We start from the raw sequence: 114,172 nt of genomic DNA, 5'->3' as shown, positions 1-114,172 counted from the left end.
CCACGCCGCCGATCGTCACGGCCGTGGTCGGCACCCACAGGTTCATCCAGCCGCTGGCGGCCTGCCACGCGGTGACGACGACCGCGCGCGAGACGCCCGCGAAGTCGGCGAGCGGCGCGAGGATCGGCATGGCGAGGGTGGCGTGGCCAGAGGTCGAGGGGATCAGGAAGGCGAGCGGCAGGTTCACGACGAAGACGATGATCGCGAAGACGCCGGACGAGGTGCCTTTCACGACGCCCTCGATGGAGTGCAGGACCGTGTCGGTGATCTTCGAGTTGTTCATGATCACGGTGACACCGCGGGCCAGCAGAATGACGAGCGCGGGTGAGATGAAGTCGGCCGCGCCCTGGATGATCGTCGCGCTGAGCTTCTGCTCCCCCATCCGTGCCACGATCCCGACCAGCACGGCCGCGACGAGGAACAGGGCGGCCAACTGCGGGAAGGACCAACCGAGTTCGAAGCCGTACGGGGTCGCGTCGGCCTTCCCGGTGAGTGCGCTCGACCACGGTACGACCGAGAAGATCATGAAGGCGAACACGAGGGCGGTGACGGTCAGGACCGCCTTGTGCAGGCCGGTCAGCTCCGGCACCTCGACCGCGTGGGCCTCGGCCTGCGCCTGGTCCCGGTCCCCCGGCAGGAACCCTGACAGGGAGCGCTCGGGGTCCTTCTCCACGCGCTTCGCGTAGCGGATGACGTAGGCGACGGTGACGGCGGTCAGGACGATCCACATGATGAAGCGCAGGATGATGCCGTCGCCGAGCGAGATGTCGGCGGCGGAGGAGGCCACGCCGGTGGCGAACGGGTTGACCGTCGAGCACATCACCCCGACCCCCGCGCCGAGGATGATCGCGCCGACGGCGGTCATCCGGTCGTAGCCGAGCGCGAGCATCAGCGGCACGATCAGGCCGTAGAACCCAAGGGTCTCCTCGGCGAAGCCCTCGACGGTGCCGAGGACGGAGAAGACGACCATGATGCCCGCGATGAGCAGCGCGCCCCGGTCGCGCAGCCGGTGGGCGAGCCTGCCGATGCCGCGGTCGAGGGCCCCGGTCGCGAAGACGACGGTGATGAAGGCGCCGATGGCGAGCACGAAGAGGAAGACGCCCGCGCTGCCGTACAGGTCACCGGTGTTGTCCGGGGCGACCACGGCCGTCTTGGGGTCCAGGATGCCGTAGAGGCCGTTGACCGGGGACAGGAACAGGTCGTTGAGGCGGTCGACGATGGACTGCCCGGAGTCGACGCGGTGGTACGTGCCCTGGATGGGGGCGCCCGAGTCGTTGCGGTCGTACTGGCCCGAGGGGATGAGGAAGGCGAGCGCCCAGACGGCGATCGTGACGATCGCGAGGACGGTCAGGGCGCTCGGGAAGGTGAACTTGCGTTTCGGCTGCGGCTGTTGGGGTGCCTCCGTGTCGGTGGGCGCACTCATGAGGCTGCTCCGGCGCGGAAGCCGGCGGCGTACTCGCGGACGAACGCGCACATCGCGACGACGGTGCTGCGCAGCTCGGAGAACAGGACGCGCTCGTTGGGGGCGTGCAGGTTGCACATGCTGTCCTGCGCGCCGAAAAGGAGTACCTCGGCTCCGGGGGCGGCCTTCGCGAGGCCGTTGACGAGCGGGATGGAGCCGCCGGTCGCGACGTAGGAGGCGTCCGTGCCCCAGGCCTCCTTGAGCGCGGTGAGCGCGGCGCGGTAGGCGGGACCGCCGGTCGCGGCCTCGTAGCCGGGGCCGGTGTCGCCGGGGGTGATGCTGAGCGGGATACCGAAGGGCTTGAGGGAACTCAGGTGATCGACGAGCCGGGCCTGCGCCTCCTTCGGGTCCTGGAGCGGGTGGAAGCGGAGGTTGAGCTTGGCGCGGGCGTACGGCACGACGGCGGACGCGGCGTGTTCGACGGCGGGGGCGTCGAGGCCGATGACGGTGATCGCGGGACCGCTCCACAGACGCTCACCGAGGGTGCCGCTGCCGATGAGCGGAAGGCCGTCCTCGACACCGGCGAGGGAGCGGAACTCGTCCTCCGTGTAGCTCGCGCCGGTCCACTCGTCGCGGCGCAGTCCCTCGACGGCGACGTCCCCGTGCAGGTCGTGCAGGGTGGCGAGGGCCTTGAGCAGGACGAGCAGGGCGTCGGGGGCGGCGCCGCCGAACTCGCCGCTGTGGCGCGGCTCTTCGAGGGTGCGGACCTCGACGACGACCTCGGACGCGCCGCGCAGACCCGTGGTGAGGGTGGGGGTGCCGGGGCGGAGGTTGCCGAGGTCGGCGATGACCATGGCGTCGCAGGCGAACCGGTCGGGGTCGGTGGGCGGGTAGTCGTCGAAGGGGCTGCCGTACTCCTCCTGCCCCTCGAAGACGATCTTGACGCCGACGGGCGGGCGGCCCTTGAAGGCCCGCAGCATTCCCAGGTGGGCGATGACGTTCGACTTGTCGTCGGCGATGCCGCGCGCCCGCAGTCCGCCCTCGACGGGGGTCGGCTCGAAGGGCGGGGACTTCCAGAGCTTCTCGTCGCCGGGCGGCTGGACGTCGTAGTGCGAGTAGAGCAGGACGGTGGGCGCGTCGGGGGTCGGCGGCGGGATCTCGCCGAAGATGACGGGGGCGGTGCCGGGCAGGTCGATCTGCTCGATGCGCTCGACGCCGGCGTCCCTGAGCAGCCCGACCAGCAGGTCGTGCGCCTCCTGGACGGGCTCGGCCGGGAAGCCGGGGAACGCGATCGACGGGATGGCGGCGAGCCGCTCCAGGTCGGCACGGAGCCCCTCCATCAGGCCGTCGACTTCGGCTTGCAGGTCCCTGGCGTCCATGGCGTCCATACCCCTCGCTGTCCGGTGGCTGCCTTGAGATGCGCGGCATTTTGTCCGGATTATCCGTCGGGGTGATGTGTGCCTTCCGGGTGACTCGCCGGATCGGGGCAATCCGGGATTAAGGTCGGTACATGGCTTCGGATTCTGTTTCGGATTCTGCTTCGGGCACTGGTGTGGGTGCGGGTGGTGGTTCGCATACTGCTTCGAGTACCGCTTCGAGCACCGCGGACGCGGCGCGGGCGGCCGGTCCCGGCGCCGGTGAGAGCGTGCGGATCGACAGCTGGATCTGGTCCGTGCGGCTGGCCAAGACGCGCTCGGCGGGCGCGACGGCGTGCCGGGGCGGGCACGTGAAGGTCAACGGTGAGCGTGTGAAGGCCGCCTACAACGTGCGCGTGGGCGATGAGGTGCGGGTGCGGCAGGCCGGCGGGCACGAGCGGGTCGTGATCGTGAAGCGCCTGATCCGCAAGCGCGTGGGCGCCCCGGTGGCCGTCGAGTGCTACGTCGACAACAGCCCGCCGCCCCCGCCGCGCGCGGCCGTCGCCCCCGTGGCCATCCGCGACCGCGGCGCGGGCCGTCCGACGAAGCGGGACCGCAGGGACATGGACCGGCTGCGCGCGACGCTCGGCGCAGGCCCGGTACCACCGACCGAGCAGCACAGGGACGGACGCGACAAAAGCTGACCCCGTCCCTGTACAGGTCGACGGGGTCAGCCTCTGGCGGCGCGGGTCACACGCGGCGCTTGACCAGGCGGACCAGATCCGCGTTGCTCCGGCGCCGGGTCCACGCGAGCAGCGCCAGCGGGACGATCAGGATGAGCGGCGTCGCCGCGTTCTCCCCGTCGAAGTACGACATCTGGACGACGAACGCGCCGGCCATCAGCGCGCTCAGCGCGATCGGGGCGACCCCGGAGAGCACCGGCACCAACAGAGCGATTCCACCTGCCAGTTCGAGGGCGCCGATGACGTACATCGCCGCACTCCCCCACCCGATCGTGTCGAACGACTCGACCGCCGACGGGTGGGCGATCAGCTTGGGCAGGGCGCTCGCGACGCCGTAGAACAGCGCGAGCAGCACCGTGAGCGTGCGCAGCGCGATGCGGGCGGCGCGGGCCCTGCCGGCGGCCGGGGCGGAGGTGGCGGAGGCGGCGGCGGTCGTGACGGGGGCGGTGGTCTCGGACATGGGGTGCTCCTCGGTGAGTCGGCGCCGGGTGGTGCGCCGGTGCCGTTCGGCTGTCACCGGTATAGACGGCCTCGCCCCGCACAACTCATCGGTCGCCCGGCACCGTTATGCAGGCACCGCCCGTACCCACACCTGGTCGTCCGTGAGGTACTGGTCGACCTTCAGCCCGGCCTCGGCGAGCGCCTCCTCGAACTGCTCCTGCGTCAGGGGCCGTGCCAGGAACGTGTGCGTCCAGGCCGCGTCGGGGAACTCGTACTCCGCACGAACCGAGTTCACCCCGTCCCCCACGGGCTCCGCGGACACGATGCGGACGGTGAATCCGCTCGGGTCCACGCGCTCGCGCGGCAGGTTCGTGTGGTAGTCCGGGCCCTCGCGCTGGATCAACACGCAGCCTCTGTCCGCGACATGACGCCGGCACGTGTCGAGCATCCCCTGCCGTACCGCCACGTCCCCGGCGTGCACGAGGAACGACGCGAGCAGCACCACGTCGAACGTGCCGCCCGCGTCCAGCGTCTCGACCGGCGAGCAGATCGTCCGCGCCCCGCGCACGCGCTCCAGCATCTCGGCGGACTCGTCCACGGCCGTGACCGTGAAGCCGCGCTCGACGAGGGGGTGCGTCATCCGGCCGACGCCACTGCCCAGTTCGAGAATGCTCGCTCCCGCGGGCACGGCGGCAGCGATTATGTCGGGCTCTTCCCTTGCGGGCAGGCGCGCGTACAGATCGACCGCGCAGCCGTCCGGCGTGATGGCGCCGGGTCCCGTCCCTCCGTATCCGTCACGCATCTCAAGGCTCATGCCCCTTCAACGAGCCGTTCCGAGGCGGTAGTTCCCGACCATGACAGCGGGAACCAGCCATGCCCTCCGTACCAGTGCCCGCCGCGCCGCAGATGGTCGCCGACGGCCCGCTCGACGCTCGTGCGGCGCGGCAGGTCCTCGACGGGGAGACGGGGGTCGCCGAAGACGAAGCCGACCGGGCCCTCGTCGTCCGGTTCCGTGTTCTCCCACGCGACCCGGAATCGCTCCTGGAAGCGCACCAGGTTGGTGTCCTTCGGCAGATGGTCCTTCAGCTGGGGATCGAGGAGCCAGGAGTGGCACACGGCGACTTCGTAGCGCTCATCTGGGTAGTGGCGCGCGAAGAACTCCCGGGCCAGGGCCAGGGACCGGTCGCACGCGCGCGGCGACAGCGGGCCCCGGAAGTCGGGGATGTGGAGGCTGAGGCACGGGTCGCCCGACGTGAGCGGCCGGCCCGCGGCGGCGACCCCGTTCCCCGAGCGCCCGCCGAGCCGGGCCCGCTGGTACTGGAGCCGGCCCAGTTGGTACAGCTCCCCGTGGAAATGCAGGCCGAGCCAGGCGACCGCGTGGATGCCGCAACTGCCGTACCGCCTGCGGTGGACGGCCATGTGGCGCCCGAGGTCGGCGAGGGTGCGCCGTGAGACGTCGTCCGGCACGCCGAGACTGCGGTGGTACGCGCGCGTGGCGGGCAGCGCCGCGACGTAGACGTACACGGAGAAGCAGCGTTCGAGGAGGTCACCGCCGTCGGGCGGCGACGGGAAGCGGGGACTTCCGCCGACCGTGCCCATGTCCCGGGTGACGGCGCCCACGGCACGCTCCAGGAGGTCACGCACCCCGGGGTCGTCGGTCACGCGGGGGCGCAGCGCGACGAGTTCGTTGATGTCCTCGTGGGCGACCCCGAGGTCGAGAAGGACCTCGGGCAGGTCCTCCGCGTCGGGGATCACCGCCTCCGCCCGCTCCTGCCCGTCGAGGGCCTCCGCCCATCCCGCGAGCCGCTCACCGCTCTTCTGCCTGTCCAGCACGCGCCCTCCCCCTCCACCGGCCGGAAACCACTTAACCCTTTCAGGGAACGGTGCGCCGCGCGAGGGTGCGGGCGTACCCGACGCCTCCGCCCGTGAAGAGGCACCCTGGAGGGGGTACCTCTTCACGGGCGGAGGCGGTGACGATGCGTACGGGCAGTGAACCGGTGACCGCGCGCAGTGCCCTGCGCGCGCGGCTGTGGCTCAGCATCTGGGGTCTGGCCTGGACGATCTTCGGCACGGTCGCGTTCATCCTCACGGACCGCCCGTGGTGGGCCTTCGCGTGCGGGGTGCTGTGGCTGATCGTGACCGTCGACCTGTTCATGATCACCCGCCACATCCGACAGGGCCCGCACTACCAGCCGGGCCCCGACGTGCCGCCCTACGATCCCCCCGACGACAAGCCCTGAATCCCCTCAGCAACCTCGGGGAGTTCCCCTCGGCGACCTCAGGCAGTCCCTCCAGCGGCCTTACGGAGTGGCAGCGGCCTTACGGAGTGTCGTCGAAGGCGGCAGCTGCCACGTAGTCCGGCTGCGGGTCGAGCGCCGCGGCGAGCCGGAAGTGGCGCCTCGCCTGGTCGGGCCGCGCGGCACGCTGGTAGGTGCGGGCGAGCGCGAAGTGCGCGAACGCATTGTCCGGCTCACGCTCCAGGACGATGGTGAACTCGAGCTCGGCGGCGCGCAGTTGGGCCGCGGCGAAGAACGCGCGAGCACGCAGCAGCCGCGCCGCCGTGTTCTCGGGGTGGGCCGCGATGACCGGGTCGAGCAGTTTCACCGCGCCTCGCGGGTCGCGCGCCGCGAGCAGGTGCTCAGCGGCACGGAAGTCGATGACGTGCGTCTCCGGGTTGGAGTGGGGCACAGCTGTCTCCCTCCTTCGTCATCCACGTCAACAGCGTGGACTGTCGGCCCTATTCCTCCCCCATAACACCCCGACGTACGTACGTCCGACCTCTCAGGCTCAGCTCCAGGTCACCGCGAGTACCGCGCCGAGCACGACCAGCGTCGCGCCCGCGCCCACGAACCCCCAGTCGAGGCCGGGCCGCTCGCCGCCGATGAGCACGGTCTCGCGCGGGTCGTCGACGTCGTACGCGATACCGACCACGGCGCCCGCCGGCAGCGGATGCCGTCGGGTGGGCGGCGCCGGGGACGCCACTTCGACCACCCGGCCGTCGTGCGTCTCGAACTGCAGCAGCGGCCGCTCGGAACCCGCTTGCGGGGGTTTCACGAGTGCCTGGGTGACGCGTCCGGCCTCGCTGATCCGCCGGGTCCGCCGCAGCCCGTACGCCCCGGCGAGGATCGCCACCAGGCCGCCGAGGAACATGAACGCCGCCAGTACGACCACGCCCGTCCCCCTCCTAGGCCCCGGCCGCCCGCTGCGCGAGGTCGGCCCAGACGGCGTCGACCCGCCGGTGCAGCTCGTCGAGCGGTACGTCGTTGTCGATCACGATGTCGGCGATCTCCAGGCGCTTTTCGCGGGTGGCCTGGGCGGCCATGCGGGCGCGCGCGTCCTCCTCGCTCATGCCGCGCAGGCGCACGAGGCGGTCGAGCTGGGTCTCGGGGCTCGCGTCGACGACGACCACGAGGTCGTACAGCGGCGCGAGGCCGTTCTCCGCGAGCAGCGGCACGTCGTGCACGACGACGGAGTCACCGGTGGCGGTGGCTTCGAGTTCGGATGAGCGGGCGCCGACGAGCGGGTGCACGATCGAGTTGAGGACGGCGAGCCGGTCCGCGTCGGCGAACACGATCGCGCCGAGCGCGGGCCGGTCGAGGGTGCCGTCCGGGGCGAGCACGTCGCTCCCGAAGGCCTCGACGACCGCGGCGAGGCCGGGAGTTCCGGGCTCCACGACCTCCCGTGCGATCCGGTCCGCGTCGATCAGTACGGCCCCGTGCTTCACGAGCAGCCGGGACACCTCGCTCTTGCCGGCACCGATTCCGCCGGTCAGACCCACCTTCAGCATGCGGGCAGCTTAAGCGAGGGCCCCACTGCTGACCACAGCCCTGGCCTCAGCCCTCAGCACAGCCCCTACGCGTCGCCCTCGCGTTCCGCGAGGAACTTCTCGAACTCGAGGCCGATCTCGTCGGCGGACGGGATGTCTGTCGGTTCGGCCAGCATGTTCCCGCGACTGTCGGCGCCCGCGGCCGCGTCGTACTGGTGCTCAAGTCCCTGGACGAGCGCGACGAGTTCCTCGTCGCCCTCCTGGATCTGCCGGTCGATCTCCGTCTGCGTGCGGTACGCCTCCGTGCGCAGCCCGTGCGCCACCGAGGGCAGCACCAGACCGGTCGCCGCCGTGATGGCTTCGAGGACCGTGAGCGCGGCGTCGGGGTACGGCGAGCGGGCGATGTAGTGCGGGACGTGCGCGGCGACACCGAGCACGTCGTGCCCGGCCTCCATGAGGCGGTACTCCACGAGGGACTCCGCGCTGCCCGGGACCTGCGCCTCGTCGAAGGGGCTGCGGTGGCCGGGGACGAGGTCGGTCCTGTTGCCGTGCGGCGTGAGGCCGACGGGCCGCGTGTGCGGGACACCCATCGGAATCCCGTGGAAGTTGACCGCGAGGCGCACCCCGAGCCGCTCGACGATCTCCTTCACGGCGGCGGCGAAACGCTCCCACTCGACGTCCGGTTCGGGGCCGGAGAGCAGCAGGAAGGGCGCACCGGTGGCGTCCTGGACGAGCCGCACCTCGAGGGCGGGCACGTCGTAGTCGGTCCAGCGGTCGCGCCGGAAGGTGAGCAGCGGGCGACGGGCCCGGTAGTCGACGAGCCGGTCGTGGTCGAACCGCGCCACGACCTGATGGGGCAGCGAGTCGAGGACCCGGTCCACGATCTGGTCGCCGGTCTCACCCGCGTCGATGTATCCGTCGAAGTGGTAGAGCATGACCAGTCCGGCCGACTCCTGGGCGAGCGCCATGTCCACCACGGCCAGGCCCTTCGGCTCCCATGCGTACAAACCCTGCGGATCAAGCACTGTGACCGCTCCTCCTCGTGTTCTCTGTCAAGAACGTGCGGCGGAGCGCGGGCATTCCCTCCCGCGCCCCTTCACAGCGGGCTCTTACCTGCCGTTCGCCTCAGGCGGACAGCACGCGCGCGTGGAGCTTGGTGACGGCCCGGCGCGCGGAGGTGAACGCTCCGTGCTGCCAGGCGTCGGTGTAGCTGAGCCAGTCCCCCGCGAAGTAGACACGGCCCGTGGGCTCGTTGAGGGGCTTGTAGCGGGGGTCGTCCGGGCCGCCGGGGGTGTCGTGCCAGGCGGCTTCGAGGTGCGGGGTCTGGCGCCAGTGGTGCGAGAAGGAGGAGGCGAGTTCGGTGCGGTACTTCTCGCCGTAGATCTTCACGCCGGCGGCCACGGCCCGCTTCTCCCGATCGCCCGGTGTGAGCTTCGCGTACGCGTCGGCGTCACCGTCGTAGTTGTAGTAGCCGACGAGTACGCCGCGCTCGCCGTGGAAGCCGTAGGACGGGTGCCAGATGTGCGTGACGTCGAGGTCGGTCTCGGTGATGCCGCCGTAGATCCTGTGGTCGAGCTCCCACCAGCGGGACCGGTACTCCAGGCCGATCTTGCCGGCGGACTGCGGAGTGATGGCCTCCAGGGCGGACTGCACCCCGGAGCCGAGGTTGTGCGGGATCTTGGCGAGGATGTTGGGCGGCAGTGCGCCGACGCAGTAGTCGGCCTCGACGGCCCGGGTCCTGCCGCCCTGCGCGTACGTGACGGTGACCCCACCGGCCGTCTGCGTGATCCTGCTGACGACAGCGCCCGTACGCACCTTGTGCGCGCCGATCGCCCGCGTCAGGGCCTTGGGTATCTGGTCCATGCCGCCCACGGGCTGGAACATCAGCATGGCCTGGTCGAAGCCGAACTCGAAGGAGAAGTACCGCCCGACACCGCTGGCGAACACGTCCGACGCGGAGGGCACGTCGCCGAGCAGCGCGCCGGGCGTCCCGGTGGCGGCCGGGACCGTGGTGTAGCCGCGGCGCTCCCCGCCCTCGTAGGTGAGCTTGTCGCCGAGGTCCCCGAAGTCCTTGAGGAACTCCATGAGGCGGTCCTGGTCGGACGCGGTGAGTTCCTTGTCGAGGGCGCCCTTGTTCGTGGCCTTGGCCAACAATTCCGATACGTAGCCGTACACATCGGCCTTGGCGGTGCGGTAGCGCACGGGCGCGGTCATGCCGGCGGACTCGTTGTAGAGGTACGCGTCGGCATTCGTATTCGTGAACACCTCTATAGGGACGCCGAGTTCGCGGCAGTAGTCGAGGGTGACCATCCACTGCGGCAGCCGCGCGGGCCCCGCGTTGAGGTACTGGCCCTGGGAGAAGCGCGCGGTCTGCCGGGTGCCGTACAGGTCGACGGTGCTGTCGCCGCCGCGCACGGTGAAGTTGCGGCCGCCGGTGCGGTCTCTGGCCTCCAGGACCGTACAGTCGTAGCCCGCCTTGCCGAGTTCGTACGCCGTCGCGAGTCCGGCGATGCCGCCGCCCACGACGACGACCTTGGCGGTGCCGCGCCCGGTGAGCGTGAAGTCGCCCGACTTCGGTGCGCTGTAGGCCTGTTCGCGGGAGGCGGCCTGTGCGGTGGGGGCGAGCCCGAGGGCGCCCATGGTGGCGAACATCGCGCCCGCGCCGCCGGTCACCCCGACGTTGCGCAGGAAGGCCCGGCGGCTCGTGCCCGTCTCCGGTCGCTGCTGTACTGCCATGCTGACGGCTCCCCTCACGATCTCCAATGATCCGGGGATCCTGGCAACGGCCTGTTACGGCACGGGAGTTACTCGTGTATCCGCCACGTTTCCCTCCCCGCACACGCCTCCTGGTCCAGACCTTGACGCAGTCATGCCACACCCTTACGTTCATGTGTGCACCCAAAGTTCACGTACGAGAACACTCATTGCACGAACCGACGGGAAGGCACCCCCACATGCGCATCCGTTCCGCGTTCCTGCCCGCTCTGACCGCCTCCGTGCTCGTCGCCGCCGCCACGGCTCTCGCGACGCCCGCCGCCGGAGCCGCCCAGGTCATCGAGGTCTCCACCGCGTCCCAGCTCAAGTCGGCACTCACAGCGGCCGCCCCAGGCGACACGATCCATCTCGCCGACGGCACGTACACGGGCAACTTCAAGACGTCGATCGCCGCGAGTTCCGGCTCGCGCATCACCCTGACCGGCTCCGCGAAGGCGGTTCTTACGGCAGGCGGCGGCTACGGCCTGCACCTGAACGGCGCCTCGTACTGGACGGTGCGGGGCATCACCGTCACCGGCGGCCAGAAAGGCATCATGATCGACTCGGCGAAGGGCGTCGTCGTCGACACGGTCACCGTCCACGGGCTCGACATGGAGGGCGTCCACTTCCGTAACTCCAGCACGGACGGGACGATCGAGAACTCGCGGATCTACGACACGGGCAACGACGGCCGCGGCATGGGCGAGGGCGTCTACGTCGGCACGGCCGGCGGCACTTCCGACAAGAGCGACCGCATCCAGATCACCGGCAACACGATCGGCCCGGACGTCGGCGGCGAGAACGTCGACATCAAGGAGGGCACGACGGGCGCGCGGATCGTGGGCAACACCTTCGACGGCAGCGGCCTGACCGGGGCCAACTTCGACGACTCATGGGTCGACGTGAAGGGCAACGACGTCCTGGTCGAGAACAACAAGGGCAGCGCCACGACGAACAACGGCTACGAGACTCACACCCAGCAGCCCGGCTGGGGCTGCGGCACCGTCTTCCGCTCCAACACGTCGGACCTGCGCGGCTCCACGGGCGACAAGCAGCTGGCGATCAACGTGACGAACGCCGGCGGAAGCTGCGGGACAACGGTCTACGGCAGCAACACGGTCACGGGCGGCAAGGGCCTGACGAACGTACCGGTCACTCCGTAGGAAACGTCGGCGGACACAGAGAAGCGGGCCCGCACCCAAGGGGTGCGGGCCCGCTCAACTACTTACCGGAACCCGGAGGGTTCAGGTCAGCTCTGACCACCGGCCAGCTTCTCACGGAGCGCAGCGAGCGCCTCGTCCGAAGCGAGCGCGCCGGAGTTGTCGTCCGACTCCGAGGAGTACGAACCGCCGCCGCCACCGGACGCAGCCGGGGCGCCGGCCGGGGCGGCAGCACCCTCGGCCTCGGCCTGCGCGTCGGCCTCGCGGGACTTGATGACCTGGGCCTGGTGCTGCTCGAAGCGCTGCTGCGCCTCGGCGTACTGGCCCTCCCAAGCCTCGCGCTGGGTCTCGAAGCCCTCGAGCCAGTCGTTGGTCTCGGGGTCGAAGCCCTCGGGGTAGATGTAGTTGCCCTGGTCGTCGTAAGACGCGGCCATGCCGTACAGGGTCGGGTCGAACTCGACCGTCGACGGGTCGGCACCGAAGGCCTCGTTGGCCTGCTTCAGCGAGAGGCTGATGCGGCGACGCTCGAGGTCGATGTCGATGACCTTGACGAAGATCTCGTCATTGACCTGGACGACCTGCTCCGGGATCTCCACGTGGCGCTCGGCCAGCTCGGAGATGTGGACCAGACCCTCGATGCCCTCGTCCACGCGGACGAACGCACCGAACGGAACCAGCTTCGTGACCTTGCCGGGGACGACCTGGCCGATCTGGTGCGTACGGGCGAACTGCTGCCACGGGTCTTCCTGCGTCGCCTTCAGCGACAGGGAGACACGCTCGCGGTCCATGTCCACGTCGAGGACCTCGACGGTGACTTCCTGGCCGACCTCGACAACCTCGGACGGGTGGTCGATGTGCTTCCAGGACAGCTCGGAGACGTGCACGAGACCGTCGACGCCACCCAGGTCCACGAAGGCACCGAAGTTGACGATCGAGGAAACGACGCCGGAGCGGACCTGACCCTTCTGGAGGGTCGTGAGGAACGTCTGGCGAACCTCGGACTGGGTCTGCTCGAGCCAGGCACGGCGGGACAGGACCACGTTGTTGCGGTTCTTGTCCAGCTCGATGATCTTGGCCTCGAGCTCCTTGCCCACGTAGGGCTGGAGGTCGCGGACGCGGCGCATCTCGACGAGGGAAGCCGGCAGGAAGCCACGGAGGCCGATGTCGAGGATGAGACCACCCTTGACGACCTCGATGACGGTACCGGTGACGATGCCGTCTTCTTCCTTGATCTTCTCGATCGTGCCCCAGGCGCGCTCGTACTGAGCGCGCTTCTTGGACAGGATCAGACGGCCTTCCTTGTCCTCCTTCTGGAGAACCAGGGCCTCGATCTCGTCGCCGACCTTGACGACCTCGTTCGGGTCGACATCGTGCTTGATCGAGAGCTCGCGGCTCGGGATCACGCCTTCGGTCTTGTAACCGATGTCGAGGAGAACCTCGTCCCGGTCTACCTTGACGATGACGCCATCGACGATGTCACCGTCGTTGAAGTACTTGATCGTCTCGTCGATCGCGGCGAGGAATGCTTCCTCGTCACCGATGTCGTTGACCGCAACCTGCGGAGTGGTGGCGGTGGTCTCGGTGCTGCTCGTCATGTGGGTAAGGGCTCCGGTACGGACATTGAAGTCGTAGGTACTGCTACGCCGGGAGCCCGTGATCGCACTGCAGAAGGCCGGACAGTTCAGGAAGCGCCACTCCCGAAGGGAGCGCCTCGATAACCGAGGGGACATACATACAGATGCGAGCGCAGCCTGCTATGTCTGAGGAGCGCAGGCTCGCAGCGCAACTTGTAGCATACGGGGGCAGCCGGACAGGGTCAATGCGCGAACACGCACACCCGGGGCGAACTTCGCATACCCGGCACAAAACCTGTCGCACGAGGCCACATGGGCCGCTAGGCACTCTGCCGCGACGGGTTGAACGGAAGAGTACGACTAGGGAGCCCATCATCCAAGAGCCCGAACCGTTCGAGCCCGAAGCCACCCGGCGCGCGGCCGACGTCACGGAGAGTTCCCGTGCCAATCGTGGCTGGTGGGACAAGAACGCCGACGACTACCAGGTCGAACACGGCACGTTCCTCGGGGACGACCGTTTCGTATGGGGGCCCGAGGGCCTCGACGAGGTGGAGGCCGAGTTGCTCGGCCCGCCGGAGGACCTGAAGGACAAGGTGATTCTGGAGATCGGCTCGGGCGCGGCGCAGTGCTCGCGCTGGCTCGCCGCGCAGGGCGCGCACCCCGTCGCGCTCGACCTCTCCCACCGGCAGCTCCAGCACGCGCTGCGCATCGACGGCGGCGCGGTGCCGCTGGTGGAGGCGGACGCGGGCGCGCTGCCGTTCGCGGACGGCTCGTTCGACCTGGCCTGCTCGGCGTACGGCGCGCTCCCCTTTGTCGCCGATCCGGTGCGGGTGCTCCGCGATGTTCACCGGGTGCTGCGGCCCGGCGGCCGGTTCGTGTTCTCGGTGACGCATCCGATCCGCTGGGCGTTCCCGGACGAGCCGGGTCCGGAGGGCCTGTCCGTGGCGGCCTCCTACTTCGACCGCACCCCTTATGTGGAGCAGGACGACGAGGGGCGCGCCGTCTATGTGGAGCACCACAGGACGGTCGGTGACCGGGTGCGCGACATCGTGGCCGGCGGATTCCGCCTGGTGGACCTCGTGGAGCCGCAGTGGCCGGCATGGAACACGCAGGAGTGGGGCGGCTGGTCCCCGCTGCGCGGAAACCTGATCCCGGGGACGGCGATCTTCGTCTGCGAGCGAAGCTAGCCGGTCTCTCCCCCGGCCTGGGCCCCCGAGCCTTCGGCCGGGGGAGAGACTGAGCATGTGATCCGTAACGACGCTCTGGACCTGCCTGTACGCAGTGCGCTGCCCGGCCTGCGCGATGCCCTCGACGGGCCCGCGGCGCCGGGCAGTGCCGTTCTCGTGGCGCCGCCGGGGACCGGCAAGACGACGCTGGTGCCGCTGGTGCTCGCCGGGCTCGTCGGTGACGGGCCCGCGCGGCGCGTCGTCGTCGCCGAGCCGCGGCGCATCGCCGCGCGGGCAGCGGCGCGGCGCATGGCGTGGCTGCTCGGCGAGAAGGCCGGCGAGAGCGTCGGCTACACGGTGCGCGGTGAGCGGGTGATGGGGCGCCACGCGCGCGTGGAGGTCGTCACGACGGGTGTCCTCCTGCAGCGGCTCCAGCGCGACCAGGAGCTGGCGGGCGTGGATGTCGTGATGCTCGACGAGGTCCACGAGCGGCATCTGGACGCGGACACGGTCGCGGCGTTCCTGTGCGACGTGCGCGAGGCGCTGCGGCCCGAGCTGCGGCTGGTGGCGGCGTCGGCGACGACGGACGCGCAGGGGTGGGCGCGGCTCCTCGGCGGGGCGCCCGTCGTCGAGGCCGAGGGAATCTCGTATCCCGTGGAGACGGTGTGGGCGCCGCCCGCGCGTCCGGTGCGGCCGCCGCACGGGATGCGGGTGGATCCGGCGTTGCTCACGCACGTCGCGGCGGTGGTGCGGCGCGCGCTGCGGGAGCAGAACGGCGATGTGCTGTGTTTCCTGCCGGGGGTCGGTGAGATCGCACGCGTGGCCGGGCAGTTGGGCGGGCCGGATGATGTGGATGTGCTTCAGGTGCACGGGCGGGCACCGGCCTCGGTGCAGGACGCGGTGCTCTCGGCCGGTGTGCGGCGCCGGGTGGTGCTCGCGACGTCCGTGGCCGAGTCGTCGCTGACCGTGCCGGGGGTGCGGGTCGTCGTGGACTCGGGGCTCGCGCGGGAGCCGCGGGTGGACCACGCGCGCGGGCTGAGCGCCCTGACGACCGTACGGGCCTCGCAGGCGGCGGGGCGGCAGCGGGCGGGCCGTGCCGGACGTGAGGCTCCCGGGGTGGTGTACCGGTGCTGGACGGAGGCGGAGGACGTGCGGCTGCCGCGGTTCCCCGCGCCGGAGATCAAGGTGGCGGACCTGACGGCGTTCGCGTTGCAGGCGGCGTGCTGGGGCGATCCGGACGCCTCGGGCCTCGCGCTCCTGGATGCTCCGCCTGCCGGGGCGATGGCGGCGGCCCGGTCCGTCCTGACGGCGATCGGAGCGGTCGAGGCGGACTCGGGCCGGGCCACGGAGCGTGGCGCCCGCCTGGCGGGCCTCGGCCTGCATCCGCGCCTGGCCCGCGCCCTGCTGGACGCGACCCCGCTGGTGGGAGCGCGCCGCGCGGCCGAGGTGGTCGCCCTCCTGAGCGAGGAGCCGCCCCGCGACTACGGCGACGATCTGGCCGCCGCATGGCGCGCCGCGCGCCGGGGCGCCGACGCGTACGCCTCGCGCTGGAAGACGGAGGTACGGCGGCTGACGGGGGCGGCCGGGGCGGGTTCCGACGGGGCCGGCGGGCGGACGCCGGCGCGCGAGGCCGGGCCCGGGGACCTGTCCGAGGACCGGGTCGCCGGCATCGTCGCCGCGCTCGCCTTTCCCGAGCGGGTGGGGCGTGGGCGCGACGGCGAGTATCTGATGGTGTCCGGGACCCGGGCAGCGCTCGCGGACGGGTCCCGGCTGCGGGGTGCGCCGTGGGTCGCCGTCGCGGTCGCCGACCGGCCCGTGGGCGCCGGGCACGCGCGCGTGCGGCTCGCCGCGGTCGTCGACGAGGAGGTCGCGCTGCGGGCCGCGGCACCGCTGCGCCGCGAGGGGGACGAAGTGGCGTGGGCCGACGGGGAGTTGGTGGCGCGGCATGTCGAGCGTCTCGGCGCCGTGGAGCTCGCCGTACGGCCGCTGAAGGAGGCCGCCCCCGCCCTTGTACGGGAGGCGTTGAAGGAAGGACTGCGGCGGGAGGGGTTCTCTCTGCTGCGGTGGTCCCGCGATGCCGGGGAGCTGCGGGAGCGGCTGGCGTTCCTGCACCGGACGCTCGGCGCGCCCTGGCCCGACGTCTCCGACGACGCGCTGCACGCGCGCGTGGACGAGTGGCTGGAGCCGGAGCTCGGCAAGGCGCGGCGCAGGTCCGATCTGGGCCGGATCGACGCGGGCCAGGCGCTGCGGCGGCTGCTCCCCTGGGCGAGCGGTGACGCGGCCCGCCTGGACGAGCTCGCGCCGGAGCGGCTGGAAGTGCCGAGCGGGTCCAGGATCCGGATCGACTACGCGAACCCCGAACAGCCCGTCCTGGCCGTGAAGGTGCAGGAGATGTTCGGGCTGCACGAGTCGCCACGCGTGGCCGGTGTGCCGGTCCTGGTGCATCTGCTGTCCCCCGCGGGGCGCCCGGCGGCCGTGACCGCGGATCTCGCCTCCTTCTGGCGCGAGGGGTACCGGGCGGTGCGGGCCGAGCTGCGCGGCCGGTACCCGAAGCATCCGTGGCCCGAGGATCCGGCAGGCGCGGTCGCGACGCGGCACACGAGCGCGCGGCTCAGACGCTGACGGGTTCCGGCTCGTGCTCCGGGGCCGCCTCCGGCTCGCCGGGGCGGCGGCTGCGTGCCTCGAGCCACAGGGAGAGCGCGAGCAGGAGCAGGCCGAGGACGAGGAAGCCCCAGGGCAGGTACGAGGTGAGCAGGACGACCAGGACGCGGTTGGACTTGACGAGGTCGACCGTCGACTTGATGTAGTCCTCGCGCATCTTCACGTGCCCGGCGAAGACCGTCACCTTGTCGCGGCCGCCCAGGAGCGTGCCGCCGCGCAGTTCGTTGTTCTGGATCTCCTCGCCGTAGACGGGGGCGCCGGTGACGGGCTCGACCCAGAACTTGCGGACCGTGCTGTACCAGCGGGTGGTGCCGGTCTTGGCGACGGACTCCGGTGTGATGCCCTTGACGGGCATCGTCTTGGGGAGGGGAACCTTCGTCCACGGGATGGTCTGTTCGAAGTAGTAGACCTTCACGCCGCGGAACGTCTGGGTCCCCTTGTAGTGGATGGGCCGGGTGATGCGGGCCTGGGCGTCGTAATACTCGTAGTCCCGCTTCTCGGTGAGGAAGGGCCACTTGAACTCGATGCCGTCGCGCCTGACCTTGTCGCCGTCGACGGTCTCGGCGTACTTGCCCGTGGGGTGGACGGGTGCCTGGCTGTGGGCGTCGAAGACGTAGCGCTCGGGGACCTGGGAGACCATCTTGCCGTCGGGTCCGACGACGTAGGAGAGGGAGTCCCAGACGACGACGTCGCGGCCCGCGCTCTTCTCGACCTCTTCGGAGGCCTCCACGTTGCCCTTGAGCGTCTGGACGATCGTGACCTTGGGGACCTTCTTCGCCTGCATCGAGCCGTAGTCGAGGAGGGTCGGGTTCTTCGCCTCCAGGACGGCGTTCTGGTACTGGCCGGCCGGGATCTTCGCGAGGCGCGGGAACGCGTACCAGCGCATCAGCGGGGACATCGCCGTGCAGAACACGGCGAGGGCGAGCAGGATCAGGCTGGCCTTGCGGCGCATCGCGGCGGCCTCCTCGGCGGGTCAGGGGTGCTTGGGGACGGTGGTCAGCAGCGGTTTGGGCGAGGTCTCGCCGGGCGGAGAGCCGATCGCCGAGATCGTGATGACGAGGGCGAGCGCCACGGCAAGACCGGTCGCGGCGGCGATCAGGGCACGCATGCAGCCTCCCGGCGGAGCACCGGATCTGAAATCTGATAGGTCGTCAGGGCTGGGGCACCGTAGCAACGCGGGGCCGAGATGAGAACACGTTGCACAACAGCTCCGCCCCCTCGGCCGGTGAACGGCGAGGGGGCGGAGCGGGTACTGCAGGTACGGCCTGTCCCGTACGGGGGTTACGGCGCCGAGGGCGAGGCGGACGGGGTCGCCGTGGCGCCGGCCGCGGTGACCTTCAGCTCGATGGTGAGGGTCGCGCCGCCGGTGGTGTCGATGCGGAGCAGGAACGTGCCGGTGGCGTCGTCCGCGTAGATCCTCGGCAGCTGGAGGCGGCCGTCCCCGTCGGTCTTGAGGCCCTTGAGGGTGCGGATCGTCTTGCCGTCCGCGTCCTTGAAGTAGGGGCCCTTGTCGTTCTCGCTCGCGTCGTCCTTCGACTTGATCAGCGTGGCCGTGGTGGCGACCCCGTCGGCGGCGTCGCCCTTGTACGTGGCCTGGATCTGGACCGGGTCGGCGAACTGGCCGCCGGCCTCGCAGGTCAGTTCCTTGTCGCCGGTCCGGGTGACGGTGTCGGCCTGGCGTGCGGAGACGGTGGCCGTGTAGTCGAGGCCGGGCAGCTTCCGGTCGACGACGGTGGCACGGACCGTGAACTCGCCGGTGTCCTCGCCCGCCCGCAGCGGCGGCGCGGTGGCCCTGCCGGTGCTGTCGGTGACGACGGTCACGCTCTTGAAGCCGCCGCTGAAGGCCAGGTCCGTGTCGCCGACGACGGTGAGCTTCACCTTGACCGTGCCGACGCCCTTGCCCGCGGCGTTCTCCGTGCGGACGGCGATGCGTTCGGCGAAGGCGTCACCCGCGGTCGCGGCGAGCTTGGCCGTACCGGCGTCCTCGATGTGCGCGACCGACTCGGCGGGTGTGGGCGGTGTGGGGCTCGTGGAGCCTCCGTCGCCGGGCTCCGACGGGCCGGTGCCCGGGGAACCGCCGGGCTTGGACGGCTTGGGCGGCTTGGAGGTACCCGGGGACGGGCTGGTCGAGCCGGGGCTGCTCGGCGAGGGCGAGGGGCTGGGGCCGCCGTCGCTGCGGTCGCCGGGCTGGACGCCGGTGCCGTCCGGGACCTCGTGGGTGCCCTTGCGGTAGAACTCCAGCCACGACAGGACCGTGTCGAGGTACTCCTGCGAGTGGTTGTAGCTCAGAATCGCCGCGTTCAGGCCGGCGCTCTGGGAGAGGTCGCGGTCGCCGCGGCACAGGTAGTGGCCGGCGGCGAGGGCGGCGTCGTAGATGTTGTTGGGGTCCTTCTTGCCGTCGCCGTTTCCGTCGCGGCCGGACCACGCCCAGGTCGACGGGATGAACTGCATGGGGCCCACAGCCCGGTCGTGCGTCGTGTCGCCGTCGTAGACGCCGTTGTCCGTGTCGGTGATCCTCGCGAAGCCGTTGCCGTCGAGGGGCGGGCCGAGGATCGGCTTGAGCGTGGTGCCGTTCGCGTCGACGTTGCCGCCTCTGGCCTGGCCCGACTCGACCTTGCCGATCGCGGCGAGGAGCTGCCAGGGGAGGTTGCAGCCCGGCTTGGTCGCTGCGAGCTCCGCCTCGGCCTTCTTGTACGCGTCGAGGACGGTGGCGGGGATGCCGGCCTCGCTCGTACCCGTGCCGCCGGGGGCGTCTGGGCCCTTACTGGGCGGCGCGGTGGGGCTGTTGAGGGGCGGCAGGGCGGTGTAGTACGGGGAGTTGCCGGTCGCCGAGCCACCGGGCGGAGGCGTCACGTCCGCGGTGGACTGCCCGCCGTTCTGGGTGTTGGTGAAGCCGGGCGCCTGTGACGCGGAGAGCGCCGCCACGGCGGCGGCCGCCACAGCGGTTGTCATCGCCGACCTGCGCAACCGCTTTCCGAATAGCGCCGCCATACCGTGAGCCCCTCCGATTGCCGACCGTTTCCGGGTCCGTCCACGCTCCCCAGCGTGGAGTGACCCAGGCGACACTACGACAACTTCCAGCGCGCAGACACCTGTTCGTGCCCGATTTTTGCCGGTTGGCCATGTACGCGTTACCGCGGTCGCCACCGGCCATACTGAGCGGCACCGCGTACGCACCGCATCAGGAACCGTCCGAGGGGGACCTCTTGCCGTTCACGATCAGTCATGCCGCGGCCGTGCTGCCGGCCGTCCGCCGCGACGGCACGGGGCGAGCCGCGCTCGTGCCGTCGCTGCTGGTGGCGGGCTCGTTCGCGCCCGACGTGACGTACTTCGCGGCGAGTGCGGTGCCGGGGGCGATGGAGTTCGGGGACTTCACCCACTCGTTCCCGGGCGTCTTCACGATCGACGTGGCCATCGCGACGGTGCTGGTCGGCCTGTGGCGCCTGCTGCGGGAACCGGTGATCGCGCTGCTGCCGTTGCGGGTGCGGGGGCGGGTCCTTGTGGTGGCGCGGGGTACGGGCGGGGCGCGGGGCGATGTCGCCTCGGGCGGCTTCGCGTCCGGCGCTTTCGCGTGGGAGCGGCGGCCGGTGGCCGCGGTGTGGTGGTGGTACGTCTCCGCTGCCCTGGGCGCGACGACGCACGTGGTGTGGGACGCGTTCACGCATCTCGACCGGTGGGGCATGCGCGTGTTCCCGGTCCTCGGCGAGAAGATCGCCGGCTCCCCTCTCTACTGGTATGCGCAGTACGGGGGTTCGGCGGTCGCGCTCCTCGTGATCGCGTTCTTCGTGGTGTCGGCAGTGCGCCGTGTCCCCGCGTCGGCCGCCACGGACGCCGGCGCCGCGCTGCCGGAGCTCTCGGTGAGCGAGCGGTGGATGGCGGCGCTCGTGATCGGCGGGTGCGTGGCGGTGGCCGCGGGGGTACGGACGGTGCGCTGGTGGACGTACTGGGGCGCTGTCGCCAAGCCGTGGGAGATCATCCCGACGCTGTGCTTCGGCGCGGGCGCGGGCCTCGTACTGGGGCTGGTCGTGTACGCGCTTCTCGTGCGGGGGCGTCGGGGTCCGGTCCGACGCGGGGAAGTGCCGGCTCGGGTGAAGCAACAACGGTGAAGCAACAACGGTGAGACAGCAACGGTCAACTGAGTAAGGGGCGGAGCCCATTGGCCCCGCCCCTTACCTGCAACCCGCACTACGACCTACCTGAACCGTGGCCCGAACTTCGGGCCGCCGCAGGCTAGTGCGCCGCGGACTCCCAGTCCGGGCCCACGCCCACCGACACGTCCAGCGGCGCCCGCAGCTGCACGGCGCCGGCCATCTCGCGCCGGACCAGCTCCTCCGCAGCCGCGGCCTCGCCCGGGGCGATCTCCAGGACGATTTCGTCATGGACCTGGAGCAGCAGCCGGGACTTGAGCTTCGCGTCCTTGAGCGCCTTGTCCACGTTCAGCATGGCGATCTTGACGATGTCGGCGGCAGTGCCCTGAATGGGCGCGTTGAGCGCCATGCGCTCGGCCATCTCACGGCGCTGGCGGTTGTCGCTGTTGAGGTCCGGCAGATACCGGCGGCGACCGAGCATCGTCTCGGTGTAGCCCGTGGCGCGCGCCTCGTCGACGACGCGGCGCAGATAGTCGCGCACGCCGCCGAACCGCTCGAAGTACGTGTCCATGAGGACCCGCGCCTCGCCCGGCTCGATGTTCAGCTGCCCGGACAGACCGAACGCGGACAGGCCGTAGGCGAGCCCGTACGACATCGCCTTGATCTTGCGGCGCATCTCCGCGTCGACGGCGGACCGCTCGACGCCGAAGACCTGCGCGCCGACCGTGGTGTGCAGGTCCTCGCCGGAGGTGAACGCCTCGAGGAGGCCCTCGTCCTCGGAGAGGTGCGCCATGACGCGCAGCTCGATCTGGCTGTAGTCCGCCGTCATGAGCGACTCGAAGCCCTCACCGACGACGAAGCCGCGGCGGATGGCGCGGCCCTCGTCGGTACGGACCGGGATGTTCTGCAGGTTCGGGTCGGTCGACGAGAGGCGGCCCGTGGCGGCGACCGTCTGGTTGAACGTCGTGTGGATGCGGCCGTCCCCGGCGATCGTCTTGATCAGGCCCTCGACGGTGACGCGCAGCTTGGCCTGCTCGCGGTGACGCAGCATGATCACGGGGAGTTCGTGGTCGGTCTGCGTGGCCAGCCAGGCGAGCGCGTCCGCGTCCGTCGTGTACCCGGTCTTCGTCTTCTTCGTCTTGGGCAGGTCGAGCTCGCCGAAGAAGACTTCCTGGAGCTGCTTGGGCGAGCCCAGGTTGAACTCGTGGCCCACCGAGGCGTGCGCCTCCTTCACGGCCTGCTGGACGGCGCCCGCGAACATCTGCTCCATGGCCTCCAGGTGGGCGCGGTCGGCGGCGATGCCGTGCCGCTCCATGCGCGCGAGGAGCGTGGACGTGGGCAGCTCGACGTCCTTGAGGAGGTCGGCCGCGCCGACCTCCTGGAGCTTCCCGCCGAAGGCCTCGCCCAGGTCGAGGATCGCGCGGGCGTGCACCATGAGCGCGTCGGCCTCGGCCTGGTCGTCGTCCTCCGTACCGAAGGCGAGCTGTCCGTCGGCCGCGGCCGGGGCGAGCTCGCGGCCCAGGTACTCCAGGGTCAGCGCGTCGAGGGCGAAGGAGCGGCGGCCGGGCTTGACCAGGTACGCGGCGAGCGCCGTGTCCATGGTGATGCCGTCCACGGTCCAGCCGTGCTCGGCGAAGACCCGCATGACGCCCTTCGCGTTGTGCATGACCTTGGGCTTCGCGGCGTCGGCGAGCCAGGCCGCGAACGCGTTCTCGTCGGCCTCGTCGAGCTGGGTGGGGTCGAACCAGGCGGCCGCTCCCCCCGCGCCGGCGAGCGCCACCTCGGTGACGGATCCCGCACCGAGCGTCCAGGTGTCGACCGTGGCCAGGCCCAGGGCCGTGCCGCCGTGCTCGGCGAGCCACGGGGCGACCTCGCCGGCGCCGAGCACCGAACCGTCGACCTCGACGCCCGGCTCGGCGGGCATCTCCTCGGCCTCCTCGGCACCAGGGTCGACGGCGAGGAGCCGCTCGCGCAGCGACGGGTTCCGGATCTCCAGGGTGTCGAGGACCATGGCGACGGCCGTGCGGTCGTACGCGGCGCGCTCCAGGTCGGCGACCGTCTTGGGGAGCTCGACGTCACGCACCATCTCGGTCAGGCGCCGGTTGAGCTTGACGGCTTCGATGTGGTCGCGGAAATTCTGCCCGGCCTTGCCCTTGACCTCGTCGGCGCGCTCCACGAGCTCGGCGAACGAACCGAACTGGTTGATCCACTTCGCGGCGGTCTTCTCGCCGACGCCGGGGATGCCCGGCAGGTTGTCGGACGGGTCGCCTCGCAGGGCCGCGAAGTCCGGGTACTGCGCCGGCGTCAGCCCGTACTTCTCCTCGACCTTCTCCGGCGTGAACCGGGTCAGCTCGGAGACGCCCTTCGTCGGGTAGAGCACCGTGACGCGGTCGCTGACGAGCTGGAAGGAGTCCCGGTCGCCGGTGACGACCAGGACGTCGAAGCCGGCGGCCTCGGCCTGCGTGGCGAGCGTGGCGATGACGTCGTCCGCCTCGAACCCGTCGACCGCGAAGCGCGGCGCGTGCATCGCGTCGAGGAGCTCGCCGATCAGCTCGACCTGGCCCTTGAACTCGTCCGGGGTCTTCGAGCGGTTCGCCTTGTACTCGGTGAACTCCTCGGAGCGCCACGTCTTGCGCGAGACGTCGAACGCCACCGCGAAATGCGTGGGCGCCTCGTCGCGCAGCGTGTTCGCCAGCATCGACGCGAAGCCGTAGATCGCGTTCGTCGGCTGTCCCGTCGCGGTCGTGAAATTCTCCGCGGGCAGCGCGAAGAACGCGCGGTACGCCAGCGAATGCCCGTCCATGAGCATCAGCCGCGGCCGGCTGCCTGAGGTCGTCTTCTCGGTCTTCTTCGCTGGATTCTCTGCCACGCCCCCGATCCTGCCACGCCCCACTGACAGTCCGGTCCGCAACGGGACTCCCGTGAGGGCTGTCAGCGGTGCGTGCGAGGATCGCAGACGTACCTCATACGTGTGCTCGAAGGGGAACAGACGATGGCGACGAAGCCGCCCACGGGAGATCCGGTCCAGGACGCGCCGCAGGTCCAGGCGCCGCAGCGCGCCGCCGCCGGGCTGCCCGCCGTCGCGCATTCCCTCAAGATCGCCCAGCAGCAGATGGGAGTGCGCCGCACCGCGCTCACCCTTCTCCGCGTCAATCAGAAAGACGGCTTCGACTGCCCCGGCTGCGCCTGGCCCGAGCCGGAGCACCGGCACAAGGCGGAGTTCTGCGAGAACGGCGCGAAGGCGGTCGCCGAGGAGGCCACCCTGCGCCGGGTCACGCCCGACTTCTTCGCCGCGCACCCGGTCGCCGACCTCGCGACCCGCTCCGGGTACTGGCTGGGCCAGCAGGGCCGGCTCACGCACCCCATGTACCTGGCGGACGGCGCCGAGCGCTACGAGCCGGTGTCCTGGGAGCGCGCCTTCGACATCATCGCCGAGGAGCTGGCCGCCCTGGCCTCGCCCGACGAGGCCGTGTTCTACACCTCGGGCCGCACGAGCAACGAGGCGGCTTTCCTCTACCAGTTGTTCGCCCGCGAGTTCGGCACGAACAACCTGCCCGACTGCTCCAACATGTGCCACGAGTCGTCCGGTTCCGCACTCACGCAGACCATCGGCATCGGCAAGGGCAGCGTCTCCCTGGAGGACCTCTACAAGTCCGACCTGATCATCGTGGCCGGGCAGAACCCGGGCACGAACCACCCGCGCATGCTCTCCGCCCTGGAGAAGGCGAAGGCGAACGGCGCGAAGATCATCACGATCAACCCGCTGCCCGAGGCCGGGCTGGAGCGCTTCAAGAACCCGCAGACCCCACAGGGCATGTTCAAGGGCGCCGCCCTGAACGACCTGTTCCTCCAGATCCGCCTCGGCGGCGACCAGGCCCTCTTCCGCCTCCTGAACAAGCTGATCCTGGCTGAATCCGACAGCGCCTCCGGCGCGGGCTCCGGCGCCGTCGACCACGCCTTCATCGAGGAACACACCCACGGCTACGAGGAGTTCGCCGAGGCCGCCCGCGCCGCGGACTGGGACGCGACGCTGACGGCGACGGGCCTGGAGCGCGCCGAGATCGAGGAGGCCCTCGCCCTGGTGCTCGCCTCCGAGCGCACCGTCGTGTGCTGGGCGATGGGCCTCACCCAGCACAAGCACTCCGTGCCCACGATCCGCGAGGTGGTCAACTTCCTGCTCCTGCGCGGGAACATCGGCCGTCCCGGCGCGGGCGTGTGCCCGGTGCGCGGCCACTCGAACGTGCAGGGCGACCGCACCATGGGCGTCTTCGAACGACCCACGCCCGCCTTCCTGGACGCCCTGGAGAAGGAGTTCGGCTTCGCACCGCCCCGCGAGCACGGCTTCGACGTCGTACGGGCCATCGAGGCGCTCCGCGACGGCCGGGCGAAGGTGTTCTTCGCGATGGGCGGCAACTTCGTGGCGGCATCGCCCGACACCGACGTCACGGAGGCCGCGATGCGCCGCGCCGCCCTGACCGTCCACGTGTCGACGAAGCTCAACCGCTCGCACGCGGTCACCGGCGCGCGCGCCCTGATCCTGCCGACGCTGGGCCGCACCGAGCGCGACGTCCAGGTCGGCCCGAACGGGAAGAGCACCGAGCAGTTCGTGACCGTCGAGGACTCCATGAGCATGGTCCACGCCTCCCGTGGCCGCCTCACGCCCGCGAGCGAGCACCTCCTGTCGGAGCCGGCGATCGTGGCCCGCCTCGCGCGCCGCGTCCTGGGCGAGGCGTCACGCACGCCCTGGGAGGAGTTCGAGAAGGACTACGCCACGATCCGCGACCGCATCGCGAACGTCATCCCGGGCTTCGACGACTTCAACGCGCGCGTGACCGGTTCCGCCGGTCACCCCGGCGGCTTCACGCTGCCGCACGCCCCGCGCGACGAGCGCCGCTTCCCCACCACCACCGGCAAGGCGAACTTCACCGCGGCGCCCGTCGAGTACCCCCACCTCCCCGAGGGCCGACTGCTGCTGCAGACCCTGCGCTCGCACGACCAGTACAACACCACGATCTACGGCCTCGACGACCGCTACCGCGGCATCAGGAACGGCCGCCGGGTCGTCCTCGTCAGCCCCCACGACGCCCAGGCCCTGGCCCTCGCCGACGGCTCCTACGTCGACCTGGTCAGCGAGTGGACGGACGGCGTGGAGCGCCGCGCCCCCGGCTTCCGCGTCGTCCACTACCCGACGGCCCGAGGCTGCGCGGCCGCGTACTACCCGGAGACCAACGTCCTGATCCCGCTGGAGTCCACCGCCGACACCAGCAACACCCCCACCAGCAAGTCCGTCGTCGTCCGCCTGGAACAATCGGCGACCGACTGAGCGTTCGCTCAGGCAGCCGAGCAGGCAGAACAGCACCTCACAGCACGAACACCGACCGACGACGAACGGAGCCGGGCACCATGGGCGAGCACAGCAGCGTGAAGTTCCCACAGGAGATCATCGACGAGTACGCGGCGCTCGGCGTCGACCTGCCCGCCTTGTTCTCCGCGGGGGACCTCGGCGCCCGCATGGGCGTCCAGATCAAGGAGGCGTCCGCCGAGCGCGTCGTCGGCACCATGCCCGTCGAGGGCAACACCCAGCCCTACGGCCTCCTGCACGGCGGCGCCTCCGCGGTCCTCGCCGAGACCCTCGGCTCCGTCGGCTCGATGCTCCACGGCGGCAGCTCCAAGATCGCCGTCGGCGTCGACCTGAACTGCACGCACCACCGCGGCGCCCGCTCCGGCCTCGTCACCGGCGTCGCCACGCCCGTACACCGCGGCCGCTCCACGGCCACGTACGAGATCGTGATCACCGACGAGCAGGACCGGCGGGTCTGCTCGGCCCGGCTGACCTGCCTCCTCAAGGACATGCCCAAGAGCTGAGCCCTCCCGTTCGTCACAGGGCTCGCCCGTCACAGAGGCCCGTCCGTCACAGAGGCCCGTCCGTCACAGAGGCCCGTCCGTCACAGGGCGCCACAACGATCACGACGCTTCACTCCGCCGCTCCCGGCGCGGACGGCCACCACCGCCGCGCCGGGCAGTGCGGAACGTCGATCAGGGGACGGGAGCCGGGCAGCGCGGCACACGGCCGCCGCCGACGCGAGTTCGGCCCGCGCGAAGCCCTCCCCACCCGCCACCACGGCGCAGGCATCCACCAACACCAGCCCATGACCCAACTGGGCGCATACGCACTCCAGTTGATGCCGCCCACATTGGCGGACCCACCCCCTCCGCACTAGCGTGGAGCATGGCCGGCATCGGACCCGTCGAGCCGGAACCCCCCTCCGGCACCGACGCCCCGCACACCCCCGCCCACACCGACACCCTGTGGGCAGGCTCCCCCAACTCGCTCCGCCCGTACGAGCGTTGGCACGCCCTTCCGCAGCGCCTGCGCCGCACCCTGCAGACCCTGCTCGCCGCCGCGGCCGCCGCGGGCGCCTACGCCCACTCCGCCCTCACCACCACCCCGGCCGCCCCCGCCCCCACGCCCTGGCCCTCCCAGGTCACCCTCCTGCACTACGAAGGAACGGGCTCGCCGGACCCCCGCCACCCGCACGCCGCCAGCTTCCGCTTCACCATCTCCGTACGCGACACCCACCCCGTCACCATCCGTCAAGTGCGCGCCGGGCTCCCGGGATTGACCACCCACGTCACCCCCACGCTGCCACTGACAGTGAAGAGCGGCGCCCCCGAACCCCTCACCGTGCGCATCTCCGTATACAAGTGCGCCGCCCTGCCGCCCGGCTTCACCCTGCCGCACCTCGACCTCGGCCTACGAAACCGTCAGGCGCAGCAGCAGCACAGCTACCTCTTCGGCGGCGCCTACCCGCGCGACCTCGCCACCTACCTGCACGACACCTGCGGACCCCACACAGGGCACTCGGGACCGCCCCGCGGACCGCGAACCGATCTCACGCGGAAGTAACACTCGGTTACCTCTGCCGCAACAGAGCAATACGGAGCGCGCACCACCGCCACCCCAAGCACCCGGCACCCGCCCCACCGGCGGCACACTCCCGCACGTATGGACCAAGATCACCCCAAGTTCCTTAGCGGAACAGCACGTTCTCACTATGCGAAAGCCGGAGCCCTCTATCCAAAAGTCCCAATCGCCCCCGCTGCACCCGCCGACGAGCACCGCGTCATAACAAGAGCGTCACATCCTTCCCTCCTCAGCTCCCCACCCCACCCACCTGCGCTTATAGTCACGGCCAGTCACCGCGCCGCCGGGCGCGTCTGCTGCACGGCCCTGTACCACCCCAGTACGGCCCGGCGAGACACACGGCCCCCAACCACGGGAGCCGCGCCAGGGAGAGGATTGATCGTGCGACACCGTTCCTTGCTCATCATGACCAGCGTGCTCACCACCGGAGCACTCACGCTCACCGCCTGCGGATCGCGCGACGACGACAAGGGCAGCGACAGCAGCAAGAAGACCACCGTCATCATCGGCGTCGACGCCCCGCTCACCGGCCAGAACTCCGCCACCGGTCTCGGCATCCAGGGCGGCGTGCAGATCGCCGTGAACGACGCCAACAAGAACAACACCGTTCCCGGCGTGACCTTCAAGGTCCAGGCGCTCGACGACAAGGCGATCCCGGCCCAGGGCCAGTCCAACGCCACCCAGCTCGTCCAGAACGACAAGGTCCTCGGCGTCGTCGGCCCGCTGAACTCCGGTGTCGCCACCCAGATGCAGCAGGTCTTCGACACCGCCAACCTGGTCGAGGTCTCTCCGTCCAACACGGCCCCCGAGCTCACCCAGGGCAAGAACTGGCAGACCTCCAAGTCCCGCCCGTTCAAGACCTACTTCCGCACCGCCACCACCGACGCCCTGCAGGGCGGCTTCGCGGCCGACTACGCCTACAACACGCTGAAGAAGCGCAAGGTGTTCGTGGTCGACGACAAGCAGACCTACGGTGCCGGCCTCGCCAAGCTCTTCAAGGCCGGCTTCACCAAGGCCGGCGGCAAGGTCACGGGCCAGGACCACGTCAACACCGGCGACACGGACTTCTCCGCCCTCGTCACCAAGATCAAGAACTCCAAGGCCGACCTCGTCTACTACGGCGGCCAGTACGACGAGTCCGAGAAGCTCACCAAGCAGCTCAAGGACGGCGGAGCCAAGGTCCCGCTGTTCGGCGGTGACGGCATGTTCAGCGACACCTACATCCAGACCGCCGGCAAGACCTCCGAAGGCGACCTCGCCACCTCGGTCGGCCAGCCCGTCGACTCCCTGCCCTCCGCCGCCGACTTCATCAAGAAGTACAAGGCCTCCGGCCTCAAGGGCGACTACGGCACGTACGGCGGCTACTCCTACGACGCCGCCACCGCCATCATCAAGGCGATCGGCAACGTCGTGAAGGACGGCAAGGTCCCCTCCGACGCCCGCGCCAAGATCGTCGGCGAGGTCCAGAAGACCAAGTTCGACGGCATCGCCGGACCCGTCTCCTTCGACAAGTACGGCGACACCACCAACAAGCAGCTCACCGTCTACCAGGTCGTCGACGGTAAGTGGAAGGCCGTCAAGAGCGGCACGTTCAACGGCTGATCCGAACCACCCCGGGCCACCAGGCGGTTCGGTCACACAGGGCCGCGGCCCGACCGAACCGCCGACCCGGTCGAAACCACCGGGACAGGCCCTCAGCACCACCCCTGGGCCGCGCGGCCATGACCACCCCTCACCGCGCGGCCCGCCTCATACGCCCTGCTCAACCTCTCCCCACCACATGGAGGCCATGCGGTGAACACCCTGCCGCAGCAGCTGGCCAACGGGCTGTTCCTCGGCTCGATGTACGGGCTGATCGCCATCGGCTACACGATGGTGTACGGCATCGTCCAGCTCATCAACTTCGCCCATGGCGAGATCTTCATGACCGGCGGCTTCGGCGCACTCACGGTCTACCTCTACGTTCTGCCCAACGGCACATCCATGTGGATAGCCCTCCCCGCGATGCTGATAGGCGGCGGAATCGTCTCCGTCCTCATCGCCGTCGGGGCCGAACGCTTCGCCTACCGACCACTACGCGGAGCACCACGCCTCGCCCCGCTCATCACCGCCATCGGTCTGTCGCTCGCCCTCCAGCAGATCGTCTTCAACTGGTACCCGAACGCCAAGAACGACCTCAAGTTCCCCCAACTGCCCTTCGGACCCGTCCACATCGGCTCCGTCAGCATCCAGAGCGGCAGCGTCTTCGTCATCATCGCCGCCCCCCTCTGCATGGCGGCCCTCGCCCTGTTCGTCAGCCTCTCCCGCACCGGCCGCGCCATGCAGGCCACCGCGCAGGACCCTGACACCGCGCAGCTCATGGGCATCGACACCAACCGCATCATCGTCATCGCCTTCGCCATCGGCGGCTTCTTCGCCGCCGTCGCGGCCGTCTCGTACGGCCTGCGCTACGGCACGGTCAAGTACGACATGGGCTTCCAGATGGGCCTCAAGGCCTTCACCGCGGCCGTCCTCGGCGGCATCGGCAACATCTACGGCGCCATGATCGGCGGCCTCGTCCTCGGCCTCGCCGAGACCATGGCCACCAGCTACATCGACGGCATCCCCGGCATGCAGCAGCTCGGCGGCGGCGGCTGGTCCGCAGTCTGGGCCTTCGTACTCCTCATCCTCGTACTGCTGTTCAGGCCACAAGGCCTCATCGGCGAACGCGTCGCGGACAGGGCGTGAGCACCATGGCAACCACCGACACCACCACCCCCGCGCGCGGCCTCGTCGCGCTCCCCGCGACCACCGCACGCGCCCTCGTCGCCATCGGCGCCGTCGCCACCATCGCCAGCACCTTCATGTCCTGGACCTACACGTCCGACTTCCCCGGGGACCTCACCTACTACGGCTCCCCGGCCGGACTCCAGATCCTCGACCTCGTCGCCGGCGTCCTGACACTGCTGTTCGCGCTCACCCTCTTCGGTGTCCGCGGCCTCAGCTGGCTCAACCCGGCGACGGCCATCCAGCCCGTCCTCCTCGCCACCGCGTCCGCGTTCGCCGTCAGCTGGTTCAGCGCCATCGCCATCGCCGTCGACCTCAAGGGCCTCGTCGCCCTCGACCCCGGCGCCTACATCGCCGCCGTCGGCTCCGCCATCGCCCTGGTCGGCGCCCTCGCGCTCCCCAAGCCCGGTGACACCTTCAAGGACTACGTCACCAAGCCCGACAACATCCCCCCGGCAGCGAAACTCCCCGCCTGGGGCGAACGCCTCGTCATCACCGCCGCCACCGCCATCGCACTGATCATCTTCGCCTACGGCGTCGGCGTCGACCCCGACGCGAGCGAAACGTTCCTGGGCTACATCCTCCTGGTCGTCTTCGGCACCTGGTCCCTGTTCACCGCAGGACTCTTCGACCGCTTCGCCCAGCTCAACGCCCGCCACAAGGGATTCGCCACCTCCATGGCCTTCCTCGCGGCAGCGCTCTTCCCCTTCGTCGAGAACAACGAGCACAACTCCAACCTCGGCGTGAACATCCTCGTCGTCGCCACCGTCGCCCTCGGCCTCAACATCGTCGTCGGCCTCACCGGACTCCTCGACCTCGGATACGTCGCCTTCCTCGGCGTCGGCGCCTACGCGGCCGCCCTCGTCTCCGGCTCCGAGTTCTCCCGCTTCTCCGGCGTCCAGTTCCCCTTCTGGGCCGCCATGCTCACCGGCATGCTCGCGTCGCTGGTCTTCGGCGTCCTCATCGGCGCCCCCACCCTGCGCCTGCGCGGCGACTACCTCGCCATCGTGACCCTGGGCTTCGGAGAGATCTTCCGCATCACCGTCAACAACCTCGACGGCACCTCCGGCCCCAACCTCACCAACGGCCCCAACGGCATCTCCATGATCCCGGACCTCAAGATCTTCGGGTTCAACTTCGGAAGCAACCACGACATCGGCGGATTCTCCCTCGGCCGCTTCGCGAACTACTTCCTCCTGATGCTGCTCATCACCGCGATCGTCGTCCTCGTCTTCAACCGCGCCGCGGACTCCCGCATCGGCCGCTCCTGGATCGCCATCCGCGAGGACGAGACCGCCGCCACCGCCATGGGCATCAACGGCTTCCGCGTCAAGCTCATCGCCTTCGCCCTCGGCGCCTCCCTCGCCGGCCTCGCCGGCACCGTCAGCGCCCACGTCGGCTACAGCGTCAACCCAGCCCCGTACCAGTTCGCCGGCTCCGTGCCCCCGAACTCCGCGTTCCTCCTCGCCGCCGTCGTCCTCGGCGGCATGGGCACCGTCAACGGACCCATCCTCGGCGCCACCCTGCTCTACATGCTCCCCGAGAAGCTCAGCTTCCTGAAGGAGTACCAGCTCCTCGCCTTCGGCGTCGCACTCGTCCTCCTCATGCGATTCCGCCCCGAAGGCATCATCGCCAACCGCCGCCGCCAACTCGAATTCCACGAGAGCGACGACACCGTCCACATCCCCGAACAAGGCCTGCCCGACTCCACCGTCGGCGTCACCAAGGCAGGGGCGTAACCACCATGACCACCACCACAGCCCCCAGCCCCGTCCTCGAAGCCACCGGCGTCACCATGCGCTTCGGCGGCCTCACCGCCGTACGCAACGTCGACCTCACCGTCAACGCCGGAGAGATCGTCGGCCTCATCGGCCCCAACGGCGCGGGCAAGACCACCTTCTTCAACTGCCTCACCGGCCTCTACGTCCCCACCGAGGGCAAAGTCGCCTACAAAGGCACCGTGCTGCCTCCCAAGCCGCACCTGGTCACCAACGCCGGCATCGCCCGCACCTTCCAGAACATCCGGCTCTTCGCCAACATGACCGTCCTGGAAAACGTCCTCGTCGGCCGCCACACCCGCACCAAGGAAGGCCTCTGGTCCGCCATCCTCCGCGGCCCCGGCTTCCGCAAGGCAGAAGCAGCCTCCCGCGAACGCGCCATGGAACTGCTGGAGTTCATCGGCCTCGCCCACAAGGCCGACCACCTCTCCCGCAACCTCCCCTACGGCGAACAGCGCAAGCTCGAAATCGCCCGCGCCATGGCCAGCGAGCCCGGCCTGCTCCTCCTCGACGAGCCCACCGCCGGCATGAACCCGCAAGAGACCCGCGCCACCGAAGACCTCGTCTTCGCCATCCGCGACCGCGGCATCGCCGTCCTCGTCATCGAGCACGACATGCGCTTCATCTTCAACCTCAGCGACCGCGTCGCCTGCCTCGTCCAGGGCGAAAAACTCGTCGAAGGCACCAGCGAAGTCGTCCAGGGCGACGAACGCGTCATCGCCGCCTACCTCGGCGAACCCTTCGAAGGCGCCCCCGAAGACACCGCCGCAGCAGCCGTCGAAGCCGCGGAAGCACACGCCACGGAAGGAGACGACCAGTGAGCGCACTCCTCGAAGTAGAAAACCTCAAGGTCGCCTACGGCAAAATCGAAGCCGTCAAGGGAATCTCCTTCAGCGTCCAACAAGGCGAAGTCGTCACCCTCATCGGCACCAACGGCGCCGGCAAGACGACCACCCTGCGAACCCTGTCCGGCCTCCTCAAGCCCCTCAGCGGCACCATCACCTTCGACGGGAAACCCCTCACCGGCATCCCCGCACACAAGATCGTCGCCATGGGCCTCGCCCACTCCCCCGAAGGCCGACGCATCTTCCCCCGCCTCTCCATCGCCGAAAACCTCCAACTCGGAGCATTCCTCCGCTCCGACAAGGCAGGCATCGAACAAGACATCCAACGCGCCTACGACCTCTTCCCCATCCTCGGCGAACGAAGGAAGCAGGCAGCAGGAACACTGTCCGGCGGCGAACAACAAATGCTCGCCATGGGCCGCGCCCTCATGTCCCGACCCAAACTGCTCATGCTCGACGAACCCTCCATGGGCCTCTCCCCGATCATGATGCAGAAGATCATGGCAACCATCGCCGAACTCAAATCCCAGGGCACGACCATCCTCCTCGTCGAGCAGAACGCCCAGGCCGCGCTCTCACTCGCCGACCACGGCCACGTCATGGAAGTCGGCACCGTCGTCCTCTCCGGAACCGGACAAGACCTCCTCCACGACGAATCCGTCCGCAAGGCGTACCTCGGAGAAGACTGAGCCCACACGCACACATGGCTGAGGCCCGTCCCCCGAGTGGGGTACGGGCCTCAGCCATAAGCGGTGTGCGGTGTGCGGTGTGCGGGCGAACTCAGCCCTTCGCCGCCTTCTTCTCCTCAGCGTCCGCAATAACCGCCTCAGCAACCTGCTGCATCGAAAGCCGACGATCCATCGACGTCTTCTGAATCCAACGGAACGCCGCCGGCTCCGTCAGGCCGTACTCCGTCTGCAACACCGACTTCGCCCGGTCCACCAGCTTCCGCGTCTCCAGCCGCTGCGTCAGATCCGCGACCTCGTTCTCCAGCGTCCGCAGCTCCTGGAACCGCGACACCGCCATCTCAATGGCCGGAACGACATCACTCTTACTGAACGGCTTCACCAGATACGCCATCGCACCCGCATCTCGCGCCCGCTCCACCAGATCACGCTGCGAGAACGCCGTCAGCATCAGCACCGGAGCGATCGACTCCTCCGCGATCTTCTCCGCCGCCGAGATGCCGTCCATCTTCGGCATCTTCACGTCCAGGATCACCAGATCGGGCTTGTGCTCACGAGCCAGCTCGACCGCCTGCTCACCGTCACCGGCCTCACCGACGACGGAGTAGCCCTCTTCCTCGAGCATCTCTTTGAGGTCGAGGCGGATCAGGGCCTCGTCCTCGGCGATGACGACACGGGTCGTCAGCGGCGGGACGTGCGACTTGTCGTCGTCGGGCGCGTCTACGGGCTGGGGCGACTCGGGGGCGGTCACGATAGCTCCTAGTTCAGGGCACGGGTACTGCTTCCCAAGAGCCTACCTAGCTGCGGTAAAGTGTTGAGCCGAGGGGTGCCGAGCGTCCTTCATTTCGCAGGCCCCAGTACTCCAATCGGTTAGAGAGGCCGCTCTCAAACAGCGGACAGTGTGGGTTCGAATCCCACCTGGGGCACTTTTCCTTCGATTCGAAGGTTGCCACTGTAAGCGGATGTTCCCGTTCTCGTGAACATCCGCTTTTTGCTGCGTGGCTTCACGATCGGTCGCACAGAGTGGCCACATGTACGACATGGGCACACGCAAGCGAGCCCTGGCGTTGGTCTCGCAGGGGCGCAGCGTCAACTCCGTGAGCAAAGAGATCGGTGTCTCTCGCGCCGCTATCCGTTCCTGGCACTCACGCATCGAGCCCTTGCCTCGCATGCAGCGACACCCATGTGTCCGATGCGGGCCGGACCCCCAGTCGCCGACCGATGAAGCGGCCTACAGCTATCTCTTGGGGCTCTATCTCGGTGACGGCTGCATCAGCCCTGGTACGCGATCCGGCTACTTCCTCCGAATTGCCTGCGCCGATGCCTGGCCCGGCCTCATCGAGACATGTGCGGCTGCCATCGAGGCCATCAACCCCAGCAACAAGTCGGCCCGTGTAAAGGCAGTGGGATACATATCGGTCGTTGGATACAGCCACCACTGGCCGTGCTTCTTCCCTCAGCACGGCCCCGGCAAGAAGCACGAGCGCAAGATAGCCCTTGAGCCCTGGCAACAGGAGATCGTCGACGCCCACCCGTGGGAGTTCATCCGCGGGCTCATCCACTCCGACGGGTGCCGAATCATCAACTGGACCGAGAAGGTCATCGCCGGCGAGCTCAAGCGCTACGAATACCCCCGGTACTTCTTCACCAACCTGTCGGGCGACATCATCACGCTCTTCACCGACACCCTGGACGGAGTGGGCGTCGAGTGGCGACAGGCGAACCATCGCAACATCTCGATCGCCCGCAAAGCCTCCGTCGCCCTTATGGACACCCACGTAGGCCCAAAATACTGACCACCACTGACCGCTACTTCGGGCTGTCGTCCTCGCCGATGTGGTGGACGCGGACCAGGTTGGTGGAGCCGGAGACTCCGGGCGGGGAGCCGGCCGTGATGACGACGATGTCGCCCTTCTGGCAGCGGCCGTACTGGAGGAGGAGTTCGTCGACCTGGTCGACCATCGCGTCGGTGGAGTCGACGTGGGGGCCGAGGAAGGTTTCCACGCCCCAGGTGAGGTTGAGCTGGGAGCGGGTGGCCGGGGCCGGGGTGAAGGCGAGGAGGGGGATGGGTGAGCGGTAGCGGGAGAGGCGGCGGACGGTGTCGCCGGACTGGGTGAAGGCGACTAGGAACTTCGCGCCGAGGAAGTCGCCCATTTCGGCTGCGGCGCGGGCGACGGCTCCGCCTTGGGTGCGGGGTTTGTTGCGTTCGGTGAGGGGCGGGAGCCCCTTGTCGAGGATGTCTTCCTCTGCGGCTTCGACGATGCGGCCCATGGTGCGGACTGTTTCGACGGGGTATTTGCCGACGCTGGTCTCGCCGGAGAGCATGACGGCGTCGGTGCCGTCGATGACGGCGTTGGCGACGTCGCTCGCTTCTGCCCTTGTGGGGCGGGAGTTGTCGATCATCGAGTCGAGCATCTGGGTGGCGACGATGACCGGCTTGGCGTTGCGTTTGGCGAGTTTGATGGCGCGCTTTTGGACGATGGGCACTTGTTCGAGGGGCATTTCGACGCCGAGGTCTCCGCGGGCGACCATGATTCCGTCGAAGGCGGCGACGATGTCGTCGATGTTGTCGACGGCCTGAGGCTTTTCGACCTTGGCGATGACGGGGAGGCGGCGGCCTTCTTCGTCCATGATGCGGTGGACGTCTTCGATGTCGCGTCCACTGCGGACGAAGGAGAGGGCGATGACGTCGGCGCCGGTGCGCAGGGCCCAGCGGAGGTCTTCCTGGTCCTTGTCGCTGAGTGCGGGGACGGAGACGGCTACGCCGGGGAGGTTGAGGCCTTTGTGGTCGGAGACCATGCCGCCTTCGATGACGGTGGTGTGGACGCGGGGGCCGTCGACGCCGGTGACTTCGAGGGTGACTTTGCCGTCGTCGACGAGGATGCGTTCGCCGGTGGTGACGTCGGTGGCGAGGCCGTCGTAGGTGGTTCCGCAGGTGTGGCGGTCGCCTTGGATGTCGGGTTCGACGGTGATGGTGAATTCGTCGCCGCGTTCAAGGAGTACGGGGCCTTCGCGGAAGCGTCCGAGTCTGATCTTCGGGCCTTGAAGGTCGGCGAGGATTCCGACGCTGCGGCCGGTTTCGTCGGAGGCCTTTCGGACGTGGTGGTAGCGCTCCTCGTGTTCGGCGTAGGTGCCGTGGCTGAGGTTGAAGCGGGCTACGTCCATTCCGGCTTCGACGAGTGCCTTGATCTGCTCGTACGAGTCGGTGGCTGGGCCCAGGGTGCAGACGATCTTTGCTCGGCGCATGGTTCGAGCCTAGGGCTTACCGGTGGGTAGGGAATTGGTTGTGTGTGACTACCCAACCACCTTTGGGTGAAGGGCTATTGACAAGTGTTGAATTGTGCATGGGGGTGCTCCGATGAGCATGCATTTCGGTGCGGGCGTTGGGGGCGGGGGCTTTTTACAGCTCGGGCGGGTGCATGGTGAATCGGGCGTTGACGTTCGCGTAGACGGTCTGTCGCTGGGGTTCGAGGTCGAGGGGTGCGGGGGTGTCGTCGGGGGCGCCGGAGTAGGCGGCCATGCGCATGTGGGGTGCGCCGGGGACGGGTCCGTAGCGGTCGGGGTCTTCGGCTCCGGTGTCGGCGAGTTCGATGAGGGCGGCGAGTTGGGTGCCGAGGGCTTCGGCGTATTCGCGGGCGCGTTGGACGGCTTCGTGGACTGCTTGTCGGCGGGCGGTGGCGTGGACGGGTGAGTCGGGGCGCAGGGACCACCAGGGGCCGTCGATGCGGGTGAGGTCTTGGTCGGCGAGGCGGGTGGTGAGTTCGCCGAGTGCGGTGAAATCGGTGAGTTCGGCGGTGATGAGGACGCGGCCGTGGTAGGCGCGGATGCGTTCGGTGCGGCCGTGGCGGGTGAGTTCGGGGGTGATGGAGAAGGCGCCGGTTTCGAGTTTTTCGATGGCTTGTCCGTAGCTTTTGATGAGGTCGAGGGTGGCGGTGTTGCGGCGGGTGAGGTCGGTGAGGGCTTCGCGGCGGTCGGTGCCGCGGGCGCTGAGGGTGATGCCGATGCGGGCGAGGTCGGGGTCGGTTTCGATGCGGGCTTCGCCGCGGACGGCGATGCGGGGTGCTTGGGGGGTGCCGTAGGGGGTGGCGGTGGGTTGTGTGCCGGGCGTCGTTTCGTCGGGGGTCATGGGGTCACTGTGGCAGCAGCGCATTGGACAGTCATCGGATTGAAACCTCCTGGGTCTGTTGCGTGTTGGGTTGAGGGGCCAGAATCTACGCGCGTTGCAACTGTCGATGAGTGGTGCCGGAGGGGATCTGAGATGCCGTTGAATCGCCGGAAGTTTCTGGGCAAGTCCGCTGCTACGGGTGCGGCCGTGGCGTTGACCGGGGTGGTGTCGGCGCCGGCGGCGCAGGCGCACGGGGGCCGCCCGAAGGGGCACAAGCGGTACTCGTTCACCGTCATGGGGACGACGGACCTGCATGGTCATGTCTTCAACTGGGACTACTACAAGGACGCCGCGTACACGGACGCGGCGGGTAACGCGCAGGGGCTGTCGCGGATCTCGACGCTGGTGAAGCAGGTGCGCGAGGAGAAGGGTCGTGGCAACACGCTCCTGATCGACGCGGGTGACACGATCCAGGGGACGCCGCTGACGTACTACTACGCGCGTGTGGAGCCGATCACCGCGGCGGACGGTCCGGTGCATCCGATGGCGCAGGCGATGAACGCGATCGGTTATGACGCGGCGGCGCTCGGCAATCACGAGTTCAATTACGGCATCGACACGCTGCGTAAGTTCGAGTCGCAGTTGAAGTTCCCGCTGCTGGGTGCGAACGCTGTGGATGCGAAGACGGAGAAGCCGGCGTTCAGGCCGTATGTCATCAAGAGGTTGCGTACGCCGCACGGCAAGGACGTGAAGGTGGCGATCCTGGGGCTGACGAATCCGGGGATCGCGATCTGGGACAAGGCGTATGTGCAGGGCGTGTTGAAGTTCCCCGGTATCGAGGAGCAGGCCGCGCTGTGGGTGCCGAAGTTGCGTTCGATGGGTGCGGACGTGGTGATCGTGTCGGCGCACACAGGTGCTTCGGGCACGTCGTCGTGGGGTGATCAGCTGCCGTACGTGGAGAACGCGGCGGCGAATGTGGCGAGGACCGTGCCGGGGATCGACGCGATTCTCGTCGGGCATGCGCATGTGGAGATCGAGCAGCAGTTGGTGACGAACGAGAAGACCGGGAAGTCGGTGGTTCTGTCGGAGCCGCTGTGTTTCGCGGAGCGGTTGGCGCTCTTCGACTTCGAGTTGGAGTGGGAGAAGGGCTGCTGGACGGTGTCGTCGGTGTCGTCGAGGCTGTTGAACTCGAATGCGGTGGCGGACGATCCGAAGATCACGAAGCTGCTTGCGGACGAGCATGCGCTGGTCGTGAAGTATGTGAACCAGGTCGTGGGTCAGGCGACGTCGACGCTGACGACGGTGGATGCTCGTTATAAGGACGCGCCGATCATCGATCTGATCAACAAGGTGCAGGCCGATGTGGTGACGGAGGCGCTGAAGTCGACGCAGTACGCGTCGCTTCCGGTGTTGTCGCAGGCTTCGCCGTTCTCGCGTACGTCGCAGATCCCGGCGGGTGATGTGACGATCCGGGATCTGTCGGGTCTGTATGTGTATGACAACACGCTGGTGGCGAAGTTGCTGACGGGTGCGCAGGTGCGGGCGTATCTGGAGTTCTCGGCGGAGTATTTCGTGCAGACGGCTTCGGGTGCGGTCGTGGACGTGGACAAGCTGACGAACGCGAACGACCGGCCGGACTACAACTACGACTATGTGTCGGGGCTGACGTACGACATCGACGTCGCGCAGGCGGCGGGGTCGCGGATCAAGAACGTGAAGTATCAGGGTGCGGCGCTGGACGACGCGCAGCAGTTCGTGTTCGCGGTGAACAACTACCGGGCGAACGGTGGTGGGGCGTTCCCGCATGTGGCGTCGGCGCAGGAGCTGTGGTCGGAGTCGACGGAGATCCGGACGCGGATCGCGGAGTGGGTGACGGCGAAGGGCACTCTGAATCCGGCGGAGTTCGCTTCGGTGGACTGGCGGCTGACGCGGGACGGTACGCCTGTGTTCTAGTTCTTGAGTTCGATCAGATGAGTGTTGCCGCGTTCTCCGGACTGGGTCCGGGGGGCGCGGTTTTCGTTGGGGGCGAGGCCGAACGTGGTGAAGGCGGTGCGCCGCGGGAGGGGATAGGGGTCTTTGCCTGTGAGGGTGTTGAGGATGGTGGCGCTGCGCCAGGCGGCGAGGCCGAGGTCGGGGGCGCCCACTCCGTGGGTGTGGCGTTCGGCGTTCTGTACGTAGATGTTGCTGCCGGTGTCGGTGACGGCAGGGTCGAGGACGAGGCGGAACTGTTCGTCGATGCGGGGGCGTTGGCTGTTGTCGCGGCGGAGGTGGGGGTCCAGGCCGGTGAGGATCTGGTCGAGGGGGCGTTCGCGGTAGCCGGTGGCGAGGACGACGGCGTCGGTGGTGAGGCGGGAGCGGGTGTTCTGCCGGCGGTGTTCGAGGTGGAGTTCGACTTTGGTGGCGGCGACGCGGCCGGCGGTGCGTACGCAGACTCCGGGGGTGAGGGTGGCGTCGGGCCAGCCGCCGTGGAGGGTGCGCTGGTAGAGCTCGTCGTGGATGGCGGCGATGGTGTCGGCGTCGATGCCTTTGTGGAGCTGCCATTGGGCGGGGACGAGTCCGTCGCGTACGTCTTCGGGCAGGTGGTGGAAGTAGCGGGTGTAGTCGGGGGTGAAGTGTTCGAGGCCGAGCTTGGAGTACTCCATGGGGGCGAAGGCTTCGCTGCGGGCTAGCCAGTGGAGTTTCTCGCGGCCGGTGGGGCGGTTCTTGAGGAGGTCGAGGAAGATCTCGGCGCCGGACTGGCCTGATCCGATGACGGTGATGTGGTCGGCGGTGAGGAGTTCGGTGCGGTGGGTGAGGTAGTCGGCGGAGTGGATGACGGGGACGGTGGGGGCTTCGGCGAGGGGGCGCAGTGGTTCGGGGATGTAGGGGGCGGTGCCGACGCCGAGTACGACGTTCCTGGTGTAGGTGCGGCCCAGTGCTTCGGCTTCGCCTTCGGTGTCGAGCTGGGTGAAGTCGACTTCGAAGAGGCGGCGTTCGGGGTTCCAGCGGACGGCGTCGACCTGGTGGCCGAAGTGGAGTCCGGGGAGGCTTTCGCTGACCCAGCGGCAGTAGGCGTCGTATTCGGCGCGCTGGATGTGGAAGCGCTCGGCGAAGTAGAAGGGGAAGAGGCGGTCGCGGGTTTTGAGGTAGTTGAGGAAGGACCAGTGACTGGCGGGGTCGGCGAGGGTGACGAGGTCGGCAAGGAAGGGGACTTGGAGGGTGGCGCCGTCGATGAGGAGGCCGGGGTGCCAGTGGAAGTCGGGGCGTTGTTCGTAGAAGGCGGTGTCGAGTTCGGTGAGGGGGTGGGCGAGGGCGGCCAGGGAGAGGTTGAAGGGGCCGATGCCGATGCCGACGAGGTCGCGGGGTGCTTCGGGGTGCGGGGGCCTGGGGGTGGTGGGCGCGGTGCTCATCGGGCGGTGTTTCCTTCCACCAGTTTCAGTAGCTGGGCCAGGTCGCCCGGCTGGGTGTGCGGGTTGAGCAGGGTGGCTTTGAGCCAAAGCCGGCCGTCCATGCGGGCGCGGCCGAGTACGGCGCGGCCTTGGGTGAGGAGGGTGCGGCGGATGTGGGCGATGGTCTCGTCGGGTGCGCCGTGGGGGCGGAAGAGGACGGTGCTGAGGGCTGGGGTGTCGTAGAGGTCGAAGTCGGGGTGGGCGTGCAGGGTGGCGGCGAACTCCTGGGCCTGGTCGCAGACTTGGTCGACGAGGGTGCCGAGTCCGGTGCGGCCGAGGGCTTTGAGGGTGACGGCGATTTTGAGGATGTCGGGGCGTCGGGTGGTGCGCAGGGAGCGGCCGAGGAGGTCGGGCAGGCCTGCTTCGGTGTCGTCGTCGGCGTTGAGGTAGTCGGCGTGGTGGGTGAGGGGGGTGAGGTCTGTGGGGTTGCGTACGGCGAGGAGGCCGGCGGCGACGGGTTGCCAGCCGAGTTTGTGCAGGTCGAGGGTGACGGTGGCGGCGCGGTCGAGGCCGGTGAGCAGTGTGCGGCGGGTGGGGCTGAAGAGGAGTCCGGCGCCGTAGGCGGCGTCGATGTGGAGGCGGGCGCCGTGGGCTTCGCAGACGTCGGCGATCTCCGGAAGGGGGTCGATGAGGCCGGCGTCGGTGGTGCCGGCGGTGGCTGCGACGAGTTTGGGGCCCGGCAGGTCGGTGAGGGCTTCGTCGAGGGCGGCGGGGTCGAGGGTGCCGGTGGGGGCGGGCACGGTGACGGGGTCGGGGAGGCCGAGGAGCCAGGCGGCGCGGGGCAGGGAGTGGTGGGCGCCTGCGCCGGTGATGAGCTGGAGGGGGCCTTCTGAGGCGTGGGTTTCGCGCGCGAGGAGGAGGGCGAGCTGGTTGGCTTCGGTGCCGCCGGTGGTGACCAGCGCCTGCGGGGGTCCGGGCTGACCGGACCGTCCGGGGTGGCCTGCGCGTCCGGGCCGACCGGGCTGACCGGGGTGGCCTGTGTCGCCGTAGACCTCGTGGGCGAGTGCGTCGGTGACGAGGGTTTCGAGGGCTGAGGCCGCGGGTGCCTGGTCCCAGGAGTCCATGGAGGGGTTGAGGGCTGACGCGGCGAGGTCGGCGGCGGTGGCGACGGCCAGGGGTGGGCAGTGGAGGTGGGCCGCGCACAGGGGGTCGGCGGGGTCCGCGGCGCCTTCGGCGAGGGCCTGTACGAGGGTGCGCAGCGCGGCGTCGGGGCCGGTGCCGTGGTGGGGCAGGGGGTCGCCGGTGAGTTCGCGCAGGCGGGCGGTGACGGTGTGGGGGCCGCCGGCGGGGAGGGGGCCGCCTCGGGCGGTGGCTCCGTCGTGGAGGGCGTCGAGGACGGTGTCGAGCAACGGCCGCAGGGCTTGGTGGCCTTGGGGGCCTCCGGCGAGGGGCGGCGGGCTGCTCATGGCGGTGTCCTTCGGTGTGCGGGCGGGGCCTCCAGCCTGTATGCGGTGGCGGTGGCGTGCCCGTTGATCACAAGGATCGGAACCCGAAAGTGGTACTGCCGTACGGGGATTGGGTGGGGGTGGGGCGGTTGGTGGTACGGGGTCCGGGCACGCCGGACCCCGTACGTTCCGGCCCTAGTACGCGGTGGTGGCTGTCCTGATCTTCAAGGCGCGGGCGAGGTCGTCGAGTTGGTCGGCGATCTTGCGGCGCAGGGCGGGGATGGGGTCGTCGTCCTTGAGGCAGGTTTCGCCGAGGGTGAGGGTGTGGGTGTCGATGGCGTAGGAGGGGAAGGCCCAGCGTCCGGCGGCCTCGGCCATGGCGGGGCCGCGGCGGTGGGCGACGGCGACGGCGTCGGGGTAGTAGCGGGCGACGTAGGGGCGCAGGAGGTCGCTCTGTTCGGGCTGCCAGAAGCCCTGGGCGGTGGCGGTGAAGAGGTAGTTGGACAGCTCGTCGGTGGTGAACATGGCGTCCCAGGCGGCGCGTTTGGCGTCGGGGTCGGGGAGGGCGGCGCGGCAGCGGGCGGCGCCTTCCTGCCCGGTGGCGCTGGGGTCCTGGGTGAGTTCGGCGTCGATGACGGCGTCGTCGACAGCACCGAGTACGCAGAGGCGGCCGAGGATGCGCCAGCGCAGTTCGGGGTCGAGTTCGGGGCCGCCGGGGACGCTGCCGTTGTCGTACCAGTCGCGGATGGTGTCGGCGTGTGCGGCGCTGTCGATGAGGGTGCGCACGGCGGTGAGGCGCAGGCCGGGGTTGCTGCCGTCCTCGGTGCGGCGGATGAGGTCGGCGCACAGGTCGGTGAGGAGGGCGAGGGCGTCGGGGCGTTCGGTGGGGGTGGTGTAGCGGTCGGCGACCTGGGTGCGGGCGAAGGCGAGGACGCCCTGGACGTTGGCGAGTTCGTGTTCTGCGGGGAGGTGGGCGCGGGCGGCTTCGAGGTAGGTGAGGGGTGGCAGTTCGCCGTCGCGGACCATGTCGCGCAGGCAGTTCCACAGGACGGCGCGGGTGAGGGGGTCGGGGACGCGGGAGAGGCCGCGCAGTGCGGTTTCCTCGGAGTGGGGGTCGAGGCGGATCTTGGCGTAGGTGAGGTCCTGGTCGTTGGGGACGACGAGGGCGGGGCGGGGGCCGGGGAGGCTGTGTTCGCCGTCGGCGGGGGTGGCAGAGCCGGCGGGGCCGGCGGGAATGGCGGGGCCGGCAGGGATGTCGATGTTCCGCAGTTCGCGGCGGACGAGGGTGGCGCCGTCGATGAGGTCGCGGTCGTAGACGCCGACGGTGACGCGGTGGGGGCGGTTGCCGTCGCGGGTGAGGGTGAGTCCGCTCTGTCCGGGGTGTTCGGTGACGGTGGCGGTGAGGGTGTCGACGCCGGTGGTGCGCAGCCAGGTGTCGGCCCAGGCGTGGACGTCGCGGTCGGTGTGGTGGGCGAGGGAGGCGATGAAGTCGGCGAGGGTGGCGTTGGCGAACTTGTGGCGCCGGAAGTGGGTGTTGATGCCGGCGAGGAAGTCCTTCTCGCCGAGCCAGGCGACCAACTGCCGTAGTGCGGAGGCGCCCTTGGCGTAGGAGATGCCGTCGAAGTTGAGCAGGGCGGACGCGGTGTCGGGGACGGCGTCGGCGTCGGGGGCCACGGGGTGGGTGGAGGGGCGCTGGTCGGCGTCGTATCCCCAGGCCTTGCGGGCCACTCCGAAGTCGACCCAGGTGTCCGTGAAGCGGGTGGCTTCGGTCAGGGTCTGGTAGCCCATGTATTCGGCGAAGGACTCGTTGAGCCAGATGTCGTCCCACCATTGGAGGGTGACGAGGTCGCCGAACCACATGTGGGCCATTTCGTGGGCGATGACCATGGCACGGGTCTGGCGTTCGGTGTCGGTGACGGCGGAGCGGTGGACGAATTCGTCGCGGAAGGTGACGAGTCCGGGGTTCTCCATGGCGCCGGCGTTGAATTCGGGGACGAACGCCTGGTCGTAGGAGTCGAAGGGGTAGGGCTCCTCGAACTTCTCGTGGTAGCGGTCGTAGCAGGCGCGGGTGATGTCGAGGATTTCTTCGGCGTCGGCGTCGAGGTGGGGGGCCAGGGAGCGGCGGCAGTGGATGCCGAAGGGCAGTCCGGCGTGTTCGGTGCGGATGGAGTGCCAGGGGCCGGCGGCGACGGCGACGAGGTAGGTGGAGAGGAGGGGGGTGGTGGCCGCCCGCCATTTTCCGTTGCCGGCGTGTTCGGTGACGGAGTTGGCGAGGACGCTCCAGCCGTCGGGGGCGGTGACGGTGAGGTCGAAGACGGCTTTGAGGTCCGGCTGGTCGAAGGCGGCGAAGACGCGCTGGACGTCTTCCATGAACAGCTGCGTGTACGCGTATGTCTCGCCGTCGGTGGGGTCGGTGAAACGGTGCATGCCCTCGCCGGTGTGCGAGTAGGCCATGGCGGCGTCGACGCGTAGTTCGTGGGTGCCGGGGGTGAGGCCGGTGAGGGGGAGGCGGTTCCCGTCGAGTGCGGCGGGGTCCAGGGGCTGTCCGTCGAGGGTGACGGATCGCAGTGCGGCGGGCCTGACCTCGACGAAGGTGTCTCCGGCCGTGCGGGTGGTGAAGCCGATGACGGTGGTGGAGTCGAAGGTGTCGGCTCCGCGGGTGAGATCGAGGTCGATCGTGTACCGCTGGACGTCGATGAGCTGGGCTCGGGTCTGCGCTTCGTCGCGCGTCAGTACGGACATTGGGTCATCGTGCCGTACGCCTCTGCCGTCGGAACAGTGCGGCTCAGCAGGCGCCTGGGCCTCGGGGCTCCGCCCCGGACCCCGCTCCTCAGACGCCGGAGGGGCTGATTTTCTCCTCGGCGATCTGTTCGTGGTGGCGGATTACTTCGCTGATGATGAAGTTGAGGAACTTCTCGGCGAAGGCGGGGTCCAGCTTGGCGTTCTCCGCGAGTTGGCGCAGGCGCTCGATCTGGCGGGCCTCGCGGGCGGCGTCGGCCGGGGGCAGGGCGTGTTCGGCCTTGAGGTGGCCGACCTGCTGGGTGCACTTGAAGCGTTCGGCGAGCATGTGGACGACGGCGGCGTCGATGTTGTCGATGCTGTCGCGCAGGCGGGCGAGTTCGGCGCGGACGGCGGGATCCACGGCGTCGCGGGCCTCGGGCGCAGCGTTGTGGGTGGCGTCGGGGGCGTTGCTGTTGGTCATGGGAGGAAACCCTACGTGGCGTGAGGGCGTTCGATCGTGGGGCCCGGGGAGCGCAGCATCGGGGGGTCGTCGGGGTCGGGGACGGTGTGTGACCAGCCGCCGGGGACGGTGCGGCCTTGTTGTTCGCGGAAGCGGACGGGTGCGGTTCCGACGCGGCGGGTGAAGAGGCGGGAGAAGTAGGCGGGGTCGTCGTAGCCGACGCGGCGGGCGACGGAGGCTACGGGGAGTTCGGTGGCGGCGAGGAGTTCCTTGGCGCGGCCGAGTCGGATGCCGAGGAGGTAGTCCTTGGGGCTGCAGCCGGCGCCGCGGCGGACTGCGGTGCGCAGTTCGGCGGGGGTCATGCCGTGGCGGGCGGCGTGTTCGGCGACGGACAGAGGCTGGAAGGCGTCGCGGGCGAGGGACTGGAGGACGGGGTCGCCGTCGGGAGCCATGTCGGCGCGGGCGCGGCGCAGGGCGACGAGGAGTTCGTGGACGGCGGCGGCGGTCTCGACTTCGAGCAGGGGGTTGCCGCGGCGGGCGGCGCGGGCGATGCGGCCGACGGCGGTGCGGGCGTGGGCGGCGTCGGAGAGGGGTACGACGGGGCGTTCGGGCTCTATGTAGCCGAGTTCGGTGTAGGTGGTGGTGGCGGGGCCGGTGAAGTCGACGAAGCATTCGTCCCAGCCGGTGTCGGGGTCGGGCCCGTAGTGGTGGGGGATGCCGGGGGTGACCCAGATGAGGGCGGGTGCGGTGATGGTGGTGCGGCGGCCGTCGGGGGCCTGGTACCAGCCGCGTCCGGCGGTGATGACGACGGCGACGTGGTGGTCGAGGGTGCGGGGGCCGACGGTGGGCAGGGCGCCGTACTGGAGGCCGACGCCGAGGCAGACGAGGCCGAGGCGGTGGTGGGCGGGGCTGGGGGTGAAATACCGCATCCAGGTGTGGTACATCCGCTTGTGTCCCTTCCTGGGCGGGTGTGGTGCCGGTGGTGCGCGGTTACGTCCAAACAGGGCTGATCTTTGTCCATGGACCCTGCCGCCCGCCAGAGGTGATCGTGGCGGCAGTACGTGAACGAGAGGGACATGATGGCCGGGTTCAGAGTGGGCGAGGACGACTTCGAGGTCGACGGGCGGCCGGTGCGGCTTCTGTCGGGGGCGCTGCACTATTTCCGGGTGCACGAGGGCCAGTGGGGCCACCGTCTCGCGATGCTGCGGGCGATGGGCCTGAACTGTGTGGAGACGTACGTCCCGTGGAATCTGCACGAGCCGCGGCCCGGGGAGCTGCGTGATGTGGGGGCGCTGGGCCGGTTTCTGGACGCGGTGCGCGAGGCGGGGCTGTGGGCGATCGTGCGTCCGGGGCCGTACATCTGTGCCGAGTGGGAGAACGGTGGGCTTCCGCACTGGGTGACGGGTCCGCTGGGTTCGCGGGTGCGGACCAGGGACGGGGAGTTCCTGGCGGCGGTGGACCGCTGGTTCGCGGCGCTGCTCCCTCAGGTCGTGGAGCGGCAGTTCGACCGGGGCGGCCCGGTCATCATGGTGCAGGTGGAGAACGAGTACGGCTCGTACGGCTCGGACCAGGTGTATCTGGCGCATCTCGCGGACGGTCTGCGCGGGCTCGGGGTGACGGTGCCGCTCTTCACGTCGGACGGTCCGGACGATCACATGCTGACGGGCGGTTCGGTGCCGGGTGTCCTCGCGACGGCGAACTTCGGGTCGAACGCGCGGCGTGCTTTCGAGACGTTGCGCCGGTATCGGCCCAAGGGTCCGCTGATGTGCATGGAGTTCTGGTGCGGCTGGTTCGACCACTGGGGCGCGGATCATGTCGTGCGGGACGCCGAGGACGCGGCGGCCGCTTTGCGGGAGATCCTGGAATGCGGGGCGTCGGTCAATCTGTACATGGCGCACGGCGGGACGAGTTTCGGGGGCTGGGCGGGGGCGAACCGGGCGGGGCCGTTGCACGAGGGGCGGCTCCAGCCCGATGTGACGTCGTACGACTATGACGCGCCGGTCGACGAGCACGGGCGGCCGACGGAGAAGTTCTGGCGTTTTCGTGAGGTGTTCGCCGAGTACGCGGACGGGCCGCTGCCGGACGTTCCCGAGCAGCCGGCGGCGCTGGCGGGAGCGGTGACGGCGGAGCTGACGTCGTACGTGCCGCTGGACGCGGTCCTGGAGGGGCTCGGTTCGGCGGAGGGCGAGTACGCGGTGCCGCCGACCTTCGAGGACCTCGACGTGGACCGGGGTCTGGTCCGTTACAGCGTGGACGTGCCGGGGCCGCGCCGGGCGTATCCGCTGCGGGCCGCGGGGCTGCGCGACCGGGCTGTGGTGTACGTCGACGGGGTGCGGGCCGGGGTGCTCACGGAGGACGACCCGGTCCTCGCGGAGCCCGTCGCGGGGCCCGCGCGCGTCGAGCTGTGGGTGGAGTCCCTGGGCCGGGTCAACTATGGGCCGCGTACGGGTGAGTCGAAGGGGATCACGGGCGGGGTGCTGCACGAGCGGCAGTATCTGCACGGGGTGCGGGCGCGGGCGCTGCGTCTGGACGCGTTCGACGACGCGGACGCGGTGCGCGCCCTTGCGGCGGTGGACGGCTCTCCCGGCTCTCCCGGGGCGGCGGGCCTTTACTGCGGCACGTTCGAGGTGAGCGGCGCCGGGGACGCGGAGCTCGAACTGCCGGGCTGGGGGCGGGGGTTCGTGTGGGTGAACGGCTTCAACCTGGGCCGTTACTGGTCGGTGGGGCCGCAGCACTCGCTGTACGTTCCGGGTCCCGTGCTGCGGGAGGGCCGTAACGAGGTGTGGGTGCTGGAGACGGAGGCGGCGGGCGAGCCGCGTGTGACGTTGTCGTAGGCGCCGCCGGGCAGACGTACGGGGCCGGTTCCGGATCACGGAACCGGCCCCTCTTTACGCGCGACGGGGTGCGGGCCGCTCTCCGTGGGAGCCGGCGGGCACGGTCCTCGCTGCGCTCATGGTGGGCGCGGTGATCACGATGCTGCGGGTGGGGCGTGCGGGCCCATGGACAAAGAGGGGAGAGGTCTTGGACTAATCGCGCCCGGTGGGCCCGTCGGATCCCGCCGTACAGTGGAGTTCCGGTGTCCGGGCGGTGGTGCCCGGCGGCCTGGGCCCTGTCGTCGAGGTGGCGTCGTCGGCCCGCAGGGCCGGCCGGGCGGCGTCTGGTGCGTGCGATCGCAAGGCGCCGGGAAGCCCTTGTAGCGGAGCTACTAGGGTTTTTCGGCAACGCCGCGAGCGTGCGTGCCAGACGCCGCCCGGCAGACGCCACTTCGACGGCAGGGCCCAAAGGGGGTGCGGGCGTGGCGAACGGCGGACCGGTGGAGCACGGCTTTCCGCATCTGGAGACGGTGCGGGCGGCGGTGACGGCGCTGTACAAGCGGCTCTCGTACGACACGGTGCACGCCTTCGAGACGAGTGTCGCCCCGGTCGACGTGGCGTTCTGTGATCAGGACGACCTGTACCTGGGGGCGCAGCGGGTGGCGCGTGAGCTGGTGGGGCACTACCGGCTGCCGGATGCGCGGATGATCGTCAGTTTCCGCGAGATGACGCATGCGGCGAGTGTCGAGCTCGCGGCGGGTCCGGAGTACTTCATCGAGCTGAACGACCGGTTCCGTACGCATCGGCGTGACATCGGGGCCGCGCTCGCCCATGAGGTCATGCACGTCTATCTGCACCGGCTCGGGCTCTCGTTCCCGGGGACGCGCGACAACGAGATCCTCACGGACACGGCCACCACTTATCTGGGGGCTGGCTGGCTGCTGCTCGACGCGTACCGGGAGGACGCGGCGAGCTCGCAGAAGCTCGGCTATCTGACGCCGGAGGAGTTCGGTTACGTGCTGGCCAAGCGGTCGCTCGCGTTCGGTGAGGCGCCGGAGACGTGGTTCACCAGTGCGCAGGCGTACACCGCGTACACGAAGGGGCTGGCGCGGGCGCGGGCCGACGAGCAGCAGCCGCCGCTGACGGCGGCCGGGTGGGCGGGGCGGCGGCGGTACGCGAAGGAACGGCGTGAGGCGCAGCAGCGGGGACCGGGCGGGACGGTGCCCGGCGCTGCGTACGCGTTCTCGACGGAGGGGTCCGTGCTGCGGGTGACATTTCCGTGTCCGACGTGTCATCAGCGGATCAGGGTGCCGGTGCGGGGCCGGGTGCGGGCGCGGTGCGCGCTGTGCCACACCGTGATGGAGTGCGACACATAGCCTCAAAACGCTTTGCGTTCACCCCGGGTGAGGGGCGATGGTCGACTTATGGACGAAGAGCTGAAGGCAGGCGCGAGTGGCCTGTTCGACGCGGTGTACGGCGGTGACGAGGACGCGGTGGTGCGGGCTCTGCGCGCGGGCGCCGCGGCGGACGAGCCGGACGACGAGGGCCGTACGGCGCTGTATCTGGCGTCGGTGAGCGACGAGCCGGGCATCGTACGGCTGCTTCTGTCGGCCGGGGCGGACCCGGACCGGCTGAGCGGTGGCACGGATCTGCCGCTGTGCGGGGCGGCGTGCGGCGGGCACACGGAGGTCGTGCGGGCGTTGCTCGCGGCGGGCGCGCGGGTCGATCTGCGCGAGGAGTTCGGGTTCACGGCGATGGCGTGGGCGCTCCAGCGCGGGCACGAGGGGGTCGTGCGGGCGCTGCTCGACGGCGGCGCGGATCCGCAGCTGCCGGGTCCCGGCGGCGGGCTTCCGCTGGTCGCGGCGGCGCGGCGCGGGTCGACGGGGTGTGTGCGGGCGCTGCTCGAACACGGCGCGCAGGGGCGGGCCGAGGCGCTCGCGGAGGCGCTGGCCTGGTGCGGGGTGGATGTGGCGGCGGTGCTGCGTGCGGGCGTTGAGCAGCCGGAGAGCGAGGCGGTGACACAGCATTTCGTGGAGGACGGCGGGGTGACCGTGGTCGTGGAGCTGCTCGACGGGGAGGGGCGGCCGCGGTCGGGCAACGACATGCAGACGGGGCACGCGGCGATCGCCACGCTTTTGGAGGCGGACCTCGGTACCGTCACGCCGGCCGACGAGCTCGCGGAACGTGCGCTGCGTCGCGGTGACCCGGACGACGACGACTGGACCGAGGCCGTCACGGTGCTCCAGGCGCGCGGTGACGAGGAGACGTATCGGTCGGCGGCCGCGTGGTGCGCGAGCGGTGAGGCGCTGCGGCGGGCGTTGGGGGCGGACGTGCTCGGGCAGTTGGGGCCGCGGGGCCGGTACACGGCCAGGTCGCTGCCTGTGCTGCGCGCCCTGGCCCGCACGGCCCGCGACAGCGCCGGCCTTCGCTCGGCCGTCGTCGCGCTCGGTCATCTCGGGGACCCGGCCGCGCTGCCGGAAATCCTGCTCCACGCCGGGCATCCGGAGCCGCGGGTGCTCCGCGCGGTGGCGCTCGCCCTGACGGGTCTGGTGCCCTCCGGTCACGAGGAGGGCGTCGCGGCACTGGTCGCGCTGGCCCGCGACGCGGACGGCGATGTGCGCAACTGGGCCGCGGCGGCGCTCGCCGGGGCGCCTGCGGACACGGCAGAGGTGCGCGACGCGCTGGCCGCGCTCCTCGAAGACCCGGTCGCGGACGCCGCGGCGGAGGCGGCCCGTGGTCTGGCGATGCGCCACGATCCACGGGCCGTCGAGGCGCTCGCGCGGATCCTCGCCTGTCAGGCGCCGGGCGGGTACGCGCACGACACGGCGCGGGACGCGATCCGCCACTTCCCGGACGCGCGGGTCAGGGCCCGTCTTGAGTGGACGGTCCCGCGATGTCGCTGACGGCGGCCCAGCTGAATGCCATGGCGGGCCCGATCGTGGCGCCGGGCCCCGGGTACGTCTCCCCCATGACGGCCGCCGAGCAGTTCCCGGAGGCGTAGAGCCCGGCGATGGGCGTGCCGTCCTCGCGCAGGACGCGGGCGTCGCCGTCCGTGACGAGGCCGCCCTTGGTGCCGATGTCGCCGGGGTGGACGGGCACGGCGTAGAAGGGGCCCTTGTCGAGGGGTGCGAGGTTGGGGTTCGGGAGGGTCGGGTCGCCGTAGTAGCGGTCGTAGACGCTGTCGCCGCGTGCGAAGTCCTCGTCCTTCCCGGTGGCGGCGAAGCCGTTGAACCTCCTTATGGCGGAAGGGAGTTGGGGTGCTTCGATGATGCGGGCGAGTTCCTCCACGGTGGCGGCCTGCTTCAGGAAGCCGCTCTCGCGCCACCGCTTGGGGAAGGCCTGGCCGGGGAAGAGGCCCGCGAAGATGTAGCGGGCCTTGGAGCGGGCGTCGAGGATCAGCCAGGACGGGACGGTCGTCGCGTCGGGGCGGTCGGCGGCGTACATGCGATCCACGAACTCGTGGTACGGCGCTGCCTCGTTGGCGTACCGCTCCCCCGCCGTGTTCACGATCACCATGCCGGGGATGCCCCGGTCGGCGACGAGGAAGAAGGGCTTCTCGCCCGGCGGGCACAGGGAGGGGGCGCCCCACACCTTGTCGAGGAGGTCGGTGGCGGCCCCCAGCTCCTCGCCCAGGCGCAGGGCGTCGCCGACCTGGCCTTCGGAGGCGTGGGTCCACGCGGTCGACGTGGGCTGCGGCAGGTACTTGTCGCGCAGGGCCTGGTCGTGGGAGAAGCCGCCGGAGGCGAGGACGACGCCGCCGCGGGCCCGCACGACGTGTTCGGTCCCGTCGCGCAGGACGCGGACGCCGGTGACGCGGTCGCCCTCCACGACGAGGCCGGTCAGCGGCGCCGACAGCCACAGGTCGCCGCCGAGCCGCTCCAGGGAGAGTCGCATCCTGGCGATGAGCGCCTCGCCGAGCGAGAGCAGCTTGCGCCCGCGCAGCGCCGCGCCCACGGCCCGCGCGCCCACCCGCAGCGACCTGCGCCTGCCGGCCCAGGTGCGGGCGACCATATTGAGGAAGCGGAAGTCGTACGACGTCATGGTCAGCCCGTACGTGGGCAGCCCGGCGCGGCGCAGGTCCCGGGCGAGCGGGCCGAGTTCCTTGAGGTCGACGACGCACGGCTCGGCCGAGCGCCCCTGCGCCATGCCGCCGAGCGCTTCCGGGAAGTAGTCGGAGTAGCCGGGCGTGTACATGAAGCGGACGGCGGTGCGGTCGTGGAACTCGCGCACCATGCGCGGCCCGTGCCGCAGATAGGCGTCCTTGCGGTGGGCGGGCACGCGGTCGCCGACGGTCGCGTCGAGGTAGGCGCGGGCCTTCTCGTACGTGTCGCCGAGGCCGGCCGCATCCAGGTGGAAGTTGCCCGGTACCCAGATCGCGCCGCCGGACAGGGCGGTGGATCCGCCGTAGCGGTCGGTCTTCTCGACGATCAGGGCGGTCAGGCCGCGCAGGCGGGCGGTGATCGCGGCGGCGAACCCGGCGGCGCCGGACCCGACGACCACCACGTCGTAGCTGAGTTCGGCGTCGGTCATGCGAACTCCCCGGTGGCGTAGGCGCTGCGGAAGTAGAGGAGGGGTTCGCCGCCGTCGCGTGCGGTCAGGGCGAGGACGCGGGCGGTGACGATCCAGTGGTCGCCGGCCTCGTGGACGGCGTACAGCTCGCAGTCGACGGTGGCGAGGGCGCCCGCGACGCGGACCGCGCCGTGTCCGGTCTGCTCCCACTGCACGTCGCGGAACTTGTCGGGCCCGCTGCGGCCGACGGAGGCGCACACGGCGCGCTGGTCGTCGGCGAGGATCGAGACGCCGAACCGGCCCGCGCGCCGCACCTTGGGCCAGCTCGTCGACGACTTGGCGACGCACAGCAGCACGAGCGGCGGTTCGAGGGAGAGGGACGCGAAGGACTGGCAGGCGAGGCCGACCGGCTCTCCGCTGTCCTCGTCCAGGGCGGCGATGACCGTGACGCCGGACGCGAAGTGGCCCAGGACGTCGCGGAACGCGGCCGGGGTCAGCCGTTCCACCGGTGTCCCCAGAAGCTGTCGGAGGTGATCTCCTTCGCCACCCAGGTCTCTTTGTCGACGACGAGTCCGTCCCAGCCGTACTCGACCTGGAAGCCGCCGGGAGCCTGCGCGTAGAACGACACCATGTGGTCGTTGGAGTGCCGGCCGAGGGTGGAGGCGATGGGGATGCCGGCCGCGTTCATGCGGTCGAGGCAGAAGCCGACGTCGTCGAGGCGCTCCAGCTCGACCATGAAGTGCACGATGCCGGGCGGGAGTTCACCCGGGTACAGGCCGAGGCTGTGGTGGCGGGCGCCCGGACTGAGGAAGTTCATCCAGTAGAAGTCCTGGCCCGGCTTCCCGGTGGGCACGGCGGCGGGCGGCAGCTTCATGCGGTCGCGGAGCTGGAAACCGAGGAGGTTCTCGTAGAAGTCGACGGCGGCTTCCATGTCGGGGGCGGGCATGACGACGTGGCCGAGACCTAGGTGGTCGCCGGTGACGAAGCGGTTGCCGTAGGGCGCGGCGAGCGGGGTGTGGTCCTGGGCCTGGCCCCAGTAGATCTCCAGGGGGTTGCCGGCCGGGTCCTCGCAGTGGATGAGGCCCTGGACGCGGCGGTCGGCGAGGGTGGCGTCGTCGGCGTGCTTGACGGCGACGCCGGCCGCTTCGAGTTCGGCGGCGGCTTCGGCGAGCGCTCGCGCGTTCGCGACCTCGAAACCGGCGGACAGGAGCCGGTCGTGTTCGCCCGCCACGAAGGACAGGCGGCGGATGCGGTCGTCGATCCGGGCGTGCAGGACCGTGTCCGTCGAGTCGGCGCCCTCGGTCATCCCGAGAATGTCGATGACGTAGGTGCGCCACTCGGCGAGCTTCGCGGTCTCGATGCGGAGAAAGCCCAGAGAGCGGATGTCCATGGCTGCGGGCCTTTCGGTTACTGGTGACTGGTGACCAGTGGCTTGACTGGTGACTGGTGACCGGTGGCTTGGCTGGTCACCGGTGGCTTGGCCGGCGACTAGTGGCGGAAGAAGTCGACGGCGAGGCGGTTGAACTCGTCGAACCGTTCGGTCTGCGCCCAGTGGCCGCAGTGCGGGAAGACGTGCAGGCGTGCGTCCGGGATGGTCTTGAGGGCGACCAGGGCGCCGTCGAGCGGGTTGACGCGGTCCTCGCGGCCCCAGGTGAGGAGGGTGGGCGCGGTGATGCGGTGGGCCTCGCGCCACAGCATCGTGTCGCCCGGCCACTTGGCGAAGGACGCGGCCATGCGGTCGTTGCCGAGCTTGGCCTCGGGGTCGGTGGCCTGCGCGTAGCGCTCCTCGACGAACGCGTCGGTGACGATCGAGGCGTCGTACGCGAGGGTGGTCAGGAAGTCCCGCATCATGGCGCGGGTCGGCTCGCCCGAGCCGTTGAACGCGAAGAGCTTCTTGATGCCCTCGGTCGGGTCGGGCGCGAACAGGTTGACGGAGATGCCGCCCGGCCCCATCAGGAGGAGCTTGCCGACCTTGTCCGGGTGGTCGAGGGCCATCCGGGTCGCGGTGCCGCCACCGAGGGAGTTCCCCACGAAGTGCGCCTGAGGGATGTCGAGTTCATCCATGAGGGCAGCCACGGCGTCGGCCGCGAAGGAGAAGAAGTCCTTGGTGGGCTCGGGCTTGTCGGAGGCGCCGTAGCAGGGCTGGTCGATCAGGAGTGTACGGAAGTGCCCGGCGAAGACCGGCAGGTTGCGGCCGAAGTTGGACCAGCCGGAGGCTCCGGGGCCGCCGCCGTGCAGCATGATCACGACGGGGGCGTCCGGAGCGTCGGGGCCCGCCTCGTGGTAGTGGAGGGTGAGGCCCGCGGCTTTGGCGGTCCGCGAAGTGCCCTCGTGAGTAAGGGAGTTCACTGCATCTGTCGTGTCGTTCACAGCATCGTGTCCTGGATGTCGAGGCCGAGGGCGCTCTGCCCGGAGAGGAGGAGGGCGCGCTCGGGGTCGTTGGCGGCATGGCCGCGGCCGGTGTGGACGTCGCGCCAGGCGCGCTGGACCGGGTTGGGGCCGGTGCGCAGGGCGCCGCCGCCCGAGTTCTCCATGAGGAGGTCCACGGCGGCGACGGCGCGTTCGGTGGCGAGGACCTGGTCGCGGCGGGCGCGGGCACGCAGTGACATCGGGAGTTCCTCGCCGCGTTCGGCGCATGCGTACAACTCGCTGATGTTGCGCTGGAGTTGAAGGCCCGCGGCGTCGATGTCGGAGGCGGCACGGGCGATGCGGACCTGTGCGAAGGGGTCCTCGGCGACCTGCTGGCCGTAGGAGACGCGGAAGCGCTTGCGGGTGGCCTCGACGTACGCGGCGAGGGCACCCTCGGCGATGCCGACGATGGGGGTGGAGATGGTGGTGGTGAAGACGGCGGCGTACGGGAGGCGGTAGAGCGGCTCCGGGTTGACCTCGTGGCCCGGCACGTTCAGGGCCGTGACGGGGCCGAAGCTGAGGGCGCGGTGCTCGGGCACGAACACGTCCTCGCACACGACGTTGTTGGAGCCGGTGCCGCGCAGGCCGACGGTGTCCCACACGTCGTCGATGCGGTACTCGGCGCGCGGCACGAGGAACGTACGCATGTCGACGGGCCGGCCGTCCGCGTCCAGGACGAGGCCGCCGAGCAGCGCCCAGTCCGCGTGGTCGCAGCCGGAGGAGAAGCTCCAGGAGCCGCTGATGCGGAAGCCGCCGTCGACGGGGGTGACCTTGCCGGTCGGCGCGTACGAGGAGCAGATCCGGGTCGACGGGTCGGCGCCCCACACCTCCTCCTGGGCGCGCGGGTCGTAGAGCGCGACGTGCCAGGGGTGGACGCCGACGACGGACGCGACCCAGCCGGTGGAGCCGCAGGCTCGGGCGATCTCCCGGACGGCGGCGTAGAAGACGGCCGGGTCGGCGGCGAATCCGCCGTACGCCCGGGGCTGGAGGAGCCGGAAGAAGCCGGTCTGTTCCAGGTCCTTGATCGAGGTGTCGGGCACCTTGCGCAGCGCCTCCGCCTCGGCGGCGCGTTCACGCAGCGCCGGCGCGAGGGCGCGGACCGCTTCGAGTACGGCGGCTGCGGTGGCCGGGGATTCGCTCATGCGAGGGCCCTCTCCTGGGTGCGGGTTCGAGTGGCTGGACCGTACGCCCGCCTCCCGCGGGCCGAGAACGGGTGGTTCCCGCTGAGCGGGAACCTCGGCGCGTTCCCCGGCTGCCGCCCGCTCACCGGCGCCTGGGCGTGACGGCGACAGGTGGGCCGAAGGGCGCGGCATGACGGCCATAGGCGCACACAGGCGGCGATAGGCACCCGCATAGGTATGCCGAACCGAAACGCATAGGTATGCCGAACCGAAATACATGGCTCCCGGCTCTTCCCCTCGGCCGAGAGCGCATGGCAAGGTCGGCGCGAGGTCGTCAACGCGCCCGCAATGTCGCGGATGCGCCCTGTTGTCCTGGGGGTTCAGCCATGCCCGAGCAGACCGGGATCGTCGGGGGCACCGCGCCCTCACTCCTGGAGAAGGCCGCGAAGGTGCTCGGCGCCTTCGACGGCGCGCAGCCGCGCCTCTCCCTCACCGAGGTGATCCGGCGCTCCGGGATCCCCCGGTCCTCCGCCCACCGCATCCTCGACCAGCTGGTGCGGCTCGGCTGGCTGGACCGGGAGGGCCGCGACTACCGGATGGGCATGGGGATGCTCGAACTGGGCGCGCTCGCCGCCCACCACAACCGGCTGCGCCGGGCGGCGCTCCCCCGGCTGCACGCGCTGCACGAGTCGACCGGGTACCTGGTGCACCTGTACGTACTCGACGGCACCGAAGTGGTCTGCCTGGAGCGGATCGGCGGCCTCCACGACACGTCGGTGCCGTCGCGGGTCGGCGGCCGCATGCCCGCGTACTGCACGGCCGCCGGCAAGGCGGTTCTCGCGTTCAGTGACCCTGCCACCGTCGAGGCCGCCCTCGCGCACGGGCTGCGCCCCCGCACACCGCGCACCCTCACGCATCCGACGGCGCTGCGGTCCGCGCTCGCCGCCGCCCGCGACCGGGGCGTCGCCTTCGACCACGAGGAGAGCCACCGCGACGTCGTCTGCGTCGCGGCCCCGCTGCGCGGCGCGGGCCGGGCCGTCGCCGCGATCTCCCTGTCCGGCAAGGGATTGACGGCCCAGCGCGACCTGGAACGTCTCGCGCCCGCCGTGCTCGCCTGCGCCCGCTCGATCTGGCGCGACCTGTACGGGCCAGGGCGCGCGACCCGCTCGGCGCCGCCCCCGAGCTGCGCGCCGGGCGTCTCCGAGCAGGGGATGGACAACATGATGAGGTGGCTGCGGACGAGTGAGTGGATGTAGGCGGCACTCCCCGGTCGACGCGGGCACCCCAGGAGTACGCGGACGCCCCGGAGTACGCGGGCGCCCCAGGAGTACGCGGGCGTCTCAGGAGTACGTGACCCCCACCGCGTCCGACACCGGCAGCGCCTGGCACGCGAGTACGTACCCGTCGTCGAGGTCCCGCTGGTCGAGGATCTCGTTCCGCTCCATCGTGACCTCCCCCTTGGTGACCCGGCAGCAGCACGCGCTGCACGCGCCCTCGCGGCACGAGAAGGGGGCGTCGACGCCGGCGGCGAGCAGGGCGTCGAGCAGGGGCGTCCCTGCGGGCCACGCCACTTCCCGCTCCTCGCCGTCGAGTTCCACATGGAGCCGGTGGCCGTCGGCGGCCGGCCCGGCCGGGTCCTGGCCGTCGGCCTGGCCCCGGCGCTCGGCGAACACGTCGTCGCCGAGCGAGAAGTACCGCTCCCTGCGCACGGACCGCCCGCCCACCGCCCGCAGCGCCTGCTCGGCCGCGTCCATGAGGGGCGCGGGCCCGCACAGATAGGCGTCACGGCCCGCGTACGGCGCGAGCGGTGCGCGCAGGGCCGCGGCCGTGGGCAGGCCCTGGAGGGTTTCCAGCCAGTGCACGACGGTGAGCCGGCCCGCGAACTCGACTGCCAGGAGCCGGAGTTCCTCGCGGAAGATGACCGACTCCTCGTCGCGGTTGGCGTACAGGAGGGCGACCCGGCCGCGGCCCGCGGCGAGGGCCGACTTGGCGATGGAGACGACGGGGGTGATGCCACTGCCGCCCGCCACGAGCAGCAGGTCCCGGTCGAGGTCGGGCGGGGTGAACGTGCCGGCGGGCGGCAGGACCTCCAGCTCGTCGCCGGGTGCGACGCGCTCGCACATCCAGCCCGACCCGGCTCCCCCGGCGACCCTCTTCACCGTCACCTTCATGGGCTCGCCGGTGTGCGGGGAGCTGGCCAGCGAGTAGCAGCGGGCCCCACCACCGGGCAGCCGCACGGTCATGAACTGGCCTGGTTTGTACGGAAGTTGCGCGTCCAGGACAAGGGAGACCGCGTCGGCCGTCTCCCGTATCACCTCGGCGACCCGGACCCTCACGCTAGGCATCCGCGACCTCCAGGAGTCCGCTTGCGACCGCCACGTCGATGCTCGCCCGCAGCGGAGCGCAGCCCCGTACCCGCGCGCTCAGCTCGCCGGCCGCGACGCGCTCCGCGATGATCGGGCAGACCGCGGCCGCCTCCTCGGTCCACTGGATCTGGGTGTGGGCGGGGCTGAACTTCTCGCACATGACCTCGTTGCCGCAGGCCGCGCACCGGACGGGCCGCATCAGTCGGCCTCCCGCCGGGCGAGGTTCTGCTCGACCTCCGCGCGCCAGGCCGCGGTCGCCCGCTCGGTGTCGATCTCGAACTCGAAGCGCCGCACCATCTCGTCCTTGACGTCGGCGGCGTCTACGTAGAACTGCTCGTACCAGCGGCGCAGTTGGTAGACCGGGCCGTCCTCCTCGGTGAGGAGGGGGTTGTCGATGCGGGTCTTGTTCCGCCAGATCTCGACGTCCTGCTCGAAGCCGACCGCGAGCCCCTCGGAGGTGAGCCGCGCGGCGTCGGCCGCCTGCTCGTCGCTCATGCCGGGCAGCTTCCTGACGATCGTGCCGTACATGAGCATGAAGCTGTTCTCGTCGATCGGGTAATGGCAGTTGATGAGGACGGACTCCATCTCGACGCCGCCCCCGACATCGCTCCACAGCTTGTCGATCATGTACGAGGGGCCGAAGTAGGAGGCGTCGGAGCGCAGGCCGCCGCCGGTGGACAGCGTGCCGAGCTCGACGTCGCCGCGCGGTGTGGACTCCATGTACTGGGTGGCGACATGGCCGTCGAAGATGTTCTTGAAGTAGTTCGGGAACGCGTAGTGGACGTAGAAGAAGTGCGCCATGTCGACGACGTTGTCCACGATCTCGCGGCAGTTGGAGTTCTCGACGCGCAGGGCGCTCCAGGACCAGTCCGACCACTCGGGGCTGCCGAAGCCCTCGATCTCCGGGATGGTGACGCCGGGCGGGGGCTCGTTGCCCTCGGGGCCGTGCCACACGTAGAGCTGCCCGTTGCGTTCCAGGGTGGTCCAGGCGCGGGTCCTGGCGCGGGGCGGGACGCGGCGCGCGTACGGGATGCCGGCGCAGCGCCCGTCACCCGCCCAGCGCCAGTCGTGGAACGGGCAGGCGATGGCGTTGCCCTTGACGGTGCCGTGGGCGAGATTGCCGCCCATGTGGGGGCAGTAGGCGTTGAGGACGTGCAGGCCGTCGGGACCTCCCGCCGCGGGCTCCCCCCGGAAGACGACGAGCTTCGTGCCGAACGCCTCGATCTCGTGCGGGCCGCCTTCGCGGAAGGCCGCGGCCAGGCCCAGGCAGTGCCAGCCGCGGGCGTAGCGGGCCGGCGGTGCGGCCGCTTCGATGACGCGGACCTCTTGCTGCTGTGCGGTCATGTCGCGTGTCCTGCCCTTCAGTCGCGTGCCGCGAGTTCGACGGCGATGTCGATGAGCTGGTCCTCCTGGCCGCCGACGAGCCGGCGCTCCCCGGCGCGCAGCAGGATCTCGGCGCCGGAGACGCCGTAGCGCTCCGCCTGTCGGTAGGCGTGCTTGAGGAAACTGGAGTAGACGCCGGCGTGCCCCATCAGGAGGGACATCCGGTCGAGCAGGCACTCGTCGTCCATGACGGGCCGTACGACGTCCTCGGCCGCGTCGATGATCTTCAGTACGTCGATGCCGGTGCGCAGGCCCATCTTGTGGCAGACGGCGGCGAACGCCTCGACGGGCGTGTTGCCCGCGCCCGCGCCGAGCCGCCGCGTCGAGCCGTCGATCTGCAGCGCTCCGGCGCGCACGGCGGCGACGGAATTGCCCACGCCCAGGCCGAGGTTCTCGTGTCCGTGGAAGCCGACCTGCGCGTCGTCGCCCAGCTCGGCGACGAGCGCGGACACGCGGTCCGTGACGTCGTCCATCACGAGGGCGCCGGCCGAGTCGACGACGTACACGCACTGGCAGCCGGCGTCGGCCATGATCCTGGCCTGGGCGGCGAGCCGCTCCGGCGTCGTGGAGTGCGCCATCATCAGGAATCCGACGGTCTCCAGGCCCATCTCCCGGGCCAGGCCGAAGTGCTGGACGGAGATGTCGGCCTCCGTGCAGTGCGTCGCGATGCGGCACACGCTCGCGCCGTTCGCGTGCGCGGCCCTGATGTCGTCCTTCACGCCGAGACCGGGCAGCATCAGGAACGCGATGCGCGCCTGCCGCGCCGTGTCGACGGCGGCCTTGATGAGTTCCTGCTCGGGCGTCTTCGAGAACCCGTAGTTGAAGGACGAGCCGCCGAGGCCGTCGCCGTGCGTGACCTCGATGACGGGGACGCCCGCGCCGTCGAGGGCGCCGACGATGCCGCGCACGTCGTCGGCGGTGAACTGGTGCCGCTTCGCGTGCGAACCGTCGCGCAGCGAGGAGTCGGTGACGCGGATGTCGAGCGTGTCGGAGTACGGCTTCACTTGCGGATCCCCTTTGCGAGCTCCTCGCCGACCTTCGTCGCGGCGGCGGTCATGATGTCGAGGTTTCCTGCGTACGGCGGCAGGAAGTCGCCCGCGCCCTCCACCTCCAGGAAGATCGCGACGCGCGCCATCCCGCCGTTCATGGGTGAGGGGTCGTCGAACTGCGGTTCCGTGCGCAGCCGGTAGCCCGGTACGTATGTCGCCACGCTCTCGGCGATCTCCTTCACGGAGAGGGTGATCGCGTCCCGGTCGGCGTCCTCGGGGATGGCGCAGAAGACGGTGTCACGCATGATGACGGGCCCCGCGGCGCCAGCCGCTGATGTCTCCGTGGCCGGGTTGAGGATGATGATCGCCTTGCCGCGCGCGGCGCCGCCGATCTCCTCGATGCCGCGGGACGTCGTACGGGTGAACTCGTCGATGTTCGCGCGGGTGCCGGGCCCCGCGGACACCGAGGCGACGGACGCCACGATCTCCGCGTACCCGACGGGGACGACGCGTGAGACCGCGTACACCATGGGGATGGTGGCCTGGCCGCCGCAGGTGATCATGTTGATGTTGGGGGCGTCGAGGTGCGCGGTGAGGTTCGCGGGCGGGACCACGGCGGGGCCGACGGCGGCCGGGGTCAGGTCGATGGCCCTGATGCCCAGCTCGGCGTAGCGCGGGGCGTTGGCGCGGTGGACGTAGGCGCTCGTCGCCTCGAAGACGAGGTCGGGCAGCTCGTCCTGGGCGAGGAGATGCTCGACGCCCTCGTGGCTCGCCTCGATCCCCAGCTTCCGCGCCCGCGCGAGGCCCGCGCTGTCCGGGTCGACGCCGATCATCCAGCGCGGCTCGATGTACGGGGAGCGGTGGAGCTTGTGGAGGAGGTCGGTGCCGATGTTCCCGGAGCCGACGATCGCGGCGGTGGCCTTCTTCGCAGTCATACGTACCTCAGCAGAGTCAGCGGACCCGTCGGGGTCATCGGAACGAGAGCGATACGGCGCCGAGTCCGGTGAACTCGGCGGTGTAGGTGCGGCCCGCCTCGGCATCGACGGCGCGGGTGCAGGAGCCGGGCAGGATGACGTGCCCCTTGCGCAGGGGCACGTCGAAGCGGGCGACGGTACGGGCCAGCCAGGCGACGGAGACGGCCGGGTCACCGAGCACGGCGTCACCGCGGCCCTGCGCGATCTCCTCGCCGTCACAGGTGAGCTTGGCTTCGACGGCCTTGAGGTCGAGGTCGCGCGGGTCTCGGCCGGCGCCGATGACGTAACCGGCGGACGAGGCGTTGTCGGCGATCGTGTCGGCGATGGTGATGCGCCAGTCGGCGATGCGGCTGTCGATCAACTCCAGGGCGGGCACGACGCGTTCGGTCGCGGCGAGGACGTCGGCCGGGGTGCAGCCCTCGCCGGGCAGGTCGTCTCCGAGTACGAATCCGATCTCGACCTCGACGCGGGGCGCGCAGTAGCGGACGGTGTCCACGGGCCGGTCCTCATGCAGCTCCATGTCGTCGAGGAGATGGCCGTAGTCGGGTTCGTCGACGCCCATCATGCGCTGCATCACCGGCGACGAGAGGCCCACCTTGTGCCCGGTGACCTGGGCACCCAGAGCGGTCCTGTGCCGGATGTTGATCAGCTGGATCTCGTACGCGTCCTCGGTACCGATGCCCTCGAACGCGCCGGCCAGGGGCGCGACGGGACTGCGGCCGAGCTCGGCGCGACGCAGCAGGGCTGCGGCCTCCTGCCGACTCCGGACGTCAAGCATCTCGGCTCCTTGGGGTGACGGTCTGACCCGCGGTGCGGTGCGATGCACCGCGGTGGGCCAGACGGTAGGTCGGAGCCAGGACGTGGAGGGAGGCCGGATTCCCGCTGAGCGGGAAGGTGACGCAGCTCAGCGGGAAGGTGTCGGCGCGCCCGTAGGGGCGGGGGCACGCCCCTACTGCGGCTTCACCCGCTCCCGTACACCGCCCCCGGAACCTCCGCCCTGCCGAGGAGTTCCCTCGCCGCCTCCCCGGCCTCGGCCGGGGTCCAGCGTGCCGCCTTGTCGGCGGTGGGGCCCGGACGCCAGCCCTCCATGACCGTGATGCGGCCGGCCTCCGCCTCGAAGACACGGCCGGTCACGCCGTCACTGGCGGACGATCCGAGCCACACCACCACCGGCGACACGTTCTCCGGGGCCATCGCGTCGAAGCCGTCCTCGGGCGCGGCCATCGTGTCGGCGAACGTGGCCTCCGTCATGCGGGTGCGGGCCGCCGGCGCGACCGCGTTCACCTGCACCCCGTACCGCCCCATCTCCGCCGCGGCGACCAGGGTCAGGCCCACGATGCCGGCCTTCGCCGCGCTGTAGTTGCCCTGGCCCACCGAGCCGAGCAGACCCGCCCCCGACGACGTGTTCACCACCCGCGCCGAGGGGGTCCTGCCTGCCTTCGCCTCCGCGCGCCAGTGCGCCGCCGCGTGCTTCAAGGGCAGGAAGTGGCCCTTGAGATGCACCCGCATGACCGCGTCCCAGTCGTCCTCGTCGAGGTTGACCAGCATCCGGTCGCGGAGAAAGCCCGCGTTGTTGACGAGCGTGTCCAGGCGTCCGAAGGTGTCGAGGGCCGTGGCGACGAGCGACGCGGCGCCGTCCGACGTCGCGATGTCTCCGCCGTGCGCGACCGCCTCGCCGCCCAGGGCCCGTATCTCCTCGACCACTTGGGCCGCCGGGCTGTCCGGCGCCGGAGCCCCGTCCAGGCCCACCCCCAGGTCGTTGACCACGACCCGCGCTCCCTCGGCGGCGAACGCCAGCGCGTGCGCGCGCCCCAGACCGCGCCCGGCCCCCGTCACGATCACGACCCGCCCCGCGCACAGCCCCGAACCAGCACCCGTACCCATATCCGCTCCCGTGCCCTTCTCCATGTCACGCCTCCTTGTTGACAGTTGCCGCGTCCAGGAACGCCGGTCGCTCCCCGCCTCCGTGCACCAGCAAGCTCGCCCCCGTGACGTACGACGCCGCGTCCGAGGCGAGGAACACCGCCGCGTCCCCGATCTCCGACGGCTCGGCGAGGCGGCCGATCGGTACCGTGCGCCCCACCGCCGCCACGCCCTCCTCGTCCCCGTAGTGCAGATGGGACAGCTCGGTGCGCACCATCCCGAGGACCAGCGTGTTCACTCGTATTTCCGGCGCCCACTCCACCGCCATCGAGCGCGCCAGATTCTCCAGGCCCGCCTTGGCCGCCCCGTACGCCGCCGTGCCCGGCGAGGGTCTGGCCCCGCTCACGCTGCCGATCATCACGACCGACCCGCGCGTGCGCCGCAGTTGCTCCCGCGCGGCCAGCGACGCCGTCATGGGCGCGGTGAGATTGAGCTCGACCACGCGCGCGTGCCGGTCCGCGTCGGACTCCCCGAGCAGCCGGTACGGGGTGCCTCCCGCGTTGTTCACCAGCACGTCCACCCGGTCGAGGCCCGCGAACAAGCGCCGTACGGCCGGACCGTCCCGCAGGTCGACCGGGATGAACTCGCAGCCGGGCAGCGGCTCTTCGGGGGGTCTGCGCGCGCACACCACGACGTCCGCCCCGGCCCGCACGAACGCCCCCGCGATACCGGCCCCCACGCCCCGGGTGCCCCCGGTGACGACCGCGACCTTTCCCCTCAGGGGCCTTGAGCTCAGATCCATGCCATCCACCCCAGGTCCATTCCGCTCGTCCCCATCGCCTGCTACCTTCCTACCAAACAAACGTTAGGTGGAAAGGTAGCTGAACGCCATGGGTGTCTCCACCTCCTCACCCGAAAAGGGGATCGCCGTCGTCACGGTGGACTTCCCTCCGGTCAACGCGCTGCCGGTGCGGGGCTGGTACGACCTGGCCGACGCCCTGCGCGCGGCGGGCCGCGACCCGGACGTGCGCTGCGTCGTCCTCGCCTCCGAGGGCCGGGGGTTCAACGCGGGCGTCGACATCAAGGAGATGCAGCGCGACACGGCGTCCGGCGGCCACAGCGCCCTCGTCGGCGCGAACCGCGGCTGCTACGAGGCCTTCGCGGCCGTGTACGAGTGCGAGGTACCGGTCGTCGCCGCGGTCAACGGCTTCTGTCTGGGCGGCGGCATCGGCCTCGTGGGCAACGCGGACGCGATCGTCGCCTCGGACGACGCCACGTTCGGCCTCCCCGAGCTCGACCGCGGAGCGCTCGGCGCCGCGACCCATCTCGCCAGGCTCGTGCCGCAGCACCTGATGCGCACCCTCTACTACACCTCGCGCACGGCGACGGCGCAGGAGCTGCACGCGCATGGCTCCGTCTGGAAGGTCGTGCCGCGCGCCGAACTGAGGGCCGCCGCCCTGGACCTGGCCCGCGAGATCGCCCGCAAGGACGGCTCGCTCATCCGCCTCGCCAAGGCCGCGATCAACGGCATCGACCCCGTCGACGTACGCCGGAGCTACCGCTTCGAGCAGGGCTTCACCTTCGAGGCGAACCTCAGCGGCGTCGCGGACCGCATCCGCGACACGTTCGGCACGAGCACAGACACAGGCCCAGCCACAGACACAGACACGAGCACGGCAAGCAAGGGGGAAGCCAAGTGACGGACAAGACCATGACGCCCGAGGACGTCGTCGCCCGGCTCCGCAGCGGCATGACCGTCGGCATCGGCGGCTGGGGCTCGCGCCGCAAGCCCATGGCCCTCGTACGGGCCCTGCTGCGCAGCGACGTCACGGATCTCACCGTCGTCGCGTACGGCGGCCCGGACGTCGGCCTGCTCGCCGCCGCCGGGAAGATCCGCAAGCTGGTCACCCCGTTCGTGACCCTCGACTCGATCCCGCTCGAACCGCACTTCCGCGAGGCCCGCCAGCGCGGCGCGTTCGAGCTGACGGAGGTCGACGAGGCGATGTTCATGTGGGGCCTGCACGCCGCGGCGAACCGGCTCCCCTTCATCCCCGTGCGGGCCGGCATCGGCTCGGACGTCATGCGCGTCAACCCCGGGCTGAGGACGGTCGGTTCGCCGTACGAGGACGGGGAGACGCTGGTCGCGATGCCGGCGCTGCGGATGGACGCGGCGCTCGTCCACATGAACCGCGCGGACCGACACGGAAACGGCCAGTACCTGGGCCCCGACCCGTACTTCGACGACCTGTTCTGCGAAGCGGCCGACGCGGCGTACATGTCGTGCGAGGAGCTGGTGGAGGGATTCGGGGACGCCGTTCCGCAGACCCTCCTCGTCAAGCGGCACGCGGTCACCGGTGTGGTCGAGACGCCGAACGGCGCGCACTTCACGTCGTGCGCCCCCGACTACGGGCGGGACGAGGCGTTCCAGAAGCTGTACGCGTCCACGCCCTGGCCCGAGTTCGCCGAGCGCTTCCTGCCCGCGCGAGGCGACGAGAAGAGCTACCAGGAAGCGGTACGGAACTGGCGCTCGGAGCAGGAGGAGCAGGCGGCGCCGGCCACCGCAGCCACGCCCCCACCCGCACCGGCGACAGCTACCACCACCCCCACCCGCGCCGAATACTGCGTCATCGCCTGCGCCGACGCCTGGCGCGACAGCGGTGAGATCCTGGCGAGCCCCATGGGCCTGATCCCGTCCGTCGGGGCCCGCCTCGCCAAGCGCACCTTCTCCCCCGATCTCCTCCTCACCGACGGCGAGGCGATGACCGTGGGGCTCGACGGGGAGCCGGAGGGCTGGCTTCCGTACCGTCAGCACCTCACCATGGTCACCGGCGGCAGGCGCCACGTGATGATGGGCGCGAGCCAGATCGACCGGCACGGCAACCAGAACATCTCGTGCATCGGCGACTGGGATCGCCCCGCCCGCCAGCTGCTCGGCGTGCGCGGCGCACCCGTCAACACCCTCAACAATCCGGTGAGTTACTGGGTTCCGAAGCACTCCGCGCGCGTGTTCGTCGAGAAGGTCGACATGATCAGCGGGGTCGGATACGACAGCGCCGCCGCCGCGGGACCGTCGGCGACGCGCTACCACCGCATCCCGCGCGTCGTGTCGAACCTCGGCGTCTTCGACTTCGAGACGCCGGACCGCTCGATGCGGCTCGCGTCGGTGCACCCCGGAGTCACCGTCGACGAGGTGATCGCGGCGACGGGCTTCCCGCTCGTCCTGCCGGACGGGGGCGACGTGCCGTCCACGCGTGAGCCCACCCCCGAGGAGCTGCGGCTGATCCGCGAGGTCATCGACCCGAAGGGCCGGCGCGACCGCGAGGTCAGGCCCGTATGAGCGAAGCGACGATCGAGACGGCGTTCACCAAGCTGGTCGGCGTCCGCCACCCGCTCGTGCAGACCGGCATGGGCTGGGTCGCGGGCCCGCGCCTCGTGTCGGCGTCGGCGAACGCCGGGGCGCTCGGCATCCTGGCGTCCGCCACCATGACGCTCGACCAGCTCAGGTCGGCGGTGCGGGAGGTGAAGTCCCGTACGGACGAACCCTTCGGGGTCAATCTGCGCGCGGACGCCGGTGACGCGCGGGACCGCGTGCGGGTGATCATCGACGAGGGGGTGCGGGTCGCCTCGTTCGCGCTCGCGCCGTCCCGTGACCTGATCGCCGAGCTGAAGGACGCGGGCGTCGTCGTCATCCCGTCCATCGGTGCCCGGCGTCATGCCGAGAAGGTCGCCGCGTGGGGCGCGGACGCCGTCATCGTGCAGGGCGGCGAGGGCGGCGGGCACACGGGGGACGTCGCGACGACGGTGCTGCTGCCGCAGGTCGTCGACGCCGTGGACATCCCCGTGATCGGCGCGGGCGGGTTCCACGACGGGCGCGGCCTGGTCGCCGCCCTCGCGTACGGGGCGGCCGGCGTCGCCATGGGCACCCGTTTCCTGCTCACCTCCGACTCGACCGTCCCCGACGCGGTGAAGGCGAGATATCTGGCGGCCACGGTCAAGGACGTCACGGTGACGACGGCCGTGGACGGGCTGCCGCACCGCATGCTGCGGACGGATCTCGTCGACTCGCTGGAGCGGGCGGGGCGTACGCGCGCGCTCGCTCAGGCCGTGCGGCGGGCCGCCGGGTTCAGGAAGCTGTCGGGCCTGAGCTGGCCGCAGATGGTCCGCGACGGGCTGGCGATGAAGCACGGCAAAGAGCTGTCGTGGAGCCAGGTCCTGCTCGCCGCGAACACCCCCATGCTCCTCAAGGCGTCCATGGTCGAGGGCCGCACCGACCTCGGCGTCATGGCATCGGGCCAGGTCGCGGGGGTGATCGAGGACCTCCCGAGCTGCGAGGAACTCGTCACCCGCGTGATGTCCGAGGCCCGGCACGTGCTCGGCACCCTGCCTACCCCAGGGTGATCCCGCTTCCCGCAAGGGAGTTCAGCGATGCCACGCACGCCACACACCGTGTCCAGACGCGCCCTCGTCGGCGCCGCGCTCACCACGCTGACGGCCGCGGCCGTCGCGCCCGGTGCCACCGCCGCCGGACGGCGTCGTCCGTACCAGGACCCGCCGGTCCGGCACATCCCCCTCCAGGGCGCGGTCAACGTCCGCGACGTGGGCGGCTACCGGGCCCTCGGCGGCGGTAGCGTCCGCCACGGACTCGTCTACCGCGCCGACGCCCTGTCCAAGCTCACCGACGCCGACGTCACGACGCTCTCGGGCCTCGGTCTGCGCCGGGTGGTCGACTACCGGGTGCCGGTGGAGATCCAGTACGACGGAGCGGACCGCCTCCCCGCCGGCCTCACTCCGGACTCGCGGCCGGTGTCCGACAACGGCCTGTACGCGCAGATGATGGCCGCCATCAGTTCCAAGGACCCCAAGCGGCAGGAGGAGATGCTCGGCGGCGGCCGGGCGGCCGCGTTCATGCGGAGCGTGTATCCGCGGTTCGTGTCGGACGCGGACAACCGCGCGCGGTTCGCGGCCACACTGCGCGACTGCGCGTACGGCACCGGGGGCCGGGGGGCCCTCCTGTACCACTGCACGTCGGGGAAGGACCGCACGGGCTGGACGACGTACGTCCTGCTGCTCCTGCTCGGCGTGCCCGAACGGACCGCCGTGGACGACTACTTGGCGTCGAACACGTTCCGTGCCGCGTACGACGCGAAGGTGCGCGACGGGCTGAAGCAGTCCGGCATGATGCTCGATCCGGACCTGCTGATCCCGCTCCAGGAGGTCCGTACGGAGTATCTGTCGGCGGCGGTCGACCAGGCACGGGCGGACTACGGCAGCCTGGGCCGGTACGTCTCGCAGGGGCTCGGCCTCGACCTGGGCACCGTCGCGGCCCTGCGCCACCGGCTGCTCGACTGACGCGAACGCGAAGACCGACACGAACGCGAAGCGGGGCGGTGGGTCGAGGCTGTTCGCCTCGTCCCACCGCCCCGCCGCTCAGCTGGAGTACCGCTTACGCTGCCGCGCCGCGCCCGGCGTCACGCGGACCGCGCCGCGCCCGGCCGCCGCGCCCGCCGGCGCTCTGACCGGCGCCGCCCTGCCCGGGACCGCCCTGGCCCCGGCCGCCCTGGCCCCGGCCACCGGCGCCCTGGGAACGACCGCCCTGGACGGCCTGGCCGCGCCCGCCGCCTTGGCCGCCGCCTTCGCCGCGCCCGGCCTGCGCGCGCCCACCCTGGGCGCGCCCCGCCTGGCCGCCGCCCTGGCCGCGTCCGCTGCCGCCCCGGCTGCGCCGCGGCTGGCGGTTTCCGGAGGCAGCCGGAGCGGTCGGCTCCGGGACCTCGATGACGGCGGGGACGCCGGAGGGCTCCCGCGCGCCGGTGATGCGGACGAGCTCTTCGTCGGTGGACTTGACCTGGGTGGTCTCCGGGCGGATGCCCGCGTCCCGCATGAGGCGCGTGACGTCGCGCTTCTGCTCGGGCAGGACCAGCGTGACGACGCTGCCGGACTCGCCGGCGCGGGCGGTGCGGCCGCCGCGGTGCAGGTAGTCCTTGTGCTCGGTCGGCGGGTCGACGTTCACGACGAGGCCGAGGTCGTCGACATGTATGCCGCGGGCGGCGACGTTCGTGGCGACGAGGGCCGTGACCCGGCCGTCCTTGAACTGCTCAAGGGTGCGGTTGCGCTGCGGCTGCGAACGTCCACCGTGCAGCGGCGCAGCGAGGACACCGCTGGCGAGGAGCCGCTTGGCGAGCCGGTCGGCGGACCGCTTGGTGTCGACGAAGAGGATCACGCGGCCTTCGCGGGCGGCGATGCGCGCGGTGACGGCCTTCTTGTCGGTCTCGTCGAGCACGTGGAGGACGTGGTGCTCCATCGTGGTGACGGCGCCCGCCGACGGGTCCACGGAGTGGACGACCGGGTCGGTCAGGAACTGCCGGACGAGCCGGTCGACGTTCCGGTCGAGCGTCGCCGAGAACAGCATGGTCTGGCCACCCGGGGCGACCTGCTTGAGGAGCGCCGTGACCTGCGGCATGAAGCCCATGTCGGCCATCTGGTCGGCCTCGTCGAGGACGGTGATCCGCACCTCGGACAGGTCGCAGTCGCCGCGCTCGATGAGGTCCTTGAGGCGGCCGGGCGTCGCCACGACGACGTCCGCACCGCGGCGCAGGGAGGACGCCTGGCGGGAGATCGACATGCCGCCGACGACGGTGGTCAGGCGGAGCCTGACGGCGCCCGCGTACGGGGTGAGCGCGTCGGTTACCTGCTGGGCGAGCTCGCGGGTCGGCACGAGGACGAGAGCCAGCGGCATGCGCGGCTCCGCCTTGAGACCGGCGGTGCGGGCGAGCATCGGCAGGCCGAACGCGAGGGTCTTGCCGGAGCCGGTGCGGCCGCGGCCGAGGAGGTCGCGTCCCGCGAGGGAGTTGGGGAGGGTGGCGCCCTGAATGGGGAACGGCTCGGTGACGCCCTGCTCGGTGAGCGTCTTCAGAAGGCCGGCCGGCATGTCGAGCTCGGCGAACGTCGCGGCCGCGGGCAGCGCCGGCGTCGTGTTCTCCGGCATCGTGAATTCCTGCGGCGGCGTGGGCCTGCGCTCGGGAACGCGGCCCTTTCCGCCGGACCTTCCGCCCCGGGAATTCCTTCCGGCGTTTCCGGCGCCCGCGTTTCCTGAAGCGGATGCGGACCGGGTGCGGGTCGGGCGGGGCGGACGTGCGGGGTTAGCCATGCGGGCATGCCTTCCTGGGCCTGGGCGGCCGGGAGCCGGTGGCCATCGACGCGTCTGCGAGCCGCCGGCCTGGTGTGGCCATCGACGCATCTGCGAGCCGCCGGCCTGGGGACAGCACGGGCCGGGGCCCGCACCTTCGCGGTGCGGACCCCGGCCGTGGGGTGCGTGATCCTGGGATCAAGCGGTGTTTCAGGCGGGGAGGATGTTCTCCGCCTGGGGGCCCTTCTGGCCCTGCGTGACGTCGAACGTCACCTTCTGGCCCTCCTGGAGCTCACGGAAGCCCTGGGTGGCGATGTTCGAGTAGTGGGCGAAGACGTCGGCGCCGCCGCCGTCCTGCTCAATGAAGCCGAAGCCCTTTTCCGAGTTGAACCACTTCACGGTTCCGGTGGCCATAACAATCTCCTTTACTGGGGCGGTACGGAAATCCGAGTCCTTCGAATCTCCAGTCGCACCATTGAGCCCCATCCGGAGTTGGCCCGGAGGACCGGCCGGAAAACAATAATGCGCCTGAGGAACATTCCCGTCAGGCGCACATAAAGTCTATGGGTACCAAAACTGCAACGTCATCGACCCTAGCACGACCGTCACGGGACTAGAGACGCTCGATGATTGTGACGTTCGCCTGGCCCCCTCCCTCGCACATCGTCTGCAGTCCGTAGCGTCCGCCCGTGCGCTCCAGCTCGTGCAGCAGGGTCGTCATCAGCTTCGTGCCGGTCGCACCGAGGGGGTGGCCGAGAGCGATCGCGCCCCCGTTCACGTTCACCTTCTCCGGGTCCGTGCCCGTCTCCTTGAGCCAGGCGAGGACCACGGGGGCGAAGGCCTCGTTGATCTCGACGAGGTCGATGTCGTCCATGGACATGCCGGTCTTCTTCAGCGCGTACGCCGTCGCGGGGATCGGCGCGGAGAGCATGCGGATGGGGTCCTCGCCGCGTACGGAGAGGTGGTGGACGCGGGCGCGCGGGGTCAGGCCGTGCTCACGTACCGCGCGCTCCGAGGCGAGGAGCATCGCTGCGGCGCCGTCGGAGACCTGCGAGGAGCAGGCCGCGGTGATCGTGCCGCCTTCGACGACGGGCTTGAGGCCCGCCATCTTCTCCAGGGTGGTGTCGCGGCGGGGGCCCTCGTCCACGGTGACGTCCCCGTAGGCGGCGGTCTCGCGGGCGAAGCGGCCCTCGTCGATGGCGCGGATCGCGCGCTCGTGGGAGCGCAGGGCCCACTCCTCCTGGTCGCGGCGGGTGATGCCCCACTTGCGGGCGATGAGCTCGGCGCCGTGGAACTGGTTCACCGGCTGGTCGCCGTAGCGGGCGCGCCAGCCCTGGCTGCCCGCGTACGGGCCGTCGGTGAGGCCGAGGGGTTCGGCTGCCTGGCGGGAGGCGAAGGCGATGGGGATCTGCGTCATGTTCTGCGTGCCGCCGGCGACGACCAGGTCCTGGGTGCCGGACAGGACGCCTTGCGCCGCGAAGTGCACGGCCTGCTGTGACGAACCGCACTGGCGGTCGATGGTCACGCCGGGGACCTCCTCGGGAAGGCCCGCGGCGAGCCAGGCCGTCCGCGCGATGTCGCCGGCCTGCGGGCCCACCGTGTCGAGGCAGCCGAAGACGACGTCCTCGACGGCGGCGGGGTCGATCCCGGAGCGGGCGACGAGCTCCTTGAGGACGTGCGCGCCGAGGTCGGCGGGGTGGGCGGCGGCGAGGCCTCCCTTGCGCCGTCCTACGGGGGTGCGGACCGCTTCGACTATGTAGGCCTCGGCCATGACGGGTTTCCCTTCAGGGTTGGGTGGCGCGTACGGCGATGCCGTCCAGGACCATCGAGAGGTACTGGCGGGCGATCTCCTCGGGGCTGTGCTGTCCGCCGGGGCGGTACCAGGACGCGGCGACCCACACGGTGTCGCGGACGAACCGGTAGGTGAGCCGGATGTCGAGGTCGGCGCGGAACACCTCGGCGGCGACGCCGCGCTCCAGGGTGGAGAGCCACGCCTTCTCGAACTTGCGCTGGGAGGCGTCGAGGAACTCGAAGCGCTCCTGGACGGCGAGGTGCTTGGACTCCTTCTGGTAGATGGCGACGGCGGCGCGGTGCCGGTCGATCTCGCGGAAGGACTCGGTGACGAGGGCCTCCAGGGTTTCCCTGGGGCCGAGCCGGGAGTCGAGGACGGAGTCGTATCCGTGCCACAGCTCGTCGAGGAAGGTCCGCAGGATCTCTTCGAGCATCGACTCCTTGGAGTCGAAGTGGTAGTAGAGGCTGCCCGCGAGCATGCCCGCGTGGTCGGCGATCTTGCGGACGGTCGTGGCGTTGTACCCCTGGGCGGCGAAGACCTCGGCCGCGGTGTCGAGGAGTTCGCGGCGGCGCTCGGGCGAGGCGGTCACCTGGGGCTTCTTCTTGGTAGGCACGGGTCCATTGTCGTCCTCACCGGTACGGCGGCGGCGCTACGCATGCTGGCTGCTGACGGAGACGATCTCGCCCGTCATGTACGAGGAGTAGCCGGACGCCAGGAACACGATCACGTTGGCTACTTCCCAGGGTTCGGCGTAGCGGCCGAAGGCCTCCTTCTCGGTGAGTTCGGCGAGGAGTTCGGCGGAGGTGACCTTCACGAGGTGGGGGTGCATCGCGAGGCTGGGCGAGACCGCGTTGACCCGGACTCCGTACTCGGCGGCCTCGATGGCGGCGCACCGGGTGAGGGCCATGACGCCGGCCTTGGCGGCGGCGTAGTGGGCCTGTCCGGCCTGGGCGCGCCAGCCGACGACGGACGCGTTGTTCACGACGACGCCGTGGCGGCCGGTGTCGCGGAAGGCGCGCAGGGCGGCTCTCGTGCACCGGAACGTGCCGTTCAAGGTGACGTCGAGGACGCGGGACCACTGGTCGTCCGTCATGTCGACGAGGTCCGAAGTGCCGCCGAGACCGGCGTTGTTGACCACGATGTCGAGACCGCCGTGCGTCTCGGCGGCCAGCGCGAACAGGGCCGCGACCTGTTCCTCGTCGGTGACGTCGCAGGGCAGTGAGGCGACGTTCGCCGCGCCGAACTCGTCGGCGAACGTCTGTTCGCTCTCCTTGAGTCTGCGGGCGTGCGCGTCGCTGATGACGACGCGGGCGCCCTCTTCGAGGAACTTGCGCGCCGTCGCCCCGCCGATCCCGGCTCCGGCGGCCGCGGTGATGACGGCCGTGCGCCCCTTCAGCAGGCCGTGGCCCGGCACGTACTCGGGCTTCGCGCTCATACCCGCGCCTCCTTGGGCAGGCCGAGCAGGCGCTCGGCGACGATGTTCTTCTGGATCTCGTCGGATCCGGCGTAGATGGTGTCGGCGCGGGAGAAGAGGAACAGCCGCTGCCAGTCGTCGAGTGCATAGGTTTCGTGGGGTTCGCCGGCCGCGACCGTCGACGCGGCGCCGCACACGTCCATGGCGAGCTCCCCGAGTCCGCGGTGCCAGGCCGCCCAGTGGAGCTTGCCGACGGAAGGGCCGACGCCGCGCCGGGCGGAGGCCGCCATGGCTTCCAGCTCGACCCAGGCCTGGACTAGCCGGTCCCGGATCAGAGGGTCGGTCACCGCGCCGTTCTTCCTGGCCAGCGCCGCGAGGCCATCCCATTCGCGGCGGAATCCGACCTGCTGGCCGAGCGTGGAGACGCCGCGCTCGAAGCCGAGGGTGGCCATCGCGATCCGCCAGCCGTCGCCGGGTTCGCCGACGATGTGGGACGCGTCGGTGCGGGCGCCGTCGAAGAACACCTCGTTGAACTCGCTGGTGCCCGTGAGCTGCACGATGGGCCGTATGTCGACGCGGCCGCCCGGCTGGTCCAGGGGCACGAGGAGGTAGGACAGGCCCGCGTGCCGCCGCGAGCCGGGTTCGGTGCGGGCGACGACGAAGCACCACTGCGCCTCATGGGCGAGCGAGGTCCAGATCTTCTGGCCGTCCACGACCCACTGTGATCCGTCGGGCGAAAGAGTGCCTCTCGTGCGGACGTTCGCCAGGTCGGAGCCCGCGTCCGGCTCGCTGTAGCCCTGGCACCACAGCTCCTCGACCGCGACGATCGGGGGCAGGAAGCGCTTCTTCTGCTCCTCGGTGCCGAAGGCGATGAGCGTCGGGCCGAGGAGCTGCTCCCCGATGTGGTTGACCCGGGCGGGCGCGTCCGCGCGTGCGTACTCCTCGTGGAACGCGATCTGCTCCTCGAGGCTCGCGCCGCGGCCGCCGTGCTCGACGGGCCAGCCGACGCAGGTCCATCCGTGGGCCGCCATGTGCCGCTCCCAGGCGAGCCGCTCTGCGAACGCCTCGTGCTCACGGCCCGGCCCGCCACGGCCCCTCAACTCGGCGAACTCCCCCACGAGATGGTCCGCGAGCCAGGCCCGGATCTCGGCGCGAAACTCCTCGACGCTGCTCATGGACGTACGTTAACCTACCAAACACTTGTTAGGGAAGGATGTTTCCGATGCCCGCAGCCCACGACAGTCCTCGACCCGCCCCGCACGAGGGCCCCGCGCCCGCCGCGCACGAGGTTCCCGAGCCGGTCCTGTACGAGCGCCGCGGCCCTGTCGCGTACGTGACGATGAACCGTCCGCGCTATCGCAACGCGCAGAACTCGGCGATGACCTACGCCCTGGACGCCGCCTTCTACCGCGCGGCCGACGACCCCGAGGTCAAGGTCGTGGTCCTGGCCGGCGCGGGTGACCACTTCTCCGCGGGGCACGACATCGGCACTCCGGAACGGGACGCGCATCTGCCCTTCGAGCGGCGGGCCGGGCTCTGGTGGGACCACTCGGACAAGCAGGGCGCCGAGTCGCGGTTCGCCCGCGAGTCGGAGGTCTATCTCGGGATGTGCCGGCGCTGGCGCGAGCTGCCGAAGCCGGTGATCGCCTCGGTCCACGGGGCGTGCGTGGCGGGCGGGCTGATGCTCGCGTGGGTCTGCGACCTGATCGTGGCCTCCGACGACGCGTTCTTCGCCGATCCCGTCGTGCGCATGGGGATCCCCGGCGTCGAATACTTCGCGCACCCGTGGGTGATGCCGCCACGGGTCGCCAAGGAGTTCCTGTTCACCGGCGACCGGATGAACGCGCGCAGGGCGTACGAGGTGGGGATGGTCAACCACGTCGTCCCCCGTGCCGAACTCGCGGGGACGACCGACGAGTTGGCGCTGCGCGTCGCCGAGATGCCGCGGCTCGGGCTCGCCCTCGCCAAGCGGGCGGTGAACCAGGCGGAGGACCTTCAGGGCCTGCACGCCGGCATGGACTCCGTGTTCGGCCTGCACCACCTCGCCCACGCGCACAACGCGGAGACCGCGAAGGACTCCCTCGGCGGCATGGACGTACGCGCCATGAAGGAGGCGAACGCCTGATGGACCTCGACTTCACACCCCACGAGGACGCGTTCCGCGCCGAGGCCCGCGAGTGGCTCGCCGGGCACGTCCCGGCCGAGCCGCTGCCGTCCCTGGAGACCGAGGAGGGTTTCGCCGCGCACCGCGCGTGGGAGGCACAACTCCACGCCGGGCGCTGGTCGGTGGTGTCCTGGCCCGAGGAGTACGGGGGGCGGGGCGCCGACATCTTTTCGTGGCTGCTCTTCGAGGAGGAGTACTACGCCGCGGGCGCCCCTGGGCGTGTCTCGCAGAACGGCATCAACCTGCTCGCGCCGACCCTCTTCGACCACGGCACCCCCGAACAGCGGGCCCGGGTGCTGCCCTCCATGGCGAGCGGCGAGACCATCTGGGCGCAGGCCTGGTCCGAGCCGGAGGCCGGTTCGGATCTGGCGTCCCTGAAGTCGAAGGCCGTGCGCACGGAGGGTGGCTGGCTGCTGTCCGGGCAGAAGACCTGGTCGTCGCGGGCCGCGTTCGCCGACCGGGCCTTCGGGATCTTCCGCACGGATCCTGACGCCCCCAAGCCCCATCAGGGACTGACCTACCTGATGTTCGACCTGCGGGCGCCAGGGGTGACCGTGCGGCCCATCGGGCGGCTCGACGGGAAGCCGGCGTTCGCCGAGCTGTTCCTCGACCGCGTCTTCGTCCCCGACGAGGACGTCATCGGTGAGCCGGGCAACGGGTGGCGTATCGCCATGTCGACCACGGGGAACGAGCGGGGGCTCACGCTGCGGTCGCCCGGTCGCTTCCTCGCTGCCGCCGACCGGCTCGTACAGCTGTGGCGGGAGGGGGGCGAGGACCCCGGGATGCGCGATCGCGTCGCCGACGCATTGATCGGGGCGCGCGCGTACCAGTTGTTCACGTACGCCAATGCGTCGCGGTTCGCGGCCGGCCAGACGATCGGTGCCGAGTCCAGCCTGAACAAGGTGTTCTGGTCGGAGTACGACATCGCCCTGCATGAGACCGCGCTCGATCTTCTCGGTGCGGACGGGGAGTTGGCCGACGACGGGGGGTGGGGCGAAGGGTACGTCTTCTCGCTCGCCGGGCCCATCTATGCGGGGACCAACGAGATCCAGCGCGACATCATCGCCGAGCGGCTGCTCGGCCTGCCGAAGGGACGGCGCTGATGAGGTTCCTCCTCGACACGGAACAGGCCGAGTTCGGGCGCACGCTCGACCGGCTGCTGACCGCCGCGGAGACGCCTGACGTGATCCGGGCCTGGTCGTCCGGCGATCACGGGCCGGGGCGGGCGCTGTGGTCGCGGCTCGGCGGGACGGGTGTCTTCGCGCTCACCGTTCCTGAGGCTTACGACGGGGCCGGGTTCCTGCCGGTCGAACTGGCCGTCTCGTATGTGGAGTTGGGGCGGTTCGGGGTGCCCGGGCCCATAGTGGAGACCGCTGCCGCGGCTCGGCTTCTGGACTGCCTGCCTGATGTCGCCAAGGAGTGGCTTCCCGGGATCGCCTCAGGGGACGTGGCGGTGTCCCTCGGCGTGGATGGTTCCTACGTCCTGGATGCGGACTCCGCCGACGCCGTCTTCGTCGTCCGTGGCGACGAGCTGCGGTTTGCCTCCGGACACGGGCCGCTGTTGCCGTCCGCCGATCCTGCGCGCCGGCTCTACGCGCCTGCGGAGGGCGGGACGCTTCTCGCCCGGGGTCCTGACGTGCGGGACGCGGCGGCGCGTGCTGTGGACCTGGCCGCGTTCCTGACCGCCGCGCAGTCGCTCGGCGTGGGTCTGTCCCTGCTGCACCGGACCGTCGAATACGCCACGCAGCGCACCCAGTTCGGCGCTCCCATCGGCTCCTTCCAGGCCGTGAAGCACCGGCTCGCGGACGCGCTCACGGGGCTGGAGTTCGCGCGGCCGCTGGTGTTCGGGGCGGCGCTCTCGCTTGCGCCTGGGGACATCGCGGCGGCGAAGGTGGCGGCGGGCGAGGCGTCTTACGCTGCCGCGCGGGCGGCGCTCCAGCTCCACGGGGCCATCGGGTACACGCAGGAGCTGGACCTGTCGCTGTGGCTACGCAAGGCTCGGCCGCTGCGGGACGCGTGGGGGGCGCCTGCGGCTTGCCGGGCTCGGGTGCTGGGGGGCTGACGCCGGGGTTGGGGTGCTGGGGGCTGACGCCGGGGTCGGGTGCTGGGGGGCTGACGCCGGGGTTGGGTGCTGGGGGGCGGTTCAGCCTTCTCGGCGTCGGCATGTGCGGGCCCACACCCGTTCGTGGGTGCGGCGTCGTGCCTGCTGCGTCTCGCCGTGCGTGGGTGCGGGGACGCGGCGGGATGTACGTGCTCGCTGTTCTATGGGCTCAGGGGGACGGGGACACTGGTCCGCGCGCTCCCGCACGTGGCTCCGCGCGCACATCCCGCCGCGTCCCCTCCCGTGGTGGGGCGGCTGCGGGACGGTGGGGCTTCCTCTCGCGTACGGGTGTTTCGTACGCGGCTGCGGGACGGTGGGGGTTCCTCTCGCGTACGGGTGTTACGTACGCGGCTGCGGGACGGTGGGGCTTCCTCTCGCGTACGGCTGTTTCGTACGCGGCTGCGGGACGGTGGGACTTCCCTCTCGCGTACGGCTGTTTCGTACTTCGCTCAGGGGAAGGTGACTACGGCCGTGCGGCCCATGGCGTGCAGTGTTGTGGTGGTTGAGGTCATCAGTGCGGCGTCGTAGCGGGCGAGTTCATGTCCTGCGACCTTCGCTCCCTCGTCGTCCAGCGCTACGACCAGGGCCTTGCCGGTGATGGTGAGACGGCCTCGGACCACTGCTACCGAGGGGGGTGTGCCGGCTCCCCTGCGCCACATGACGTTGAAGTTCACGACCGGGCCGTCGATGAGGCGGCAGTCGGTCGGGACGTCGCCTCGGAAGTCCTGTGGTGCGTAGCGCTCGTCCACGGTGCGGTGTTCGGCGCCGACCGTCAGTTCCATGCCGGCGCCCTCGACCATCGTCAGTGTTCGGTCGACCTCGCGGAACGCCGAGAACGGGCCGTCGCCCTCGACGTCCGCGAGGCTGACCCGCCACACGAAGTCGTCCGTCCCCGCGTCCGGCGGCGACGCCGCGATGTTGCGGGTGACCCCGCCGCCGTTCTTCCAGGGCGCGGCCGCCCGTTCCGCCGCGGGCAGCAGCCGTACGCCGTTGTCGGTGGTCCCGGGCATGCGGCGGCTCCAATGTGGTGTGACGGGAGTGCCGAGGTTACGTCACTGGGGTCAGGCCGAGCCGGGCGGCGAGGCGTTGGCGGTGTGTGGCTGGGGCGCCGAACAGGTGGCGGCCCGAGTGGGCCCGCTTCAGGTGGCGGTGTGCCTCGTGTTCCCAGGTGATGCCTATGCCGCCGTGCAGCTGGATCATCTCGCCCGCGATGTGCGTGTACGCCTCGGAGCAGGCGGCCGCGGCGGCTGCCGCAAGCTGGGGTTCGGCGTCGGAGTGCGCGGCGGCTTGCGCGAGCGAGCGTGCGGCCTCCAGCTCGACGTGCAGGTCGGCCAGGCGGTGTTTGACCGCCTGGAACGAGCCGATGGGCCGCCCGAACTGCACACGGTCCTTGGCGTACTGGATCGTGTCCGCGAGTGCTCGGGCTGCGGCGCCTGTCTGTTCCGCGGCCAGCGCTGTGCAGGCGAGGTCCCATACGCGGGACACGACCCGTTCTCCGTCGGCGGCCAGGCGCTCGGCCGGGGTCCCGTCGAAGGTGACACGGGCCTGGGGACGGGTCTGGTCCATGGTGGGCAGGGGCGTGAACTCGGCGTTCTCGGAGTCGACTTGGAACAGGGCGAGTCCCTGTTCGTCTCGGGCCAGGACCAGGAGGGTGTCCGGGCGTCCGGGGCCCGCCAGGACGTGTTCCTTCACGCCGGTCAGGCGGCCCGCTCCGACCCGGGCGTTCATCGCTTCCGGCTCCCAGCTTCCGTTCTCCGCCCAGGCCAGCGCCCCCAGCGCGGAGCCGTCGGCCAGCGCGGGCAGCAGCTCTGCGCAGGCCCGCGCGTGGCCGGACGCGACCAGTGCCTGTGTGGCCAGGACGGTGGAGGCCAGGTACGGGACCGGGCTCAGCGCCCGGCCCAGTTCCTCCATGACGACGTACGTCTCCACCGTGCCGCCGCCGAAGCCCCCGTACTCCTCGGGCACCCCCAGGCCCGCCGCGCCGACGGACTCGGCGAGCGGCGCCCACGCGGCCATACCCTCGTGCCGGGCCAGCACCGCCCGTACGGCGGAACGCAGTTCGTCCTGTTCCCGGGTGAATTTCATGCCCTGTCTCCTCTTGCCTTGCGCCGCAGTTCGCCCTTGAGGAGCTTGCCGCCCGCGTTGCGCGGGAGCTCCGGGACCGTCACGAAGCGGCGCGGCACCTTGAAGTTGGCGAGGCGCTCGCGCGTCCACGCGGTGAGCTTCTTTGCGTCTACGGGACCGGACACGACGATGAAGGCGACACCTACCTCCCCGAGTCGCTCGTCCGGAGCTCCGACCACGGCGACGTCGGCTATCAGTTCGTGGCCGAGGAGGGTGTTCTCCACCTCGGCCGGATAGGCGTTGAATCCGCCGACGACGTACATGTCCTTGAGCCGGTCCGTGATGGTGAGCAAGCCGCGGTCGTCGAGCGTGCCGATGTCGCCCGTGCGGAGCCAGCCCTCTTCGGAGACCGCCTCGTGGGTTGCCGGTCGGTCGTCCAGGTAGCCGCGCATCACGTGGTAGCCGCGCACCTGTACCTCGCCCGGTTCGCCGGCGGGCAGGACGTCGCCGAGTGGCGAGGCGATCCGGATCTCGGTGCCGGGCAGCGCGCGGCCCACCGTGTGCGCGACGGTCCACGCGTCGGCGTCCGTGGGGCAGACGGAGACGACTCCGCCCGACTCGGTGAGCCCGTACGCCGTGAACACGTCGGGGGCGCAGAGTTCGGTGCGGATGAGTTCGACCAGTTCGGTCGGGACGGCGGCGGCGCCCGTTCCGGCGAGGCGCAGCGCCCCGAGGTCTGCTTCGCTCCTGCGGGGGTGGTGGATCAGGCCGTGGAAGACCGTGGGCGGGCCCATCAGGCAGGAGACGCGTTCGGTGGCGATGCGCTCGAGGACGCGGTCGGCGTCGTAGACCTCCTCGGGCAGCATCGTGACGCCGCGCAGCAGGCAGGCGATGATGCCGGCCTTGTAGCCGAAGGTGTGGAAGAAGGGGTTCAGCAGGAGGTAGCGATCGCCTGTTCTCAGGGTGACCTGGTGCGACCACTCCTCATAGAGGCGGACCGTCTGCCCGTGGGTCGTCATCACGCCCTTGGGACGGCCGGTGGTGCCGGAGGTGTAGAGGATGTCGCTGAGGTCGTCGGGGCCCACGGCGGCGGCGCGGGCCAGGCGTTCGGTGTCGGTGACTCCTTCGCCCGCCTTCAGGTATGCCTCCCATGCGAGCGCGTCGTCGTGCGCGTCGCCGCGCAGGACGACCACGGAGCGCAGGGCGCCCAGGTCCTCGCCGCTCTCGCGGAGGGTGTGGACGTAGTCGGTGCCGAGGAATCCGCGTTCCGTGAAGAGGAGTTCGGCGCCGCTGCGGCGGATGATGTCGGCGGCCTCGGCCGCCTTGTAGCGCGTGTTGACCGGGACGAGGACCGCCCCGGCGCCGACCGCGCCGAGTGCGGCGAGGATCCACTGGCGGCTGTTGGCGGCCCAGATCGCGACGCGGGTGCCGGGGCGTATGCCGTGTGCGACGGCTGCGCGCGCGGACGCGGCGATCTCGTCGCGCAGCCGGCTGAAGGTCCAGCGGACCTCGCCGTCGGCGAGTGCCTCCCGGTCGCCGTACGCGGCGGCGGCGTACTCGGGGAGCTGGGCGAGCGTGCGCGGTGGGGTGGTGCTGGTCACGAACCCTCCCTGTGATCAGGGGTACTTGACGTGCGAGCGTGGCCGGTATCCAATCACAGGTGTTTCGGTTAGGCATATACCTAGTAGGTACATTCCTTGGAGGCCTCACATGCCGATCCCCACCCATCCCGCCACCTCGGCCGAGGACCTGAAGTCCGCCCTCGCCGGCTTCTGTACGGGCGTCGCGGTCATCACCGCACTCGACGGCGACGGCCGCCCCGCGGGCATGGCCGTGCAGTCGTTCTCGTCGGTCTCGCTCGACCCGCCCCTGGTCTGCTTCTGCCCGGCGCACACCTCGACGACCTGGCCGCGGATCCAGGCGGCGGGCAGGTTCGCGGTCAACGTCCTCGCCGAGGACCAGCGCGAGCTGTGCCGGCGCTTCGCGGTCACCGGTGACGACAAGTTCACGGGCACACCCTGGCGGCCCGGCGGCAACGGCGCGCCCCTGCTCGACGGGGCACTCGCCACGATCGAGTGCGAGCTCGCCGACGTGCTCGACGGAGGCGACCACGCCATCGCGCTCGGCCGGGTCACCTCACTGACCGCGCACCGCGACGCGGGGCCGCTGCTCTACTTCCGCCGCACTTACGGGCGCTTGCCGCGCTCCAGCTCCTCGATGTCCGCGAGCATGGCATCGGCGAGGTCGCGCTCGGACGCGTAGTACCGCTCGGCCCATTTGAGCGTGAGCGTGGGGTACGTCCAGGCCTCGTTGGCCTTCGCGCCCTCCACGTCCTCCTCCGCGCGCACCCGCATCGTCTCGGCGAACTCCCGGTGCCGCGCGAGCACTTCACGCATCTGCTCGGCTTCGAGCAGGTGCCCGAGCCAGAGCCGCAGCATGGGCCCGTGCTTGAGGACGGGCGGGTCGACGGGCGCCTCGCGGGCCCAGGTCCGCACCGCGTCCATGCCTTCGCCGGTGATCCGGTAGACCCGCTTGTCGCGCGTGCCGGTCTCCTGCGCGACCATCCGCGAGGTCGCGTATCCGGCCTTCTCCAGGCGCTTGAGCTCGCTGTAGATCTGGCTGAACGACGGGCTCCAGTAGAAGAAGCGCAGGGACCAGTCCGACCACTTCTTCAGGTCGTACCCGGACAGCTCCTCACCGAAGGAGAGCAGTCCGAGCACCGCCCAGCTGGTCGCCGGGAGTGCGGGGCGCTCCGCGCCGGCCGTGTCGTCTACCGCCTTCTTCTTCACCACGCCACGCAGTCTACGTAGCCCCTTCCCTCGACCTGCGTATGCCTGCTAGAAGTATTCCTATTAGAAACACGTCACTCGGGAGGATCCCCGTGAAGTTCTCCATGATCTTCGAGGCTCAGCTGGCCGACCCGACGCCAGAGAACGAGCGACAGGTCCTCAAGGACTGTGTCGAACAGGCCGTCTTCGCCGAGGAGATGGGCTTCGACCGCATCTGGGCGGTCGAGCACCACTCCCTCACCCAGTACGCGCACATGAGCGCGTCCGAGATCTTCCTGACCTGGGTCGCGGCCAGGACCTCGCGCATCCGCATCGGGCACGGCGTCGTCACGATGCCCTTCGGCTACCAGCACCCCGTCCGCGTCGCCGAGCGCGCCGCGATGCTCGACTCGCTGACCGGCGGCCGCGTCGACATCGGCGCCGGGCGCGGCGCGACGAAACAGGAGATGCGGATGTACGGCGTCCGCCCCGAGGACACGTATCCGCAGATGGAGGAGGCCCTGCGGATCTTCTCCTCGGCGTGGCGCGAGGAGCAGTTCGAGTGGCACGGCTCGATCGACATCGGGCCCGGCGCGATCCTGCCCCGCCCGGTGCAGACCCCGCACCCGCCGCTCTTCATGGCCTGTTCCAAGCACGACACGCTCAAGCTCGCGGCCGAACTCGGCATCGGGGCCCTGGTGATGGGCTTCGCCGGTGCCGACGACGTCCGCACGATGCGCAAGGTCTACGACGAGGCCATCGCGACCCGCACCGGCGAGCGCTTCGTGTCGACCGAGGTCAACGACCACCTCTCGGCGCTCTGCCCGACCATCGTCCTCGACGACCCGGACCTCGCCCTGCGCCTCGGCACGCGCGGACAGCGCTTCTTCGCCGAGTCGATCGCACACTGGTACGGGAACGGCCCCGCTCCTACCTCCTACGCCGAGTCCGATGACGCGGCGACCCACGTGGCGGCGATGGCCAAAGACCGCGAGGAGCTCGTCGCCAAGCTCCACGAGGCGAACATCCCGGCCCGCCCGGTCGACACCGGCACCTACAACGCCGAGCACGCCTACGGCTCCGCCGACACCGCGATCAGTTACGTCGAGCAGCTCCGCGAGATCGGCGTGGACGAGGTGATGTGCCTCATCCAGATGGGCACGGTCCCGCAGGAGGCGTGCATGGAGACCATCCGCCAGTGGGGCGAGAAGGTCATCCCGCACTTCCGGGCGCTGGAGGCGAAGTGACACTCTCACTGGACGGCAAGGTCGTCGTCATCACGGGCGCGGGGCGCGGGCAGGGCGCGGCCGAAGCCTCTCTCGCCGCGGCGGCCGGCGCGCGGGTCGTGATCACCGACGTACGCGAGGAGGAGGGTCGCGAGGCAGCCAAGTCGCTTGGCGAGCAAGGGCTGTTCGTACGGCACGACGTGTCCGATCCGGACAGCTGGGCCGAGGTCGTCGGCGCCACGCTCGGCGCCTTCGGGCGGATCGACGCGCTGGTCAACAACGCGGCGCTGTGGCGCACCGCGCCGGTGGAGCGGGAGACGCTGGAGAACTTCGAGCAGCTGATCCGCGTCAATCTCCTCGGCCCGTTCCTCGGCATCCAGGCCGTGGTGCCCGCGATGAAGGAGGCGGGCGGCGGATCGGTCGTCAACGTCTCGTCGACGGCGGGTCTCATCGGCATTCCGGGGCACGCGGCTTACGGCTCCACGAAGTTCGGGCTGCGTGGCCTGACCCGGTCATCGGCGCTCGACCTTGCGCAGTACGGGATCCGCGTCAACTCGGTGCACCCGGGCGCCATCGACACCCCGATGATTGCCGGGGTGTCGGACAAGGACTGGTCGCACCTGCCGCTCGGCCGGATGGGCCGCCCCGAGGAGGTCGGTGAGCTGGTCCTGTTCCTGGCCTCGGACGCCTCCTCGTACATCACCGGCACGGAGTTCACGGTGGACGGGGGGTCGACCGCGGGATGACGCCGCACGATCCCCTCACCCCGATGGCGCGCACCCTGTGCGACGCCATGTCGGCCACGTTCCCCGACCCGGCCGACGGGCCCCTCGCCCCGGACGCCCTGCGGGCCGCCGCGCGGGCAGGGCTCGGGAAGCCGGCGGTGCCGATGCGGTCGGTTACCGAGCGCCTGGTGCCCGCGCCGGACCTCGACGCCCCCGTGCCCGTACGGATCTACGAACCCGAGCACGGCCCTCCCCGTCCCGAGGCCGACGGCCCGCGCCCGCTCGTGGTGTTCCTGCACGGCGGCGGGTGGGTGCTCTGCGACCTCGACACGCACGACGGACTCTGCCGTCAACTCGCCTCATCGGCCGGTGCGTTGGTGGTTTCCGTCGACTATCGCCGTGCGCCCGAGCACCCGTTCCCCGCCGCCTCCCACGATGCGTACGCCGTCGCCCGGTGGGCCGCCGCGCACGCGTCGGAGCTGGGGTGCGACCCGGACCGGCTGTTCGTCGCCGGGGACTCCAGCGGCGGGAACCTGGCCGCGGCCGTCGCACAGCGGGCCCTGGGCGATCCCGCCGGCCCGGCGGTCGCGGGCCAGTTGCTGCTGTACCCGGTCCTCGACCACCGGCTCGGCGGCGAGTCCCCGGTGGCGTTCGAGCGGGGGTTCTTCCACACGGCGGCTCATATGCGCTGGTACTGGGAGCAGTACCTCGGCGCCGACGGCGATCCCGTCGCCGCGTCACCCGGGCTCGCGCCCGACCTCGAAGGGCTGCCGCCCGCGCTCGTGCTCCTCGCGGACTGCGACCCGCTGCGTGACGAGGGGCTCGCGTACGCGCGGCGGCTCGCGCGGGCCGGGGTGCGGGCGGAGGTGGCGCTGTATCCGGGGGTGTTCCACGGGTTCCTGGGCGCGGCCGGGTACCTGCCCGAGGCGGACGCGGCGCTCGCACGGGCCGCCGCCTGGCTGACCCGCACGCCGGGCGCAGGGGCCTGACGGCATTCGCCGTCTGTACGCCGCCCGCTGTCCGCGGCGCGTCCCCACGGCGGCTCCGTCATGCTGATCCCGCTGATCCCGCTCGTCATGTACGTCACGTACGTCACGTACGTCCTGATGGGCCTCGCCATCGCGGCCCACCTCGCCGAGCTACTTCCCGCTGCGGGATGCTGGACTCGGCCGGGTTCGCCTCCTGGCCTCCTGGCAGGGGCACTTGGGCCGCCTGCTGACGGGCGGGTGGGGCGGCGCGCGTCCATCCTCGCCCTCGCGTACGCGCCCGTCTTCCATATGGCACTGACGTTGCTCAAGCAGCCGTAGAACTACCAGTTGTCGACCGGCTGTTACTGTGCCGCCTGCTCCTGGAAGGCGGGGAGTTCGAGGATCCGCTGCTTGCCGGCGTCGTCCATCAGCTCCACCAGGGGCAGGACCAGATCCCACAGGTCCTGCTTGTCCACCTCGCGGGCCAGCGCGTCGAGTTCGGGCGCGGGCAGCGCGCCGGCCGCCGCGGCGACCTCCCGGCGGGACTCGTCCGGAAGGACCTCGGCCAGCGGCAGGAACTCCGCCCACAGCCCCGTCGCCACCACGGCCCGTACGACACCCTCGAGCACCCCGTCGGCCCGTAGCGACGGCAGCGCCGCGACCGCCCGGCGCTCGTCCTCACCGAGGAGCGCCACCAGCGGAAGCAAGGACTCCCACAGGTCCTCGTCGGCGACCGTGGCGACCAGCGAGTCGAGCCGGTCGGCGGGCTGCGCCGCCGTGAGCGAGGCGATCCGGCCCCGCTGTTCACCGGTGACCATCCCGGCCACGGCCAGCGCCTGAGGCCACAGCCCCTCGGTCGCGGCGGACGCGATGACCTGCGCCAGCCGCTTCTCCCCCATCAACTCGACGATGCGGCCGGTGCGTTCGGGCCGGTCGATGGCGAAGCCCGTGCGCAGCACGGCCGCGTCGTCCACCTGCGGCAGGATCCGGGTCAGCGCCGAGTCCCGCAGATGGCCGACGAAGCGGCCCATCGTCAGATGGTCGCCGCGCTCGGCGAGCGCCACCGCGATACGGACGACGAGGTTCTCGTCGAGCCGGTCCACGATGCCGGGGATGCGGCGCGGGTCCAGGTGCGCGCACGACTCGGCGGTGAACGGCACGGGCAGCTTTTCGATGATGTCAGCGGCGCGCTGGGCGTCGAGGCGCCCGGCGACCGCGGCGGCCAGACGCGGCCCGAGCGCCTTCTGCGAGATCGCGGCGGCGACCCCGGCGGGGACCAGTTTGGTGGCGGCGGCGATCCGGTCGAGCATGTCGGGCATCCGGTCGAACAGTGCGGCGACCGTCTGCTCGTGGAAGCGGCGCACGTCGTCCGGCGGCAGCTCCTGCAGGAAGTCGAGGCTCTCGGGCTCGGCGTCGAGCAGCCTCGCGATCTTGAGGACCTCGGCCCGGCCCCGCAACTTGTCCGTGACAGTCATGTGCGCGTCTCCTGTCGAGAGGCCCTAGCGGAAGAGGATGCGGCGGACGGGTCCGCGGGCGAGGGCGGGGACCAGTTTCAGGGCCTCCTCGGCGGCCTCACCGAGTCCGGCGGCTCGGCTCTCGCGCTCCCGGCGCAGGGCGGCGGCGAGGAGCAGGGTCTGCGCTTCGGTCAACTCCCCGAGGGAGTGCGGGGGTTGGGCCCCCAGTTCGGTACTCAGCTGTGCCCGTGCTTCGTTGCTCACAGCGACCTCCCGGTCAGCGCGCGGCTCGCACTCGGTTCACGCTCGGCTCGTCCCGAGACTGGTGCCGAATTGACTTTTAGTCAATACCGGCGGGCACCGGGGGCGGGTGTGTGCGCCACGTAATCTGAGGCGCATGAAACGCGCAGGCTGCCTCCTCCTGGCCGTGGCTCCGGTCGCCACGGTCGCGGTGTTCCTCCTCACGCCCGGACACGACGACGGCAAGGGCGGCTCGCACGGCGCGTCCTCGTCGCGGCTCTCCGACGGGGACGCCGCGGCAGCCAAGGCCGCCGCGGAGAAGAAGGCCGACGACGAGGCCATCGCCGACCTGCCGCCGGGCCTCGCCGCGCCCGCGAAGAAGGAACTCGCCCAGCAGATCGTGGCCAGCGCGGAGAACTCGACGCTCGACTGGCGCGGCCAGTACGGCTACATAGAAGACATCAAGGACGGGCAGGGCTACACGGCCGGGATCATCGGCTTCTGCACCGGCACGCACGACCTGCTCACCCTCGTCGAGCGGTACACGAAGGCCCACCCGGACAACGGGCTCGCCCGCTACCTGCCCGCCCTGCGCAAGGTCGACGGCACGGACTCCCACGAAGGCCTCGACCCCGGCTTCACCGCGGCCTGGAAGAAGGAGGCGTCCGACGCCGACTTCCGCGCCGCCCAGAACTCCGAGCGCGACCGTGTCTACTTCGACCCGGCCGTCCGCCTCGCCAAGCTCGACGGCCTGGGCACGCTCGGCCAGTTCATCTACTACGACGCCATGGTCCTGCACGGCCCCGGCACGGGCCCGAGCGGCTTCTACGGCCTGCGGGAGAAGGCCATGCGGGAGGCGGACACCCCGGCGCAGGGCGGCAAGGAGAAGGCGTACCTCGACATCTTCCTCGCCGTGCGCCGCACGGCGATGAAGGCGAAGAAGCCGGACCGCGACACGACCCGCATCGACACGGCCCAGCGGCAGTTCCTCTACGACGGCAACCTGGCCCTGAAGACACCGCTGGTGTGGAAGGTGTACGGGGAGACTTACCGGGTGCAGTAATTCCCCGCCCATGCCGCCCACCCCTCTACCCTCAACCCCCTTCCCCACACTGCCACTTCTGGGATGATGTGCCAGGTCAGACGAGAGAGGGAGGGGCTCGGTGGGGCCGGAGGACGACCAGGGGCAGCAGGGCGGAAAGCGGCGGGCGCTGCTGATCGGCGTGCGGGAGACGCCCTATCTGGCGAAGTATCCGGAGCTCCGTGCCAAGTACCCGTCCCTGGACTTCGTCGGCAAGGACATGTCACTCGTCCAGGAGGCCTTGGAGCACTCCGAGTACGAGGTCGTCCCCTGCGAGGACACCAACTACGGGCCGGTGACGGGCGCCATTGAGGAGTTCTTCTCGTCCTGCGAGGAGGGCGACACCGCGTTCGTCTACGTGTCCTGCCACGGCGAGACCCTGGGTGACCGGCACTACCTCGTCCTCTCGGACAGCCAGTCCAAGGCCTTGGAGGACGGGAGCCGGGTCCTGAGCCCCACCGCCTTGCTGAGCGCCGACGCGGCAGGGCTGCTGCGCGACGCCAAGCCCGGCGTCACCACCATCGTGTGCCTCGACACCTGCCGCACCCCGGGCCCGCTCCCGGCCGGCGGCGCCGAGCCGCAGGGCCAGGGCCCCGCCCTCGCCGCGTACTGGATCCACAGCTGCGGCCGGGGGCAGCGCTCCTACGCGGATCGCAACCACGGCAGCTGGTTCGCGCAGGCCCTCGCCAAGGCGCTGCAGCCCGGCACCCCGCCGACCACGTTCTCGGAGCTCGTCGAGTACACCGGAAGGGGGCTGCGCGGGCTCGCCGACGGGCACCAGGTCGAATGGCCCACGGTGGAGCCGTCATGGCCCGTGCGCGCGCCCGACAAGCAGCTCGACCCGTGGGTCTGCAAGGGCTCCACCGAGACCCTGGACTGGAGCCGGATCCTCACGGAGTCGGTCCTGTGGGACCACACGTCCGGCTCAGCCGCGACGCATGCGCGGGTCAAGGAGGCGCTGTCGGAGCTGGTCCGGTGCGTCGTGGAGACCGGCGCGGGAGCCGGCGCCCACCATCACGACCCCTGGGCCGACGACGCGTACCCGGTGCGCGTCCAGGCCCGCCTCGACGACCTCGTGACCCACGCGAAGCTCACCGGGCCCGACCGGCTCTCACCCGCCGAGACGGCCTGCCTGCTGGCGGCCGCCGTCGTCCACGACGGCGTCGTCGCCACGGCGCTCCAAGAACTGCACCGCTTCCTGCCCGACACCCTCGACCCAGGCCCGCGCGGCCGGGTGAAGTCGCCGCGCGACCACCACCAGCAGGTGCGGGACGCCGCACGGGACGTGTGCCGCGCCCACATCCTCGTACAGCGGACGGCCGACACTCTGCGAGGCCGTGGCCTCGACGAAGCCGCGAAAGCCGCCGACCACTGGTTGCGCCACCGCCTCATAGCCGAGTGGGACCGGCTGTGGGAGCGCACCGGCGACTACGAGGTGGTGGATCTGCTCATCGACATGACGGTCGACGCCGTCGTGGCGGCGGCCGACGGCCCTGCCCTGGAGCCGGTGACGCCGGAGGCCCGCCATGAGATCGACAGCCAGGTCCGCCAGGTGCTCGGCCACTTCACGATCAAGCCGGGCGGCAGCAGTCCGCGGATCAACGAGAAGGGGCAGGACGTCTTCGACGATCGCTCGCCGGTGTCCGGGAGCTGTTGGCGCGGCCGGCAGCTGGCGACACTGCTGTGGACGGCCGCGCATCTGGCCGCCGACCCCCGCCGGCCCGCGAGCGTGCTCGTCGACCATCTCGGCGCACACCGTCCCCTGCTGCCGTCCGAGGTCGTGTCCGCGCTCGCCAACCGGTTCGGCTACGACCGCGTCGAGGGCCGCACGGAAAGCACCCGCGGCCTCGCCGTGCGCTTCCTGTGCCCGCACCCCGCCCTGCACGCCGCGATCGAGGAGACGGTGCGCATCGCCGACGCCGCGGTGCGGGCCTTCCACGCGGCGGCCGGGCCGGGCGGCCTGCCTCCCCTGCTGCGCGGTCTTCCCGACCGGGTCACGGCCGAGCATCTGAGGCCTCCCGCCAACGGCTACAAGACCCCCGTCGAACGCTTCCGGCTCGCCGAGGACGAGATCCGGGCGCTCCTCATGGGCACGCAGCTGTACGGCGACCGGATGCTCGCGGTGCGCGAGCTGTACCAGAACGCCCTCGACGCCTGCCGCTACCGGGACATGCGCAAGAAGTACGGGAAACAGCGCGGCCCCAAGTGGAAAGCCCTCATCGAGTTCGAACAGGGCTGGGACGGCCGGCGGCCCTACATCGAATGCCTCGACAACGGCGCCGGGATGACCCGCGCCCGGCTCACCTCGATGTTCGCCCGGGCCGGCAAACGGTTCGAGCAGGACCCGGAGTTCGTCCTGGAGCGGCGCAACTGGCGTCGGGAGGGCATCGAGGACGTCGCCATGAACTCCCGTTTCGGCATCGGGGTGTTCAGCTACTTCATGCTCGCCGACGAAGTGGTGATCTGGACCAGCGCGGTCGACGAGTACGGTCTCAGCAGCGGCGGGCGGGCGCTGCGCGCGGACATCCAGTCGGGCTCCGGGCTGCTCCAGATCAGCGAAACGGACGACGCGGAGTACCTCCCGCGCGACGGCGGCACCCGCGTACGCCTGTATCTCGCCGAACCGGGAGAGAACGAGAAGCAGCCGTCCCTCGTGGAGACGCTCCGCACCCAGCTGTGGGTCGCCGAGTACGACGTGGCCGCCGAGGAACGGGGGCGCGACGACACTCGCGTACGGGACATGTCCTGGCAGCCACATCGCCTCGCGCCCCGCGACGAATGGCTCGGCGAGCCTGTGAAGATCGGAACAGACGCCTGGCTCGTCCAGGGAAAGGGGCAGCTGCTGCTCGACGGCGTCCTCGTGCAGGACGCGCCCGAGGTGTACGGCCGGGTGGTCAACCTGCGCGAACGCCACAGCCCCGTGCCGAGCGTGGACCGCAACCAGCTCCTCAAGTACGACAAGGAGAGCGTCTACTCGGAACTTCTCGACGAGGCCGCGTCCGTCGCGGAACAGATCGAGGAGGTGTCGCTGCGCTGGCTGTGGGGTCTCGCGCGGGACGCGCCCCGGCTCGCGGTCGCGGTCCTCGACGCACTTCCGAAGGAAACGGTGGCGGTGCTCTCGGTCCAGGCGGACGGACGGCGGCTTGTGGAGGAGCGGGTGCAGCTCACACAGTCCGGATGCCTGCCCAGTGACGAAGGGGTCCTGCAACTCTTCCCCTCACCCGCCCAGCTCGACACGGGCGGTCCGTACGAGAGCGCCCTGCTGGAGAACTGGCAGAGCACGCGGCTCTCGCTGCGGCAGCAGGGTGCCGGCTTCGCGCCGCCGGGCTACGCGTCTCCGGTCGGCCTGGACGCCGTGCTCTTCGAAGATGCTGTCCCCCGTGGCTGGCAGACGGTGCTGCGCGCCGCGGCGCTTGCCGACGTGTCGATCGGTGAGGCATTGAAGGAGCTGCGCAAGTACGCCGTGATGGGCGTATACATCCCTTCAGCCCCTGACCTGCCGGCGCTGCGTCACCGGCGGTCGACGGTCGTGCTCGCCGATCTCCTGGCCGCCTATCTGGCCTCGGCCAAAGACGAGATCGCCCTGACAACCGCAGGCCGCAAGCCGCAGGCCACCCACGCGGCGGCGCTGATCATAGCGGCCCGGCACGACATCACCTTGGGGAAGGTGGCCGAACTCCTGGCGCTGCTGAGAGAACTGCACCCGGAGCTGCCGGAACCGCCCGAACTCGACGCCGCGCTCGCCGACCTCCGCGTCACCCCGCAGGAAGTCGGACGGCTCTCCGTCGACAGGAACAAACCGCTGGACGCCATCACCGATCTCTTGTGGATGCCCGGCAGGGTGGGGCCCGTCGATCTCCTGTACCGGTCGGAAGCGCCGTTCTCGATCGAGGAGATCACCCGTCGCCTCGACCTGCTCGCTCCCCTCGGGTTCTCATACGAGTGCGAGCCCTCACCCGCCGCAAAGGAGCAGCGTGCCCTTTCGGCGGGGCAGCGACTTCTACTCTCCGTGGACGGTGATCAAGCACCTCCGTGGCACGAGGCAGACATCACGCTGCCCCAGGTTCTGGCCATGTCTCAACGCCTCTCGGCGACCCCCGGTAGCGTCGGCCGGCGCATCGCCGACGCCACATCGGTCTCCGGTGTGCACGCACCCGGCATTCCCGCTGAGGCGGCCGACTGGGACGTTCCCTACTGGGTGTCGTCAACCATCGACAGGTGGGGGCACGGAACACAGCGGCGGTTCAGGCCCTGGGAACTGATCGGCGCCTTCTACCAGTGGGGGGACGACGAGCCGGACGCGTTCCAGAAGGCCGTCACCGCCCTCGCCGCCTGCGATCTCATCCGTTGGGAGCACGGCGTCGACGCCGCCGCGCTGATCGAGCAGGCCGCGTCCCGCAACAAGATCCTCGTCGCCTTCCCGCAGGTGGAACGGGTGCAGCCTCATTACCTCGCGGTCAACGGAGACTTCGACGAGGACGGTGTCACGCTGGCCTACTTGTGGGCGATGACCGCCGTCGAGGACCGCACACTGGGCGAGGTCGCCGATACCGTCGCAGGGATCCACACCTCGATCCCCCTGGACGTGGTGCCGGTTCCTGACACAGCCCGTGCCCTGCGGGCCACCATCGTCGATGTGCGGATCCTCAAGGACGGTGACGCACCTGACTACCAGGCGTTTCGCCTGCGCGCGAATCTGACGGTTCTGAATCTGCTCCGCCACGCCCAGCTCAGCCGCACCTCCGTCGCCGCCAGCGCCCGCCATCTCGCCTCCTTCACCGCCATCGGCGCTCCACCGCTGCCGGGCCCCTTCGAGGGCCCGGACGTCGACTTCCTGGCGGAGTTTCATCCCGACCGCTTCGACCTCGCCGCCTTCGACCAGGGGCTCCTCGGCACCGACAACGTCCTCGGCCCCCTCGAACTCGTCCGCGTCGCGGGCCGATTCGGCTGGACGCTCGGGAAGACGTACGACCGCTACGCGCCCTTCCGCTGCCTCGGCCTGGACGTCACCGTTCCGGCGCCCGACCCCCAGGAGGCCGCGCTCGCCCCCGACTGGCGGGACGTGCTGATCCTCAGCGAGCAACTCACCGGCCGTTCCCCCGCGTTGGCCTGGCCCGTCACGGCGGAGCACGTGAGCCTGTGCGCGCAGGAGACGGACCTGTCCGAGGACGAGGTGCGCACGCGTCTGAGCCTCTACTCCAGACTCTTCGAACTGTCCCTGTCCGGCGCAGCCCGGCCCGAGTGAAGGCAGCCATCCGTGCGGTACCGAGAACATCCCCACCCCGGCGAGGTCACCTTCTCGTGGACGCGCCACGAGTCCGACGGGCGTGTGCTCCTGGAGGCGAGCGGCCAGTGCCCCGTGTGCGGCTGCGCCATGTCCCACACCTTCACGCACCTGCAGTCCGTGATCCCCAAGGGCGGCGGATTCCTCGACCGCAGGGAGGACCCGGGCAGCGGTGTCTGGCAGACGCGCTGCCGCTGCGGCAGTCACCACTTCCCGCGCCCGGCGGAGGCAACGGAGGGCTGCGGTGCCTGGCTGCGGCTCGCGGCCCCGCCGGCTGCCGTCACCGCACCGGACGGGGGATCCTGATGGACTTCACGCAGCGCGAGTTGCGCGATGCCGAGCGCAGGATCGAGGCGCAGAGCGATCCGCACGAGCAGCTGCGGATGGCCCGCCAGCAGGCCGAGGGCTACCGGAACTTCCTGTCGTCCCTGACCGCCGTGCTGACCGCCGTCTTCGTCCTCAAGGGCCAGGAGGACCTGAGCAAGATGGACAGCGTCCCGCGCTGGACGGTCGTGGGCCTGCTCATCACCGGGTTCGTGGCGCTGATCGTCGCGTCCTGGCTCGGGGTGCTCGCCACCGACGGCCGTCCGGGCGAGGAGACCTGGGGCGACCCGGGACGGTTCCTGGAAGGGGAGGTCCGCCGCACCCGGCGGATCTGGCGTCTCGTCGAGTGGGCCCGCTGGCTCGCCCTCGCCGGGGTGGTGTGTGTGGCTGCCGCGGTGATCACAACCTGGGTGGCCCCCAGTTCCTAGAATTGCGGCTGGTCGCGTGCGTCACCCCGGACGAAACCCGATGGACGTACGCCGACGACTTCCCTGCGACGTCGTCGACCGGCGATGTCATGACAGAGCGAGAGGCAAGAGGTAACCGATGGATCTGGTACTCGACCCGCCGCGCGGAGTCGCGCCGATCCTGCTGGGCATGACGCTCGACGAAGCGCTCACCGCGGCGCCCGGGAACTGGGGCGAGCCCCGCGTACTGCGGCGCCCCGCCCAGAGCTCGGCGCAGGCCTCCTGGACCCTGGACCACGTCGGCGTGCAGGCCCTGGTCGAGGACGGGACCACCGTCACTGCGATCGAGCTGTGGTGGCCCGGCGAAGGCCGCACATCCAGCACCCGCGTCCTGCTCGACGGGGACGAGGTGTTCACCACCCCCGCACAGGACCTCTTCGCACGCGCCGCCGAGCGGGGCTGGACGATCGACACGTCACAGCCCGAGTACCCGGTGATCCCCGGAGTGTCCCTCGGCTTCACACGGCAGACCTCGCAGGACGTCGAGCGGGACGCCGACGGACTGCCGCGGTGCGTCACCTCGGCCCTGGTCGGCGGAGAGGACTACTACAACTACCGCTACGAGAATGGCGGTTGAGCGGCGCTCTGTCCGGCTGCGAACCCCGGCAACCGGGAGTCCCCCTCCGCCCTCGCCGACCGACCGTGACCGACACCCGATGCCCGGGAGCCCTGCCCCATGCCGCGCACCACCCCGCCCCGCCCCGCCGACGTCGAAGCGCTCTTTCCCGAGCTGGGTGCGCTGCGCCGCTCGGCGACCCGGCTGCATCCACGGCCCGGCACCCCCACGGTGCACGACAGCTCGGTCGGCGGTCCGATGCTGTGGCCCGCAGGAGAGCCGTGGCCGGTCTGCACGATCGCGCACGGGCGGTCCAGCGGCTACCGCTACGGCGATGTCCTGCGCGAGCGGGAGATCCTGGACCGGGCCAGGCGACGCGATCCGCGGTCCGGCCCGAACGCCGAGGAGCTCGCCGAACTCGCCGGTTTCGAGCGCGGCCGGCACGCCCCGGACCTGACCGACAGCGACCCCGTCCCGCTGCTCGCCGTCGCCCAGCTGCACCGCCGTGACGTCCCCGGACTGCCGTTCCCCGAAGAGGGCGATCTGCTCCAGGTGTTCTGGTGCGGCTACGAGCGGCACGGCGAGTCCCGCCACGAGCCGCACGTCCACCTCCGCCGACGTCATGCCGCGGACGTCACCGAGCCGCGGTCCGAGCAGCCGGTGCCCGGGGTCGTGGGCCGCGAGGAGCTCGTCCCGAGTGCGTGTGTCCTGCACCCCGAAGTGGTCACCGAGTACCCGTGGTTCGAGGAGCTCGACCCCGGTCTGCAGGAGCGCATCGAGCGCTGGGCCGCGCCCGACGGCGAGGAGGAGGACGAGGACGAGGTCTACGTGTCGGACCTGTCGACGGCCCCCGGCTGGAAGGTCGGCGGTCACATCGCCTGGAACCTCACGGGGCCGACCCGACTGAGCTGCGCCGCCTGCGACGCGGACCTCTTCCCGCTCCTGACCGCGGCCGCCACCGAGTGGGATCCCAGCAGGACCAGCTGGATCCCGTACGAGGACCGGCAGGGCAGTGCTGCCCGGCGTGCCAACACCCCGACCCGCATCTCCCCCGGCCGCGGCCGCCTGATCATCGCCGTGTGCCCCCGCGACCCGCACCATCCGCTCCGGCTCGTCACGCAGTGAGTGACCGCGGCGCGGCTGAGGCCGACGCACCACGGCGCCCACCCAGTCGTCCGGTCGGGGACAGTGGGGCGGGCGCCGTGTTCAGTTCCGTACGCCTTTGTACGGGACGTTTTTGAGGGCCGTCAGGCCGCCGTCACGTCGGTCAGACGGTCAGGGAGCGGTCCGTCGGGCGGATCGGGGCCGGCAGTTCGCTGGCACCGGTCAGGAAGCGGTCGACCCCGCGGGCGGCCGAGCGGCCCTCCGCGATGGCCCACACGATGAGGGACTGGCCGCGGCCCGCGTCACCGGCGACGAAGACGCCGGGGACGTTGGTCTGGAACTCGTCGTCACGCGCCACGTTACCGCGGGCGTCGAGGTCCAGGGCGAACTGGGAGACGAGGCCGTTGTCCTGGTCCGTGCCCGTGAAGCCCATCGCGAGCGTGACGAGCTGGGCGGGGATCTTGCGCTCCGTGCCCGGCTTCGGCGTCAGCTTGCCGTCGATGAACTCCACCTCGGCGAGGTGCAGGTACTGGACGTTGCCGTCCTCGTCGCCCTCGAAGTGGGTGGTCGAGACGGAGTAGACCCGCTCGCCGCCCTCCTCGTGCGCGGACGTCACCTTGTAGAGCATGGGGAACGTAGGCCAGGGCTGGCCCGCGCTGCGGTCCTCGCCCGGACGCGGCATGATCTCCAGCTGCGTGACCGAGGCCGCGCCCTGGCGGTGGGCGGTGCCCACGCAGTCCGCGCCGGTGTCGCCGCCGCCGATGACGACGACGTGCTTGCCCTCGGCGGAGACGGGCGTGGTGACGTAGTCGCCCTCCTGGACCTTGTTGGCCAGGGGCAGGTACTCCATCGCCTGGTAGACGCCCTTGAGTTCACGCCCCGGGACCGGCAGGTCGCGGGCGGTCGTGGCACCGGCGGCGATGACCACGGCGTCGTAGCGCTTGCGCAGCTTCGCGGCGTCGATGTCGCGGCCGATCTCCACACCCGTACGGAACTTGGTGCCCTCCGCGCGCATCTGCTCGATGCGGCGGTTGATGTGGCGCTTCTCCATCTTGAACTCGGGGATGCCGTAGCGGAGCAGGCCGCCGATGCGGTCGGCGCGCTCGTAGACGGCGACCGTGTGGCCGGCCCGCGTCAGCTGCTGGGCGGCGGCGAGACCCGCCGGGCCCGAGCCGATGACGGCGACGGTCTTGCCGGAGAGGCGCTCCGGGGCCTGGGGCGCGACGTCGCCGCGGTCCCACGCCTGGTCGATGATCGAGACCTCGACGTTCTTGATGGTGACGGCCGGCTGGTTGATGCCGAGCACGCACGCCGACTCACAGGGCGCCGGGCAGAGGCGGCCGGTGAACTCCGGGAAGTTGTTGGTGGCGTGCAGCCGCTCCTGCGCCGCCGACCAGTCCTCGCGGTACGCGTAGTCGTTCCACTCGGGGATCAGGTTTCCGAGCGGGCAGCCGTTGTGGCAGAACGGGATGCCGCAGTCCATGCACCGGCCGGCCTGCTTGCTGATGATGGGGAGCAGGGAGCCGGGAACGTAGACCTCGTTCCAGTCCCGCACGCGCTCGCCGACCGGACGGGTCTTGGCGACCTCGCGGCCATGGTTGAGAAAGCCCTTGGGATCAGCCATTGGTCGCCGCCTCCATCATCTTCTCGGTGGTCTCGGACTCGGAGAGTCCGGCTCGCTCGGCGGCGTCCTTGGCGGCGAGCACTGCCTTGTACGTACTGGGGATGATCTTGCTGAAGCGGTCCACCGCCGCCGGCCACTCCGCGAGGAGCTTCTCGGCGACCGTCGAGCCGGTCTCCTCCGCGTGGCGGCGCACGACGTCGTGCAGCCACTGCTTGTCGGTGTCGTCGAGGCCTTCGACGGCCGAGACGTTTCCGGCGTTGACGTTGTCGGCGTCCAGGTCGATGACGTAGGCGATGCCGCCGGACATGCCGGCCGCGAAGTTGCGTCCGGTCTCGCCGAGGACGACCGCGCGGCCACCGGTCATGTACTCGCAGCCGTGGTCGCCCACGCCTTCCGAGACGACCGTCGCGCCCGAGTTGCGGACGCAGAAGCGCTCGCCGGTGCGGCCGCGCAGGAACAGCTCGCCGCCCGTGGCGCCGTACGCGATCGTGTTGCCCGCGATCGTGGAGAACTCGGCGAGGTGGTCGGCGCCGCGGTCCGGGCGGACCACGATGCGGCCGCCGGACAGGCCCTTGCCGACGTAGTCGTTGGCGTCGCCCTCCAGACGCAGGGTCACACCGCGCGGCAGGAAGGCGCCGAACGACTGGCCCGCGGAGCCGGTGAAGGTGATGTCGATGGTGTCGTCGGGCAGGCCCGCGCCACCGAACTTCTTCGTCACCTCGTGGCCGAGCATGGTGCCGACCGTGCGGTTGATGTTGCGGATCGCGACCTGGGCGCGGACCGGCTGCGCGTCGGCCTGGGCGTTCGCGGCGAGCGCGTCGGCGGCCAGCTTGATCAGCTCGTTGTCCAGGGCCTTCTCCAGGCCGTGGTCCTGAGTGATCACCTGGTGGCGCACGGCGCCCTCGGGCAGCTCGGGGACGTAGAAGAGGGGCTCGAGGTCGAGGCCCTGGGCCTTCCAGTGGTCCACGGCCCGCTCGGTGTCGAGGAGTTCGGCGTGGCCGACGGCCTCCTCGATCGTGCGGAAGCCGAGCTCGGCGAGCAGCTCGCGGACCTCTTCGGCGATGAACTCGAAGAAGTTCACGACAAATTCGGCCTTGCCGGAGAACCGCTCGCGCAGAACGGGGTTCTGCGTGGCGATGCCGACCGGGCAGGTGTCCAGGTGGCAGACGCGCATCATGACGCAGCCGGAGACGACGAGCGGCGCGGTCGCGAAACCGAACTCCTCGGCGCCGAGCAGCGCGGCGATGACGACGTCGCGGCCGGTCTTCAGCTGGCCGTCGGTCTGGACGACGATGCGGTCGCGCAGGCCGTTGAGCAGCAGGGTCTGCTGGGTCTCGGCGAGACCGAGCTCCCAGGGACCGCCGGCGTGCTTCAGCGAGGTCAGCGGCGATGCGCCCGTACCGCCGTCGTGGCCGGAGATGAGCACCACGTCGGCGTGCGCCTTGGAGACACCCGCGGCGACCGTGCCGACGCCGACCTCGGAGACCAGCTTCACGTGAATCCGCGCCTGCGGGTTCGCGTTCTTCAGGTCGTGGATCAGCTGGGCCAGGTCCTCGATGGAGTAGATGTCGTGGTGCGGCGGCGGGGAGATCAGGCCCACGCCCGGCGTCGAGTGACGCGTCTTGGCGACCCACGGGTAGACCTTGTGGCCGGGCAGCTGGCCGCCCTCGCCGGGCTTCGCGCCCTGCGCCATCTTGATCTGGATGTCGTCCGCGTTGACCAGGTACTCGCTCGTCACGCCGAAGCGGCCGGAGGCGACCTGCTTGATGGAGGAGCGGCGCGCCGGGTCGTACAGCCGGTCCGCGTCCTCGCCGCCCTCACCGGTGTTGGACTTGGCGCCCAGCTGGTTCATGGCGATGGCGAGGGTCTCGTGCGCCTCCTTGGAGATGGAGCCGTACGACATGGCGCCCGTGGAGAACCGCTTGACGATCTCGCTGACCGGCTCGACCTCGTCGATGGAGATCGCTTCGCGGTCGCTGTTGAAGCCGAAGAGACCGCGCAGCGTCATCAGACGCTCCGACTGCTCGTTCACGCGGCCCGTGTACTTCTTGAAGATGTCGTAGCGGCGGTTGCGCGTGGCGTGCTGGAGGCGGAAGACCGTCTCCGGGTCGAACAGGTGCGGCTCGCCCTCGCGGCGCCACTGGTACTCGCCGCCGATGTCGAGGGCGCGGTGCGCCGGGGCGATGCCGCTCGCCGGGTACGCCTTGGCGTGGCGGGCGGCGACCTCCTGGGCGATGACGTCGAGACCGGCGCCGCCGATCTTCGTCGCCGTGCCGTTGAAATACTTCTCGACGAAGGCCTCGTCGAGGCCGACGGCCTCGAAGACCTGGGCGCCGCGGTAGGAGGCGACGGTCGAGATGCCCATCTTGGACATGACCTTGAGGACGCCCTTGCCGAGCGCGTAGATCAGGTTGCGGATGGCCTGCTCGGCCTCGATGCCGGACAGGAACGTGCCGGCGCGGACCAGGTCCTCGACGGACTCCATCGCCAGGTACGGGTTGACGGCCGCGGCGCCGAAGCCGATCAGGAGGGCCACGTGGTGGACCTCGCGCACATCGCCCGCCTCGACGAGCAGACCCACCTCGGTGCGCTGCTTCGTACGGATGAGGTGGTGGTGGACGGCCGCGGTGAGCAGCAGCGACGGGATCGGCGCGTGCTCGGCGTCGGAGTGCCGGTCGGAGAGCACGATCAGGCGGGCGCCGGCCTCTATGGCGGCGTCGGCCTCGGCGCAGATCTCCTCGATGCGGGCGGCGAGCGCGTCGCCGCCGCCGGAGACCCGGTACAGGCCGGACAGGGTCGCGGCCTTCATGCCGGGCATGTCGCCGTCGGCGTTGATGTGTATGAGCTTGGCCAGCTCGTCGTTGTCGATCACCGGGAAGGGCAGGGTGACCGAACGGCAGGAGGCCGCGCTCGGGTCCAGCAGGTTGCCCTGCGGGCCGAGGCTGGAGCGCAGCGAGGTGACGAGCTCCTCGCGGATGGCGTCCAGCGGCGGGTTCGTGACCTGCGCGAACAGCTGGGTGAAGTAGTCGAAGATCAGCCGCGGGCGGGCGGAGAGCGCCGCGATCGGCGAGTCCGTGCCCATGGAGCCGAGCGGCTCGCCGCCGGTCTTGGCCATCGGCGTGAGGATGACGCGCAGCTCTTCCTCGGTGTAGCCGAAGGTCTGCTGGCGGCGGGTGACCGAGGCGTGGGTGTGGACGATGTGCTCGCGCTCGGGGAGGTCCTCGAGCTCGATCTCACCGGCCTCGAGCCACTCGGCGTACGGCTGCCCGGCGGCCAGGCCGGCCTTGATCTCGTCGTCCTCGATGATGCGGTGCTCGACGGTGTCGACGAGGAACATCTTGCCGGGCTGGAGGCGGCCCTTGCGGACGACCTTCGCGGGGTCGATGTCGAGGACGCCGACCTCGGAGCCGAGGACGACGAGGCCGTCGTCGGTGACCCAGTAGCGGCCGGGGCGCAAACCGTTGCGGTCGAGAACGGCACCCACCTGCGTACCGTCGGTGAAGGTCACGCACGCCGGGCCGTCCCAGGGCTCCATCATCGCGGAGTGGAACTGGTAGAAGGCGCGGCGGTCGGCCGCCATGGAGGCGTGGTTCTCCCAGGCCTCCGGGATCATCATCAGGACGCTGTGCGGCAGGGAGCGGCCGCCGAGGTGCAGCAGTTCGAGCACCTCGTCGAAGGACGCCGAGTCCGAGGCGTCGGGCGTACAGACGGGGAAGATCCGCGACAGGTCCTCGGCGTCGCCGAACAGGTCGGAGGCGAGCTGCGACTCGCGCGCCTTCATCCAGTTCCGGTTGCCCTTGACCGTGTTGATCTCACCGTTGTGCGCGACGAAGCGGTACGGGTGCGCGAGCGGCCAGCTCGGGAAGGTGTTCGTGGAGAACCGCGAGTGGACGAGAGCGATCGCGGATGCGAATCGGCGGTCCGACAGGTCGGGGAAGAAGGGCTCGAGCTGGCCGGTGGTCAGCATGCCCTTGTAGACGATGGTGCGGGCGGAGAGCGACGGGAAGTACACGCCGGCCTCGCGCTCGGCACGCTTGCGCAGGATGAAGGCCTTGCGGTCGAGCGCGATGTCCTTCGCGGTGCCGTCGGCGTCCGAGACGAAGATCTGGCGGAAGGCCGGCATCGTCGAGCGGGCGGTGGCGCCGAGGAGCTGCGGGGCGACCGGCACGTCGCGCCAGCCGAGGAGGGTGAGGCCCTCTGCGGCGGCGATCGTCTCGATCTGTGAGACGGCGGCGGCGTTGTCGGCCTCGTCGACGGGCAGGAAGGCGATGCCGACCGCGTACGCGCCGGCCTCGGGCAGATCAAAGGAGACCGCGGCACGCAGGAAGGCGTCCGGGACCTGGGAGAGGATGCCCGCTCCGTCACCCGAGTCGGGCTCGGATCCGGTGGCACCCCGGTGCTCCAGGTTGCGCAGAACCGTGAGCGCCTGTTCGACCAGCGCGTGGCTCGCCTCGCCGGTGAGGGTGGCCACGAAGCCGACGCCACAGGCGTCGTGCTCGTTGCGGGGGTCGTACATGCCCTGGGCAGCAGGGCGAGCATCCATGTACGGCTGAATCATGGAGTGCTGGGACGGCTGGCGCGGCGTGCGCATCGGCTCTCCCGTCGTCGTTGTGGCATATGACATCTGCCGAGGGACGACGTTGGCCCTCTGCTGGGGTGCAAGTTTCGTGCAAGTTACATGATGGAGCGAATCTCGGGAACCGGATAGCCCATTCCAGCATGCGGACACCGCTGTAACGGTGACAGACACCGCGGTGACGGTGACGGTGCTGCTCCCGATGACGGAACAGCGGCGAGATAGGGGACCTTCACGGGCAGATCGATGTCCGCGGGTCCATGAGCGCGGCGGGCGTCGTTGCCCGCAGCGCTTACGGCTCATGCCCCGCGGTTAAGCAATCGAAACCGCCGGGTAACGACTACTTATACAGAGACCTGTATAGCCATCACCGGTGCGTCATCCTACGGCCGTACCGAACAGGCTGCCCAGGAGATACGTCACACCCGCCGCGGCGCCACCGAGAGCCAGCTGGCGTACCCCGCTGAACCACCAGGACCGCGCCGTCACCTTGGCCACGATCGCCCCGCAGGCGAAGAGACCGACGAGCGCGAGCAGGACCGCCGGCCACAGGGCACTCGCACCCAGCAGATAGGGCAGCAGCGGAAGCAGGGCGCCGAGCGCGAAGGACCCGAATGAGGAGACGGCGGCGACCGTCGGCGACGGCAGGTCGCCCGGGTCGATGCCCAGCTCCTCGCGCGCGTGGATCTCGAGGGCCTGCTCGGGGTCCTGCGAGAGCTGGCGCGCGACCTCGCGGGCGAGGTCGGGCTCCACGCCGCGCGACATGTAGAGGTTGGCGAGCTCTCGCTCCTCGTCCGCGGGGTGCTTCCTCAACTCCCGCCGCTCGACGTCGAGTTCGGCCTCGACCAGCTCACGCTGGGAGGCGACGGAGGTGTACTCGCCGGCGGCCATCGAGAAGGCGCCGGCGGCAAGGCCGGAGAGCCCGGTGATGATGATCGTCTGCTGCGACACGGCGCCGCCCGCGACACCGGTCATCAGGGCCAGGTTCGAGACGAGTCCGTCCATCGCACCGAACACGGCGGGGCGCAGCCAGCCGCCGTTGACATCACGGTGCGTGTGGTTGTCGCGGTGCGCGTCGTGCAGCGTCGCTTCGGTCTCGATGATGGCCATGGCGCCCAGTGCTCCTCTCGTACGGAGCCGATGCCGCGCGGCGTTCCCGCGGGCCCGGACTCCCCCCTCAACACGCTCGAAAGTACGCACGGATTCGGGCCCCCGCCAGCAAGGAAGGCCGTACTTACCAGGGCTTTCGACCGCTTTGCCCACCCGCTCGAACGGCCCACGCCGTCACCCGAGAGATGGATCACATGATCGGAGCGTTGACGGACGGGGGAAACATCGCCGCAACACCTGTAAACGTTTCCAACAGCGGTGAGGAGCGAGCCCATGTCTCCAGTGCCGGGCAGCGGCCAGCCGACGATCGTGTCGATCGCGCGTCGGGCCGGGGTCTCCATCGCCTCGGTCTCCCGCGTCCTCAACGGCCTGGGCGCACGGCGGGAGACAGTCGAGCGCGTGGAGCGCGCCGCGTCAGAGCTCGGCTACGTACCCAACGCCGTGGCCCGCTCTCTCAAGGACGGCAGGACCCGGCAGCTCACCTTCGCGCTGCCCGACATCGGCAACCCGGCCTACGTGGCGATGGTCCGCGCCGTCCAGGGCGTCACCAAGAACCACGGCTACCGCCTGCTCCTGCACTCCACGGACGCGGTCGTCGACGACGAACTCGCCGTGCTGCGCAGTCTCGGCGACCGCACCAGTGACGGCCTGATCATCTGCCCCATCCGCATCACGGACGACCACATCGAGGCGCTGAGCTGCGCGGCGGGACCCGTCGTCGTCATGGGATCCCTGCCGTCCGGGGTGCCCGTGGACAGCGTCCGCGCCGACTCGGTGACGGGCGCGGCCCTCGCCGTACGCCATCTGCACGACACAGGCTGCCGCCGCATCGCGTTCATCAACGGCCCCTCCGACACGGTCCCCGGCCGCAACCGCGAGGAGGGCTACCGGGCGGCTCTCGCCGAATGCGGACTCGTATACGACGACGCGCTGGTCGTCGAAACGGGCTTCGGCATCGAAGCGGGCGCCGAGGCCGCCGCGGAACTGCTCGGCCGGCGCCCCGACGCCGTCTTCTGCGCGAACGACCAGCTGGCTCTGGGCGCGGCCCGTGCACTGCACTCGCGGGGCCTGCGCATACCGCAGGACGTAGCGGTCGCGGGGATGGACGACAGCGTGCTCGCCCAGTCCGTCTGGCCCCCGCTGACCAGCGTCGACCTGGGCTCGACAGAGCGCGGGCGACGCGCGGCCGAACTCCTGGTGGAACGCCTGGACGGCACGGCCCCGACCCCCCGAGGCACCACGGCCACGGCCCCACCCCGCCTGGTGGTCCGCGCATCCACAGCAGCGACCCAGAACACGAGGTCCACATGAGTGTCAGCCTCGACCCCGACGCGTCGGCAGGAGCGGAAGGCCCCCGAAGGCTCGGCTCGGTCCCGCACCGCCGGCCGCCGGCCGCGATCTCCCTGCGGGACCGCGCCCGGGGAGCCCTCCTCGGCCTCGCGGTGGGTGACGCCCTCGGCGCGCCGGCCGAGAACATGAAGCCGTCGCAGATCCGCGAACGATGGGGCCGTATCGAGGGGTTCGTCTCACCGGACCCGGCGGGCACGGACGACACCGAGTACGCGATCTTCTCCGGCCTCCTGCTGGCGGAGCACGGTTCGGCGCTCACCGTGGGACATGTCGAGGCGGCCTGGCACACCTGGATCGCCGACCGCGACGAGGGCCCGTTCCGGGGTGCGGGCTTCAGCGAGAGAGGCACCCTGGAAAACCTCCGCCGGGGCCTCGCGGCACCCATCTCGGCACAGCACCGCCACGCGTGGAGCGACGGACTCGCCATGCGGGCGGCCCCGTTCGGGGTCTACGCGGCGGGCCGCCCGGCGGAGGCGGCACGTCTCGTAGCGGTGGACGGCACGGTGTCGCACGACGGCGAGGGCATCCTCGGAGGCCGGGCGGTGGCGGCCGGGGTCGCGGTGGCGATGGTGAGCCACAACCCGGACACGGTCGTCCAGGCGGCACTGTCCGCGGTCCCCGAGGACTCCTGGACAGCACGCTCGCTGCACCGCGCGGTGGCGGCGGCCCGCAGCGCCCGCCGCGACCCCGACGGCACGCAGCTCTCCATGGAACGAGAGGTACGCCGGGCCGTGGTGATCGGCGGCTACCCCTGGCCGGACCTCGCCCCGGAGGCCGTGGGCCTGGCCTTCGGCGCGTTCGCCGCGGCCCGGGGCGAGTTCAGGGAGTCGGTCCTGATGGCGGTGAACATGGGCCGCGACGCGGACACGACGGCCGCGGTGGCGGGCGCCCTGGCCGGCGCGCTGCGCGGCGAGCGCGCCATCCCCGCCGACTGGGCGACGGCCATCGGCCCGGTCCGCGGCAGCTGCCTCCCGTCCATGACGGGACGTCACATCCTGGACATCGCAAACACCTTGACCCCCACACCTCCCCTGCCACCCCCGGAGGCGGCAACGACATGACCACCCACCCGCACTCACACCCGTACACGGGCTGAGGACCCCGGTCCCGCACCCCCACCAGCGCGAGCGAACCCAGAACAAACCCGCACCCGTAAGAGCACGGCCCCCCAGGGAGGCCCGCACACCATGACACCCCCCACGGTCACCACCCAGCCAACCCACCGCGCCCCCCAAACCCCCACCACCCCCCGCCGCATCGAGGGCCTGCTGCTCGGCATCGCCGCAGGCGACGCCGCAGGCTGGCCCTCAGGCAGACACCGAGCGGCCCGCCTCCCCGACTGGACCCGCCGCCTCACCCGAGAGCTGGACACGTTCGCGGAGCAGAACGCGACGACGACGCTCCCCGTACCGATCGCGCTCAACCAGCCCCCGGAACCCCTGCGCCTGGGCCCGTCGGACGACGCGGAATGGGCGGCGTTCACGGCGGCTTCCGTCCTGGACGCCATCCAGGCGAGGGCCCGGCGCACGGACCTCCCCCTGGACGAGCACGTACGCACGGCACTCGACCTCGCCTGGAACACCCTCGCCGCCGAGGTCGCGGAGGCAACGGCCCGCGCCGACGAGATCGAGTCGGCGCGCATGCCGATGCGCGCGCGCATCTCCGTAAGGGCGGGCCTGGGCAACCTGGCGGCGGGCCTGAGCCCTCCGGCGACCGGCCACGACAACCCGCACTACTTCGACGACGCGGCCTGCGTACGGGCGTCGGTGCTGGCCGTGGTCCACCCGGGCGACCCCGAACTCGCCGCGGAACTGGCGGAGTTCGACGCCCGCTACACCCAGGACGGCGACGGGGTCCACGGCGCCAGAGCCATGGCGGCGGCCGTGGCGGCAGCGCTGGGCGCCGCCCCCGTGGACGCCTGTGTGGACGCCGCGCTGGCCCAGCTCCCCGAAGGAACCGAGATCCGCCGCAACGCGCTGCACGCGGTGGACCTGGCCCGAAGGGCGTCCGCGGCCCGCCCAGGCCTGCCGGGAAACGCGTTCGCGCTGGTCCCGGTCCTGGAACACGAGATCGTCGACCACGTCTACAGCTACGGCATCGCGGCAGCGGAAACCGTGCCGGTGGCCCTGGCCGTGGCGACCGCGGCCGGGGGCGACGTGACGGAGGCGGTGCCCACGGCGGCGTGCCTGTCGCGCGTGGCGGACTCGGCGCCGGCACTGGCAGGCGCGCTGACGGGCGCGATCGGCGGAGCCGACACGCTCCCGGCGAGCTGGCGGGACGCCTGCCGCATGCTCGCGGGCTGCGCACTTCCGCGCCTGGCCGGAACGGACCTCGTAGACATCGCAGCAGACCTGACCAGGTCTACCGCGACCACACCGAAAGGCCCCTGATGACCACCTCCACAACGGCCACCCCCGCACCCACCCCGAACCACACCCAAGGCTCGACCACCCCCCGCTCCCTGGAGGACCGCACCACCGGAGCCCTGCTGGGCGCGGCGGTGGGCGACGCGCTGGGCGGCCCGGTGGAGGGCTGGACGCCGGAGGCGATCGCGGAGCGCCACGGCGGCCGGGTCCGCGGCATCGTGGAGCCGTTCCACAAGGACGACTGGCGCACGGCGCGCCCGATCGCCCCATACCACAAGGGCGACGGGCACGTCACCGACGACACCTTGATGACGCACGCGCTGATCAGGGTCTACGAGAACGTACGGGACCACCTGGACGCGTACGCGGTCGCGGACCACCTCGTCCCCGACCTGATCACCAACACCCGCTGGATCCCGGAGCTGGAGGCGGAGGCGCTCCCGCTGCAACGGATCTTCCTGGCGGAGAAGTGGATCGTGGCGCGCATCCACTACGGCCATGTGGACCCGCGCGAGGCGGGCGTGGGCAACATCGTGAACTGCGGCGCGGCGATGTACATGGCTCCGGTCGGAGCAGTGAACGCGGGCAACCCGGGCAAGGCGTACGAGGAGGCGCTGGACGTCGCGGGCGCGCACCAGTCGTCGTACGGCAGGGAGGCGGCGGGCGTGTTCGCGGCGGCGGTCGCCGCGGCGTTCAGGCCGGACGCGACGCCGGAATCGGTGGTCGAGGAGGCGCTGGCTCTCGCGAAGGACGGCACGAGGTCGGCGATCGAAGCGGTGTGCGAAGTGGCGCGCGACCACACGGACTTCGAGGACGCGCTGGGGCCGCTGCGCGAGGCGATCACCCCCTTCGACACGGTCGGCCCGGAGTACCGCAAGCCGTCGCTCGGGGCGCGCCGCCCGTCCAGGCTGCACGCCATCGAGGAGCTTCCGGTCGCGCTCGGGATGCTCCTGGTCGGCAGGGGCGACTTCCGGCACACGGTCCTCGGCTCGGTCAACTACGGCCGGGACTGCGACTCGATCGCGACGATGAGCGGTGCGATCGTGGGCGCGTTGTACGGGGAGTCGGCGGTGCCGCGGGAGTGGAGCGGCGAGGTCGCCCGCGCGAGCAGGCTCGACCTGCACACACCGGCGGCCTCCCTGGCCCGGGTCACGCGTGAGGTCTTCGCCAAGGACATGACCCGCCGCCGGTCCCACGAGGCGGCGTTCGCGGAACTCACCGCGACGGCGGGGTCGTGATGCTGCGCCTCACCTGGGTCCAGCCCGAGGACCTGCTCGGCCACGAGCTGCGCCAGGCGGCACAGGAGGGCCGGGACACGAGCGGGGTGGAGCGCCGCTGGCGCGAGGCGGGCGGCCACCCGCCCCCCGAGCGCGCGGGAGCGTCACCACCACTCCAGGACCCGAAGCTACGAGCACTGGCACAGCAGCTCCTCGACGAACTGGCCTCAACACCAAGCCCACTGAGGGCACTTGAGCCAACCTCCCTGAGCGAGATCAAACAACTCGCTACAAGCTGGCCGGCGCCCTCGGCCCCCCACCCAGCCCGTCCGGCGCTCGAGGACAAAGGACGCGGGGGCCTGGGGGCAGCGCCCCCAGAAACCCCCGCCACCAAAACCCTGCACGCGTCCTGGCTGGGCAGAGCGGCCGGCTGCCTCCTGGGCAAACCCGTCGAGAAACTTCCCCTGCGCGGCATCCGGGCCATCGCGAAGTCCACGTCCAACTGGCCCCTGAACACCTGGTTCACGCACCGGAACCTGCCGCCTGACGTGGCGGAGCGCTACCCCTGGAACCGCCGCTCCCGCCCCACCTCCCTGGCCGAGAACATCGACGGGATGCCCGAGGACGACGACCTCAACTACCCGCTCCTCGGCCTGCTCCTGCTCCAGCGCCACGGCACCGGGTTCACCACCGCGGACGTGGCGAAGCTCTGGCTGGACGAGTTGCCGGCGGGCCGCACGTTCACCGCGGAGCGCGTCGCGTACCGCAATCTCCTCGACGGCATCGAGCCCCCGGAAGCGGCCGTGCACCACAACCCGTTCCGGGAGTGGATCGGCGCCCAGATCAGGGCGGACATCTTCGGCTGGACGAACCCGGGTGACCCCGCCGGGGCAGCCGAACTGGCGCACAGGGACGCGACGTTGACGCACACGGCGAACGGCGTCTACGGCGAGATGTTCGTAGCGGCGGCCATCGCCCACGCGTCAGCACCTTCCGGCTCGGCCCTCACCATCCGAGCCACCCTCGACGCCGCCCTCTCCGTGATCCCACCCGACTCCCGCTACGCCCGAGCGATCCGCTTCGGCATCGAGACGGCCCGCGCCGAACCCACCGGCACCCCGGCGGGCTTCGCATCAGTCGTCGACGCGCTCCACGCCCGTTACGCCCACGACCACCACTGGGTGCACGTCCTGCCCAACGCGGCGCTGCTCGCCGCCGCGCTCACCCACGCCGACGGCGACTTCACGGGGTCCATCTGCCGTGCGGTGTCGGGTGGTTGGGACACCGACTCCAACGGCGCGACGGCCGGTTCGATCGCCGGACTCCTCGCCGGCTCCCCCGACGCGATCGACGACCGCTGGACCGCCCCGCTCAAGAACCGTCTGTCGACCTCGGTCGCCGACTTCGACGGGATCGGCTTCGACGAACTGGCCAGGCTCACTCTGGAGGCCCGCACATGAATTCCGATCACGACCAGCAACCCACCACCTCCACGCCCACCCCCCAACACCCCGCCCCCCTGCAAGGCCTACGCGTCCTCGACCTCGCGACCCTCTTCGCCGGTCCGCTGGCCGCCACCCTGCTGGGCGACTTCGGCGCCGACGTGATCAAGGTGGAGCACCCCCGTAAACCGGACCCGTCCCGTGGCCACGGCCCGTCGAAGGACGGCATCGGCCTGTGGTGGAAGCTCCTCGGCCGCAACAAGCGGAACATCACCCTCGACCTCTCCACGCGAGGCGGGCGCGAGATCCTCCTCAAACTGGTCGCGGACGCCGACGTCCTGATCGAGAACTTCCGTCCCGGAACCCTGGAGAAGTGGAACCTCGGCTGGGAGGAGCTGAGCGCCGCCAACCCGCGCCTGGTCCTCACCCGCGTCACCGCCTTCGGCCAGTTCGGACCGTACTCACGGCGCCCCGGATTCGGCACGCTCGCCGAGGCGATGAGCGGCTTCGCGGCGCTCACGGGAGAGCCGGAAGGCCCCCCGACGCTCCCGCCGTTCGGCCTCGCGGACTCGATCGCCGCCCTCTCCACGTCGTACGCGGTGATGGCCGCGCTCCAGGGCCGCGAGCGGACGGGCCGGGGCCAGGTCGTCGACATGGCGATCATCGAGCCGATGCTGACGGTCCTCGGCCCGCAGCCCATCTGGTACGACCAGCTCGGCTACGTACAGCCGCGAATGGGGAACCGCTCCACGAACAACGCGCCGCGCAACACCTACCGCACGAGCGACGACAAGTGGGTGGCGGTCTCCACGTCCGCCCAGTCGATCGCCGAGCGCGTGATGCGCCTGGTCGGCCGCCCCGAGCTGATCGACGAGCAGTGGTTCGCGACGGGTTCGGGGCGCGCGGGCCACGCCGACGAACTCGACGCGGCGGTCGGCTCCTGGATCGCCCGGCACTCGCGGGACGACGTCCTCGCGGCGTTCGAGAAGGCGGAGGCCGCGATCGCCCCCGTCTTCGACATCCGCGACGTGATGGAGGACGAGCAGTACCGGGCGCTCGACTCGATCACCGAGGTACCCGACCCCGACCTGGGCACGGTCAGGATGCAGAACGTGCTGTTCCGCCTCTCCGAGACCCCCGGCGCGATCAGGTGGGCCGGCCGCCCGCACGGCGCCGACACCGACGAGATCCTCACGGACCTCGGTCTTTCCCCTTCGGAGATCACCACCCTGCGCGAGGCGGGCGCGCTGTGACCGCCCAGTCCTACGAGACATTCCTGACCTGGCTCTACGCCCCGGGAGACCGGCCGGAGGTCGTGGCGAAGGCACTCGACTCGGGCACGGACGTCGTCCTGATCGACCTGGAGGACGCGGTCGCCCCTGACCGCAAGGCGTACGCCCTCGACGCGACCGCCGAGTTCCTCGCCGACAAGCACCCGGTGCCGGTGCACGTGAGGGTCAACGCGCTGAACTCCCCGCGCGCCGAGTCCGAGGTCAGACGGCTCACCCCGCTCCCGGGCCTCGGCGCCCTGCGCCTGCCCAAGGTCCAGGGCCCCGCCTGTCTGGACCGCGTATCGGACTGGTCGGTCGAGGTCCCGCCCCTGTACGCCCTCCTGGAGTCGGCGCTCGGCGTCGAGCAGGCGTACGACATCGCCCGGCATCCCGGTGTACGCGGCATCGCACTGGGCGAGTCGGATCTGCGGGCGGAACTCGGTGTGGCGAGCGGCGAAGGTCTGGCGTGGCCACGGGGGCGGGCGGTGGTCGCCGCGCGCGCCGCGGCGCTGCCCCCGCCGCCGCAGTCCGTCTACCCGGACGTCCGCGACACGGTGGGCCTGGCCCGTTCCTGCGCACAGGGCCGGGCGCTCGGCTTCTTCGGCCGCATGGCGATCCACCCCCGCCAGCTCCCCGTCATCGAGGCGGCGTTCCTGCCGACGGCGGCCGAGGTCGAAGCGGCGACGGAGGTCGTCGGCGCCGCCGCCACGGAGGCGGGGGCGCTGGCCCTGCCCGACGGCCGCTTCGTCGACGCGGCGATCGTCTCCGACGCGCGCCGGGTCCTCGCGCTGGCGTCGCGCCGTCGCGGGGGCTGACCGGGACAGCGCGACGGGGGCGCCGGATCGATGCGATCCGGCGCCCCCGTCGGCGTAGGTGTGGTGAGGCTCAGCTAGCTCTTCCCGGCCTTCGCCGCTCCGGACTCGCCGTTGGCCTCGTCCTTGTCGGACGTGTCCTCTGCCCCGGCCTCGGCCTCATCCGCGGACCCGGAATCCGCCTCGGCCGTCTCGTTGGACTCGGCCTCGGCAGCGACCTCGTCCGCAGCCTTGTCCTTGGCATCGGCGGCATCGGCGTCGTCGCCCTTGGCGGTGTCCTTGGCGGTGTCCTTTGCATCGTCGCCGACGTCCGGCTCCACGATCGCTTCGCGTCCCGGGCGGATCTTCGTCGAGATCACGATGTAGATCACCGCGAGCAGGAAGACACCCATCGCGGTCCAGTCGTTGAGCCGCAGGCCGAGGATGTGGTGCGCGTCGTCGACGCGCATGTACTCGATCCAGAAGCGGCCCACGCAGTACGCGGCGACGTAGAGCGCGAACGCCCGCCCGTGGCCGAGCTTGAAGCGGCGGTCCGCCCAGATCACGAGCAGTGCGACCCCGATGCACCACAGGGACTCGTACAGGAAGGTCGGATGGTACGTGCCCGGGACGCGGCCGTCCGCGGACGACGTGATCTTCAGGGCCCACGGCAGGTCGGTGGGCCTGCCGTACAGCTCCTGGTTGAACCAGTTGCCCCAGCGGCCGACGGCCTGTGCGATGGCGATGCCGGGTGCGATGGCGTCGGCGTAGGCCGGGAGCGGGATGCCGCGCCTGCGGCACCCGATCCACGCGCCCACCGCGCCGAGCGCGATGGCCCCCCAGATCCCGAGGCCGCCCTCCCAGATCTTGAAGGCGTCCACCCAGTCGCGGCCCTCGCTGAAGTACAGCTCGTAGTCCGTGATCACGTGGTAGA

97 protein-coding genes, 1 tRNA gene and 1 pseudogene (2 of these 99 only partly in view) are annotated in these 114,172 nt (G+C 70.8%); 47 read left to right on the top strand and 52 right to left on the bottom strand.

Features of this window, described 5'->3' with window-relative positions:
* Together AC07EJ_RS07125 and AC07EJ_RS07120 are read right to left on the bottom strand one after the other, a co-directional pair.
* On the bottom strand, positions 1–1,423 hold the 5' portion of the coding sequence (locus AC07EJ_RS07125) for a YfcC family protein (RefSeq protein ID WP_389475251.1). The gene continues 110 nt to the left of window position 1, outside the view; only the first 1,423 of its 1,533 coding nucleotides appear in the window; it begins with the start codon at positions 1,421–1,423; its stop codon lies beyond the left edge, outside the window.
* The gene (locus tag AC07EJ_RS07120; RefSeq protein WP_478883905.1) at positions 1,420–2,781 is read right to left on the bottom strand and encodes a M20/M25/M40 family metallo-hydrolase; all 1,362 of its coding nucleotides are present in this window, start codon (positions 2,779–2,781) and stop codon (positions 1,420–1,422) included. The genes AC07EJ_RS07125 and AC07EJ_RS07120 overlap by 4 nt, the downstream gene beginning before the upstream one ends.
* Positions 2,782–2,912: 131 nt before the next feature.
* On the opposite strand from AC07EJ_RS07120, the gene AC07EJ_RS07115 reads away from it, so the two are divergent.
* Positions 2,913–3,461, top strand: coding sequence for an RNA-binding S4 domain-containing protein (locus AC07EJ_RS07115; RefSeq protein ID WP_389475247.1), 549 nt, complete (start codon positions 2,913–2,915; stop codon positions 3,459–3,461).
* Positions 3,462–3,507: 46 nt separating this feature from the next.
* On the opposite strand, the gene AC07EJ_RS07110 is transcribed toward AC07EJ_RS07115, so the two are convergent.
* The 3 genes from AC07EJ_RS07110 to AC07EJ_RS07100 form a co-directional block, all read right to left on the bottom strand.
* Positions 3,508–3,960 carry a DoxX family protein gene (locus tag AC07EJ_RS07110; protein ID WP_389475245.1) on the bottom strand — a complete coding sequence of 151 codons (453 nt, stop codon included), beginning with the start codon at positions 3,958–3,960 and terminating at the stop codon, positions 3,508–3,510.
* Between the two features lie 105 nt (positions 3,961–4,065).
* A complete protein-coding gene (locus tag AC07EJ_RS07105; RefSeq protein ID WP_389475654.1) occupies positions 4,066–4,743 on the bottom strand; it encodes a class I SAM-dependent methyltransferase in 678 nt (225 codons plus the stop codon).
* Between the two features lie 8 nt (positions 4,744–4,751).
* The gene (locus tag AC07EJ_RS07100) at positions 4,752–5,696 is read right to left on the bottom strand and encodes an acyltransferase domain-containing protein (RefSeq protein ID WP_389475652.1); all 945 of its coding nucleotides are present in this window, start codon (positions 5,694–5,696) and stop codon (positions 4,752–4,754) included.
* A 221-nt stretch (positions 5,697–5,917) separates the two neighbouring features.
* Between AC07EJ_RS07100 and AC07EJ_RS07095 the strand changes: the two genes are divergently transcribed.
* Complete coding sequence (locus AC07EJ_RS07095) at positions 5,918–6,181, top strand: DUF6343 family protein (protein ID WP_389475243.1); 264 nt, start codon at positions 5,918–5,920, stop codon at positions 6,179–6,181.
* Positions 6,182–6,260: 79 nt separating this feature from the next.
* On the opposite strand, the gene AC07EJ_RS07090 is transcribed toward AC07EJ_RS07095, so the two are convergent.
* The 5 genes from AC07EJ_RS07090 to AC07EJ_RS07070 form a co-directional block, all read right to left on the bottom strand.
* The gene (locus AC07EJ_RS07090; protein ID WP_362905625.1) at positions 6,261–6,629 is read right to left on the bottom strand and encodes a tetratricopeptide repeat protein; all 369 of its coding nucleotides are present in this window, start codon (positions 6,627–6,629) and stop codon (positions 6,261–6,263) included.
* A 99-nt stretch (positions 6,630–6,728) separates the two neighbouring features.
* Positions 6,729–7,112, bottom strand: coding sequence for a DUF3592 domain-containing protein (locus AC07EJ_RS07085; protein ID WP_389475240.1), 384 nt, complete (start codon positions 7,110–7,112; stop codon positions 6,729–6,731).
* 13 nt (positions 7,113–7,125) lie between these two features.
* Complete coding sequence (gene coaE / locus AC07EJ_RS07080) at positions 7,126–7,728, bottom strand: dephospho-CoA kinase (protein WP_389475238.1); 603 nt, start codon at positions 7,726–7,728, stop codon at positions 7,126–7,128.
* A 65-nt stretch (positions 7,729–7,793) separates the two neighbouring features.
* Positions 7,794–8,732 carry a PAC2 family protein gene (locus AC07EJ_RS07075; RefSeq protein ID WP_389475236.1) on the bottom strand — a complete coding sequence of 313 codons (939 nt, stop codon included), beginning with the start codon at positions 8,730–8,732 and terminating at the stop codon, positions 7,794–7,796.
* Between the two features lie 100 nt (positions 8,733–8,832).
* Entirely contained in the window at positions 8,833–10,359 is a 1,527-nt protein-coding gene (locus AC07EJ_RS07070) for a flavin monoamine oxidase family protein (RefSeq protein WP_478883932.1), read from the bottom strand.
* A gap of 302 nt (positions 10,360–10,661) precedes the next feature.
* Here AC07EJ_RS07070 and AC07EJ_RS07065 point away from each other — a divergent pair, with 302 nt between their 5' ends.
* Complete coding sequence (locus tag AC07EJ_RS07065; protein ID WP_478883904.1) at positions 10,662–11,624, top strand: right-handed parallel beta-helix repeat-containing protein; 963 nt, start codon at positions 10,662–10,664, stop codon at positions 11,622–11,624.
* An 86-nt stretch (positions 11,625–11,710) separates the two neighbouring features.
* On the opposite strand, the gene rpsA is transcribed toward AC07EJ_RS07065, so the two are convergent.
* Positions 11,711–13,216 carry a 30S ribosomal protein S1 gene (gene rpsA / locus AC07EJ_RS07060; protein ID WP_389475232.1) on the bottom strand — a complete coding sequence of 502 codons (1,506 nt, stop codon included), beginning with the start codon at positions 13,214–13,216 and terminating at the stop codon, positions 11,711–11,713.
* Between the two features lie 224 nt (positions 13,217–13,440).
* On the opposite strand from rpsA, the gene AC07EJ_RS07055 reads away from it, so the two are divergent.
* Together AC07EJ_RS07055 and hrpB are read left to right on the top strand one after the other, a co-directional pair.
* Entirely contained in the window at positions 13,441–14,382 is a 942-nt protein-coding gene (locus AC07EJ_RS07055) for a class I SAM-dependent methyltransferase (RefSeq protein ID WP_389475230.1), read from the top strand.
* A 57-nt stretch (positions 14,383–14,439) separates the two neighbouring features.
* Entirely contained in the window at positions 14,440–16,983 is a 2,544-nt protein-coding gene (hrpB, locus tag AC07EJ_RS07050; protein ID WP_478883903.1) for an ATP-dependent helicase HrpB, read from the top strand.
* On the opposite strand, the gene pgfA is transcribed toward hrpB, so the two are convergent.
* The 3 genes from pgfA to AC07EJ_RS07035 form a co-directional block, all read right to left on the bottom strand.
* Positions 16,973–17,974, bottom strand: a complete 1,002-nt coding sequence (gene pgfA, locus AC07EJ_RS07045; protein ID WP_389475226.1) for a cell envelope lipid trafficking protein PgfA — start codon at positions 17,972–17,974, stop codon at positions 16,973–16,975. The genes hrpB and pgfA overlap by 11 nt on opposite strands.
* Before the next feature lie 21 nt (positions 17,975–17,995).
* Positions 17,996–18,130: an SPW_0924 family protein gene (locus AC07EJ_RS07040; RefSeq protein WP_107489191.1), complete on the bottom strand. Its 135-nt coding sequence runs from the start codon at positions 18,128–18,130 to the stop codon at positions 17,996–17,998.
* Positions 18,131–18,303: 173 nt separating this feature from the next.
* Complete coding sequence (locus tag AC07EJ_RS07035; RefSeq protein ID WP_389475223.1) at positions 18,304–20,013, bottom strand: lytic transglycosylase domain-containing protein; 1,710 nt, start codon at positions 20,011–20,013, stop codon at positions 18,304–18,306.
* Positions 20,014–20,228: 215 nt separating this feature from the next.
* Between AC07EJ_RS07035 and AC07EJ_RS07030 the strand changes: the two genes are divergently transcribed.
* Positions 20,229–21,128, top strand: a complete 900-nt coding sequence (locus tag AC07EJ_RS07030; RefSeq protein WP_393582297.1) for a DUF4184 family protein — start codon at positions 20,229–20,231, stop codon at positions 21,126–21,128.
* A gap of 124 nt (positions 21,129–21,252) precedes the next feature.
* Here the strand turns inward: AC07EJ_RS07030 and polA are convergent, their stop codons facing one another.
* Positions 21,253–23,979, bottom strand: coding sequence for a DNA polymerase I (gene polA / locus AC07EJ_RS07025; RefSeq protein ID WP_389475219.1), 2,727 nt, complete (start codon positions 23,977–23,979; stop codon positions 21,253–21,255).
* Between the two features lie 123 nt (positions 23,980–24,102).
* Between polA and AC07EJ_RS07020 the strand changes: the two genes are divergently transcribed.
* The 8 genes from AC07EJ_RS07020 to AC07EJ_RS06985 all read left to right on the top strand — a co-directional run bounded on the left by AC07EJ_RS07020 (position 24,103) and on the right by AC07EJ_RS06985 (position 34,113).
* The gene (locus AC07EJ_RS07020; RefSeq protein WP_389475217.1) at positions 24,103–26,433 is read left to right on the top strand and encodes an FdhF/YdeP family oxidoreductase; all 2,331 of its coding nucleotides are present in this window, start codon (positions 24,103–24,105) and stop codon (positions 26,431–26,433) included.
* Positions 26,434–26,513: 80 nt separating this feature from the next.
* Complete coding sequence (locus AC07EJ_RS07015; protein ID WP_389475215.1) at positions 26,514–26,975, top strand: PaaI family thioesterase; 462 nt, start codon at positions 26,514–26,516, stop codon at positions 26,973–26,975.
* 364 nt (positions 26,976–27,339) lie between these two features.
* Positions 27,340–28,017, top strand: coding sequence for a hypothetical protein (locus AC07EJ_RS07010; RefSeq protein WP_478883902.1), 678 nt, complete (start codon positions 27,340–27,342; stop codon positions 28,015–28,017).
* 423 nt (positions 28,018–28,440) lie between these two features.
* Positions 28,441–29,637 carry a branched-chain amino acid ABC transporter substrate-binding protein gene (locus tag AC07EJ_RS07005; RefSeq protein WP_389475211.1) on the top strand — a complete coding sequence of 399 codons (1,197 nt, stop codon included), beginning with the start codon at positions 28,441–28,443 and terminating at the stop codon, positions 29,635–29,637.
* 192 nt (positions 29,638–29,829) lie between these two features.
* Entirely contained in the window at positions 29,830–30,762 is a 933-nt protein-coding gene (locus tag AC07EJ_RS07000; protein WP_389475209.1) for a branched-chain amino acid ABC transporter permease, read from the top strand.
* A 5-nt stretch (positions 30,763–30,767) separates the two neighbouring features.
* Complete coding sequence (locus AC07EJ_RS06995) at positions 30,768–32,540, top strand: branched-chain amino acid ABC transporter permease (protein WP_393582473.1); 1,773 nt, start codon at positions 30,768–30,770, stop codon at positions 32,538–32,540.
* A 5-nt stretch (positions 32,541–32,545) separates the two neighbouring features.
* Complete coding sequence (locus tag AC07EJ_RS06990) at positions 32,546–33,400, top strand: ABC transporter ATP-binding protein (RefSeq protein WP_362905589.1); 855 nt, start codon at positions 32,546–32,548, stop codon at positions 33,398–33,400.
* Complete coding sequence (locus tag AC07EJ_RS06985; protein ID WP_389475207.1) at positions 33,397–34,113, top strand: ABC transporter ATP-binding protein; 717 nt, start codon at positions 33,397–33,399, stop codon at positions 34,111–34,113. Before AC07EJ_RS06990 ends, AC07EJ_RS06985 begins: the two co-directional genes overlap by 4 nt.
* A gap of 91 nt (positions 34,114–34,204) precedes the next feature.
* On the opposite strand, the gene AC07EJ_RS06980 is transcribed toward AC07EJ_RS06985, so the two are convergent.
* The gene (locus AC07EJ_RS06980; protein WP_383885948.1) at positions 34,205–34,861 is read right to left on the bottom strand and encodes an ANTAR domain-containing response regulator; all 657 of its coding nucleotides are present in this window, start codon (positions 34,859–34,861) and stop codon (positions 34,205–34,207) included.
* 100 nt (positions 34,862–34,961) lie between these two features.
* Between AC07EJ_RS06980 and AC07EJ_RS06975 the strand changes: the two genes are divergently transcribed.
* Together AC07EJ_RS06975 and AC07EJ_RS06970 are read left to right on the top strand one after the other, a co-directional pair.
* A tRNA-Leu gene (locus tag AC07EJ_RS06975) sits at positions 34,962–35,036 on the top strand.
* A gap of 105 nt (positions 35,037–35,141) precedes the next feature.
* The gene (locus AC07EJ_RS06970; RefSeq protein WP_478883901.1) at positions 35,142–35,906 is read left to right on the top strand and encodes a helix-turn-helix domain-containing protein; all 765 of its coding nucleotides are present in this window, start codon (positions 35,142–35,144) and stop codon (positions 35,904–35,906) included.
* Between the two features lie 13 nt (positions 35,907–35,919).
* Here the strand turns inward: AC07EJ_RS06970 and pyk are convergent, their stop codons facing one another.
* Positions 35,920–37,356, bottom strand: coding sequence for a pyruvate kinase (gene pyk / locus AC07EJ_RS06965; protein WP_393582301.1), 1,437 nt, complete (start codon positions 37,354–37,356; stop codon positions 35,920–35,922).
* A gap of 154 nt (positions 37,357–37,510) precedes the next feature.
* Complete coding sequence (locus AC07EJ_RS06960; RefSeq protein ID WP_478883900.1) at positions 37,511–38,236, bottom strand: SIMPL domain-containing protein; 726 nt, start codon at positions 38,234–38,236, stop codon at positions 37,511–37,513.
* A 132-nt stretch (positions 38,237–38,368) separates the two neighbouring features.
* On the opposite strand from AC07EJ_RS06960, the gene AC07EJ_RS06955 reads away from it, so the two are divergent.
* Complete coding sequence (locus AC07EJ_RS06955; RefSeq protein WP_389475198.1) at positions 38,369–40,168, top strand: bifunctional metallophosphatase/5'-nucleotidase; 1,800 nt, start codon at positions 38,369–38,371, stop codon at positions 40,166–40,168.
* Here AC07EJ_RS06955 and AC07EJ_RS06950 read toward each other — a convergent pair.
* The 5 genes from AC07EJ_RS06950 to AC07EJ_RS06930 all read right to left on the bottom strand — a co-directional run bounded on the left by AC07EJ_RS06950 (position 40,165) and on the right by AC07EJ_RS06930 (position 47,153).
* Positions 40,165–41,604 carry a lysine N(6)-hydroxylase/L-ornithine N(5)-oxygenase family protein gene (locus AC07EJ_RS06950; RefSeq protein WP_389475196.1) on the bottom strand — a complete coding sequence of 480 codons (1,440 nt, stop codon included), beginning with the start codon at positions 41,602–41,604 and terminating at the stop codon, positions 40,165–40,167. The two genes, AC07EJ_RS06955 and AC07EJ_RS06950, sit on opposite strands and share 4 nt — an antisense overlap.
* On the bottom strand, positions 41,601–43,049 hold the full coding sequence (locus AC07EJ_RS06945; RefSeq protein ID WP_393582305.1) for a pyridoxal phosphate-dependent decarboxylase family protein: 1,449 nt from the start codon (positions 43,047–43,049) through the stop codon (positions 41,601–41,603). Before AC07EJ_RS06945 ends, AC07EJ_RS06950 begins: the two co-directional genes overlap by 4 nt.
* Positions 43,050–43,223: 174 nt before the next feature.
* Positions 43,224–45,770 (bottom strand): aminopeptidase N, encoded by a 2,547-nt coding sequence (gene pepN / locus AC07EJ_RS06940; protein WP_478883899.1) that lies wholly within the window; start codon positions 45,768–45,770, stop codon positions 43,224–43,226.
* A gap of 88 nt (positions 45,771–45,858) precedes the next feature.
* Positions 45,859–46,230, bottom strand: a complete 372-nt coding sequence (locus AC07EJ_RS06935) for a chorismate mutase (RefSeq protein WP_389475190.1) — start codon at positions 46,228–46,230, stop codon at positions 45,859–45,861.
* An 11-nt stretch (positions 46,231–46,241) separates the two neighbouring features.
* Entirely contained in the window at positions 46,242–47,153 is a 912-nt protein-coding gene (locus tag AC07EJ_RS06930; protein WP_389475188.1) for a helix-turn-helix domain-containing protein, read from the bottom strand.
* Between the two features lie 135 nt (positions 47,154–47,288).
* On the opposite strand from AC07EJ_RS06930, the gene AC07EJ_RS06925 reads away from it, so the two are divergent.
* The 3 genes from AC07EJ_RS06925 (at position 47,289) to AC07EJ_RS06915 (ending at position 51,925) form a co-directional block, all read left to right on the top strand.
* A complete protein-coding gene (locus tag AC07EJ_RS06925) occupies positions 47,289–49,043 on the top strand; it encodes a glycoside hydrolase family 35 protein (RefSeq protein WP_478883931.1) in 1,755 nt (584 codons plus the stop codon).
* A 461-nt stretch (positions 49,044–49,504) separates the two neighbouring features.
* Positions 49,505–50,398: a hypothetical protein gene (locus AC07EJ_RS06920; protein ID WP_389475186.1), complete on the top strand. Its 894-nt coding sequence runs from the start codon at positions 49,505–49,507 to the stop codon at positions 50,396–50,398.
* Between the two features lie 48 nt (positions 50,399–50,446).
* On the top strand, positions 50,447–51,925 hold the full coding sequence (locus AC07EJ_RS06915) for an ankyrin repeat domain-containing protein (RefSeq protein ID WP_478883898.1): 1,479 nt from the start codon (positions 50,447–50,449) through the stop codon (positions 51,923–51,925).
* Here AC07EJ_RS06915 and AC07EJ_RS06910 read toward each other — a convergent pair.
* The 5 genes from AC07EJ_RS06910 to hsaA form a co-directional block, all read right to left on the bottom strand.
* Positions 51,885–53,552, bottom strand: a complete 1,668-nt coding sequence (locus tag AC07EJ_RS06910; protein ID WP_393582308.1) for an FAD-dependent oxidoreductase — start codon at positions 53,550–53,552, stop codon at positions 51,885–51,887. The genes AC07EJ_RS06915 and AC07EJ_RS06910 overlap by 41 nt on opposite strands.
* On the bottom strand, positions 53,549–54,037 hold the full coding sequence (locus tag AC07EJ_RS06905) for a flavin reductase family protein (protein ID WP_389475180.1): 489 nt from the start codon (positions 54,035–54,037) through the stop codon (positions 53,549–53,551). Before AC07EJ_RS06905 ends, AC07EJ_RS06910 begins: the two co-directional genes overlap by 4 nt.
* Positions 54,025–54,921: a VOC family protein gene (locus tag AC07EJ_RS06900; RefSeq protein WP_389475178.1), complete on the bottom strand. Its 897-nt coding sequence runs from the start codon at positions 54,919–54,921 to the stop codon at positions 54,025–54,027. Before AC07EJ_RS06900 ends, AC07EJ_RS06905 begins: the two co-directional genes overlap by 13 nt.
* Positions 54,922–55,019: 98 nt before the next feature.
* Positions 55,020–55,901: a 4,5:9,10-diseco-3-hydroxy-5,9,17-trioxoandrosta-1(10),2-diene-4-oate hydrolase gene (hsaD, locus tag AC07EJ_RS06895; protein ID WP_393582309.1), complete on the bottom strand. Its 882-nt coding sequence runs from the start codon at positions 55,899–55,901 to the stop codon at positions 55,020–55,022.
* The gene (gene hsaA / locus AC07EJ_RS06890; protein ID WP_389475174.1) at positions 55,898–57,082 is read right to left on the bottom strand and encodes a 3-hydroxy-9,10-secoandrosta-1,3,5(10)-triene-9,17-dione monooxygenase oxygenase subunit; all 1,185 of its coding nucleotides are present in this window, start codon (positions 57,080–57,082) and stop codon (positions 55,898–55,900) included. The genes hsaD and hsaA overlap by 4 nt, the downstream gene beginning before the upstream one ends.
* Before the next feature lie 365 nt (positions 57,083–57,447).
* Between hsaA and AC07EJ_RS06885 the strand changes: the two genes are divergently transcribed.
* A complete protein-coding gene (locus tag AC07EJ_RS06885) occupies positions 57,448–58,317 on the top strand; it encodes an IclR family transcriptional regulator (protein WP_478883897.1) in 870 nt (289 codons plus the stop codon).
* A gap of 84 nt (positions 58,318–58,401) precedes the next feature.
* Here AC07EJ_RS06885 and AC07EJ_RS06880 read toward each other — a convergent pair whose 3' ends face one another.
* The 8 genes from AC07EJ_RS06880 to AC07EJ_RS06845 form a co-directional block, all read right to left on the bottom strand.
* Entirely contained in the window at positions 58,402–59,406 is a 1,005-nt protein-coding gene (locus AC07EJ_RS06880; RefSeq protein ID WP_478883896.1) for a 2Fe-2S iron-sulfur cluster-binding protein, read from the bottom strand.
* Complete coding sequence (locus AC07EJ_RS06875) at positions 59,399–59,626, bottom strand: hypothetical protein (protein ID WP_389475168.1); 228 nt, start codon at positions 59,624–59,626, stop codon at positions 59,399–59,401. The genes AC07EJ_RS06880 and AC07EJ_RS06875 overlap by 8 nt, the downstream gene beginning before the upstream one ends.
* On the bottom strand, positions 59,626–60,771 hold the full coding sequence (locus AC07EJ_RS06870) for a 3-ketosteroid-9-alpha-monooxygenase, oxygenase component (protein WP_478883895.1): 1,146 nt from the start codon (positions 60,769–60,771) through the stop codon (positions 59,626–59,628). The genes AC07EJ_RS06875 and AC07EJ_RS06870 overlap by 1 nt, the downstream gene beginning before the upstream one ends.
* A gap of 17 nt (positions 60,772–60,788) precedes the next feature.
* The gene (gene dmpG / locus AC07EJ_RS06865; RefSeq protein WP_393582313.1) at positions 60,789–61,814 is read right to left on the bottom strand and encodes a 4-hydroxy-2-oxovalerate aldolase; all 1,026 of its coding nucleotides are present in this window, start codon (positions 61,812–61,814) and stop codon (positions 60,789–60,791) included.
* Entirely contained in the window at positions 61,811–62,734 is a 924-nt protein-coding gene (locus AC07EJ_RS06860) for an acetaldehyde dehydrogenase (acetylating) (RefSeq protein WP_389475161.1), read from the bottom strand. The genes dmpG and AC07EJ_RS06860 overlap by 4 nt, the downstream gene beginning before the upstream one ends.
* Before the next feature lie 34 nt (positions 62,735–62,768).
* Complete coding sequence (locus AC07EJ_RS06855) at positions 62,769–63,551, bottom strand: 2-keto-4-pentenoate hydratase (RefSeq protein WP_389475159.1); 783 nt, start codon at positions 63,549–63,551, stop codon at positions 62,769–62,771.
* A 182-nt stretch (positions 63,552–63,733) separates the two neighbouring features.
* Entirely contained in the window at positions 63,734–64,681 is a 948-nt protein-coding gene (locus AC07EJ_RS06850) for an SDR family oxidoreductase (RefSeq protein WP_478883894.1), read from the bottom strand.
* 1 nt (position 64,682) lies between these two features.
* A complete protein-coding gene (locus tag AC07EJ_RS06845) occupies positions 64,683–65,438 on the bottom strand; it encodes an SDR family oxidoreductase (RefSeq protein ID WP_478883893.1) in 756 nt (251 codons plus the stop codon).
* An 88-nt stretch (positions 65,439–65,526) separates the two neighbouring features.
* Here AC07EJ_RS06845 and AC07EJ_RS06840 point away from each other — a divergent pair, with 88 nt between their 5' ends.
* The 5 genes and pseudogenes from AC07EJ_RS06840 to AC07EJ_RS06820 all read left to right on the top strand — a co-directional run bounded on the left by AC07EJ_RS06840 (position 65,527) and on the right by AC07EJ_RS06820 (position 69,985).
* Positions 65,527–66,336, top strand: coding sequence for an enoyl-CoA hydratase family protein (locus tag AC07EJ_RS06840; protein WP_478883892.1), 810 nt, complete (start codon positions 65,527–65,529; stop codon positions 66,334–66,336).
* Positions 66,333–67,172: pseudogene (locus AC07EJ_RS06835) on the top strand (CoA transferase subunit A); the annotation flags it as partial. The gene AC07EJ_RS06840 and the pseudogene AC07EJ_RS06835, both read left to right, overlap by 4 nt.
* A 90-nt stretch (positions 67,173–67,262) precedes the next feature.
* Positions 67,263–67,973, top strand: coding sequence for a CoA-transferase subunit beta (locus AC07EJ_RS06830; protein ID WP_389475644.1), 711 nt, complete (start codon positions 67,263–67,265; stop codon positions 67,971–67,973).
* An 11-nt stretch (positions 67,974–67,984) separates the two neighbouring features.
* Positions 67,985–69,034 carry an NAD(P)H-dependent flavin oxidoreductase gene (locus AC07EJ_RS06825; protein WP_478883930.1) on the top strand — a complete coding sequence of 350 codons (1,050 nt, stop codon included), beginning with the start codon at positions 67,985–67,987 and terminating at the stop codon, positions 69,032–69,034.
* A gap of 27 nt (positions 69,035–69,061) precedes the next feature.
* Positions 69,062–69,985, top strand: a complete 924-nt coding sequence (locus AC07EJ_RS06820; protein ID WP_389475151.1) for a tyrosine-protein phosphatase — start codon at positions 69,062–69,064, stop codon at positions 69,983–69,985.
* Between the two features lie 94 nt (positions 69,986–70,079).
* Here AC07EJ_RS06820 and AC07EJ_RS06815 read toward each other — a convergent pair whose 3' ends face one another.
* The 6 genes from AC07EJ_RS06815 to AC07EJ_RS06790 form a co-directional block, all read right to left on the bottom strand.
* Positions 70,080–71,780 carry a DEAD/DEAH box helicase gene (locus AC07EJ_RS06815; protein WP_389475149.1) on the bottom strand — a complete coding sequence of 567 codons (1,701 nt, stop codon included), beginning with the start codon at positions 71,778–71,780 and terminating at the stop codon, positions 70,080–70,082.
* Positions 71,781–71,969: 189 nt separating this feature from the next.
* Positions 71,970–72,173, bottom strand: coding sequence for a cold-shock protein (locus AC07EJ_RS06810; RefSeq protein ID WP_042152846.1), 204 nt, complete (start codon positions 72,171–72,173; stop codon positions 71,970–71,972).
* Positions 72,174–72,372: 199 nt separating this feature from the next.
* The gene (locus AC07EJ_RS06805) at positions 72,373–73,530 is read right to left on the bottom strand and encodes an acetyl-CoA C-acetyltransferase (protein WP_362905527.1); all 1,158 of its coding nucleotides are present in this window, start codon (positions 73,528–73,530) and stop codon (positions 72,373–72,375) included.
* Positions 73,531–73,543: 13 nt separating this feature from the next.
* Complete coding sequence (locus tag AC07EJ_RS06800; RefSeq protein WP_389475146.1) at positions 73,544–74,164, bottom strand: TetR/AcrR family transcriptional regulator; 621 nt, start codon at positions 74,162–74,164, stop codon at positions 73,544–73,546.
* Positions 74,165–74,200: 36 nt separating this feature from the next.
* Complete coding sequence (locus AC07EJ_RS06795) at positions 74,201–74,986, bottom strand: SDR family oxidoreductase (RefSeq protein WP_389475144.1); 786 nt, start codon at positions 74,984–74,986, stop codon at positions 74,201–74,203.
* Positions 74,983–76,140 (bottom strand): acyl-CoA dehydrogenase family protein, encoded by a 1,158-nt coding sequence (locus AC07EJ_RS06790; protein ID WP_478883891.1) that lies wholly within the window; start codon positions 76,138–76,140, stop codon positions 74,983–74,985. The genes AC07EJ_RS06795 and AC07EJ_RS06790 overlap by 4 nt, the downstream gene beginning before the upstream one ends.
* 47 nt (positions 76,141–76,187) lie before the next feature.
* Here AC07EJ_RS06790 and AC07EJ_RS06785 point away from each other — a divergent pair, with 47 nt between their 5' ends.
* Genes AC07EJ_RS06785 through AC07EJ_RS06775 form a run of 3 tightly spaced genes read left to right on the top strand, consistent with a single transcriptional unit; the run spans position 76,188 to position 79,191 of the window.
* Complete coding sequence (locus AC07EJ_RS06785; RefSeq protein WP_478883890.1) at positions 76,188–77,090, top strand: enoyl-CoA hydratase; 903 nt, start codon at positions 76,188–76,190, stop codon at positions 77,088–77,090.
* Positions 77,090–78,232, top strand: a complete 1,143-nt coding sequence (locus AC07EJ_RS06780) for an acyl-CoA dehydrogenase family protein (protein ID WP_393582318.1) — start codon at positions 77,090–77,092, stop codon at positions 78,230–78,232. Before AC07EJ_RS06785 ends, AC07EJ_RS06780 begins: the two co-directional genes overlap by 1 nt.
* On the top strand, positions 78,232–79,191 hold the full coding sequence (locus AC07EJ_RS06775; protein WP_478883889.1) for an acyl-CoA dehydrogenase family protein: 960 nt from the start codon (positions 78,232–78,234) through the stop codon (positions 79,189–79,191). The genes AC07EJ_RS06780 and AC07EJ_RS06775 overlap by 1 nt, the downstream gene beginning before the upstream one ends.
* A gap of 488 nt (positions 79,192–79,679) precedes the next feature.
* Here AC07EJ_RS06775 and AC07EJ_RS06770 read toward each other — a convergent pair whose 3' ends face one another.
* The 3 genes from AC07EJ_RS06770 to AC07EJ_RS06760 are packed head-to-tail and all read right to left on the bottom strand — an operon-like array spanning position 79,680 to position 82,895.
* Entirely contained in the window at positions 79,680–80,240 is a 561-nt protein-coding gene (locus tag AC07EJ_RS06770) for a HutD/Ves family protein (protein WP_478883888.1), read from the bottom strand.
* A 37-nt stretch (positions 80,241–80,277) separates the two neighbouring features.
* Positions 80,278–81,315, bottom strand: coding sequence for an acyl-CoA dehydrogenase family protein (locus tag AC07EJ_RS06765; RefSeq protein WP_478883887.1), 1,038 nt, complete (start codon positions 81,313–81,315; stop codon positions 80,278–80,280).
* Positions 81,312–82,895 (bottom strand): FadD3 family acyl-CoA ligase, encoded by a 1,584-nt coding sequence (locus AC07EJ_RS06760; protein WP_478883886.1) that lies wholly within the window; start codon positions 82,893–82,895, stop codon positions 81,312–81,314. The genes AC07EJ_RS06765 and AC07EJ_RS06760 overlap by 4 nt, the downstream gene beginning before the upstream one ends.
* 109 nt (positions 82,896–83,004) lie before the next feature.
* On the opposite strand from AC07EJ_RS06760, the gene AC07EJ_RS06755 reads away from it, so the two are divergent.
* Positions 83,005–83,556, top strand: coding sequence for a flavin reductase family protein (locus AC07EJ_RS06755; RefSeq protein ID WP_389475128.1), 552 nt, complete (start codon positions 83,005–83,007; stop codon positions 83,554–83,556).
* Here the strand turns inward: AC07EJ_RS06755 and AC07EJ_RS06750 are convergent.
* A complete protein-coding gene (locus AC07EJ_RS06750; protein WP_389475126.1) occupies positions 83,481–84,086 on the bottom strand; it encodes a helix-turn-helix transcriptional regulator in 606 nt (201 codons plus the stop codon). The genes AC07EJ_RS06755 and AC07EJ_RS06750 overlap by 76 nt on opposite strands.
* Positions 84,087–84,175: 89 nt before the next feature.
* Here AC07EJ_RS06750 and AC07EJ_RS06745 point away from each other — a divergent pair, with 89 nt between their 5' ends.
* Genes AC07EJ_RS06745 through AC07EJ_RS06730 form a run of 4 tightly spaced genes read left to right on the top strand, consistent with a single transcriptional unit; the run spans position 84,176 to position 87,320 of the window.
* Positions 84,176–85,309 carry an LLM class flavin-dependent oxidoreductase gene (locus tag AC07EJ_RS06745; protein WP_478883885.1) on the top strand — a complete coding sequence of 378 codons (1,134 nt, stop codon included), beginning with the start codon at positions 84,176–84,178 and terminating at the stop codon, positions 85,307–85,309.
* Positions 85,306–86,034, top strand: coding sequence for an SDR family NAD(P)-dependent oxidoreductase (locus tag AC07EJ_RS06740; RefSeq protein WP_389475122.1), 729 nt, complete (start codon positions 85,306–85,308; stop codon positions 86,032–86,034). Before AC07EJ_RS06745 ends, AC07EJ_RS06740 begins: the two co-directional genes overlap by 4 nt.
* A 23-nt stretch (positions 86,035–86,057) precedes the next feature.
* Positions 86,058–87,002: an alpha/beta hydrolase gene (locus tag AC07EJ_RS06735; protein WP_389475120.1), complete on the top strand. Its 945-nt coding sequence runs from the start codon at positions 86,058–86,060 to the stop codon at positions 87,000–87,002.
* Between the two features lie 60 nt (positions 87,003–87,062).
* Complete coding sequence (locus tag AC07EJ_RS06730) at positions 87,063–87,320, top strand: hypothetical protein (RefSeq protein WP_478883884.1); 258 nt, start codon at positions 87,063–87,065, stop codon at positions 87,318–87,320.
* A 23-nt stretch (positions 87,321–87,343) separates the two neighbouring features.
* On the opposite strand, the gene AC07EJ_RS06725 is transcribed toward AC07EJ_RS06730, so the two are convergent.
* Positions 87,344–88,456 carry a hypothetical protein gene (locus AC07EJ_RS06725; RefSeq protein WP_389475116.1) on the bottom strand — a complete coding sequence of 371 codons (1,113 nt, stop codon included), beginning with the start codon at positions 88,454–88,456 and terminating at the stop codon, positions 87,344–87,346.
* A 24-nt stretch (positions 88,457–88,480) separates the two neighbouring features.
* Entirely contained in the window at positions 88,481–88,699 is a 219-nt protein-coding gene (locus tag AC07EJ_RS06720) for a hypothetical protein (RefSeq protein ID WP_389475114.1), read from the bottom strand.
* A 133-nt stretch (positions 88,700–88,832) separates the two neighbouring features.
* On the opposite strand from AC07EJ_RS06720, the gene AC07EJ_RS06715 reads away from it, so the two are divergent.
* The 6 genes from AC07EJ_RS06715 (at position 88,833) to AC07EJ_RS06690 (ending at position 97,512) form a co-directional block, all read left to right on the top strand.
* Positions 88,833–89,738 (top strand): chitosanase, encoded by a 906-nt coding sequence (locus tag AC07EJ_RS06715; RefSeq protein WP_478883883.1) that lies wholly within the window; start codon positions 88,833–88,835, stop codon positions 89,736–89,738.
* 100 nt (positions 89,739–89,838) lie between these two features.
* Positions 89,839–95,001: an HD domain-containing protein gene (locus AC07EJ_RS06710; protein ID WP_478883882.1), complete on the top strand. Its 5,163-nt coding sequence runs from the start codon at positions 89,839–89,841 to the stop codon at positions 94,999–95,001.
* A 12-nt stretch (positions 95,002–95,013) separates the two neighbouring features.
* Entirely contained in the window at positions 95,014–95,346 is a 333-nt protein-coding gene (locus AC07EJ_RS06705; RefSeq protein ID WP_389475108.1) for a hypothetical protein, read from the top strand.
* Positions 95,346–95,792, top strand: coding sequence for a hypothetical protein (locus AC07EJ_RS06700; protein ID WP_389475106.1), 447 nt, complete (start codon positions 95,346–95,348; stop codon positions 95,790–95,792). Before AC07EJ_RS06705 ends, AC07EJ_RS06700 begins: the two co-directional genes overlap by 1 nt.
* Positions 95,793–95,910: 118 nt before the next feature.
* On the top strand, positions 95,911–96,408 hold the full coding sequence (locus AC07EJ_RS06695) for a hypothetical protein (protein ID WP_393582328.1): 498 nt from the start codon (positions 95,911–95,913) through the stop codon (positions 96,406–96,408).
* A 99-nt stretch (positions 96,409–96,507) separates the two neighbouring features.
* A complete protein-coding gene (locus AC07EJ_RS06690; protein WP_478883881.1) occupies positions 96,508–97,512 on the top strand; it encodes a hypothetical protein in 1,005 nt (334 codons plus the stop codon).
* Positions 97,513–97,654: 142 nt separating this feature from the next.
* Here the strand turns inward: AC07EJ_RS06690 and AC07EJ_RS06685 are convergent, their stop codons facing one another.
* The 3 genes from AC07EJ_RS06685 to AC07EJ_RS06675 form a co-directional block, all read right to left on the bottom strand.
* A complete protein-coding gene (locus AC07EJ_RS06685) occupies positions 97,655–99,115 on the bottom strand; it encodes a glutamate synthase subunit beta (protein WP_389475100.1) in 1,461 nt (486 codons plus the stop codon).
* The gene (gene gltB, locus AC07EJ_RS06680) at positions 99,108–103,706 is read right to left on the bottom strand and encodes a glutamate synthase large subunit (protein WP_389475098.1); all 4,599 of its coding nucleotides are present in this window, start codon (positions 103,704–103,706) and stop codon (positions 99,108–99,110) included. Before gltB ends, AC07EJ_RS06685 begins: the two co-directional genes overlap by 8 nt.
* A gap of 363 nt (positions 103,707–104,069) precedes the next feature.
* Positions 104,070–104,801 (bottom strand): VIT1/CCC1 transporter family protein, encoded by a 732-nt coding sequence (locus tag AC07EJ_RS06675; RefSeq protein WP_362905481.1) that lies wholly within the window; start codon positions 104,799–104,801, stop codon positions 104,070–104,072.
* 273 nt (positions 104,802–105,074) lie between these two features.
* Here AC07EJ_RS06675 and AC07EJ_RS06670 point away from each other — a divergent pair, with 273 nt between their 5' ends.
* The 7 genes from AC07EJ_RS06670 to AC07EJ_RS06640 all read left to right on the top strand — a co-directional run bounded on the left by AC07EJ_RS06670 (position 105,075) and on the right by AC07EJ_RS06640 (position 113,262).
* Positions 105,075–106,112: a LacI family DNA-binding transcriptional regulator gene (locus AC07EJ_RS06670; RefSeq protein WP_389475095.1), complete on the top strand. Its 1,038-nt coding sequence runs from the start codon at positions 105,075–105,077 to the stop codon at positions 106,110–106,112.
* Entirely contained in the window at positions 106,109–107,212 is a 1,104-nt protein-coding gene (locus AC07EJ_RS06665; RefSeq protein ID WP_389475093.1) for an ADP-ribosylglycohydrolase family protein, read from the top strand. Before AC07EJ_RS06670 ends, AC07EJ_RS06665 begins: the two co-directional genes overlap by 4 nt.
* 126 nt (positions 107,213–107,338) lie before the next feature.
* Positions 107,339–108,541 (top strand): ADP-ribosylglycohydrolase family protein, encoded by a 1,203-nt coding sequence (locus AC07EJ_RS06660; RefSeq protein ID WP_389475091.1) that lies wholly within the window; start codon positions 107,339–107,341, stop codon positions 108,539–108,541.
* On the top strand, positions 108,541–109,755 hold the full coding sequence (locus AC07EJ_RS06655) for an ADP-ribosylglycohydrolase family protein (RefSeq protein WP_478883880.1): 1,215 nt from the start codon (positions 108,541–108,543) through the stop codon (positions 109,753–109,755). The genes AC07EJ_RS06660 and AC07EJ_RS06655 overlap by 1 nt, the downstream gene beginning before the upstream one ends.
* A complete protein-coding gene (locus AC07EJ_RS06650) occupies positions 109,755–111,194 on the top strand; it encodes an ADP-ribosylglycohydrolase family protein (protein WP_478883879.1) in 1,440 nt (479 codons plus the stop codon). Before AC07EJ_RS06655 ends, AC07EJ_RS06650 begins: the two co-directional genes overlap by 1 nt.
* On the top strand, positions 111,191–112,429 hold the full coding sequence (locus AC07EJ_RS06645) for a CaiB/BaiF CoA transferase family protein (RefSeq protein ID WP_389475085.1): 1,239 nt from the start codon (positions 111,191–111,193) through the stop codon (positions 112,427–112,429). The genes AC07EJ_RS06650 and AC07EJ_RS06645 overlap by 4 nt, the downstream gene beginning before the upstream one ends.
* Positions 112,426–113,262, top strand: coding sequence for an HpcH/HpaI aldolase/citrate lyase family protein (locus AC07EJ_RS06640; protein ID WP_393582334.1), 837 nt, complete (start codon positions 112,426–112,428; stop codon positions 113,260–113,262). The genes AC07EJ_RS06645 and AC07EJ_RS06640 overlap by 4 nt, the downstream gene beginning before the upstream one ends.
* 74 nt (positions 113,263–113,336) lie before the next feature.
* Here the strand turns inward: AC07EJ_RS06640 and lgt are convergent, their stop codons facing one another.
* Positions 113,337–114,172 carry the 3' portion of a prolipoprotein diacylglyceryl transferase gene (gene lgt, locus AC07EJ_RS06635; protein WP_389475081.1) on the bottom strand. Its footprint extends 208 nt past the window's final position, so the window shows 836 of its 1,044 coding nt (coding positions 209–1,044); the start codon falls outside the window, past its right edge; its stop codon occupies positions 113,337–113,339.

It is taken from the genome of Streptomyces sp. NPDC045026, from assembly GCF_056432625.1.
The sequence above is the reverse complement of the archived record's forward strand: the minus strand, read 5'-3'. Positions and strand labels throughout refer to the sequence as shown.

Bases quoted from the DNA above. Each gene is read 5' to 3' on its own strand.
- AC07EJ_RS06945 (WP_393582305.1), bottom strand. From the start codon at position 43,049: ATGAGCAGCCCGCCGCCCCTCGCCGGAGGCCCCCAAGGCCACCAAGCC.
- coaE (WP_389475238.1), bottom strand. From the start codon at position 7,728: ATGCTGAAGGTGGGTCTGACCGGCGGAATCGGTGCCGGCAAGAGCGAG.
- AC07EJ_RS06695 (WP_393582328.1), top strand. From the start codon at position 95,911: ATGGATCTGGTACTCGACCCGCCGCGCGGAGTCGCGCCGATCCTGCTG.
- AC07EJ_RS06755 (WP_389475128.1), top strand. From the start codon at position 83,005: ATGCCGATCCCCACCCATCCCGCCACCTCGGCCGAGGACCTGAAGTCC.
- AC07EJ_RS07010 (WP_478883902.1), top strand. From the start codon at position 27,340: ATGGCCGGCATCGGACCCGTCGAGCCGGAACCCCCCTCCGGCACCGAC.
- AC07EJ_RS06900 (WP_389475178.1), bottom strand. From the start codon at position 54,921: ATGGACATCCGCTCTCTGGGCTTTCTCCGCATCGAGACCGCGAAGCTC.
- AC07EJ_RS06820 (WP_389475151.1), top strand. From the start codon at position 69,062: ATGCCACGCACGCCACACACCGTGTCCAGACGCGCCCTCGTCGGCGCC.
- hsaA (WP_389475174.1), bottom strand. From the start codon at position 57,082: ATGAGCGAATCCCCGGCCACCGCAGCCGCCGTACTCGAAGCGGTCCGC.
- AC07EJ_RS06880 (WP_478883896.1), bottom strand. From the start codon at position 59,406: ATGCCTAGCGTGAGGGTCCGGGTCGCCGAGGTGATACGGGAGACGGCC.
- AC07EJ_RS07065 (WP_478883904.1), top strand. From the start codon at position 10,662: ATGCGCATCCGTTCCGCGTTCCTGCCCGCTCTGACCGCCTCCGTGCTC.
- AC07EJ_RS06855 (WP_389475159.1), bottom strand. From the start codon at position 63,551: ATGCTTGACGTCCGGAGTCGGCAGGAGGCCGCAGCCCTGCTGCGTCGC.
- AC07EJ_RS06790 (WP_478883891.1), bottom strand. From the start codon at position 76,140: ATGAGCAGCGTCGAGGAGTTTCGCGCCGAGATCCGGGCCTGGCTCGCG.
- AC07EJ_RS07035 (WP_389475223.1), bottom strand. From the start codon at position 20,013: ATGGCGGCGCTATTCGGAAAGCGGTTGCGCAGGTCGGCGATGACAACC.
- AC07EJ_RS06950 (WP_389475196.1), bottom strand. From the start codon at position 41,604: ATGAGCACCGCGCCCACCACCCCCAGGCCCCCGCACCCCGAAGCACCC.
- AC07EJ_RS06785 (WP_478883890.1), top strand. From the start codon at position 76,188: ATGCCCGCAGCCCACGACAGTCCTCGACCCGCCCCGCACGAGGGCCCC.
- pepN (WP_478883899.1), bottom strand. From the start codon at position 45,770: ATGTCCGTACTGACGCGCGACGAAGCGCAGACCCGAGCCCAGCTCATC.
- AC07EJ_RS06735 (WP_389475120.1), top strand. From the start codon at position 86,058: ATGGCGCGCACCCTGTGCGACGCCATGTCGGCCACGTTCCCCGACCCG.
- AC07EJ_RS06970 (WP_478883901.1), top strand. From the start codon at position 35,142: ATGTACGACATGGGCACACGCAAGCGAGCCCTGGCGTTGGTCTCGCAG.
- AC07EJ_RS07005 (WP_389475211.1), top strand. From the start codon at position 28,441: ATGACCAGCGTGCTCACCACCGGAGCACTCACGCTCACCGCCTGCGGA.
- AC07EJ_RS06775 (WP_478883889.1), top strand. From the start codon at position 78,232: ATGAGGTTCCTCCTCGACACGGAACAGGCCGAGTTCGGGCGCACGCTC.
- AC07EJ_RS07110 (WP_389475245.1), bottom strand. From the start codon at position 3,960: ATGTCCGAGACCACCGCCCCCGTCACGACCGCCGCCGCCTCCGCCACC.
- AC07EJ_RS06840 (WP_478883892.1), top strand. From the start codon at position 65,527: ATGGGTGTCTCCACCTCCTCACCCGAAAAGGGGATCGCCGTCGTCACG.
- AC07EJ_RS06805 (WP_362905527.1), bottom strand. From the start codon at position 73,530: ATGGCCGAGGCCTACATAGTCGAAGCGGTCCGCACCCCCGTAGGACGG.
- AC07EJ_RS06845 (WP_478883893.1), bottom strand. From the start codon at position 65,438: ATGGATCTGAGCTCAAGGCCCCTGAGGGGAAAGGTCGCGGTCGTCACC.
- AC07EJ_RS06955 (WP_389475198.1), top strand. From the start codon at position 38,369: ATGCCGTTGAATCGCCGGAAGTTTCTGGGCAAGTCCGCTGCTACGGGT.
- AC07EJ_RS07015 (WP_389475215.1), top strand. From the start codon at position 26,514: ATGGGCGAGCACAGCAGCGTGAAGTTCCCACAGGAGATCATCGACGAG.
- pyk (WP_393582301.1), bottom strand. From the start codon at position 37,356: ATGCGCCGAGCAAAGATCGTCTGCACCCTGGGCCCAGCCACCGACTCG.
- AC07EJ_RS06665 (WP_389475093.1), top strand. From the start codon at position 106,109: ATGAGTGTCAGCCTCGACCCCGACGCGTCGGCAGGAGCGGAAGGCCCC.
- AC07EJ_RS06730 (WP_478883884.1), top strand. From the start codon at position 87,063: ATGCTGATCCCGCTGATCCCGCTCGTCATGTACGTCACGTACGTCACG.
- AC07EJ_RS06925 (WP_478883931.1), top strand. From the start codon at position 47,289: ATGGCCGGGTTCAGAGTGGGCGAGGACGACTTCGAGGTCGACGGGCGG.
- AC07EJ_RS07055 (WP_389475230.1), top strand. From the start codon at position 13,441: ATGCGCGAACACGCACACCCGGGGCGAACTTCGCATACCCGGCACAAA.
- gltB (WP_389475098.1), bottom strand. From the start codon at position 103,706: ATGCGCACGCCGCGCCAGCCGTCCCAGCACTCCATGATTCAGCCGTAC.
- AC07EJ_RS06870 (WP_478883895.1), bottom strand. From the start codon at position 60,771: ATGACCGCACAGCAGCAAGAGGTCCGCGTCATCGAAGCGGCCGCACCG.
- AC07EJ_RS06915 (WP_478883898.1), top strand. From the start codon at position 50,447: ATGGACGAAGAGCTGAAGGCAGGCGCGAGTGGCCTGTTCGACGCGGTG.
- AC07EJ_RS06700 (WP_389475106.1), top strand. From the start codon at position 95,346: ATGGACTTCACGCAGCGCGAGTTGCGCGATGCCGAGCGCAGGATCGAG.
- AC07EJ_RS06850 (WP_478883894.1), bottom strand. From the start codon at position 64,681: ATGGAGAAGGGCACGGGAGCGGATATGGGTACGGGTGCTGGTTCGGGG.
- AC07EJ_RS07040 (WP_107489191.1), bottom strand. From the start codon at position 18,130: ATGCGTGCCCTGATCGCCGCCGCGACCGGTCTTGCCGTGGCGCTCGCC.
- AC07EJ_RS06650 (WP_478883879.1), top strand. From the start codon at position 109,755: ATGCTGCGCCTCACCTGGGTCCAGCCCGAGGACCTGCTCGGCCACGAG.
- AC07EJ_RS07020 (WP_389475217.1), top strand. From the start codon at position 24,103: ATGGCGACGAAGCCGCCCACGGGAGATCCGGTCCAGGACGCGCCGCAG.
- AC07EJ_RS06930 (WP_389475188.1), bottom strand. From the start codon at position 47,153: ATGTACCACACCTGGATGCGGTATTTCACCCCCAGCCCCGCCCACCAC.
- AC07EJ_RS06715 (WP_478883883.1), top strand. From the start codon at position 88,833: ATGAAACGCGCAGGCTGCCTCCTCCTGGCCGTGGCTCCGGTCGCCACG.
- AC07EJ_RS06810 (WP_042152846.1), bottom strand. From the start codon at position 72,173: ATGGCCACCGGAACCGTGAAGTGGTTCAACTCGGAAAAGGGCTTCGGC.
- AC07EJ_RS06770 (WP_478883888.1), bottom strand. From the start codon at position 80,240: ATGCCCGGGACCACCGACAACGGCGTACGGCTGCTGCCCGCGGCGGAA.
- AC07EJ_RS06765 (WP_478883887.1), bottom strand. From the start codon at position 81,315: ATGAAATTCACCCGGGAACAGGACGAACTGCGTTCCGCCGTACGGGCG.
- pgfA (WP_389475226.1), bottom strand. From the start codon at position 17,974: ATGCGCCGCAAGGCCAGCCTGATCCTGCTCGCCCTCGCCGTGTTCTGC.
- AC07EJ_RS06780 (WP_393582318.1), top strand. From the start codon at position 77,090: ATGGACCTCGACTTCACACCCCACGAGGACGCGTTCCGCGCCGAGGCC.
- AC07EJ_RS06690 (WP_478883881.1), top strand. From the start codon at position 96,508: ATGCCGCGCACCACCCCGCCCCGCCCCGCCGACGTCGAAGCGCTCTTT.
- rpsA (WP_389475232.1), bottom strand. From the start codon at position 13,216: ATGACGAGCAGCACCGAGACCACCGCCACCACTCCGCAGGTTGCGGTC.
- AC07EJ_RS07070 (WP_478883932.1), bottom strand. From the start codon at position 10,359: ATGTTCGCCACCATGGGCGCCCTCGGGCTCGCCCCCACCGCACAGGCC.
- AC07EJ_RS07115 (WP_389475247.1), top strand. From the start codon at position 2,913: ATGGCTTCGGATTCTGTTTCGGATTCTGCTTCGGGCACTGGTGTGGGT.
- AC07EJ_RS07120 (WP_478883905.1), bottom strand. From the start codon at position 2,781: ATGGACGCCAGGGACCTGCAAGCCGAAGTCGACGGCCTGATGGAGGGG.
- AC07EJ_RS06685 (WP_389475100.1), bottom strand. From the start codon at position 99,115: ATGGCTGATCCCAAGGGCTTTCTCAACCATGGCCGCGAGGTCGCCAAG.
- AC07EJ_RS06990 (WP_362905589.1), top strand. From the start codon at position 32,546: ATGACCACCACCACAGCCCCCAGCCCCGTCCTCGAAGCCACCGGCGTC.
- AC07EJ_RS06670 (WP_389475095.1), top strand. From the start codon at position 105,075: ATGTCTCCAGTGCCGGGCAGCGGCCAGCCGACGATCGTGTCGATCGCG.
- AC07EJ_RS06960 (WP_478883900.1), bottom strand. From the start codon at position 38,236: ATGACCCCCGACGAAACGACGCCCGGCACACAACCCACCGCCACCCCC.
- AC07EJ_RS06645 (WP_389475085.1), top strand. From the start codon at position 111,191: ATGAATTCCGATCACGACCAGCAACCCACCACCTCCACGCCCACCCCC.
- AC07EJ_RS06815 (WP_389475149.1), bottom strand. From the start codon at position 71,780: ATGGCTAACCCCGCACGTCCGCCCCGCCCGACCCGCACCCGGTCCGCA.
- AC07EJ_RS07105 (WP_389475654.1), bottom strand. From the start codon at position 4,743: ATGCGTGACGGATACGGAGGGACGGGACCCGGCGCCATCACGCCGGAC.
- AC07EJ_RS06725 (WP_389475116.1), bottom strand. From the start codon at position 88,456: ATGACTGTCACGGACAAGTTGCGGGGCCGGGCCGAGGTCCTCAAGATC.
- AC07EJ_RS06935 (WP_389475190.1), bottom strand. From the start codon at position 46,230: ATGACCAACAGCAACGCCCCCGACGCCACCCACAACGCTGCGCCCGAG.
- AC07EJ_RS06675 (WP_362905481.1), bottom strand. From the start codon at position 104,801: ATGGCCATCATCGAGACCGAAGCGACGCTGCACGACGCGCACCGCGAC.
- AC07EJ_RS06795 (WP_389475144.1), bottom strand. From the start codon at position 74,986: ATGAGCGCGAAGCCCGAGTACGTGCCGGGCCACGGCCTGCTGAAGGGG.
- AC07EJ_RS06655 (WP_478883880.1), top strand. From the start codon at position 108,541: ATGACCACCTCCACAACGGCCACCCCCGCACCCACCCCGAACCACACC.
- AC07EJ_RS06875 (WP_389475168.1), bottom strand. From the start codon at position 59,626: ATGCGGCCCGTCCGGTGCGCGGCCTGCGGCAACGAGGTCATGTGCGAG.
- AC07EJ_RS06885 (WP_478883897.1), top strand. From the start codon at position 57,448: ATGCCCGAGCAGACCGGGATCGTCGGGGGCACCGCGCCCTCACTCCTG.
- AC07EJ_RS06995 (WP_393582473.1), top strand. From the start codon at position 30,768: ATGGCAACCACCGACACCACCACCCCCGCGCGCGGCCTCGTCGCGCTC.
- AC07EJ_RS06660 (WP_389475091.1), top strand. From the start codon at position 107,339: ATGACACCCCCCACGGTCACCACCCAGCCAACCCACCGCGCCCCCCAA.
- AC07EJ_RS07095 (WP_389475243.1), top strand. From the start codon at position 5,918: ATGCGTACGGGCAGTGAACCGGTGACCGCGCGCAGTGCCCTGCGCGCG.
- AC07EJ_RS06860 (WP_389475161.1), bottom strand. From the start codon at position 62,734: ATGACTGCGAAGAAGGCCACCGCCGCGATCGTCGGCTCCGGGAACATC.
- AC07EJ_RS06910 (WP_393582308.1), bottom strand. From the start codon at position 53,552: ATGACCGACGCCGAACTCAGCTACGACGTGGTGGTCGTCGGGTCCGGC.